The organism is Chloracidobacterium sp., assembly GCA_016716305.1.
Classification (GTDB): Bacteria; Acidobacteriota; Blastocatellia; order Pyrinomonadales; family Pyrinomonadaceae; genus OLB17.
Genome location: JADJWP010000001.1, coordinates 57,672 through 173,014 on the forward strand (window position 1 = coordinate 57,672; position 115,343 = coordinate 173,014).

88 protein-coding genes (2 of these 88 cut by a window edge) are annotated in these 115,343 nt (G+C 53.6%); 48 read left to right on the top strand and 40 right to left on the bottom strand.

Features of this window, described 5'->3' with window-relative positions; all coding sequences use genetic code 11:
• Positions 1-121, bottom strand: the 5' portion of a protein-coding gene (locus IPM28_00255; protein MBK9171428.1) for a hypothetical protein. Its footprint begins 395 nt before the window's first position; 121 of the gene's 516 nt are visible here — the first part of the coding sequence; the start codon lies at positions 119-121; its stop codon lies off the left edge, out of view.
• 64 nt (positions 122-185) lie between these two features.
• Between IPM28_00255 and IPM28_00260 the strand changes: the two genes are divergently transcribed.
• The 3 genes from IPM28_00260 (at position 186) to IPM28_00270 (ending at position 3,779) form a co-directional block, all read left to right on the top strand.
• Positions 186-1,550, top strand: coding sequence for an MFS transporter (locus IPM28_00260; GenBank protein ID MBK9171429.1), 1,365 nt, complete (start codon positions 186-188; stop codon positions 1,548-1,550).
• Positions 1,551-1,663: 113 nt separating this feature from the next.
• A complete protein-coding gene (locus IPM28_00265; GenBank protein MBK9171430.1) occupies positions 1,664-3,337 on the top strand; it encodes a methylmalonyl-CoA mutase family protein in 1,674 nt (557 codons plus the stop codon).
• A gap of 88 nt (positions 3,338-3,425) precedes the next feature.
• On the top strand, positions 3,426-3,779 hold the full coding sequence (locus IPM28_00270) for a four helix bundle protein (protein MBK9171431.1): 354 nt from the start codon (positions 3,426-3,428) through the stop codon (positions 3,777-3,779).
• Here the strand turns inward: IPM28_00270 and IPM28_00275 are convergent.
• Positions 3,761-5,059: a sorbosone dehydrogenase family protein gene (locus IPM28_00275; protein MBK9171432.1), complete on the bottom strand. Its 1,299-nt coding sequence runs from the start codon at positions 5,057-5,059 to the stop codon at positions 3,761-3,763. The two genes, IPM28_00270 and IPM28_00275, sit on opposite strands and share 19 nt — an antisense overlap.
• A gap of 38 nt (positions 5,060-5,097) precedes the next feature.
• Here IPM28_00275 and IPM28_00280 point away from each other — a divergent pair, with 38 nt between their 5' ends.
• Together IPM28_00280 and IPM28_00285 are read left to right on the top strand one after the other, a co-directional pair.
• Positions 5,098-5,556, top strand: coding sequence for a YraN family protein (locus IPM28_00280; GenBank protein MBK9171433.1), 459 nt, complete (start codon positions 5,098-5,100; stop codon positions 5,554-5,556).
• Between the two features lie 57 nt (positions 5,557-5,613).
• Complete coding sequence (locus IPM28_00285; GenBank protein ID MBK9171434.1) at positions 5,614-7,974, top strand: S9 family peptidase; 2,361 nt, start codon at positions 5,614-5,616, stop codon at positions 7,972-7,974.
• 58 nt (positions 7,975-8,032) lie between these two features.
• Here the strand turns inward: IPM28_00285 and IPM28_00290 are convergent, their stop codons facing one another.
• Positions 8,033-8,929, bottom strand: coding sequence for a ChaN family lipoprotein (locus tag IPM28_00290; protein ID MBK9171435.1), 897 nt, complete (start codon positions 8,927-8,929; stop codon positions 8,033-8,035).
• Positions 8,930-9,044: 115 nt separating this feature from the next.
• Positions 9,045-13,031, bottom strand: coding sequence for a carboxypeptidase regulatory-like domain-containing protein (locus IPM28_00295; protein MBK9171436.1), 3,987 nt, complete (start codon positions 13,029-13,031; stop codon positions 9,045-9,047).
• Positions 13,032-13,270: 239 nt separating this feature from the next.
• Between IPM28_00295 and IPM28_00300 the strand changes: the two genes are divergently transcribed.
• Positions 13,271-13,450, top strand: a complete 180-nt coding sequence (locus tag IPM28_00300; protein MBK9171437.1) for a hypothetical protein — start codon at positions 13,271-13,273, stop codon at positions 13,448-13,450.
• 15 nt (positions 13,451-13,465) lie between these two features.
• Here IPM28_00300 and IPM28_00305 read toward each other — a convergent pair whose 3' ends face one another.
• The 3 genes from IPM28_00305 to atpD all read right to left on the bottom strand — a co-directional run bounded on the left by IPM28_00305 (position 13,466) and on the right by atpD (position 19,013).
• Positions 13,466-16,531, bottom strand: coding sequence for a carboxypeptidase regulatory-like domain-containing protein (locus tag IPM28_00305; GenBank protein MBK9171438.1), 3,066 nt, complete (start codon positions 16,529-16,531; stop codon positions 13,466-13,468).
• Positions 16,532-17,019: 488 nt separating this feature from the next.
• Positions 17,020-17,424: an ATP synthase F1 subunit epsilon gene (atpC, locus tag IPM28_00310; GenBank protein ID MBK9171439.1), complete on the bottom strand. Its 405-nt coding sequence runs from the start codon at positions 17,422-17,424 to the stop codon at positions 17,020-17,022.
• A gap of 77 nt (positions 17,425-17,501) precedes the next feature.
• Positions 17,502-19,013 carry a F0F1 ATP synthase subunit beta gene (atpD, locus tag IPM28_00315; GenBank protein ID MBK9171440.1) on the bottom strand — a complete coding sequence of 504 codons (1,512 nt, stop codon included), beginning with the start codon at positions 19,011-19,013 and terminating at the stop codon, positions 17,502-17,504.
• A gap of 221 nt (positions 19,014-19,234) precedes the next feature.
• On the opposite strand from atpD, the gene IPM28_00320 reads away from it, so the two are divergent.
• The 7 genes from IPM28_00320 to IPM28_00350 all read left to right on the top strand — a co-directional run bounded on the left by IPM28_00320 (position 19,235) and on the right by IPM28_00350 (position 25,705).
• Positions 19,235-20,203, top strand: a complete 969-nt coding sequence (locus IPM28_00320; GenBank protein MBK9171441.1) for a PhoH family protein — start codon at positions 19,235-19,237, stop codon at positions 20,201-20,203.
• Positions 20,200-20,631, top strand: coding sequence for an rRNA maturation RNase YbeY (gene ybeY, locus IPM28_00325; GenBank protein MBK9171442.1), 432 nt, complete (start codon positions 20,200-20,202; stop codon positions 20,629-20,631). The genes IPM28_00320 and ybeY overlap by 4 nt, the downstream gene beginning before the upstream one ends.
• A 129-nt stretch (positions 20,632-20,760) precedes the next feature.
• Entirely contained in the window at positions 20,761-22,296 is a 1,536-nt protein-coding gene (gene zwf / locus IPM28_00330; GenBank protein ID MBK9171443.1) for a glucose-6-phosphate dehydrogenase, read from the top strand.
• Positions 22,293-23,021: a 6-phosphogluconolactonase gene (gene pgl / locus IPM28_00335; protein ID MBK9171444.1), complete on the top strand. Its 729-nt coding sequence runs from the start codon at positions 22,293-22,295 to the stop codon at positions 23,019-23,021. Before zwf ends, pgl begins: the two co-directional genes overlap by 4 nt.
• Before the next feature lie 47 nt (positions 23,022-23,068).
• Positions 23,069-24,394 (top strand): HlyC/CorC family transporter, encoded by a 1,326-nt coding sequence (locus IPM28_00340; protein MBK9171445.1) that lies wholly within the window; start codon positions 23,069-23,071, stop codon positions 24,392-24,394.
• A gap of 84 nt (positions 24,395-24,478) precedes the next feature.
• Entirely contained in the window at positions 24,479-25,138 is a 660-nt protein-coding gene (locus IPM28_00345; protein ID MBK9171446.1) for a peroxiredoxin, read from the top strand.
• Positions 25,139-25,198: 60 nt separating this feature from the next.
• Complete coding sequence (locus tag IPM28_00350) at positions 25,199-25,705, top strand: acetyl-CoA carboxylase biotin carboxyl carrier protein subunit (GenBank protein ID MBK9171447.1); 507 nt, start codon at positions 25,199-25,201, stop codon at positions 25,703-25,705.
• Between the two features lie 2 nt (positions 25,706-25,707).
• Here IPM28_00350 and IPM28_00355 read toward each other — a convergent pair whose 3' ends face one another.
• The 15 genes from IPM28_00355 to larE all read right to left on the bottom strand — a co-directional run bounded on the left by IPM28_00355 (position 25,708) and on the right by larE (position 50,338).
• Positions 25,708-26,547, bottom strand: coding sequence for an ion transporter (locus tag IPM28_00355; protein MBK9171448.1), 840 nt, complete (start codon positions 26,545-26,547; stop codon positions 25,708-25,710).
• Positions 26,548-26,597: 50 nt separating this feature from the next.
• Positions 26,598-27,476 carry a 3-deoxy-7-phosphoheptulonate synthase gene (gene aroF, locus IPM28_00360; protein ID MBK9171449.1) on the bottom strand — a complete coding sequence of 293 codons (879 nt, stop codon included), beginning with the start codon at positions 27,474-27,476 and terminating at the stop codon, positions 26,598-26,600.
• A 15-nt stretch (positions 27,477-27,491) separates the two neighbouring features.
• Complete coding sequence (locus IPM28_00365) at positions 27,492-28,046, bottom strand: hypothetical protein (protein ID MBK9171450.1); 555 nt, start codon at positions 28,044-28,046, stop codon at positions 27,492-27,494.
• Positions 28,043-28,333 (bottom strand): chorismate mutase, encoded by a 291-nt coding sequence (locus IPM28_00370; protein ID MBK9171451.1) that lies wholly within the window; start codon positions 28,331-28,333, stop codon positions 28,043-28,045. The genes IPM28_00365 and IPM28_00370 overlap by 4 nt, the downstream gene beginning before the upstream one ends.
• 220 nt (positions 28,334-28,553) lie before the next feature.
• Positions 28,554-30,023, bottom strand: coding sequence for an argininosuccinate lyase (argH, locus tag IPM28_00375; GenBank protein MBK9171452.1), 1,470 nt, complete (start codon positions 30,021-30,023; stop codon positions 28,554-28,556).
• Complete coding sequence (locus tag IPM28_00380; GenBank protein ID MBK9171453.1) at positions 30,020-32,761, bottom strand: PIG-L family deacetylase; 2,742 nt, start codon at positions 32,759-32,761, stop codon at positions 30,020-30,022. Before IPM28_00380 ends, argH begins: the two co-directional genes overlap by 4 nt.
• Positions 32,742-34,421 carry a sodium:solute symporter gene (locus IPM28_00385; protein MBK9171454.1) on the bottom strand — a complete coding sequence of 560 codons (1,680 nt, stop codon included), beginning with the start codon at positions 34,419-34,421 and terminating at the stop codon, positions 32,742-32,744. Before IPM28_00385 ends, IPM28_00380 begins: the two co-directional genes overlap by 20 nt.
• Positions 34,422-34,652: 231 nt before the next feature.
• Positions 34,653-37,613, bottom strand: a complete 2,961-nt coding sequence (locus IPM28_00390) for a TonB-dependent receptor (protein ID MBK9171455.1) — start codon at positions 37,611-37,613, stop codon at positions 34,653-34,655.
• A gap of 197 nt (positions 37,614-37,810) precedes the next feature.
• A complete protein-coding gene (locus IPM28_00395; protein ID MBK9171456.1) occupies positions 37,811-39,010 on the bottom strand; it encodes an ROK family transcriptional regulator in 1,200 nt (399 codons plus the stop codon).
• A gap of 165 nt (positions 39,011-39,175) precedes the next feature.
• Positions 39,176-41,164: a DNA mismatch repair endonuclease MutL gene (gene mutL / locus IPM28_00400; GenBank protein ID MBK9171457.1), complete on the bottom strand. Its 1,989-nt coding sequence runs from the start codon at positions 41,162-41,164 to the stop codon at positions 39,176-39,178.
• Position 41,165: 1 nt separating this feature from the next.
• Positions 41,166-42,845, bottom strand: coding sequence for a bacillithiol biosynthesis cysteine-adding enzyme BshC (bshC, locus tag IPM28_00405; GenBank protein ID MBK9171458.1), 1,680 nt, complete (start codon positions 42,843-42,845; stop codon positions 41,166-41,168).
• A gap of 115 nt (positions 42,846-42,960) precedes the next feature.
• Positions 42,961-45,117 (bottom strand): hypothetical protein, encoded by a 2,157-nt coding sequence (locus tag IPM28_00410; GenBank protein ID MBK9171459.1) that lies wholly within the window; start codon positions 45,115-45,117, stop codon positions 42,961-42,963.
• A 288-nt stretch (positions 45,118-45,405) separates the two neighbouring features.
• Entirely contained in the window at positions 45,406-47,865 is a 2,460-nt protein-coding gene (locus IPM28_00415; protein MBK9171460.1) for a hypothetical protein, read from the bottom strand.
• A 290-nt stretch (positions 47,866-48,155) separates the two neighbouring features.
• Positions 48,156-49,445 (bottom strand): Glu/Leu/Phe/Val dehydrogenase, encoded by a 1,290-nt coding sequence (locus IPM28_00420; GenBank protein ID MBK9171461.1) that lies wholly within the window; start codon positions 49,443-49,445, stop codon positions 48,156-48,158.
• Positions 49,446-49,474: 29 nt separating this feature from the next.
• Complete coding sequence (gene larE, locus IPM28_00425) at positions 49,475-50,338, bottom strand: ATP-dependent sacrificial sulfur transferase LarE (protein MBK9171462.1); 864 nt, start codon at positions 50,336-50,338, stop codon at positions 49,475-49,477.
• Positions 50,339-50,504: 166 nt separating this feature from the next.
• Here larE and IPM28_00430 point away from each other — a divergent pair, with 166 nt between their 5' ends.
• The 15 genes from IPM28_00430 (at position 50,505) to IPM28_00500 (ending at position 64,751) form a co-directional block, all read left to right on the top strand.
• The gene (locus IPM28_00430) at positions 50,505-51,935 is read left to right on the top strand and encodes a tetratricopeptide repeat protein (GenBank protein MBK9171463.1); all 1,431 of its coding nucleotides are present in this window, start codon (positions 50,505-50,507) and stop codon (positions 51,933-51,935) included.
• Entirely contained in the window at positions 51,932-52,516 is a 585-nt protein-coding gene (locus IPM28_00435; protein ID MBK9171464.1) for a hypothetical protein, read from the top strand. The genes IPM28_00430 and IPM28_00435 overlap by 4 nt, the downstream gene beginning before the upstream one ends.
• Positions 52,517-52,529: 13 nt before the next feature.
• A complete protein-coding gene (locus IPM28_00440; GenBank protein ID MBK9171465.1) occupies positions 52,530-53,108 on the top strand; it encodes a hypothetical protein in 579 nt (192 codons plus the stop codon).
• 133 nt (positions 53,109-53,241) lie between these two features.
• On the top strand, positions 53,242-54,348 hold the full coding sequence (gene gcvT, locus IPM28_00445; GenBank protein ID MBK9171466.1) for a glycine cleavage system aminomethyltransferase GcvT: 1,107 nt from the start codon (positions 53,242-53,244) through the stop codon (positions 54,346-54,348).
• A gap of 41 nt (positions 54,349-54,389) precedes the next feature.
• Positions 54,390-54,779 (top strand): glycine cleavage system protein GcvH, encoded by a 390-nt coding sequence (gene gcvH, locus IPM28_00450; GenBank protein ID MBK9171467.1) that lies wholly within the window; start codon positions 54,390-54,392, stop codon positions 54,777-54,779.
• A 107-nt stretch (positions 54,780-54,886) separates the two neighbouring features.
• A complete protein-coding gene (gcvPA, locus tag IPM28_00455; GenBank protein ID MBK9171468.1) occupies positions 54,887-56,215 on the top strand; it encodes an aminomethyl-transferring glycine dehydrogenase subunit GcvPA in 1,329 nt (442 codons plus the stop codon).
• A gap of 60 nt (positions 56,216-56,275) precedes the next feature.
• Positions 56,276-56,500: a hypothetical protein gene (locus IPM28_00460; protein MBK9171469.1), complete on the top strand. Its 225-nt coding sequence runs from the start codon at positions 56,276-56,278 to the stop codon at positions 56,498-56,500.
• Positions 56,475-57,803 (top strand): aminotransferase class V-fold PLP-dependent enzyme, encoded by a 1,329-nt coding sequence (locus IPM28_00465; protein ID MBK9171470.1) that lies wholly within the window; start codon positions 56,475-56,477, stop codon positions 57,801-57,803. Before IPM28_00460 ends, IPM28_00465 begins: the two co-directional genes overlap by 26 nt.
• Positions 57,803-58,258, top strand: coding sequence for a thioesterase family protein (locus IPM28_00470; GenBank protein ID MBK9171471.1), 456 nt, complete (start codon positions 57,803-57,805; stop codon positions 58,256-58,258). Before IPM28_00465 ends, IPM28_00470 begins: the two co-directional genes overlap by 1 nt.
• Before the next feature lies 1 nt (position 58,259).
• Positions 58,260-59,783, top strand: a complete 1,524-nt coding sequence (gene gcvPB, locus IPM28_00475) for an aminomethyl-transferring glycine dehydrogenase subunit GcvPB (protein MBK9171472.1) — start codon at positions 58,260-58,262, stop codon at positions 59,781-59,783.
• Positions 59,784-59,877: 94 nt separating this feature from the next.
• Positions 59,878-60,429 (top strand): SRPBCC family protein, encoded by a 552-nt coding sequence (locus tag IPM28_00480; protein MBK9171473.1) that lies wholly within the window; start codon positions 59,878-59,880, stop codon positions 60,427-60,429.
• A 185-nt stretch (positions 60,430-60,614) separates the two neighbouring features.
• Positions 60,615-61,109 (top strand): hypothetical protein, encoded by a 495-nt coding sequence (locus tag IPM28_00485; GenBank protein ID MBK9171474.1) that lies wholly within the window; start codon positions 60,615-60,617, stop codon positions 61,107-61,109.
• Between the two features lie 109 nt (positions 61,110-61,218).
• Positions 61,219-62,772, top strand: coding sequence for a Re/Si-specific NAD(P)(+) transhydrogenase subunit alpha (locus IPM28_00490; protein MBK9171475.1), 1,554 nt, complete (start codon positions 61,219-61,221; stop codon positions 62,770-62,772).
• Complete coding sequence (locus IPM28_00495; GenBank protein MBK9171476.1) at positions 62,769-64,163, top strand: NAD(P)(+) transhydrogenase (Re/Si-specific) subunit beta; 1,395 nt, start codon at positions 62,769-62,771, stop codon at positions 64,161-64,163. The genes IPM28_00490 and IPM28_00495 overlap by 4 nt, the downstream gene beginning before the upstream one ends.
• Positions 64,164-64,166: 3 nt before the next feature.
• Positions 64,167-64,751, top strand: coding sequence for a transposase (locus IPM28_00500; GenBank protein MBK9171477.1), 585 nt, complete (start codon positions 64,167-64,169; stop codon positions 64,749-64,751).
• A 293-nt stretch (positions 64,752-65,044) separates the two neighbouring features.
• Here the strand turns inward: IPM28_00500 and IPM28_00505 are convergent, their stop codons facing one another.
• Complete coding sequence (locus IPM28_00505) at positions 65,045-65,224, bottom strand: hypothetical protein (protein MBK9171478.1); 180 nt, start codon at positions 65,222-65,224, stop codon at positions 65,045-65,047.
• A 467-nt stretch (positions 65,225-65,691) separates the two neighbouring features.
• On the opposite strand from IPM28_00505, the gene IPM28_00510 reads away from it, so the two are divergent.
• The gene (locus IPM28_00510) at positions 65,692-66,510 is read left to right on the top strand and encodes a class I SAM-dependent methyltransferase (protein MBK9171479.1); all 819 of its coding nucleotides are present in this window, start codon (positions 65,692-65,694) and stop codon (positions 66,508-66,510) included.
• A 48-nt stretch (positions 66,511-66,558) separates the two neighbouring features.
• Here IPM28_00510 and IPM28_00515 read toward each other — a convergent pair whose 3' ends face one another.
• On the bottom strand, positions 66,559-66,966 hold the full coding sequence (locus IPM28_00515) for a (2Fe-2S) ferredoxin domain-containing protein (protein ID MBK9171480.1): 408 nt from the start codon (positions 66,964-66,966) through the stop codon (positions 66,559-66,561).
• 94 nt (positions 66,967-67,060) lie between these two features.
• Between IPM28_00515 and IPM28_00520 the strand changes: the two genes are divergently transcribed.
• The 3 genes from IPM28_00520 (at position 67,061) to IPM28_00530 (ending at position 70,526) form a co-directional block, all read left to right on the top strand.
• Positions 67,061-68,713, top strand: a complete 1,653-nt coding sequence (locus IPM28_00520) for a trypsin-like peptidase domain-containing protein (protein MBK9171481.1) — start codon at positions 67,061-67,063, stop codon at positions 68,711-68,713.
• A 3-nt stretch (positions 68,714-68,716) separates the two neighbouring features.
• On the top strand, positions 68,717-69,820 hold the full coding sequence (locus IPM28_00525) for an ABC transporter permease (protein MBK9171482.1): 1,104 nt from the start codon (positions 68,717-68,719) through the stop codon (positions 69,818-69,820).
• 190 nt (positions 69,821-70,010) lie between these two features.
• A complete protein-coding gene (locus tag IPM28_00530) occupies positions 70,011-70,526 on the top strand; it encodes a hypothetical protein (protein MBK9171483.1) in 516 nt (171 codons plus the stop codon).
• Here IPM28_00530 and IPM28_00535 read toward each other — a convergent pair.
• The 5 genes from IPM28_00535 to IPM28_00555 all read right to left on the bottom strand — a co-directional run bounded on the left by IPM28_00535 (position 70,523) and on the right by IPM28_00555 (position 77,904).
• Positions 70,523-71,434: a 1-acyl-sn-glycerol-3-phosphate acyltransferase gene (locus tag IPM28_00535; protein ID MBK9171484.1), complete on the bottom strand. Its 912-nt coding sequence runs from the start codon at positions 71,432-71,434 to the stop codon at positions 70,523-70,525. The two genes, IPM28_00530 and IPM28_00535, sit on opposite strands and share 4 nt — an antisense overlap.
• A 53-nt stretch (positions 71,435-71,487) precedes the next feature.
• Complete coding sequence (locus tag IPM28_00540) at positions 71,488-72,132, bottom strand: metallophosphatase domain-containing protein (GenBank protein MBK9171485.1); 645 nt, start codon at positions 72,130-72,132, stop codon at positions 71,488-71,490.
• A complete protein-coding gene (locus IPM28_00545; GenBank protein MBK9171486.1) occupies positions 72,129-73,259 on the bottom strand; it encodes a saccharopine dehydrogenase NADP-binding domain-containing protein in 1,131 nt (376 codons plus the stop codon). Before IPM28_00545 ends, IPM28_00540 begins: the two co-directional genes overlap by 4 nt.
• A 108-nt stretch (positions 73,260-73,367) precedes the next feature.
• Positions 73,368-76,934, bottom strand: a complete 3,567-nt coding sequence (gene metH, locus IPM28_00550; GenBank protein ID MBK9171487.1) for a methionine synthase — start codon at positions 76,932-76,934, stop codon at positions 73,368-73,370.
• A 334-nt stretch (positions 76,935-77,268) separates the two neighbouring features.
• Positions 77,269-77,904 (bottom strand): DUF937 domain-containing protein, encoded by a 636-nt coding sequence (locus IPM28_00555; protein MBK9171488.1) that lies wholly within the window; start codon positions 77,902-77,904, stop codon positions 77,269-77,271.
• 84 nt (positions 77,905-77,988) lie between these two features.
• Between IPM28_00555 and IPM28_00560 the strand changes: the two genes are divergently transcribed.
• The 8 genes from IPM28_00560 to IPM28_00595 all read left to right on the top strand — a co-directional run bounded on the left by IPM28_00560 (position 77,989) and on the right by IPM28_00595 (position 89,545).
• Complete coding sequence (locus IPM28_00560; GenBank protein MBK9171489.1) at positions 77,989-80,016, top strand: SMP-30/gluconolactonase/LRE family protein; 2,028 nt, start codon at positions 77,989-77,991, stop codon at positions 80,014-80,016.
• Positions 80,013-81,599: an aminopeptidase P family protein gene (locus IPM28_00565; protein ID MBK9171490.1), complete on the top strand. Its 1,587-nt coding sequence runs from the start codon at positions 80,013-80,015 to the stop codon at positions 81,597-81,599. Before IPM28_00560 ends, IPM28_00565 begins: the two co-directional genes overlap by 4 nt.
• Positions 81,600-81,642: 43 nt before the next feature.
• Positions 81,643-82,338, top strand: a complete 696-nt coding sequence (locus IPM28_00570) for a hypothetical protein (protein ID MBK9171491.1) — start codon at positions 81,643-81,645, stop codon at positions 82,336-82,338.
• Positions 82,339-83,283 (top strand): diacylglycerol kinase family lipid kinase, encoded by a 945-nt coding sequence (locus tag IPM28_00575; protein MBK9171492.1) that lies wholly within the window; start codon positions 82,339-82,341, stop codon positions 83,281-83,283.
• Positions 83,284-83,593: 310 nt separating this feature from the next.
• Positions 83,594-84,949, top strand: a complete 1,356-nt coding sequence (locus tag IPM28_00580; GenBank protein MBK9171493.1) for an FAD/NAD(P)-binding protein — start codon at positions 83,594-83,596, stop codon at positions 84,947-84,949.
• A 121-nt stretch (positions 84,950-85,070) separates the two neighbouring features.
• On the top strand, positions 85,071-87,869 hold the full coding sequence (locus IPM28_00585; protein ID MBK9171494.1) for an AMP-binding protein: 2,799 nt from the start codon (positions 85,071-85,073) through the stop codon (positions 87,867-87,869).
• A 140-nt stretch (positions 87,870-88,009) separates the two neighbouring features.
• Complete coding sequence (locus IPM28_00590; protein ID MBK9171495.1) at positions 88,010-89,032, top strand: tetratricopeptide repeat protein; 1,023 nt, start codon at positions 88,010-88,012, stop codon at positions 89,030-89,032.
• Positions 89,033-89,182: 150 nt separating this feature from the next.
• Positions 89,183-89,545, top strand: coding sequence for a hypothetical protein (locus IPM28_00595; protein MBK9171496.1), 363 nt, complete (start codon positions 89,183-89,185; stop codon positions 89,543-89,545).
• Positions 89,546-89,553: 8 nt separating this feature from the next.
• On the opposite strand, the gene IPM28_00600 is transcribed toward IPM28_00595, so the two are convergent.
• Positions 89,554-90,921, bottom strand: a complete 1,368-nt coding sequence (locus IPM28_00600; GenBank protein MBK9171497.1) for a HAMP domain-containing protein — start codon at positions 90,919-90,921, stop codon at positions 89,554-89,556.
• Positions 90,918-91,607, bottom strand: coding sequence for a response regulator transcription factor (locus tag IPM28_00605; protein MBK9171498.1), 690 nt, complete (start codon positions 91,605-91,607; stop codon positions 90,918-90,920). Before IPM28_00605 ends, IPM28_00600 begins: the two co-directional genes overlap by 4 nt.
• A 161-nt stretch (positions 91,608-91,768) precedes the next feature.
• On the opposite strand from IPM28_00605, the gene IPM28_00610 reads away from it, so the two are divergent.
• Positions 91,769-92,266: a Spy/CpxP family protein refolding chaperone gene (locus tag IPM28_00610; GenBank protein ID MBK9171499.1), complete on the top strand. Its 498-nt coding sequence runs from the start codon at positions 91,769-91,771 to the stop codon at positions 92,264-92,266.
• A gap of 98 nt (positions 92,267-92,364) precedes the next feature.
• Here the strand turns inward: IPM28_00610 and nagA are convergent, their stop codons facing one another.
• From nagA to IPM28_00630, 4 genes are all read right to left on the bottom strand, one after another.
• Positions 92,365-93,528, bottom strand: coding sequence for an N-acetylglucosamine-6-phosphate deacetylase (nagA, locus tag IPM28_00615; protein ID MBK9171500.1), 1,164 nt, complete (start codon positions 93,526-93,528; stop codon positions 92,365-92,367).
• A 76-nt stretch (positions 93,529-93,604) separates the two neighbouring features.
• On the bottom strand, positions 93,605-97,288 hold the full coding sequence (locus tag IPM28_00620) for a carboxypeptidase regulatory-like domain-containing protein (GenBank protein ID MBK9171501.1): 3,684 nt from the start codon (positions 97,286-97,288) through the stop codon (positions 93,605-93,607).
• Between the two features lie 193 nt (positions 97,289-97,481).
• On the bottom strand, positions 97,482-100,190 hold the full coding sequence (locus IPM28_00625) for a DUF1343 domain-containing protein (GenBank protein MBK9171502.1): 2,709 nt from the start codon (positions 100,188-100,190) through the stop codon (positions 97,482-97,484).
• Between the two features lie 50 nt (positions 100,191-100,240).
• The gene (locus IPM28_00630; protein ID MBK9171503.1) at positions 100,241-101,158 is read right to left on the bottom strand and encodes a LysR family transcriptional regulator; all 918 of its coding nucleotides are present in this window, start codon (positions 101,156-101,158) and stop codon (positions 100,241-100,243) included.
• Between the two features lie 141 nt (positions 101,159-101,299).
• On the opposite strand from IPM28_00630, the gene IPM28_00635 reads away from it, so the two are divergent.
• The 7 genes from IPM28_00635 to lysA are packed head-to-tail and all read left to right on the top strand — an operon-like array spanning position 101,300 to position 109,187.
• Positions 101,300-102,286: a hypothetical protein gene (locus IPM28_00635; protein MBK9171504.1), complete on the top strand. Its 987-nt coding sequence runs from the start codon at positions 101,300-101,302 to the stop codon at positions 102,284-102,286.
• A gap of 4 nt (positions 102,287-102,290) precedes the next feature.
• Positions 102,291-103,190 carry an N-acetylmuramic acid 6-phosphate etherase gene (murQ, locus tag IPM28_00640; GenBank protein ID MBK9171505.1) on the top strand — a complete coding sequence of 300 codons (900 nt, stop codon included), beginning with the start codon at positions 102,291-102,293 and terminating at the stop codon, positions 103,188-103,190.
• An 18-nt stretch (positions 103,191-103,208) separates the two neighbouring features.
• Complete coding sequence (locus tag IPM28_00645) at positions 103,209-103,697, top strand: hypothetical protein (GenBank protein ID MBK9171506.1); 489 nt, start codon at positions 103,209-103,211, stop codon at positions 103,695-103,697.
• On the top strand, positions 103,697-104,008 hold the full coding sequence (locus IPM28_00650; protein MBK9171507.1) for a hypothetical protein: 312 nt from the start codon (positions 103,697-103,699) through the stop codon (positions 104,006-104,008). The genes IPM28_00645 and IPM28_00650 overlap by 1 nt, the downstream gene beginning before the upstream one ends.
• 16 nt (positions 104,009-104,024) lie before the next feature.
• On the top strand, positions 104,025-105,608 hold the full coding sequence (locus IPM28_00655; protein ID MBK9171508.1) for a sodium/solute symporter: 1,584 nt from the start codon (positions 104,025-104,027) through the stop codon (positions 105,606-105,608).
• The gene (locus IPM28_00660; GenBank protein ID MBK9171509.1) at positions 105,592-107,763 is read left to right on the top strand and encodes a glycoside hydrolase family 3 C-terminal domain-containing protein; all 2,172 of its coding nucleotides are present in this window, start codon (positions 105,592-105,594) and stop codon (positions 107,761-107,763) included. Before IPM28_00655 ends, IPM28_00660 begins: the two co-directional genes overlap by 17 nt.
• Positions 107,760-109,187 carry a diaminopimelate decarboxylase gene (gene lysA, locus IPM28_00665; GenBank protein ID MBK9171510.1) on the top strand — a complete coding sequence of 476 codons (1,428 nt, stop codon included), beginning with the start codon at positions 107,760-107,762 and terminating at the stop codon, positions 109,185-109,187. Before IPM28_00660 ends, lysA begins: the two co-directional genes overlap by 4 nt.
• Here lysA and IPM28_00670 read toward each other — a convergent pair whose 3' ends face one another.
• The 5 genes from IPM28_00670 to IPM28_00690 form a co-directional block, all read right to left on the bottom strand.
• Positions 109,188-110,687: a hypothetical protein gene (locus IPM28_00670; GenBank protein ID MBK9171511.1), complete on the bottom strand. Its 1,500-nt coding sequence runs from the start codon at positions 110,685-110,687 to the stop codon at positions 109,188-109,190. It abuts the gene before it with no gap.
• A gap of 115 nt (positions 110,688-110,802) precedes the next feature.
• Positions 110,803-111,495, bottom strand: a complete 693-nt coding sequence (locus tag IPM28_00675) for an HAD family phosphatase (protein ID MBK9171512.1) — start codon at positions 111,493-111,495, stop codon at positions 110,803-110,805.
• Positions 111,492-112,976: an FAD-binding oxidoreductase gene (locus tag IPM28_00680; GenBank protein ID MBK9171513.1), complete on the bottom strand. Its 1,485-nt coding sequence runs from the start codon at positions 112,974-112,976 to the stop codon at positions 111,492-111,494. The genes IPM28_00675 and IPM28_00680 overlap by 4 nt, the downstream gene beginning before the upstream one ends.
• A gap of 76 nt (positions 112,977-113,052) precedes the next feature.
• Entirely contained in the window at positions 113,053-115,041 is a 1,989-nt protein-coding gene (uvrB, locus tag IPM28_00685) for an excinuclease ABC subunit UvrB (protein ID MBK9171514.1), read from the bottom strand.
• A gap of 91 nt (positions 115,042-115,132) precedes the next feature.
• Positions 115,133-115,343: the final stretch of a peroxiredoxin gene (locus tag IPM28_00690; GenBank protein MBK9171515.1), read on the bottom strand. 311 nt of this gene lie beyond the right edge of the window; 211 of the gene's 522 nt are visible here — the last part of the coding sequence; its start codon lies off the right edge, out of view — the gene reads right to left on this strand; the stop codon is at positions 115,133-115,135.

Consider the following 115,343-nt stretch of genomic DNA (forward strand, 5'->3'; position numbering starts at 1 on the left):
GAGAGTTGGAGTTTGAGTTCGCGTTCGAATTGTTCACCGCGTCATTCGAACCACTGCACCCGACACTGGACAGGAAGAAAGAAAGAACTGCGGCTATAAAGGCTGCCTTTGTTTCGGACATTCGGTAATTGTATGCACATTGAAATCGTAATGCAATTTACGCCCTCGGCGGCAATTTTTCAATAATGGAAACAACCGAAAAGACCGTCCTCCGAACAAACGCCGTGTGGTTCGCACTCGTCGTTTTGTTTGCGATCAACACGATCAACTTCTTTGACCGTCAGATACTTGGTGCGGTCGGCGAACCGATCCGTAAAGAGTTCGGGCTGAGCGACGCATCGCTTGGGCTTCTCGGGACGGCATTCACGCTGCTTTACGCCTTGGTCGGAATACCGCTTGGCCGATTGGCCGACAAGATCGGTCGCAAGAGCATTCTCTCGGCCGGTGTGTTTGCGTGGAGCCTGATGACCGCAGCTTCGGGGCTCGCACAAAATTTCTGGCACATATTCGCCCTTCGTCTCGGCGTTGGCGTCGGCGAGGCCTCGTGTGCACCGGCAGCAACGTCGTTGATCGGCGACCTTTTTCCGCCGAGTTGGCGTGCCAAGGCGTTGTCGATCTTCATGCTTGGGCTTCCGGTCGGTGTAGCTCTCAGCTTCGCGGTAAGCGGCACGATCGCAAAGGAATATGGCTGGCGAGCCGCTTTTTTTGTCGCCGGAATTCCGGGCATTCTCTGTGCCGTCGCGGTCCTTTTCATTCACGAGCCGAAACGCGGTGCTTCCGAGACTCACGATATCGGTTCAATGGTGCGTCAGGGTTCGCCCTATCTCAACGTCCTTCGGTCGCCGACTATGCGTTGGATAATCATTTCCGGTGCGGTCCACAATTTCAACATGTACGCCATCGGCTCGTTCATTACGCCGTTCCTCATGCGTTATCACGGCCTCGATATACAGCAGGCCAACTTCGTATCGATGATCGTTTACGGACTTATGGGAGCACCGGGATTGCTTATCGGCGGCTTCATCGGCGATGCCGTCATGAAAAAACGAACGAACGGACGAATGCTCGTCGGAACGGTCGCAATAGCATTGTCGATCCCGACGGTCTATCTCGCTCTCAGCGTTCCGCAGGGAAGCACAACGATCTTTCTCGTTTTGATGGGAGTAGCGTGCGGCCTGATGTACTTTTATTACTCAACGGTCTACTCGACCATTCAGGACGTTACCGAACCGGCTTCACGCGGTACAGCAATGGCTGTCTATTTCTTTGCGATGTACGTCCTCGGAGCATCGCTCGGCCCTTATGGGACCGGACTGCTCAGCGATTACTACACACGCCTTGCAGCATCTCGATCGGGCGTCATTGACCTCACCCAAGCTGCCCTCGAACCCTTCCGTGCCGAGGGGCTTCACACCGCGATGTATGTCATTCCGGCGCTCGGCGTACTGCTTATGCTTGTGCTGCTGGCGGGCTCGCGAACGGTGACAAAAGAGATCGAGCAGATGCAGGCATGGATGCGTGAATCGGCGAGATCCGACAGATCATCGTAACAGCTATCGGTGAGCATCTATTTCGCAGTTCATCCTAGTTACTCTTGATCGAACCGCGGCTCAGAACTCTAGGGCCGATTATGCTAAAATCTCGTTTTATACACCTATAAGTTATGGCAACCGAGATCAAAGAAGCATTAATGGCAGCTGAGGCCGAGAAGGCACGTTGGGAAGCGGAGACGCTGCAGAAGGTATTGGACAAGACCGCTGAGCGAAAGCGTTCGTTCGAAGGTGTCAGCCTCGAACCGGTCGAACGCCTATACACCGAAGCCGATTCCGAAGGTATGGATATCGGCTTCCCCGGCGAGTTCCCTTACACACGCGGAATACACCCTACTGGTTATCGTGGCAAGCTCTGGACGATGCGTCAGTTCGCGGGCTTTTCTTCGCCTGAGAATACCAACGCTCGCTTCAAGTATCTGCTCGAACACGGCCAGACCGGATTGTCGGTAGCCTACGACCTTCCGGCGTTGATGGGCCTTGATGCCGACTCGCCGTTGAGCGAAGGCGAGGTCGGAAAATGCGGGGTCGCGGTTTCATCCCTTGCCGATTTCGAAGTGCTTTTCGACGGCATTCCGCTCGATCAGGTGACCGTCTCGCAGACGATCAACGCTCCGGCCCCGATCTTCCTTGCGATGTATCTGGTCGTGGCCGAAAAGCAGAAGGCTGATTTCAACAAGATCTCGGGCACGCTGCAGAACGACATTCTTAAGGAATATATCGCTCAGAAAGAGTGGATCTATCCGATAAAACCGGCGATGAAGCTGGTCATCGATACGTTCGAATACACGACCAAGCACGTTCCGAAATACAACCCGATCTCGATCTCCGGTTACCACATCCGCGAAGCCGGTGCGACGGCTTTGCAGGAGCTTGCGTTCACCCTGCGTGACGGCGTCGAGTACGTCCAATACGGCGTCGATCGCGGTATGGACGTTGATGAATTCGTCCCGAGGCTGTCGTTCTTCTTTAATGCTCACAACGACTTTTTCGAAGAGATCGCAAAGTATCGTGCGGCTCGCGTCGTCTGGGCAAAGACGATGAAGGAACGCTTTGGTGCAAAGAATCCGCGGACGATGCAGATGCGGTTTCACACACAGACCGCGGGCGTTTCCTTGACCGTCCAGCAGCCGCTGATCAACATTGCACGCGTCGCCATTCAGGCTCTTGCCGGCGTGCTCGGGGGAACGCAGTCGCTCCACACCGATTCTTACGACGAAGCCCTTGCCCTGCCGACGGATGAGGCCGCACTCATCGCTCTCCGGACACAGCAGATAATCGCCGAGGAAACCGGCGTTGCCAACACGGTCGACCCGCTCGGCGGCAGCTATTATGTCGAATCGCTGACCCAAAAGATGATCGATGGCTGTCTTGATTATTTCGACAAGATCGACGGATTCGGCGGGATGGTAGAGGCCGTTGAGGCGGGCTTCCCGCAGCGTGAGATACAGGAATCCGCCTATCTCTATCAGAAAGCCGTCGAACGCGGCGAGCAGACCATCGTCGGCGTCAACAAATACACGATGGATGAGGATGCCGGAAAATACAACATCCTCCAGATCGACGAAGCCGTTCGCGACCACCAGCTTGAACGGCTGGCTCACGTCAAGGCAACCCGCGATAATGGTGCCGTCGCGATCGCTCTCGATAAGCTGAAACTTGCCGCCAGTTCGGGTGACAATACGATGCCTTCGATCATCGAGGCCGTCGCCGCCTACGCTACCGTCGAAGAGATATGCGTCGCGTTGCGAGATGTTTACGGCATTTACGAGGAGCCGGCTTTTTAATTTTGCACCAGTTACGAGTTTTCAGTTCCGAGTTTCCAGTTTCTTACTCGAAACTCACAACTCATAACTCGAAACTGTTGACTAACTTATGCAAGATTTCAAGAAGCTCTTGGTTTGGCAGAAGGCACACGAATTAGCTCTGCACACTTACAGAATTACGGCAGACTTTCCGAAAGAAGAACTCTTCGGATTGAGAAACACTCTTAGGAAGACCAGTATCTATATTCCGGGACTCATCGCCGAAGGTTCCGCAAGAGAGAATAATTTCGAATTCTCAAAGGCAATCGCCAACTCCATTGCTTTGGCGAACCGGATGGAGTATTACGTACTCGTCGCACGCGATCTCGAACGTCTCGGCGAACAGGTTCAAAGCGAGTACGCAGATCGAATAATCGAAGTTCGAAAGATGCTGAGCGGATTCAATCAGCGGCTTGCACCGTAGCTCACCCGCCAAATCTTGCGACCGCCATCGTCGGTGATGAGAAGCGAACCGTCGGAATTGACGAGCAGGCCTACCGGACGGCCCCAGACCTCGTTCGAATCTGGGTTCGGCAGCCAGCCTGAGACGAAGTCTTCGTATGCATTCGCTTCGAGCTTTCCTTTGTCGTCAAACTTGATGCGGACGACCGTATAGCCTGACAGCTTTGCCCTGTTCCACGAACCGTGAAAAGCGACGAAAGCATCGCCGCGATATTCCTTCGGGAACATCTTTCCGGTGTAGAACTCGATCCCGAGTGCGGCAACGTGCGAGGTGAAGAGGACGTCGGGAACGATCGATCGCTTGACGTGGTCGGGCGATTCGCCCTTTCGACGCGGATCCTCATTCTGGCCGATGTAGGAATAGGGCCAGCCGTAAAAGCCGCCTTCTTTCACGCTTGTCGCATAATCGGGGACGAGGTCGTCGCCAAGGCCGTCGCGTTCGTTGACCGCGGTCCACAACTCTCCGGTCTTCGGATTCCACGCCAGCCCGATCGGGTTTCTGAGTCCGCCGGCGTAGATCCTGTGGTTTTTGCCGTCGGGATCGTAGACCGAGATGGCCGCACGACGCGGATCGTCCTCGACCGAAACGTTGGTCGCCGAACCGATCGAGACAAACATCTTTTTGCCATCGGGCGAGAATATCACGTTGCGTGTCCAATGCTGGTTATAACCGCCGGCGGTTAGCTCGACGATGCGTTCGGGGTCGCCGACGGCTTCGGTCTGTCCGGTCTTATACCGGAACCGGACAACCGAATCGGTGTTCGCAACATAGAACCAATCGCCGTGAAAGGCCATCCCAAAAGGCTGTGCGAGCTTAGCCGACCAGACCCAACGCTGGTCTGCCTTGCCGTCCTTATTCGCATCGCGCAGTACGACGACGCGGTTCGCACGCGAATCGGCAACAAAGACGTCGCCATTCGGGGCAAGGGCCATCCACCTTGGATATGTGAAATCGCCCTCGGCAAAGACGTTGACCTTAAAGCCTTTCGGGACCGTCAGGGTCGCATCTGCCGGCTGCGGTATGACACGCGAAGGCCGCCGGGCACTCTCGGTATGAAACGGTGCGGGCAGCTTTGCTGGATCGATCGATGTGACAAGCGGACGTTGTGTTTCGACGATCTTCGGCAGCGTCGCGGCGATCGGTAAAGGCGTCGGCGAGGGCGTTTGGCAAATGACGGCCAAGACCGGAGAGGACAATATGAATGCTGCTGCGGCAACTTGTTTGGTATAATCCTTAAACATCTATTTCCCCTTTTTCTTTGGTCGTTGTGGAACTATCAGTGTTACAACAGGATATACGCCCGGATGACAGCAGTTCAAGTTACCTTGGTCTGAAAGGCGAAAAGCTTGCCGCCGATCATCTGGAAAGCCAGGGCTACCGGCTTGTTGTGTCGAATTTTCAAGTTCCGGTCGGCCGCAATTCGAGGGGTGTGCAGGTGACAGGCGAGATCGACATCGTCGCACTCGATGCCGACGTGCTTTGCTTCATCGAGGTAAAGACGCGTCGCTCGGCGCAGTTCGGCGGTCCGCTTACAGCCGTCGATCTTCGAAAGCAACGCCAGATCACCCGAACCGCACGGGCTTACCGCAGGATCTTTCGCGTATTCGAAATGGATCACCGTTTCGATGTGGTCACGGTCCTGATCGAAAGAGGTTCGAGCCCGAAGATCGAACTCGTAAAGGGATATTGGTCGGAAAGCAGGTTTCGCAAACAATATTGGAGTGGCGATATCTTATAATTTTGTCCGAACCGAATTTCGGGAACGGGCGTATCAATGTCGACAGGATCAAAACTTATGAGAAAAATATCAGTAATGTTCTTCGCGCTGTTGCTGTCTGTAACCATGACAAATGTTAGTTACGCCCAGCTGCCGCCGATCATTGACCGCGAGGTCATCTTCGGCAATCCGGAATACGCCGGTGCTCAGATCTCGCCCGACGGGCGTTATATTTCGTTCGTCAAGCCTTATAAAGGCACGATGAACGTCTGGGTCAAGGGTGTCAGCGAGCCATTCGACGCGGCCCGTCCGATGACTGCCGATACGGCCCGACCGGTAAGGAATTACTTCTGGTCAAGAGACGGAAAGTACATTTTGTTCGTCCAGGACAAGGGCGGCGACGAGAATTTTAACGTCTATGCAGTCAATCCCGCAGACAAACCCGCGGCCGGCAGCGACGTTCCGAACGCACGAAATCTTACCGATGCTAAGGGCATAAGGGCGATCATTCAGGCCGTCCCCGAGACCGATCCGGATGCGATCTTTGTCGGGATCAACGACCGCGATAAAGCGTGGCACGACCTCTATAAGGTCAAGATCTCGACCGGTGAACGGACGCTAATCAGCGAAAACCGTGACCGCTATCAGGGCATGGTGTTCGATAATGCAGATAAGCTCAGAATGGCTGTCCGCTCGGCTCCGAATGGCGACACCGAGATCCTGAAGATCTCTGCTGACGGAAAGGCAACGAAGATCTACGACTGCAACACGTTCGAGACGTGCGGGCCGATAAGATTTCACAAAGACAATAAGCGTGTCTACTTCCAAACGAACAAAGGCGACCTCGACCTGATCGAACTCGTCCTTATGGACGCCGAAACCGGTGCGGTGACCAAATTTGAAAGCGATCCGCTTGGTAAGGTCGACTTCGGCGGTGCCTCATTCTCAGAGCTAAGCAAGGAACTTGTGGCAACCGTCTACGAAGACGACCGCGAGCGTATCTACTGGAAAGATAAGGGTTACGAGAAAGACTACAACAATATCAAGAAACGCCTCGGCGACCGTGACGTAACGTTCCAGTCAGCAACACGCGACGAAACAAAGTTCATCGTGGTCACATCGAGCGATGTCGATCCGGGAACGGTTTGGCTTTACGACCGTAAGTCCAAGAACCTCTCAACCCTTTATCAGGTACGAGAAAAACTAGATCGCAAACACCTCTCACCGATGAAACCGGTCCGATACAGATCGTCTGACGGCCTTGAGATACCTGCGTATTTGACGATACCGAAAGGTTCGGACGGCAAGAACCTCCCGACCGTTCTGTTCATACACGGCGGACCGTGGGGCCGGGATTCGTGGGGCTATCATCCTTATGCTCAGTTTTTGGCAAATCGCGGATATGCCGTGCTGCAGCCAAATTTCAGGGCGTCGACCGGCTACGGTAAAAAGTTCCTGAACGCCGGGAATAACCAGTGGGGCGAAAAGATGCAGGATGATATCACCTGGGGCAAGAAGTACCTTGTCGAACAGGGTATCGCCGATCCGAAACGCGTCGCGATAATGGGCGGAAGCTATGGCGGATATGCGGCTCTTGCCGGCGTAACGTTCACGCCCGATGAATACGCGGCTTCGGTGGCTATCGTTCCTCCGTCGAACCTACAGACGCTTCTCGATTCGATACCGCCCTATTGGGAACCGATCCGGGAAATGTTCTATAAGCGAATGGGCGATCCTCGAACGCCAGCGGGCCTCGCACAGATGAAACGCCAGTCGCCTCACGCACATGCAGATAAGATCAAGACGCCTTTGATGGTCGTCCAGGGTGCCAACGATCCGCGAGTAAAGCAGCGTGAATCTGACCAGATCGTCGTCGCTCTCCGCGACCGCAATTATCCGGTCGAGTACATTCTTGCTCCGGATGAAGGACACGGTTTCGCCCGTCCGGTGAACAATATGGCAATGATCGCAGCCGCAGAGAGATTCTTGGCAAAGCACATCGGGGGCCGTTATCAGGAATCAATGACGCCTGAAGTAGCAAAACGTCTTGCCGAGATCACGGTCGATCCGAAGAACGTCGTGATCAAAGATCCGAATACGCCTACAGGTTCGGCTGTCTCTAATGGTGCGGAAGCAGCAAATATCGCCGGCAAATGGACGATGTCGGTTGATGCGGGTGGCCAGGTGATCGACCTCGCGGTCGAGATCGAACAGAACGGATCCGATTTTACGGGAACAATGGCGTCGATGGTCGGGAATGGCACGATCAAAGACGGCAAGATCAACGGAAACGCAATAAAGGGAATTCTTGATGCCGAGGTCCAGGGCCAGCCAACGACGATCGAAATGGAAGGCAAGATCGACGGCGAAAAGATGTCCGGCACGCTCAACGTACCAGGGATCGGCACCGTCACATTTACGGCCGTACGAAACAAGTAGGCCTTCACGAGTGACTTAACTGAAAAGGACGTGGTGTCATACCCCGTCCTTTTTTTCTTTATCGCTTACTGCGGGGCTGTTTGGCGTCGGTCAGAACAACAAAGTCACCCGAGTCTGTATGCTTTGCCTTATCGAAGTTACGAAAGTCATCCTCGTACCGAATATTCACTACGATCGCCTTCGCTTTTTTTCTGTACTTCGCAAGATGTTCGATCGTGCCGAGCCTTCGCTCGGTATGAAATCCGCCGTTAAGATGAACGACCAATCCTCCTTTGTTACGTTTCAGGCTGTCGGCTATCCAATATGCCATTGTCGCATCCCAGAGCGACTGTGAACTCAGAATATTGTCGAGTCCCATCATTGCTTCGCTGCTTGAACCCATCAACGCCTTGAATTTCTTCTCGTATTCGGGTGATGCTTCGGCGTAGGGCAAAGGGGCAAGCCAGCTCTTCGCTTCTTTTGATAACCCGCTCAATGCGTTGCGGCCTCCGCGGGAGACCATGTTGACATAACGACGCGGAGCGTTCGCCGCAACGACCGGCAGCCGTTTTTCTTTTGCAAGCTCCACCAACGGACGGTAGTCGGTCTTGTAGTTCCCCCACGGCCTCGAGCTGAGCATAAAATGGTTCTCGGTGATCTGACCCGCAAGATATTCGTTCAGGACCACCTGAACGTCTCGTTCGAACATCTCGAGCGAGAGTATTATTTTTCGCTCGGCATTCAGCCTGTTGACCACTGCCTGAAAGACCTCAAACTGAAACGCGTGCCCGACCGCGTCGTCGTGATACTCACCGAGGAAGACCGCATCTGCTTCGCCGCACGACGCGATCAGCTCATCGAATGCGACCGGAGTTCCCTTTGAGTCAAATATCCGATAGAGCTTTTCTCCCGGCTGACCGAAAACGGCACCTGCGAATAATAAAAGCACTGCAATGCCAAAAAACGAGTTGTTCATATACCGCTAGATTAACAAAAACCGGACGATAAAAAAACGCACCGTCGATGGGCAGTTCACGCGATCGTGAACTGCCGCAATGGCGATGCGTTACATTCGAGACTCAATGCGAACCTTATGGTTCGGCGGTGAAGTTGACGTTAAGATTCTCACCGCTCAGTACTATCACCTGCGTCGGCTGGGCGAAAGTAAAGCCCTTTGCCGCGACCGTGACCGAGTAGGTCTGGCCGGTGACGATCTCATCGAATCGGTAAATACCGAATCCGTTCGTAATGACTCGTATCGGATTCGAAAGCGTTCCGCCCGAAATAACAAGAACAGCCTTCGGGATCGCACGTCCGTCGGATGCGAACACGCGGCCGCCAACTGACACGGGCACCGGCGGGCCGCCAAACTCGTCTGCACCGATCTCGGGAGGCGATTGCCGAAGATCGCCGTCAATGTCGATGGTTATTCCTGCGATGTCAATTCCATCATTCTCGACCGGCGAGATCACCTCAAGATGCAGATCGTTCAGCGGATTCACGAACAACGGATCGCCCTCTTGAGAATTCGCATCGTCAGCGACCGCCGTTTGCCATGCTGCAAGATCAACATAGTCAGTGCCCGCACCGGCCGCAAGAGACCCGCTTCTGAATCCGCCATCATTCGCTCCGCTCGAATAGAATGCATTGTAATTCGAGTCCAGATTTGCGAAAGCCGTGGCAAGCGTGCCGACCGCATAGCTCTTTGCATTGACACCGCCGCCGGAGATCTGCGTGGTGTAGAAGATGTTGTTCTTTAATTCGAGGGCAACATCTGCCGTATATGCAAGACCGTAGCTTGGCATTTGCGTTGCAACGGTTCCCCTGTCCCCGGTCATCGCGACAGAGTTGAAATAGAGCCGGGTACTCGATCCGGTCACGCCTGCAACAAAGATACCGGCCGTAAGGTCAGGCGACGTCGATGGTGCCTGAACGCCCGTGATCATATTATTCGCGATCGTATTCGGTCCCGCCGGATCTCCGGCAACCGCGATGCCGACCGCCGAAAACCCGGTCGTATTCGTACTCGCAACACCGCGGATGATGTTTCGCGAGATATTTGCGTTCGATACACCGCCGCCAGTTGTTACTGTTGACGTAACATTCTGAATTCCGGCAATGATGCCGATCGCATCTGCACCTTCGTCGGCCGTGATCCCGCCGATGGCGTTCAACGTGACGGCGATGCCGCTTTGATTGAAGAAGAAAATGCCGGCTCGCCGCAAGCGGTCCGCACCGGTCGCCGTCATGTCATTCATCGTGACGACGTTGCCCGTATTTGGGTTGGCCGCACTGGTACCGGTGTTATAGATACCAATGAACGAACGCTTGAAACTGCAATTTTCGACAACGTTGTTGTCGTTATCCGCACCGGAACTGCCGGGTGCGTTGCCTCCGAGGTGAATACCGATCAGCGTTTGCGTCGGATCCTGACCGACAATATTAACGTTGCGGATCGTATTATTCTGTGCTCCGTTCGTACCGGTCATCACCGCAATTACGGCTCCGGCAGTAGCGGCCGCACTGGTGTTTTGTACAGTAAGGTCGCGGATCGCCCCGTTACCGCCGACCCCGCTTGCCGTACCTCCGGAAAGCGAACCTTCGATCGTGACGTTATCGGCACCATTGAGCCTGATGATGCTGTTCGTGCTGCTTCCGGTGATCGTTCTTGCGCCGCCCAACGGCCTGATCAGGACTGGCTGCCCGCTCGCCAGTTCATTCAGAGCGATAGCTCCGTTCTCGCCGGTTAGATCCGCCGTGATATTGATCGTAACGCTGCCCGTCGACCCGACCGAATTGAGAACATCAAAGATACCTCCGGCGTTCGTCAGCGACGAGAAATCGCCGCCTGTACCGACACTGTATGTTCCTGCCAGCGGCAATGCAGCGTTGATCGAGCCGGTGACCTCGTCGTTCGCGGTGTTCTCATCACCGACGAGCTCAGAACGGGCCGCGATCGAATATGAACCCGGCGCAGCGATCGTACAATTTGGAAACGTCGCTGCCGCGGTCTGTCCGTTAGCCAATGACGGGATGGTCGCCGTCACATTACAGACTTCCTGCATCATGCCGTCTAGGATTCGGTAACGAACAGGAACATTGGTTTGAGTTGCCGTCCCTAGGTTGCGGAAAGATGCCTGCGGGGCAAAAGGCGTCGTCGCCGGGACCGTGCTGCCGCTCGCCGGCGAGACCAACGCAACCGCCTGGATATCGTTGACAGGCGGAGCAATGCCGCCCGGTTCATCAGCACCGATATCCGGAGCGGCGACGCGCAACTGGCCGTCAATATCCTCTATCACGCCACCGGCCGCCGTTCCTGCATTTACGTTTGGCGAGCCCGAAGCAATATGAAGATCGGCGGTATTTGAAACGTAGAGCGGATCGGCCTGGATCGAGTTCGCGTCCTGAGCCGGTGTTAAAGCAGCCTGCCATAACGCAAGCGTCGCAAATGTATTGGGTGCCGTCGGAGCCGTCGCATTAGTCGTAAGCCCGCCTGTGCTTAACTGAGTATTCGCTGAGTTTATATAGTAATTATTGTGGTTCAGCCCACCGCTTCCGAACGCATAGGTCGCCGAATTGACCGTGATCGCAAAGTACGGAAGTGTTGTCGTATTTGACGTTACGTCAAGATAAATACTGTTGTTCTTGAGATTAAGATTCTGGTGTGTCGTACCTGCGGCGTTCGCAATGCGGATCGCGTTGCCGTAGGTCGCGGCCGCAGTCGCACCAGTTCCGTCCATATCGCCAGTGATAGCGATCGAGTTGAAAACGATATTGTCCGAGAAGCCGCCGGCGACGCCGATGCCGACCGGCTGGTCACCGCTCGTGCCGTTTGAAACAATATTGTAGATGAAGTTGTTTGCGATCAGATTATTCGTCGGGCTGCCGCCGCCTGTGGTCGACGCCAAAATTCCGGCAGCCGAGAACGTTCGCTGTTCGACGATATTTCGGACGATGTTTCGGGTCACCGTGTAGTTTCCGGAAGTCAGTGTTCCGGGTGCAGAGGAGCTCCACGATTCGCTCCCGATACCGATGCCGACGCGATCGGCTCCGGCCGTTGTTGTTCCAAACTCACCGCCAACGAACTGCACGATATTCCTCGACACGGTCGCGCCATTGTCCGCCTGCATAAATATGCCGACCTTGCCGATCTGGTCGGCGCCGAAGCTGGTCGGGCCGATCAGATTACCCGTTACGACCGTTCCGAGCGACGGGTTCGTTGTGGTTCCGCGGGTAACAATGCCATATCGGGCGCGGATGATTCGGTTCCCAATGAACGAATTGTTGTCACAATCGTCGCTGTTCGACGTTGTGCTGATCGCCGTATTATTGCTTGCCAGAATAATGCCAAATGTAGCATTAGCGGTGGTGTTTTGCGTAGCACCTGCCGCGATCTCGAGATTCTTTATCGTGTTGTTCGTCGCACCCGCACCGACACCGGTACTGGTGAGCCAAACTGCTGCCGTAGCCGCCGCCGTGCTGTTATTCCTGACCGTCAATTCCCTGGCCGAACCGGCTCCGCTTGGGTCGCCATCGATAGTGACATTGTCCGCTCCGGTCAGCTTTATGATAGCTCCCGTTATCGTTCCCTCAATGATACGACCCGTGCCAACTGGCCTGACCGTAACATTTGTGTAAGAGGCCGAACCGCTGCCGCTCGCATTTAGGCTCGCGGATGCAGTTTCGGTCGTGTTTCCGCAAACTTCGACATTTATCGTACCGGTATGTGAACCTGCATTGATCGCATCAAACGCATCTTTCAGCGTTGGGTATGCGGTCGGCGTGGTGGTTCCGCCGGTGGATTCGACCTCGATCGGACCGGCCGTATCGCAAACACCTATCGTCGCAGACTGTTGCTTGCCCTCGCCGCGAGCGTTCTCGGCTTCCGTTTCAAATGCGCTCGTCGTTTCGTCGACAGCCGTCAGAGTCTCAGGCGGTAGACCGTTCGTTCGATCTTTTTCGGAGACTGTGCCTCTATTCGACTGGCGATCCCGCTGGACCGGAGCTTGGCCAAGCGTGACGTTAACGAACAACGAAATGATAAAGGCGAATGCGAAAAATGAGCTGATGCGCTTCATAAGCTTTGATGTTTCCTCCGGAATATTGATGGCGGTTCGGGTTATTCGTTATCAACTGGCCACACTTGGTTCCGTCCACAGCATCTGCCGATCGAGCAAAGGACGGCGAAAGATCGCATACGGCTCGACAGCTTTCATCCCACGACCAAGGTGCGAACATCCGAACCCGGTATCTATTGAACACTCAGATTCAGTCGGTTTCGCGAAGGCCCTTTTGATAACTTGTTAGATCGAGTGAGATGAGTATCGGTAAGTTTCCCGGCTTTGTCAAGAGATTGCCGCTGCCCGAACTTTCGATATCTGCGTTTGACGCCCGGCCACGGCCGATCTTGAACGCATTGGCCGCGAACATCGATCCTGAGACAAAACGCGGGCGGACGCAGCCTGCCGGACTTGAGTCGCGTAAATATAAGGGTTAAAGGAGGGTAGTCCGATCAGAAAACGGCAACAAAATCGACATCAGAAAGGTTGTCGAAAAGTTCGATCACACGCGACGGTTCGGAAAAGGCATAACGCTTGTGACCTACCGTAATAATATAGGTTTGGCCGGCTTCGATCCCCTCAAAATGGTAATAACCAAACTGATTGGTCACGGCCGTCAGCGGCTCGGTCAAGTTTCCTCCCGTGAACATCACTCGGGTGCTCCCTATCCCTCGCCCGTTCGCGGTCATGACACGCCCGCTCACCGTGACCGCCGCAGCGGTCGGAGCGACTATCTCGTCTGCGCCAATATCAGGTGTTGCCCCGCGTACGTCACCGTCGATGTCGTCAATGACGGATGTTACCGCACCGCCGTTGTTGAGCTGTGAGGATCCTGCTGTCGGAATATGCAGGTCGCTGTTCGAAACAAATGGAGGAGCCGTTGTCGTCGCAAACGATGCGTTGTCGTTATTCCCCGAAAGCTGCAATGTGCTCGAGTACGCACGGAAGTTGGTCGCCGGAGTCGTCGCCCCGGCATTGAAATTCGCTGAGATATACTCGTCTTCAGGTGGAAGTAACGTTGATGTTCCTCGTCGAGCCATTCTACTGTTCGTCTCATTTCCCTGAAAATACGCGTTGTTATTCATCGTTAGATTCATGGTACTGGTGGCTCCAGATGGAAGATATATCGCAACGTGTCGAGTTTCGGCAAGACTACCGCCATTAATCTGATTTGAAAACACATTGTTTCTAACATCCAGGCGAAGCTGGCCAGTTGCTGAAATTGCAAAGGCAGTAGTCATATTAAAACCAGCATTCCCCGGCACAGTGCCAAAAAGATTGACTGAATTGTGCTGAATTTGGTGGTCAGTACCGTTTCCTATTCGAATCCCAACTGCTGACGTCGTTGGCGACAGGTCCCCACCAAATCCCCCGAACTGGCTGTTAATCACCCCAGATACGAAATTGTTTCTTATTGAATGTCCGATTCCACCCGAAATATTGATCCCATAAGCACCCTGCGTCAGCTCACGATTACTTTTGACTCTTTCGACACGATTCTTTTCAACAATTGCGGGCCCGTACGCGCTGTTTGTTGCTATCGGCCCAATGTCGATCCCGCGCAATGCCAAAGACAAGAAGCTCTCAACAAAAATTGTATTATTCGCAATAAGAATGCCTGAACTTCCCTGAATGGCGATTCCAGTTGAGTACACTCCAGACGTCTCGCCCAAAGTGGGGTTTCCAATTGTGTTTCCCGAAACGGTTACAGAGTTCGACATCGCCGCTTCGGCTCCTAGAAATTGGACACCTCGGCCACAGTTGCTAATTGAATTATTCGAAACAACGAAGTCGTTGACAGTAGAATTCGTTGCGATCCCTTGAGTCGTCACCGATGTGATTGCAGTTGGAGCGTTAGTCGCTGGATTTCCGCCGTTTCCGCCGACATAGACCCCGAATGTTGTGTTTGCCGCTGTTGTCGATCCATTGATTCCGGAAACGTTTCGACCAGTAGCATTCCCATTTAAGGATAAATACTGCATCCTTATATTATTCGCACTAGTGATCACAGGTGATGTGGCAACTCGAACTACTGAACTATAGTTGCCCGTTGCAATATTCGCGTTGATCACAGTGAGGTTGCGGTTCTTTCCAACTGTATTCGGGTTGTCACCATCAAAAGCAATGTTGTCCGAACCATTAAATTGGATTATTCCAAAACCATTTCCCGGATTCCCAGTTATCGTAAGTCCGTCCGAGAGCGGATAAATCTCGATCGAACTATAAGTTGCCGACCCTGCACCGCTGCTATTCAATGTTGCCGGATTCACCCCTTCATCAAGGCTTGCACAGATCTCGACCGCAATGTCACCAGTGTGAGTGCCGGCATTAATTGCTGCAAAAGCAGCTCCGAGGGTTGAATAGCCCGCCTGCAGAGTTCCCCCGCTTGCCTCGACATCGACGTTTTGGCCGGTGTCGCATGTGCCGACCGTCAGAGTGTCAGGCCAGCCGGCAATGTCGGAAAGGATCGTGTCGGAATAGTTATGCACCGCGAATCCGCCAAATCCACTGCTCGACTCAAAGTGCCTTGCTACTTTTCGTGCTTCGACGTGATACGAAACCTGGCCCTCCTCGAAAAAAGTGATCGTTTCGGGTTCACCGGGCGAGACGTCCTTTGTTTCGATGCCAGCCAGTATCAGGCCCGACCTGCTAAGACTTGTCGCATATGCCACTTCGTCCTGATCGCGGCAGATAATGCCATCGCCAACTCCGCAATTCGACGTTCCGGCGAAATCGCGATAACCCATTACGATAACGTTGTCGAAATTCATGTCGATGATGTGTTCGTAAGCGGGCCTGGTGGTTTCGCCGACTGGATATTCGACCGGGGTTGTCCAAAAGAACCTGATGGCTGTCGCAAGTTTGATCGATGACGGCAACGCGTCCCTGAAACACTGATACTGGGTCAACATCGCCTGAAAGTCGGCTTCAGACATCGGCTCGGCCGGCTCGATGTCGAGTACGACGCCGTCAAACCTCTCATTCAAGGAGCGGGATGCGTTATACGCCGCGACCTCGGCCATTCGCTGCATCGGAAACGAAGACCCGCATCCCAACGCCGGAAATCCCGGATCGCCATAAGCAGCCCATACCTCTTGCCCGTTGGCATGAGCCGCCGTGATCAGTGCCGCCATGTCATCGTCCTGATACATCAAGCGGCCGGACGAGTTTGGGGTACTCTGATAAACGCTGACATATAGATCGGTGAAGCCAGACTGTGAACTCGTATTTACAAGCCGGTCGCGTCCGGCAAGAGTGCTGATCGGATTCGGAATAAGGCTCCCTCCAAATACCCAAAGACCATTCGTTTGTCCGGGTGTAGCACCGAGCTTACCAATATTTTGTTCGGCCGATTTATCGTCGCGCAGTTCTGTTCGTCGTGATTCGGGTTTCTGATCCGTGACAATTAGCCTCGCACGCTTCACCTGGAACGCGAGTCCCTCGGTCAGGCCAAACTGGTAAATGAAAAATGCGGCGACGGCGAATGCTATAAAAAGCGCGATTCGGGTTCGTTTCATATGGCCAAAAAAGCTGCGATGGTGACAAGAAAGTGATCGGACGAAATGCCGACAGATTAACGGCAAAACAAAATTGATGTCAAGGTTTTGTTTGTGGACGTGTTTCGCACATCGTAGCAAATATCATGAGATAACGCGATCAGCCCAAACCAGTCTCTCAGATATACTGAACCGGCTCGATCGCGATGTGTCTTCGATCTGGCCACGCACAACTGCTCAGAATGCGGAAAAGACGCCAAATACGTCTCCCACACCGTACAAAGCGTCTTTTCCTATTTTCGGAATCCGGCCGTGGAGACCTTTTTCCGAAACCGAAATTTCAGTGACAGCGATGATAACTGAGGCCCATAGCAAAATCAAGCGCAAAATGATGCAAAACTTAACTTTTTTTTAACAGGAAATAACGGTCCGAAACCGCGTACTGGAGCCTAAAAACGGAAAAAGCCGGACATCGAAGGTCCGGCTCGAATCGCGTCTCGGTTTCAGATCTAATATTTGCTTGCAGCAACAGCGATACGGGCGTTCGCCAGGTCGAGCCGGTCGCGGATCGCTTCCGTCTCTTCGGCTGCCGCCGAGGCCACCGAAGCAAGCTCTTTTTCGATCTCGGCTCTGTCCGCCTTTGCCTTGTCTGCATCGATCTCGTCAGCCGTTTCAGCAACATCGGTCAGTACCGATACTCGATTGTTGCTGACCTCAACGAACCCCGTCGAAACAGCGAGTTTCTCTGCATTTCCCTTGTTGATCACTGTGACTATCCCGGGTTTCAACGCCGAGATCAGCGGAGCATGAGCGGGCATTATCCCGGCTTCGCCCGAGGCCGTTGGCACGGTTACCGAATCGACATCAGCGTCGATGACTTTGCGTTCGGGCGTTACTATTTCGAGTTTCAGCATAATTGAGAATCGATGTTCGAGAATAGAAAATGGAGAACTCGCGATCCTCCATTTCCCATATCAACTGTACGTTGCGGTTATGCCGCAGCAGCCATCTTCTTGGCCTTATCACGAGCCTGTTCGATGGTACCGACCATGTAGAACGACTGTTCCGGCATATCGTCACACTTTCCTTCGAGGATCTCGCGGAACCCTTTGATGGTATCCTCGACCTTAACGTATTCACCCTTCAGTCCTGTGAACTGTTCGCCAACCGTGAACGGCTGCGAGAAGAAACGCTGTATCTTGCGTGCCCGGGCGACGGTCAGCTTGTCATCTTCCGAAAGCTCATCGAGGCCCAGGATCGCGATGATGTCCTGTAGGTCTTTGTATCGCTGCAAGATACGCTTGACTTCCTGAGCCGTATTGTAGTGCTCGTCGCCAACGATCTGCGGATCGAGGATTCGAGAGTTCGAAGCAAGCGGATCGACCGCCGGATAGATTCCCAGCTCAACGATCTGACGCGAAAGTGCTGTAACGGCATCGAGGTGGGCAAAGGTCGTCGCCGGTGCCGGATCAGTGTAGTCGTCTGCCGGAACGTAAACGGCCTGGATCGACGTGATAGCACCGGTCTTGGTCGAGGTGATGCGTTCCTGCATCTCGCCCATTTCGGTTGCAAGGTTTGGCTGATATCCGACTGCTGAAGGCATACGTCCGAGAAGTGCCGACACCTCGGAACCCGCCTGTGTGAAGCGGAAAATGTTGTCGACAAAGAAAAGCACGTCGTTGCCCTGATCGCGGAAATATTCTGCGACCGTCAACCCGCTCAACGCAACGCGGAGACGTGCTCCCGGAGGCTCGGTCATTTGTCCGTAGACGAGCGACACTTTCGAGCCCTTGATCGCTTCCATGTCTACCTTACTCAGATCGAATGCACCGGTCTCCTCAAAGTTATGTGTAAAGGCGTCGCCGTAGGTAATGACCTTTGATTCGACCATTTCTCGAAGCAGGTCGTTCCCTTCACGGGTACGCTCACCGACTCCGGCAAAAACCGAGAATCCTTCGCGGCCCTTCGCGACGTTGTTGATCAACTCCATGATCAGTACGGTCTTTCCGACGCCCGCTCCGCCGAAAAGGCCGATCTTACCGCCACGCAAAAAAGGCTGAACGAGGTCGATGACCTTAATGCCGGTCTCGAACATTTCCAGCTCGGTGGCCTGTTCGTCGAACGCAGGTGCATGACGGTGGATCGGGTAACGCGTATCCGATTCGACTGCTCCGAGCTCATCTACCGGATCTCCGATGACGTTCATGACGCGGCCCAGGGTCGCCCCGCCAACCGGAACCGTTATCGGTCCGCCGAGGTCGATGACCTTCATTCCGCGGATCATACCATCGGTCGGCAGCATCGAGATCGCTCGTACACGGCCTTCGCCAAGATGCTGCTGAACCTCGGCAACAACGTCGACCGCGGTCTCGACATCGAAACCTTCTGATGTGATGCGAAGTGCCTGATGAATTGAAGGAAGATAATCCTGAAATTCGACGTCGACGACCGGGCCGATGATCTGGACAACCTTACCGACCTTTACGTCTCCATTATTAGCCATTTTTAATAAATTGCTCCTGTGATAGTTGAGAAATCGTTAGCTTAACAAAGGAGTAAGAATATCATAACGGCTTCTTGAACCGCAAAGTGCCGCCAGGCAAAAACCGAACCTTGCGGCTTGACGCGTTCGTTTTAGGGAGACCGCAGGTTTTATTGACATCAACTGAGGCTTCTTGTAGCCTCATCTTGTATTCGCATTAGCAATTAGCAGGGACATTTTATTTGAGCAATCTTCAAAAGTTAGAGCTACCGCCACAAGGACTGAATACGCTTTTCGGTGTTCAGGACCAGAACATCAAATATCTCGAATCTCTCCTGGACGTCAACATCGGAGCACGCGGCAACGAATTGTTGATCGACGGCGACCCGAAGGACATCGAAACTGTCGAAAATATCCTGAACGATTTCAGCGAGTTGTTTGGCGAGGGCAACTCGTTCACCGATAAAGAGCTGAAGGACGCATTCAAGCAGATCGCCGAGGATCGGGCCTACACTCTTAAAGATCACTTTCAAAGATCGCGATTCAACCCCTCCGGCAAAAAGACCGTTGCCCCGAAAACAGCTAATCAACGCAAATATCTAGATGCGATCGCCGCAAACGACCTCGTGTTCGGCATCGGCGTTGCCGGAACCGGAAAAAGCTTTCTTGCAGTGGCGATGGCGGTCGATGCATTGTTCAAAAAACAGGTTAGCCGCATTATCCTGACGCGTCCCGCCGTCGAAGCCGGCGAACGCCTCGGTTTTCTGCCCGGCGATCTGCAAGACAAGGTCGATCCTTATTTGCGTCCGCTGTACGACGCTCTGTTCGACCTCGTTGACGCTGAAAAGGTAACGAAGATGCTTGAGAAACGCATCATCGAGATCGCACCGCTCGCCTTTATGCGTGGCCGCACATTGAGCGACGCTTTCATCATCCTGGACGAGGCTCAGAACACGACCAGCGAGCAGATGAAGATGTTCCTGACGCGTATCGGCTTTGGCTCGAAGGCCGTCGTTACCGGCGACAAAACGCAGATCGACCTGCCTCGCGGCCAGAAGAGCGGCATCAAGGAAGCGGAGGTCGTACTCCGCGACCTCGAAGGCATCGATTTCGTATACTTCACCGAAAAAGATGTTGTCCGTCACAAGCTCGTGCAGATGATCGTAAAGGCATATGAGGAGCATTCGGATCGATCTGAGGCCGCAGAATGATCGACGTCATAAATTTACAGAGAAAAGTAAAGATCCAGGCCTCGCATTTTCGTGATTTTGTCCATTCGCTGCCCGCCTCTGTTAACGAAGCCGAAGGCAGCACGTTTTCGGTGGCTTTCGTTTCAGACCGACGAATGACCGAGCTGAACCGGTTGTTTCGCGGAAAGGATTCGACCACTGACGTCCTCTCTTTCCCCCATGAGGCTGATGAATTCGAAACGCACGAGCAGCATTTTCTTGGTGACATCGTTATTTCCGCCGAACAGGCCGCGAAGCAGGCAAACGAGAATGGGCTTTCGCTCGAGCTTGAGATAAAGCAGCTTATGCTGCACGGCGTGCTGCATCTGTGCGGCTACGATCACGAAGCGGACGGCGGCGAAATGAACGCCCGCGAACTTGAGCTACGTGACGCGCTGGGCATTTCATAACCACAAAGTCACAAAGATATTCTAGCGATGGGCAGCACGCTTCTCGTTCATTGAGGTCCAAAGATCTCTCGACCTTCTTTCCGTTCTTTCCTCTGTCTCGTTGGTGCACTTTGTGGTTAAATTTCCCTGATGTCTGAAACGCAAAAAACTGCCGACCCGTGCGTGATGGTGATCTTTGGAGCCACAGGCGACCTCACGAAACGCAAGCTTTTCCCTGCCCTTTACAATCTCGCAAAAGACGGCCATATGCCGGACAACTTTGCGATCGTCGGCGTCGGCCGCCAGGAAATGCTCTCTGAGGATTTCAGGACGGCGATGGTCGAGAACCTAAAAGAGTTTGCCGGTTCACGCGGCGACGACGGTCAGATAGAGTGGTTCTGCTCGCGAACGTATTACACCGGCGGCGATTTCAACGACGACAAGAAGCTCTTTGCAGACATTAAAGATATGCTTCGCGACGTTTGTGCATCGCATGAGATACCTGAGAATTTCTTTTATTACATGGCGATCCCGCCGTCGATGTTCGCGAACGTCGCTCAAAAGATAGTGAAGAACGGCCTGGGTAAGGAAGAGAACGGAAACTGGCGGCGGTTCATTTTCGAAAAACCCTTTGGCCGCGATCTGGAATCGGCGCGCAAACTTAATTCCGACCTGCTAAAGATACTGAAAGAGAAACAGATCTATCGCATCGATCATTATCTTGGCAAAGAAACGGTCCAAAACCTGTTGGTGTTTCGCTTCGGCAACAGCATTTTCGAACCGATCTGGAGCCGCAACTACATCGACCACGTTCAGATCACCGTTGCTGAGACACTTGGTGTCGAGGGCCGCGGTGGATATTACGAAACCGCCGGAGCACTCCGGGATATGATCCCGAACCATATTTTCCAGTTACTGACGCTCACTGCGATGGAACCTCCGGTCTCATTCGATGCCGATTCTGTTCGCGATGAACAAGCCAAGATCCTGCAGGCCTTGAAGTTCTTTACGGCTGAGGATGCACTTCAGTTCGCGGTTCGCGGGCAGTATGGCGATGGAGTCATCGATGGCAAGGCGGCTCCGGAATATCGAAAGGAAGAAAGCGTAAGACCTGATTCGACGGTCGAGACATTCGCAGCCCTGAAACTTTCGATCGATAACTGGCGTTGGGCCGACGTCCCTTTCTACGTCAGGACCGGAAAGCGGATGGCGACCCGACATTCGAGTATCGTCATCCAATTCAAAAAGGCACCGTTCGTACTTTTCCGAGACACGCCGATCGAACGCCTGACCACGAACCGCATCGAGATACATATCCAGCCCGACGAAGGCATCACACTCCACTTTGGTGCGAAGATACCTGGCCCAATCGTCAAAATGGGCTCGGTCGATATGGATTTCAACTACGTGGATCATTTCGGCGAGCAGATATCCACGGGCTACGAAAGATTGCTTTTCGATTGCATGATCGGCGATGCCACGCTGTTCCAACGAGCGGACATGGTCGAATCGAGTTGGGGCATCGTCACACCGATCCTCGACGTTTGGTCAGCCATACCGCCCAGAGACTTTCCGAACTATGGATCGGGAACATGGGGTCCGGCGGATTCTGAATTGTTGCTGCAAAAGGACGGAAGGGCCTGGAAAAATACCGTACATTTACCGTCGTCCGCAAACGAGCTATGACCCGGCCCGAGATAACAATTTTCAATGATCGCTACAGCCTGTTTGCGTCGGCAGCCGACCGGTTCATTGATATCGGAGCTCGAGCGATCCGCGAACGAAGTCGGTTCATCGTCGTTCTCTCAGGCGGTTCGACGCCCGAGTCGCTTTATTCACTTTTGGCGACCGAAGCATATCGAAACCGCATAGCTTGGGAAAGCGTCGTATTTCTATTCGGCGATGAGCGGAACGTGCAAAGCGACGACGAGCGAAGCAATTTCCGTTTTGCGAACAGGACGCTTTTTGGACCGCTGGCGATCCCGCCAGGGAATATTCATCGGTGGATGACCGAGTTGGCTGATCCAGTCGAAACAGCGGATAGGTACGACCGCTTGCTAATCGATCTGAAAGATCCTGTCGATCTGTGTCTGCTGGGAATTGGCGAAGACGGTCACACCGCATCGTTATTTCCGGATACCGCGGCAATCAATGAATGCGATCGTCTCGCCGTTTCGAATTGGGTGCCGCAGCTCGGAGAGATCCGCTTCACGATGACGTTCCCGGCGATAAATGCATCGAGCGAGATTCTCTTTGTTGTCTCGGGTGCGAGCAAAGCCAAGGCTGTAATGAAAGCGATAGCTGGCCCACCGGACGCCATTACATGCCCCGCGAGCGGCGTCCGGCCGATAAGCGGCAGCCTCACCTGGCTTCTGGATGAAGAAGCGGGATCGCTTGTGTCCGGACGATAGATTTGCATTTCGAAACCCGGCAACTTACCATTCTTTCCAGCACCCGTATGGAGATCGAAATAGCCGTTGGTCTTGCGATCCTGATCGCTTTGGTTTTTGTAGCGACGGTCGACATGGCCTTTTCAAACCTTTCTGATCTCGGATTACGAAGGCTTTCGGCCGAATCCGAAGAGACCGCCCGGCCCGCCTCGGCCGCATTTCTTCGTGAGATACTCGAGAATCGAAATCGATTCAAATTCGTACTTTCATCGACCATTCAAACGCTGCTTATCTCATTTACGGTCTTGGTGAGTATCGGGATCCTGGAATTCACGCAGGACGTCACTCGCGTTCTGATCTTCGGTCTGCTGATCGCTCTTGCTTCAACGGTAATATTCCGACAGTTGATACCTCGTTTGCTGATACGCACGAATAACGAAAGAAAGCTTTTGTTTCTTCTACCGGCGTTGCGGCCTCTGTACGCTGTCGTTGCGTATCTGTCGACGCCGTTCGCCGTTCTTTTCAAGCCAAAGGAGGTCCAGAAGATCGATTCGTCGGTCTCGCCCGATGGTGTCGACGATAAATCCGAAGACGCTGCGGACGATTTTCAGGCCTTGATGGAGGTCGGTGAAGCTGAGGGCATAATCGAAGAGAAAGATCGCGAACTGATCGAATCGATGGTCGAATTCAGTTTAACTCGAGCGGGCGAGATCATGACTCCGCGGACAGAGATAGTTGCGATCGCTGTGGGTTCGACCATAAGGGCTGCGCGCGATCTGATAATTGACCAGAAATACTCCCGTTTGCCGGTATACAGAGACTCGATCGACAACATCGAAGGCGTGATCTACGTACGCGACCTGCTGCAAGCATGGGCACTTGCAAAGGAAGATCAGCTGATCGACGACATCCTGCGGCCCGCGTACTTTGTCCCTGAAACGAAATCAGCATCGGATCTGCTCAAGAGTATGCAGGTCGAACACGTTCAGATCGCGATCGTCATTGATGAATACGGAGGCGTTGCGGGAATCGTCAGTCTTGAGGATATTGTCGAAGAGATCGTCGGCGAGATCGAAGACGAAGATATTGAGGAGGAAGAGATAGTTGAAATAATCGAAAGCGAAGATGGCTATTGGGACGTCCTTGGCTCGACCGAGATCGACAAGATCGAAAGGCTGTTCGAGATCGAACTCGAAAACGACGAATTTACTACCATCGCCGGAATGGTCACAAGCGAGGCAGGTTATATTCCTCGAACCGGCGAGAAACTCGAAGCTCACGGAATAGCGATCGAGGTGCTAGATGCCGACGAAAAAAGAATTCACCGATTGCGGCTCACGCGTATTCAAAACGACGAAATGATCGAAAAGACCGACGCAGCACAGGATGAATGATCAGGCTCGTCGGCCCAAGCCTTGGTACTGTGGGCATCCGGCAAACAGGTGATATACTGTTGTAAACATTGGAGGTAAGAAAATATGTCAATAAGACTTGGTGACGAAGCACCAGATTTTACGGCGGAAACAACCCAGGGAACCGTAAATTTTCACGAATGGCTTGGCGATAGCTGGGGAGTGCTGTTCTCGCATCCGAAGGATTATACACCTGTCTGCACGACCGAACTCGGCATGGCCGCAAGACTAAAACCGGAGTTCGATAAGCGTAACGTGAAGGTCATCGGCTTAAGCGTCGATCCGCTTGAATCGCACCTCGACTGGGAAAAGGACATCGAAGAGACACAGGGCACAGCCGTCAATTTCCCGATGATCGCCGACAGCGACCGAAAGGTGTCGGATCTTTACGACATGATCCATCCGAATGCCAACGACACTCTTACGGTTCGATCGGTTTTCGTCATCGGCCCTGATAAAAAGGTCAAACTCATGCTGACCTATCCTGCAAGTACAGGCCGAAACTTCGACGAACTCCTTAGGGTCATCGATTCGCTTCAGCTTACTGCAAATTACAGTGTTGCCACACCGGTGAACTGGAAGGACGGCGACGACTGTATCATCAGTACGACCGTGACCAACGAACAGGCGAAAGAGAAATTCCCAGCCGGTTGGAAAGAGATCAAACCGTATCTTCGCGTAACACCGCAGCCGAACAGAGTTAAAGGCGAAGGCCATACCGCGTAGCGGACCAAGAGGAATTGGATTCAGCCCGTGCAGAAGTGCGGGCTTTCTTTTCGACTTACAATGAAGCTAAGTGCAACGGTCGGCAATGAATCGATTCAGGTCGAAGTGCGACGTGAGGGTGAGCGTGTTTTTGCTCGTGTTGACGACCGCGAATACGAACTCGAGGTGTCGGCGCCAGAGACGAATGTTTATTTGATGAGACACGCGGGACGCGTTCATGAATTTTTCGTTGCACCGAACACGCAGGGCATTGAAGTGTCCAGGGTCTCATCAGGTACAGCGACTTTTGAAGTCTCGATAACTGACCCGAAACGGCTTCGCGGATCGGCGATCGCAGGGGCGAGTACCGACGGCGTGGCGGAGCTTAGAACGGCGATGCCTGGAAAGGTTGTCCGGATCATCATGGATGTCGGGGCTAATGTTGATAGCGGTGATGCGGTGATGGTCGTAGAAGCGATGAAAATGCAGAACGATCTAAAGGCACCTAGGCCAGGAGTGATCAAAGAGATCCGGGTAGTTGAAGGACAAACAGTTTCGGCCGGCGATGTACTCGCGGTGATCGGATAACGTCAGAGCTTTGCTCCGCAGTATTTGCAGTGGATCGCATCGATGTCGTGTGGCTCGGCGTGACATTCCGGACAGACGTGCGTCGACGCCGACTTCGCAGCCTTGATCAATTCACCCGTTACGATGCCCGTTGGTACAGCAATGATCCCGTACCCCATTATCATCACACAAGATGCCAGAAACTTGCCTAACCCCGTCTTCGGCGAAAGGTCGCCGTACCCGACTGTCGTCAAAGTTACGATAGCCCAATAGACGCTGGTCGGAATATCTGTAAAGCCGTTTTCTTCGCCTTCTACGACGTACATCAAAGATCCAACAACGGTCACGATCGTGAGTATCGCGACGAGAAACACGCTGATCTTACGTTTACTGCCCTGTAACGCTGTGATGATGACACGGCTTTCTGAGATATAAGACGAGAGTTTCAGAATGCGGAAAATACGCAAAAGCCTCAGTATCCGAATAGACAGCAAATACTGTGTGCCGGGAAACACCAGGCTGAGGTATGTCGGCAAAATCGCGAGCAGGTCGACCAGCCCATAAAAACTGAAAACGTACCGCCATGGCCGCCGGACCGAGACGAGCCTAAGAACATACTCGATCGTAAAAAGAACGGTAAAGGCCCATTCGGCCGCATACAGTTCCGGTCCGTAGACTTCCCTTACCGAGCGAACGCTTTCGAGAAAAACGGCTGCAACGCTCAACAGGATCAGAACGATAAGCGAAATATCAAAAAGCTTTCCCGGCCTTGTCTCCGCTTCGAAAACAACCTCGTAGACCCTTTGACGCCAGCCGGACTCAGCCGGTTCTTTGAATTCCTTTGGCACGAAGCTATTTAACAATACTTTTCGATAAAAAGCACCGCAGTTGCTATTTGGAGCCGAGGTTGACTTCAAATGTTCGGTGCGGAATCGCTGGCGATACGGCGGATCGGCTTACGCAGACCCTCCATCAGTTCGTCAAAGTCATCGAAGGTTAACGACTGCTCGCCGTCCGACATTGCATTTTCAGGTTTGGGATGCACTTCGACAATGACACCGTCAGCTCCGACAGCGATCGCCGCTTTCGCGCATACGCCGATGATGCTTCGTCTGCCTGTGGCGTGCGACGGATCCACGATCACCGGCAAATGCGAAAGTTCCTTTACCAACGCTACCGCCGCAATATCCAACGTGTTCCGGAGGCTGCTATCAAAGCTCCTGATCCCGCGTTCACATAGAACGACTTGCTCATTTCCACCGTGGAGCAGATACTCAGCAGCTGCCAGCCATTCCTTGACCGTAGCTGCGGGCCCGCGTTTTAGCAAGATCGGCGTGCTTAGCTTTGAGAGTTTACGTAACAGTGCGAAGTTTTGCATATTTCGCGCCCCGACCTGGATCATATCGGCAAACTTAGCAACGACCGAAATGTCGTCCTCGCTCATCACCTCGGTCACGACCGGCATACCGACGGCGTCCCCGGCTTCGCGAAGCAGTTCGAGGCCTCGTATACCGAGTCCCTGGAAATCATGTGGTGATGTCCTCGGTTTGAATGCCCCGCCTCGGAGCATTTTCGCGCCCGAACGCCTGACTGCGCGAGCGGTCGCCATTATCTGTTCCTGACTTTCGACCGAACAGGGGCCCGCAATAACGACCGCTTCATCACCGCCGATCGCCACCTCTTTCACCCAAACGACGGCCTTCCGATCGGCACGGTGCGACGATGAATCGATTCCCGTTTCCTGTTGGTTATCCGCTGAAACGCTTTCCCTCGAACTCCATGTATCCAACATAGTTATCTTCCTTTGTTAATTCGTATTGCTTGACAATAAATGGAACGTTGTATGGTTCTCCTTAGCGTTCGAGATGTTCTCGCAAAGTACTTCGGCTCCGTAGATCTCCGCCGCGCGACGGCTCCCGATAGCCGCGCGGCCGTCGCGTCTGGATCGTACTGCGGCACGCATACACGATGCCGTATCTTTGCCCGTGATCTGAGCTATCTGAGGAAATTGAGAAAAGAAGTCGCTGCATTGCCTCAGCGCTTCGACATGAGAACTTACATAACGGACGTTCGCGAACTCCATGCCTACCGCGGCCGCCAGAACGTGATCTATGGTCAGGACGATCTCCGACATCTTTTTCAGACCGAATTTACGGATAAGTTGAGTCACGATCGAGATCTCGCCGACGATCTGGTTGCGGACAGGGACGACCAGGCGGTCGGCGTCACCGCTCGTTATTGCGGAAAATGCTGAATCAAAGTCGGAACACTCGACCAGCGAGAATTCGCTTTCGAAAAACCCAGCCGCGGCCTCTTCGCTATACGAGCCCTTTATTCCCTGTATTGCGACGCGTGGTATCATGCGGCCTCTGCAATCTTCGTCGCGGCAAAGATGTCTCGTTGAATCGTTCGGGATTCTTCGAGAATTACGCGAAAGATCCTGATCGCAGCCTCGTCGCAAAGATCGCCCGGGTTTTGTTCGATTATGCGTTGCGTTACGTAAATCTCGCGTTGATGATCGGCAACCGGTATCCCGGCTTGACGCTTTAGCAACCCGATCTCTTTGACTATCGCAGCCCGGCGGTTCAAAAGGCCAAGCAACTGAACGTCGATACTGTCGATCGCATCACGGCATTCATGTAGTTTCATTTTGCTTTCCCACTGAAATAAAAAAGCCGTGAACCTGATGATGTTCACGGCTTCGTTTTGGTTTTTGTAAAGAAACTTATCTCACATCCGACCAAATCTCAGCCGCGTCACTGAAAAAGTAAAAGCTGCTAAAATTTGTTGGATAGACGTTCATTGATCTGATTATGATCTTCCGGTTTCTATAATACTAGCCGATAGATGTGAAGCTGTCAATATCCTCTCATTCGGTTATTTGTTTGATCAATCGATCAAGCTCGGCCGCCGCATCCTCTATCGTCTTCCGGGTCGCATTGAACCAGGCGTCATCACGCGTCTCATTCTCGCGTTCGACTCCAAGCGCCCGTCGGGTTTCGGATGGAGCCGGGCCGCCGTAGATCGTTCTAATGTTAACGAAATTCTCCGGCGAGATGGCTGCTGTCAGCTCGTCTTCAGTAAGCGACAAGTCGTGTCCGAGCACCGCGTCCGCAGCTTCTTGCATGATCTCGTAAGTGACGCCCGTCCCTGCTTCGATCGCCGCTCGTACCGATCTTCCGACGATGTCGTGCGACACGCTAAAGGGGAGATTCTCTGTTCTGACGATCGTATCGGCCAGTTCCGTGACAGCAATGAAATTCTCAGCCGAGCGCTTTCGCAAACTCTCGAGATTAAATGTTGCGGACCTTAACGTGTGAGCGAACAAACTCACTGAACGATTTGCGTCGCGGATGGCCGAATAGATCAGCGGCTGAAGGTCGTCCTCAACATCATTTATGTCACCAAAAGGAGTATTGTGAACGGCGGTGATCACACCCATCGATTGACCGAGCGCCTTGCTCCCGATCGCCCGAATATGCTCGAGAGCAACGGGATTACGCTTTTGCGGCATTATCGATGATCCCTGCACGTAGCCATCCGGGAGCCGGATCGCGTTGAACTCGACCATCGCCATGAGCATGAATTCCTGTGCGAATTTGCCGATGTTGACAAGCATCGTATTCACGCCGCCCAGCGTTTCGATGAAATAATCGACCGACGCGATCGAGCCGTACGAATTCACGGTTGGCTCTGAGAATCCGAGCAGCTGGGCAACACGGTGTCGATCGATCGGAAAGCCCGATGTCGTTATTGCTCCGGAACCAAGCGGGCACCGGTTCATATTCTCGAATGCCCGCTGTAGCCTTACGATGTCGCGGCCCAGATTCTCGGCCATCGCGAGCAGATAGTGAGCGAGAGTCGTCGGTTGAGCAGGCTGGGTATGGGTGTATGCGGGCATCAGCGATTCATGATGTTCGGCCGCAAGGTCGAGAAACACCTTGCGGAGATCCATCGCTGACCTTAAGAGGATCAGACAATCCTCACGCAAACGAAGCCGATAGATCGTGACATCGATATCGTTGCGGCTGCGGGCGGTATGCAGTTTCCCTGCCGTGTCTTTGTCGCAGTTTTTTGCAAGTTCCTGCTGAAGGAGGTAGAAAACATCCTCAAACGTGCCGTCATATTCTCTCGCCCGGATAGCTTGAAAATCGAGCTTGAGGAGTGCTTTCAGGATCTCGCGAAGCTCGTCCGACGATATGATCTTCTGCTCGCCGAGCATGACCGCATGAGCAAGATCGACGCGATAATATGCGTCAAGAAAATACTTTTTGGCGTCAGCAAAGCAGTCAGAAAGTACGTTGTCCTTGTAACCCTTGGCAGGAAATTTTTCGTTCATTGGTCGGTTTTGAAATTCGCTTTCGGCAGGCTGATCATGTTTGCGAACATCCGGTAAGCACCCGGTGTACCGGCTGGCAGCTGTCTGAACCAGGAGTACGAAGTATAAATGTAGTGCCCTTTGCCGAGTCGGGCGTACAGCATTCCGCCCTTTCCTTCATCTTCACCTTCGTCGTGCGACTCAAGCAAAGGCGTGTAGCGGCTGTCAAATTCGGTAAAGCAATAGAGGTTCCGCTCCTGAACCCAATTGTCCCAATCGCTGTCGACGATCTTGTTCGGATAGTTGAAAACAGGGTGGTCGGGAACGAGTATATTGACCTTTGCGTTCTCATCGGTCACACGCATGTTCGAAATGCGCTGATTGCCGCGAGTCACGCCGGTCATACTTGCCGGGAACGGCTGCAGATTATTCTGAACGTATTCGTGCTGCTGGTACTGAACGATCAGCGTGCCGCCGTTCCTGGCAAATTCCAGTATCCTGCCATTATTCGCAACAAAGTCGGGCCGGGTCTGTGACGCCCGGATCCCAACGACTATCGTGTCGAATTGCGATAGATCACCGGTCGAAAGGTCTTTTTCGCTGAGCATCGTCACGTCGGTCCCGATCCGGCGAAGAGCTTCAGGGACCTTATCGCCGCTGCCCATGATATATCCGACCTTCAGTGCGTCGACCTTCAGATCGAGAACATGTGCAGTGATAGCCGCCGGACGGAAAACGCGATGAGTCTGAATATGCGGATATGCGATCTCCTGCATCGTTTGCGAATGCCTGAGATCACCCACCGTGGCATTCGCCATTATCTTGTACGATCCGACGCGATATTTCGCAGGGATCGTAACCTGAAACGTGAATGCCGTTTTGTCGCCGTTTCTGGCAAGGTTGAAATCAGTTCGGTTCGGCGTGACCGTCCATGTCGAGGGTACATCCAACCCGGCCGAACCAGAGACCGCCGCAGGTGAATTATTCGTTACTGTAGTGACGACCTTGTAGGTCCGGGCTTCCACAGATACCGGAGCGATCAACAGGTCTGACTCTAGTCCGATGGTGACTTTGGGAACGACGTTTACAGATCGTCTGATCTCGCCTCTGATATCATCCGCATATCGGTACTGCACCTCACGGCTTATCTCGACCTCTTGCCCGCCGATCTCAATAACTGCGTTTGCGATGAGAAGGGGTCGCGCGAACGGATAGCTCTTTGCCTCTCCGGCATTCTCCCAATCGAAACTTGCTCCTTTGCGGTCGGACTGCATCCAGTACGGCTGAGTTGGGACGGCGTTATTCGGTACGCTTACCCTAAAGAACGAAGCGTTAAAGGCAGTCTCGTTTCTCGGCCGAAAGCTCGTCGAGGGCGGAAGTTTTGGTTCTTCGATACTGGCAACGGTGAATCCCGCAGGTGCCTTCACTTCCGTCTTCTTGACTACGATCGCAGAGCCCTCCGGAGCGAACACCCTGACCCCGATCTCGGCTGTACCGCCCGGATTGATCTTTTCCAAATTAGACAACGCATCAACGACCACGCCTGCCGCCATTTTGAGTGCATCGGCAAACTCTTTCTGTTTCTGCCGCAGCATCGCCTTTGAAGCGGGATTGCGGGTTGAAAGCTCCGCATCCCTGGCCTGCTTCAATCCTCTTGCCAGGATAGGTAATAGCTTTTCGGGTTGGTAGACATCATAGCTTGATAGAGCTAATTCGGCGGTGGTCTGCAGTTCTGCAAGTTGGGCCAAAAATCTTTCTTCGGAGTTGTTCGTGAGCTTTGCGATCCCCTTTATCGAGGTATCGATTCCGTCAAATACGCTCGTTTCCTTTTCGACCAGCGGAACATTCGATTCGATCAGCCGCATACCTGACGATTGCCGTCCGCGTAGTTCCAGCACGCCCATTTCCTGCGATTTGTGCTGGCTTCGGCCCTCCATCGCGATCTCGAAGTACGACCGCCCGATCAGATGGTCAAAATCACCGGTATTGAGAACAAGTGTCGGCGGGCTGTTGGGGTCCGCAACGAATCCTTGTGACCGATAGAACTTCAAAGGTCTCCATGGTTCGAGGCCTTCGCGAAAATGTTCGGGAAACTCGTTCGGATCACCCGCGGCCTTGAATGCAAGCGGCGACAAATGGCCCGCGAGTTGGTGCTGTCCGTGCCCGTCAGCGGTCGTACCAGAAAAACGCGAGATAACGACAAGCGGACGATAGAGGCGGATAGCCCTGACCATATCTCCGAGGACAAGCCTTTCGCCCCATTGTCTCGCTGCCTCGTCACGCGATTTCGAAAAACCGTAATCCATCGTTCGCGTGAAGAATTGATCGCCGCCATCGAGCCGTCTTGCCTGAAGCAATTCTTCTGTCCGAATGATTCCAAGCCCCTCAAATAGTTCCTCGCCGACGACGTTTTGACCACCGTCGCCCCGGTTTAATGAAAGGTAGGCCGTTCGGGCTGATTCCTTTCTTGCAAGGTAAGCGAGCAAGCCCGAATCTTCGTCATCCGGATGCGCCGCGGTATGCATAGCGCTGGCGGTCGTTTGCAGCCGTCGAAGCTTCTGCCCGAGGCCGGCCGCGCCCAGGTCGTAGATCGGACGAACCTGTCCATTTGCATCAACGGCCAAAGCAAGTGATAACGAAACCGCCAAAACACAAACTGTCACAACGCTAGCGAGCGTTGTATGTATCACCCGAAACAATCGAAAAACATTGCACATAATGATCAGTATCTGAGCACCCTTAGTTTGCAGGCACTTCATAGCCAGGCTCATCCGTTACGGTAAGGCTGATCAAATAGCCGGCCAGGACGGTTACCAGACAACCCACGACGTTGAACCATAGAAATTCGATCTTTGTATAGCTGCTTGCGATCCAGACCGAGGCCACGCCGAACAGTAACCCAAAAAACGCTCCGCGTGCCCTTGCTCGTTTGACCGCTATCGCCAATACGAAAACACCCAAAAGCGAACCGTAAAAGAACGAGCCGAATTTGTTAACTACCTCAATAAGCGAACCGAGATTGGTGGCATAGATCGCCACGATACACGCGAAGATGCCCCAGACAAGCGTCGCGATTCGGCCGAACGCAACATAGTGGCCGTCCAACGCGTTCGGCTTAAAATGCCTGCGATAAAAATCGATCGTCGTCGCGGTCGCAAGAGCATTTAACTCTGCGGAGATCGATGACATCGCGGCGGCAAATATCGCGGCGATTATGAGCCCGATCACGCCCATCGGCATGTTCTGAACAACGAATACGGGAAACACATAGTTTACGTCGTTAAAGGTCTTGTTACCCGTAGCTTCCTTTACGTGATCGACCGCTTTTTTCCGGGTTTCATTGAACATCCGATCTGCCGCGACGTAATTCTGACGCGTCTGGTCATTCTGGGACTCGACGAACGCCAAGGCCGCTGACTCACGCTTTGCGTGAACTTCCTCATACTGTCCGCGGATCTGCTGGTACTCGACAGTCTTCTCGACCTTCGCCTCTTCGACGGAATTGAAGATCATCGGTGGAGTTGCAAACTGGTAAAAGACGAAAACAAGCACACCGATAAGCAGGATCATGAACTGCATCGGTATCTTAAGAAAGGCGCTCATCAAAAGCGAGGTCCTGCCTTCGCTCACCGATTTAGCGGTAAGGAACCGCTGCACCTGGCTCTGGTCGCAGCCGAAGTATGACAGAAACAAGAAAAGTGCCGCTATTACACCGGACCAGATCGTATATTTTTCTGTGAGGTCGAAGCTCGTGTTGACCGTCTCAAGTTTGCCGACCGATCCCGCAAGATAAAGACCGTCGATAAGGGAAACGCTCGGGGGAAACTGGGAAACAATGACCATTAGTACAACGAACAACCCAACAAATATGATCACCATTTGTTTGACGTCGGTCCAGGTCACCGCCTGAACACCGCCAACCATTGTGTAGATCGTGGTCGAAAGGCCGATAAGAAATATCGTTGCGATCTCGCTCCATCCGAGCACTATCGAAAGTATGACCGACGGTGCTGCAATGATCACGCCGACGCCAAGCCCGCGTGATAGAAGGAAAAAGAAACTCGTCAAACTCCGCGTTTTTGCATCGAAGCGGCGTTCAAGATATTCGTAAGCCGTATAGACCTTCGCACGGTAAAAGAAAGGAACCGCCGTCACACAAAGGATCACCATCGCCAGCGGAAGTCCGTAGTAGAACTGAAGGAACCGCATGCCGTCGGAATAGGCCTGCCCGGTTGTACCGACGAGGGTGATGGCCGACAGTTGCGTGGCCATGACCGAAAGGCCGACCGCCCACCAGGGCAGGCTCCGGCTGGCGAGGAAATAGCCTTCGACGTTCCCGCTGTTCTTCGTCATTCGGATCCCATCCCAAATGACGTAAACGAGATATCCGACAACGATCGCCCAATCGAGAAACTTCATTTTGCCTTAACTCGAAAAGTGGTTTGAGAATGCCCAGAGGAGAAGGATGACGACGATGGTCGTAAAAATAACGGCCGTGTACACTTTGTGCCACCAGGCATCCGGCAGCTCTTCCACGGGCTCGTTGATCTTAGTTTCGTGTGATCCCATCATGTAAAAAGTGATTACGTCTGCCGGCTCGTGAACCTTGAATATAAAGCTCACGTGCCGACAGAAATAAACCGATCAGGACTAAAAGATGAACTTGAAACCGATCTGGAACTGCCTGCTGTCGAGCGACGTCACAGGTCGGTTCTGCGGGGTCGGCAGCGCCTGAGTCGGGTTGCCCAGCGCGTCAGTCGTTACAGTCAAACTGTTTATTTGAAAGACGCTGTTTATGTTAAAGACATTCAAAAACTCGCCGAACGCTTCGAGGCGAAAGCGTTCCGAGAAGTTGAAGAACCTTGAGTACCGAAAATCAACGTTGAACTGATTCGGCGTCACACCAGAATTTCTCCCGATACCGACCGGATTGTCGGAACCGAGAAATCCGTCAAGATTCACATCAGTCGCAGTTGTGATATTGAACCGCTCACCGCTATTTGCCGTAGCGATGATCCCGAACTGGTTATTATTCACAAGATACCGAACGGTCTTGTTCTCGAAATTGAACTGCGGTCGGCCGACAAAGCTCATGACGAATGTGTGCCGCTGATCGGCAAGCGACGGCCCAAAATCCCGCGACCGGTCGGTCGGGTCCTGCGTTACAAGATTGCCGATCTGGGTCGCAACCAGGTTCTGCTCGGGTGCGTCATCTTCTGATTTCGAAAGAGTATAATTTGCGCTAAATTGAAAGCCCGCAGAAAACCGCTTGTTCAATTGCAGCGTAAGGGCGTTGTAGGTCGAATTACCGACCGATTCAGCCATCAGGATGTTGTTGAACCGCGGATCGAGTCGTGTTGTCGCGTTGACCGTATTGCTGAAGATCGGTCGGCCATCCGCCAGTGTCCCGGTCGGATTTATCCGGTTGATGTTGCGGTACAGCGGTATATGTCTGCCGCCAGAGCGGATGAAACCGACCGTAAATGAGAGGTCTTCGGTCAACGCCTGTTCGAGCTGTGCATTGAAGTGCATCGCGTACATATTCTCGAAATCGGGCGATATCGTTTCAATGCTCTGTTGAGGCAAGACCGATCCGGGCGGCAGACTGCCCAGTGTTGACGGGAATGCCGGTGAACCAGCTGTTGCCGGTGCAAAGGTGAAGTTGAACAGCCGCGGACTGCCATTATTCAACAAAGCACGCTGATAGAAATCAAGATAGACGGTATCAAAATATATACCCGCGCTAGCCCTGATCACTGTCGGGCGGTCACCGTCGCGCAATGCATAGACCATTCCCAGGCGCGGAGCAAAATTGTTCTTGTCGACCTTGAAGCTCTGCGAGGCTGAGAACGGCGAATCGCTGAACGCCTCGGGGATATTGTAGATATCGTACCGAAGCCCGTAGTTGAGCTTCAGCTTTCGAGTTACCTTCCAATCGTCCTGAGCAAAGAAATTCCAAAACGTCGACTGATAATCGATCCCGGGCTCTCCGAACGCTTCAACGTAGTTCGTATAACATCGGGTCGCCCCACTCGGGCAGGTAGCACCGGTCTGAACGATTCCGGTCTGCGCCGATACATAGGCCGCGATCGACGGAAACGTGTAGCGGGCAAACTGATTCGATCGTCGTGTGTCGTCGATCCGATTCATTCCGCCGCCAAATTTCATCACATGATCGCCACGCGTCCACGTGAGATTGTTTTGAAATTGATTCGTGGTTTGAAGCGGAGCGATCGTGTCGTCATTTTCTGGAGCTCCGAAATTGGCTACGCCTGTGATCACGAGGCTAATGCCGGAAGCTGAATTTTCGTTAGCGATATTTCGCGAATCACGCTTCGCGTACTGATATCGGAATTCGTTAAGGATCTCAGAGTTGATTATCGAAGCGAGTTGGACTCCGACCGAATATGACTTGTCGTCAAATGTAATGCTCCGCTCAAGCGTGTTGAGGCCGCCGGCAATGTTATTCGGCGAGACGTTCTTAAAGTAATTGAATCTGCCTGATAGCCGATTGTTTTCGTTCAACTGTGCGTCCGTCCGAAAAATGAAGAAATTCACCTTTTGCGAAGCCGGGATCGCTGTAGGAAACGCACCTGCCGGCACTCCGGCAGCGATCAAAGCCGCTTTGTTCGCATCTGATATCGTGATAACGCGTTGCGGTTCGCCTGCCAGATCGCGTTCGACCCATTCATACCCTCCGTAAAAATGCCATCGATCTTTGATGAACGGCCCGCCGATGGCTCCCGTAATGTTGTCGACCTTCGTTTCAGGCTTTTGTGACGTCGGCGAAGTGTTGAACGGACGGGATGACATTGCCGTCCTGCGGAAACGATAACTCGCAGACCCGTGAAGGCCGTTCGTGCCCGACGGCGTAACAGCGTTCATGATCAAGCCGGGTGTATTGCCGAACTCCGCCGAAAAACCATTGGTCACAAGCTGGACCTCACTGACGAACGTATCCGAGATCGGCATCAATCGAATGCCGCCGCGGTCTGCCTGCGTATTGTTATTACCGTCAAGCTGATAATTTGTGCGACGTGTGTAGCCGTTCGCGTTGATACGCGGAACGCCGAACTCGACATTCGGCCGGCCCGTTACATTCGCCTGAAGAAGTGCATAGTTATATGGATTTCGTGAAACCAGCGGAAGATTCTGGACCTCGCGTGCGTTCATAACGCGGCCGACATCGATCTTGCCGGGGTCAGCGATCGGGGCGTCCGACGTGATCGTCACGGTCTCCTCCAAGCCGCCGGCCTCAAGAGCCGCGTTGACGGTCGCCGTCGAGCCCGTCGTCAACGTAACGCCCTCACGGATGAGACGCTTGAAATTCTGAGCCTCGATCGTCACGCGATAAGTTCCAAGTGGAAGGAGAGGCGCCCGATAGCCACCGCCGGCGTCAGTTGTCAAAGTTCGCTCGGAACCGGTTTCGATATTACGGATCGTCACCGTTGCATTCGGAACCGCAGCTCCGTTGGCATCTGTAACGATCCCCTCTATCTGGCCGTTGATCGCTTGCGATTGACCGGCGATCTCAACTGACCCCAAAAGAAAAGCTGCCGCGGCGACGACGATCATCGCGGCGAAGCGGCTCATGGTCATTGTTCTGCGCATTTTTATTTTCTCCTTCGCACTGAATTATTGCGTTTCGTAAAACACGACTTTAGCACTCTCGAAAAGCGACCTCTAATTTTGCTGGCGATATTTATCGAAACGGGCCAAGACGCCCTTTGGTTTCAAATTGTTTGTCGGAGTTGCCAACAAAGTTTTAATATACGCCGCCGCCAGAGTCAAGGCGACCTTCTTGCAAACTAACTTGCGGAGCCGAACTTCCTTGCCAAGACCAAGCCAAAGGCACCGGTCAGCGTCGGCGAATCACCCAACGATGATGGCATAAGGACGGTTTGCGGCAACCCGGCAAGCATACTCCGATCGGTAACGCGGCAAAGCTCGTCGGAAAACAGATCCCACGCTTTGGTGATCTTACCGCTGACCATCACCACCTGAGGAGAAAGCCCTACGATCAGGTTCGATATTCCGTCTCCAAGGAACCGGGCCGTCTCCTTGAGGGCAAGAACGGCGTGCTTTTCGCCGTTCAGGGCCAGTTCGACCAGATCACGGATGTCCATATCGTTTTGTTTCAGATCATCCGTTTTTAGATGCCTTTTGTACCTTTCGATGATCGCCTTCTCTGAGGCGTATGCTTCCCAGCATTCCCGGCTGCCGCAGGAGCATTCAACAGGAGCATCATTTCCGGCGATCATATGGCCGAATTCTCCGCCTGCGCCCTTCTCGCCGCGAAAGATCTGCCCGTCAAATATGATACCGGTCCCGATTCCCTCGCCGACGAGGACCATGACGAATGTGTCTGTTTTTCTCAGTTTTTCAGGCCCAAACCACAATTCTGCCAATGCTGTGGCGTTCGCATCGTTTTCGACCGTTACGCGTAAATTGGTCAGTTGTTCGATCTTCTGACAAATGTTCCAGTCCCGCCAGTCGAAGTATGGAATGTGAAAGATCTTACCGAGTCGTTGATCGACGAGCCCCGGAACGCTCATTCCGATCTCTAATCCGCAGCCGTCGTATTTATCCGCCAACCGCTTGACCCGATCGAGTATCTGGTTCGTCATGAACTCGATATCAGGCGAGGTCGAAAACGACTCCTTCTCCATGACCTGCCCAGCGAGGTCGGCAACAGCTATCGTCGTTATTCGGGGCGTTAGGTCAATGCCGATAGCAAGCGGTTTATTCGATTTCAGCTTGAATAATGTCGGTTTACGTCCGCCGGAAGAAATGCCGACGCCGATCTCTTCGATCAATTCGACAGCAAGCAGTTCGTCGATGATGACGGAAACGGTCGATCGGTGTAGTGCGGTTTCCCTTGCGATCTCAGCCCTCGAGATCGGAGCTCTGTCGCGGACATAATTCAAAACGATCTGTTTGTTTATGTCACGTATCGTGTTTGGCCTGGCGATCTGTGACTTCGCTCGCTGTAAGTTTATTCTCTTCATTGGCCTAACACGATCACTGCATATTACTGACTAGTAAAGGTCGAATGCTCCGCAAAACAGAATTTACTCCGCACTTTGTCGGAAGTCAAGACTAACTTCATCGCGGTGCGATCTTTCTTAACGCTCCTGAACGGGCGTTTGCGGTCTGTAACGGAATTCGAAGATCTAAGTACGCTGAAATCCGCGCTCGATATCTTTCATGGTCAAGCGAAGGATCACAGGACGTCCGTGGGGGCATGTGGTCGGCGATGACGTAACGAGCAGCCGGTCGATAAGCCACTGCATCTTTTCCGGACTTAGCGACATGTTTATTTTGACCGCGGCCTTGCATGCGAGGCTGGCTGCGATATCGTCGCGAAGGCTCGATTTTGCGGACCCACGACTTTCGAGTTCGACCGTATCAAGTATTTCACTGAACAGATTGCGTGCCTCGGAGGCAGGCAGATCGGTCGGTATGGACTTGATCGCAATAGTTCGCCCCGAAAGCCGCATGGTTCCGAAGCCAAGCGAGGCAAGGTCCGCCTCAACGAGCTGGAAGGCTTCTGCCTGAGCTGGCGTCAGATCGACGGTTTCGGGCAGCAAGAGATTTTGCGATTCGATCGGCCGGTCGGTTTCCTGCTTTCGATATTTATCGAAGAGTATTCTTTCGTGAGCAACGTGCTGATCGATCAGCAGCATTCCTTCGTCGTCGACGGCGATTATGAAGCTATCGTGAAGCTGTGCGATCGGCCGGATCTTCGAATATCTGACCTCATCGATCTCAGCAGTCGAAACGATCCGCTCTGCCGAATCAACCGGCGGGAGAGCCCGATTTTCTGATCTGGCGGAACGCGCCGGAGGCGGTTCTTCGATCGCCGTTATCGTCTCATGATCGAAAATACGGCGTGTCTCGGCGATCTGCTCAAACACGAGAGAGGCGGGAGCAATATCAACCAACGCATCACCAAAAAGGCCTGAGGGCGGTTCTTCGGTCGTCAGTTCCTTTCCCATCGTGTCTTTGGACACATCGTCAGTTCGCTCGATCGGAGCCCCGCTGCCTGCAAAAGCAGTACCGGGACCAAACGAGGTCGCTCCATCCGCGAGCGGCGGATCAGAGGTCCTTTCCGTCGGACTCATGAATGCATCCAGCCGCTCAGGCCTGGTTTCATCTTCGGCAAGGAAACCGGCTTGGGCAAGAGACATTCGTACCGATTCACCGATCACGTCCTTTACCGCTTCGCTTCGTCTGAAACGGATCTCGGTCTTCGCCGGATGGACATTTACATCGATCTCTTCCGGTGGAAGGTCAAGAAAAAGAAATGCGACTGGATACACGCCGTTCGGAAGGACCGAACGAAACCCTTCACGCAGCCCCTCGGCGATCGTTTTATCACGAACAAAGCGGTGGTTCACAAAAAAGTACTGTGAGTCGCGATTGGTCCGCCGCTCGCGGGGTGCCGAAATGAACCCTGAGACCCTTGCAACATGGTCTCGCCCGCCCGAAACGGGGATCAGGCTCTCCATAAGACTGCTGCCAAAGATCTGAAACGCACGCTCTTTTAGATCCTTTGCAGGAGCGGCAGAGATCGTTTCCCTCCCATTGTTCATCAGGGTGAACGCAATATCCGGGTGCGCAAGAGCGTAATGCGTGGCGATAAGGGTAATGTGATAATTTTCAGTAGCCTCCGACCGCATGAACTTACGGCGCGCAGGCGTATTGAAAAACAAGTCGCGCACTGTGATGGTTGTCCCGACCGGCCGCGCCGCATCTTTTACATCCAGCAGCCTTCCTCCCTCGATTACAACACGCGTTGCCGGTTTATCGGCATCGGTGTTCGTCAATAGCTCGACTCTTGCCACCGATGCGATGGACGCAAGAGCCTCACCACGGAACCCAAGCGTGACGATACGCCCAAGATCGTCCAGTTCGCGTATCTTAGACGTTGCGTGACGCTCGAAGCACAAGATCGCATCGTCGCGTTCCATTCCCTCGCCATCGTCGCTTATTCGCATCAAACGCCGGCCGCCCAGTTCTATTTCGATCTTTATCCGTGAGGCACCGGCATCGATCGAATTTTCGACAAGTTCCTTTATTACGGAAGCGGGTCGCTCAACGACCTCGCCTGCCGCGATCTGATTGGCGAGATTGTCTGAAAGAACGCGGATCTTGTTCATGTTATAGAGACACGACGCGGTGGCCTTTGTCGCTTAGATCGATACTGTCATATATCCAATCGACAAAATCAGTGCCGAATCGATCAACAAAGTAGAGAATATTGAGACTACGTTCCTGAAGGTGCTCGTGAGGCAAGATGGCTGCGAACATCGTCTCAAGCCGCCGCCTGATCACCTCGTCGCGGGAGAACTGCGAGTGGCGGAATTTGTTTCGAATTGACTCGATATGGTAGATGATCTTTCTGCGCCGCTTCTCGAGGTTATTGGCCAATGTCGGGTCTACCGCCGCAAGGTTGAGGTCGAGCCGATCTAGTTCGCTGTTTATTCGCGCCTCTACCTCAGCGATAAGCCCGGCCGTGTCCGCATTCAAGTATTCATCGACAATTCTCGGAAGCAGTGAATCGAGCCCGGCAAACAGATCGGTGAACCGCAATTCGTATTTCTTCAGCGATCTTGCATGACGCGATTCGACCATCGTGAAGCTCTGGCGATGGAGGATGGGCGTTATCGGTCGGTCAAGAACCCGATACACCTCGCCGCTCTGTGCAAAATAGGCGATCTCAGCCGCACCTCCGAAATAACAAACCGTGGGCAGCAAATGATCTTGGACGACCGACCTGAGCACAACGCTCGGGCTGAACCGCGTCGGCTCGCGCTCGGCGATCTCGGCAAGTTGATCGAGCGTGAATTCTCTTGATCCGTCTCTCGTCCTTAATGTACCCGTCTCGCTCTTTTTGAGCGAATGACGGCTTCCGTCGCGCGACTGCCAAAACAACGGGAAGTAATCGTCGCCGATAAAGACCTGAGCCTGATAACCGTCAGCGACCAATTCGTCACTTCGTTTACGGAGTGCCTCAACGATCTCGGCCGATCGCATGATGGCGTCGCGGTAGACCGGCGATGCAAGGCCTTTCAAACGTGAATCGAGCGGGCATAGCATTATCAGTCCGTATTTGCCCAACAGCGAGGTCAGTTGCGTCGCAAATGCATCGCCGAAGTAGTTTTGCGGAGTCCAGCTCTCTTCGACGATCGCCCGTAATTCCGCCGAAAATTCGGTCGGGAGCAGCTCTGCAATAAGCACGTCAATTGTTTCACGAATGCTGTCGTCGAGTTTGATATAGCCGACCGGAAGCTCTTCGTGACAACGTTTAGGCTGATTTTTTAGTTCAACGATCCGGCCTTCGCTGTTCAGCACGAACGTCTTCGAAACTTCCTCGAAGTCGTGATCTTCGGTGGCGATCCAAAACACAGGCACGGCCTTGATGCCGCGTCCTCGAAGGCATTCGGCCATCTTCACAGCTGAGAGCGCCTTATAGATCGTATATAGCGGCCCGGTGAACAAACCCGATTGCTGACCTGAAACGACCGCAACACAGTCCGGCTCCCTGAGGGAGGCAATGTTGTCGAGTGTGGTCTGCGGAGCACCAAACTTACGGTTCATATCCTCAAGTGCTTCGCACAAGATCGAACGGTCAGCTGTATGGTGTTTTAGCACGTCGTTGACCCGGTCCGCGATGTCCGTATGCGAGGCAACAGCCGTTGGATAATATTTCCGAAGCGACAGCGGATCGGCTTGGTATTCCCTGAAGAGGCGCGATTGTCCGGGCAGATCGGAAAACGGAATGCTCTCAACCGAGACGGTCACATCGCCGCTCGGTGCTGGACATGCTATTTCTTGCATCTAACAGATTTGCTCCTCGATGAAAAAAGTATAATTGTCCAGGCCGTCAGTTCCAAGCCCCAAATGAAAAGAGACGGCCGATTGACCGTCTCTAGTATCGGCCGGACCGTCCCGGCTAATTTCCAAGCTGCTTCGAAGAGGCTGCTTCGTTGCTGCGTGCCGAGTCGTCAATTCGCTGAATACGGTAAATGCCGGATGAGTGTGATGCAGCGAATATTCGATTGCGGTCGACCGGGTCAAAAGCAAGGGCCCAGACCCGTCTGCTCGGAACGATCATCTCCTTCGAATCGACACGCCGCCACTTGTTGCCGGCATCGTCTGAATAATAGATCCCGCCATCGGACTCTAAAGAACTTGCGACAAACAGTTCATCCGTATTCTCGGGATTTATCAATATGCTCGTAAACTTGCCAAGCGGCAGATTTCCGCCTCGACGCGTCCACGATCGGCCGCCATCCCTGGTCAGGTAAAGCGACTGGGTAGTTCCGGCGTAGATGTAATTAGGTCGTTTCGGATCGCCGGCAAGAGAGATGACCGGAATGTTCTGCGGCGCACCGTCGGTCTTTTCCCAGGTCTTTCCGTCATCTCGCGAAACAAGCACGCCTGATGTCGCGGTCCCTACCCAGATCGTTCCCGGCACGAGCGGTGACGAATACACAGCAAAAACGTTCTCGCTGACGCCGGCACCGAACGACAACTTTTCCCATCCTTTTGATATGTCATACGTTCGAAATAGTCCGTTGTCCGTTCCGGCAAAGAGACCGTTCTTTTCATCTTCGGTGAAAGCAAGTACCTTGACCTTTTCGGTCAATCCCGGAACGAGTTTCGGACCTGCTGCCGCGGACTTTGCCGCAGCAGCCGCCGCCGCGCGACGTTGCGCTGCGGTCATGCGTTTCGACGTTGTCGCCGCCTTGGCAGGCTTCGCTACCGGAACCAGCGTCCAGGATGCTCCGCGGTCGAGAGAGCGGAAGATGCCGAGATTTGTACCCAGAAACATACGATTCGGATCGATACGATCTTGCAGAACCGAAAACAACGACACCTTATTCATGTCGAGTCCGCGAGCCGGCTGCCAATTCGCTCCGCCGTCGCTGCTGACAAAAAAGAAACCGCCGCTGCTTGCCGTATTGTGCGTCGTTGCATAAAGCCTGCCCGGTTGCGAGACATCCGCCGTGACCGAATATGCAAAGCGGCTTGTAAAGTTCTGATTTGTCTGCGAAAAGCTCTTACCACCGTCATTCGACACCATCACGCCGTTGTTATTCGTGGCAATAAATACCCGGTTAGGGACTTGCCGGTGCACGGCGATCTTGTTTATCTCAAGATTTTTCTGGGTCGTCATGCTCCAGGTCTTGCCGCCGTTGACGGACATCCAAAATCCTTCGGTGGTTCCGGCATACACCGTTCCTGGCTGTGAAGGGTGTTGAAGGATAGCTCGTGTGCGGCGCGATGTGGACGGGATCCCCTGGATCTTTTTCCATTTCTCGCCGCCATCAAGCGATTCGTAGATACCGCTGCAGGCCGAAGCAAAGATGTGATCGCGATTCCGTTCGTTAATGTCGATCGCAAAAACATCCGAATCGTCGATCATCCCGTCCTTGATCAGCTTCCAGCTCTTTCCTGCATCGGTCGACTTGTACGCACGCCACCAGGTTCCAGCAAATATGGTGTCTCGGCTCCGCGGGTCGATCGCCAGCGAATTGACATTTATCGGCATTGACCCGGACGAGATCTTTTCCCAATCGTCGCCCGAGTTTCGCGAGACCCATACTCCGCTCGTCGTTCCGACAAAAAGATTTTCAGGGTCGCTTTCCGATTGAGTCATTGCATGAATCGATTCGTTTCGCAGTTCCTTTGACTCTTTCCAGGTTTTGCCCCCATCTTTCGATTTAAAGAAACCGCCGGGCGCCTTGTGGCGATGGCCCGCGGCATAAATAACGTTCGAATCGCGGCTGTCAACGAACATGTCGTCGATGACAAGCTGAGGCTTATCGAGATTTACGAGCATTTGCCACGTTCGTCCACCATCGCTGGACGAATGTATCTGTCCGTCAAGCGTACTGATATAGATACGTTCAGGATCTTTAGGGTCGATAGCGATCGCTCTGACATCTCCGCCGTCGGGTCCGACAACGGTCCATTCAGCAAAGTTCTTCGGATCCTTGAAGACATTCCCATCCGCTAATAGCGTCGTCGGAATCGAAACCGCAATCAACGCCGCGAATACCAAAAGTGATGTGACTCTATAAATCTTAGCGAGATCGATGTTCATATGATTTTATTGGCCGCTTCGGGTAAAGAGAATCAATTTCAGGAAGATCAACGGAGATCAGATGAAATCAGCTCGTTTAACGTTCGCACCAAATTAAGTTTGGGGGAAGTATTTCGAACGCGGACAGACGTTTGAGCTGCAAACCTTAGTTTAGCCAAAATACGCGCCCAAAGCAAAGAAATAATGTGCGGGATAACCAAGAACGAAAAAAGCGAGCAGGGAACCAAAGTTCCCTGCCCGCTGCTTTTATGATGTTCATGCCGTTTCCGGCATGAAGCGAGTCAGACGTTACGGTGCCGGATTCTGTGCTCCGGGCGGTATACGGTACAGCTTGGTGTTTATGCCTGCACCGGTGTCTCCGCCGCGTACCAGCGTGATACGGCTGCGGTCAAAGCGACGGAAGTCAATATGATTATTGATCAGCCGTTCGCGTGCAGCGATATCTCGGTCAGTACCGTAATTGATGATGTAGCCCTGATTTGTCGGGTTGTTCTGCAGTTCGACAAAGAAGGCGTCGAGACGTGCACGAACATCATCGTTCTGTAGCTTAGCGAATTCGTCAACCAAAAGCGGTTCCGGATACGGATCGACAGGAGCAGTTTCCGAAGCAGTCTCCGGACAATTACATGCCGGATCCTGTCCGCCAAGGTTCACCGTGGCAGTTATGTTCTGGCCCGCGTCTTCACGCGAGGTGCGAACACGAATGCTCGGCGTGCCCTGACCGCTTTCGATCGTTCCGCGGCTCACCGTCCAGTTGTACGTTACGCTCGCACCACCACTAACGTTAGCGGTGAAGGTCATTGCGTCACCCGGTGTCGTGATTCCAGCCGGGCCGGTCACCGACAAGGTCGGGCAGTCGCAAGCCCTGCGGCAGTTACAGTCTTCGATCGTTACGGTCTTGGTCTGGGTCTGTCCGCAAAGTCCGCATCCGTCATCGACGCCTGCGGTCAGGGTATAGGTTCCCTTTCCAAGTCCACTCAGATCCCACTGGACATTAGCACCTGAACCAACGATCCGTCCGCCCGAAACCGTGTAGTTGTAGGTCAGGACGTCGCCTTCCGGATCGACTGCCGTCGTCGAAACATTGATCGTTGTGTTGTCGTTACATGTCGCACCTTCGACCGGAACAAATCCCGGGCCGCAAGGCAGCGTAATGGTCGAATCGCTGAGTTCTACAGCTGTAACGTTTGCCCACTGATTGACCTTGTCCTCGAGACGCGTGTTTCGTCGTCCGATAAAGGTCTGGAAGATGTAACCATGCGGGTTATCCGAAACGCGGAGTCCCGGAGGACGTCCCGTGAACGTATTGGTAACAGTCTGCGGAATACATCCGCCATTGCCTAGATCACCCGGCTGGGTCACGACCGTAGCACACGGAATGAACGCAGAACCGGTAAATGATTCATCGTCAAAATCGCCGTCATCCAGCTGGTTGACGTTGTAGCGATAAGCGAAGCTCATACCGAACCAGCGCGTCGGGAAAATACGGAATCCGCCGATCAGATCCATCGGGTGCTTCTCAAGTGCATTCGGCGTTCTGCCGCCGATATAACGAAGCGAGCGGAACTCGACGATCGGTTGGAAATATCGGTTGACCGGGAAATCGATCGCTGCCGACGTAAGGAATTCGTCAGGACGATCGAGAAGCGTAAATTCGCCGCCCGGGAAATCTCCCTTGACGCTTGCATTCCAATGGTAGCCGACGTTTGCCGAGACATTTGCCCAGCGGGCTACGCGAGCATCAGCAAACAGAGACAGCAGGATGTCGCCGCGGTTTCCGCCCGGGCTGGCACCACGCTGAAGCTGATTGAAACCAGCGAAATCATTTGCAGTATCAGCATAGAAACGATACGCACCCATGATGCCGAAACCGACCGGATTGTTGACGTTCGTCCAACGCCACTTGCCGCCGACCGTGAATGTGCTGAACGATGCCGTTCCCCACGTTCGGTTTATGAACGGTGCATCTGGCAAATATGAAGGTGCCGTCGTGAATACGCTAGGTGCCGTACCTGAGGGTGCCCCATTCGGGTTCAGCAATGTAACCGTCTGGAGAACGATGCCCGGAAGAATGCTGCCATAAACAGATCCTATCCCGGGGAAATTGTCAGCAGACGAACCGCCGCCACCTGGCCTCGGGGGTCCCATAAGAGCGTTCGTGCCTGCGCCAAAGCCAAAGAGCGGCCCTGAAAACTGCGGCGGAATCAAACCAAAGGTGCCAGAGTTGCCGCCGATGTAAGGAAACACCGACCACGGTTGTGTACCTGCCGGACGAAAGACCGCTCGACCAGAGTAAATACCCGGTGACGGCCCCTGCGGAGCATAAATGATCGCAGCCGGGCTAATGCCGTTGATCCGCGAATTAGGGAGGTAAAAACCTGATAATGTTGCCGGGTTGTTCACCTTCACACCACGGTATGCATCGGTGTTAAAGAACATTTCAAAGTAGTTCGTAAGACCTACCTGAAAGCTGACGGGCACCTCAGTAAAGTCAGCGTTGCCCGGATCACGGTCATAATTGCTGACCGCAGCGCTAAATGTAAATTCACCCTTTCTAAGGGTTTGGCCGTCGTAGACTGTGAAGAGACCGGTAGGGCCGCCAGTCGGGCCTCCAGTTCCTACAGTAGGAGCCGTGTTTCTGTCATCTTTAGCAGACCGCTTGCTGTTGTCCGTTTGCGAATTGGCCGCAAATACAAGTGCCAAGAGGGTCAGCGTTACAATAAACACTCTGTAAGCGAGATTCATCATATTCCTCCGCCGAAATAAATAATCAAATTTCAATTTGTAGCTGTAAAATATGGTAGTGCAATATTTTCTGAAGCTACATAAGTATTACACACGCCTAGACTTTTGCCAAACCATTTGGCGAAAGAACATTTAGCGCTCAGTACAAAAAAGCTCTATTACTTGCGTTCCTGCAAGATCACACAAACCTAAGCCGTCCTAAAACTGCCAATGCTTATGGTCTTACTTCACAAAGACCTTATTACAAGTTTTCCCGAAAATCAAGTATTTTTAACTAATTACGCATTTTTTCTTTATGCATAAATGCCGCGCATTCGCGTGTCGTACGCAACGCGGTCGATCGCCAACATGTACGCCGCGGTACGTGTGTCGACCTCGTGTTTGTCGGCGTAGTGGCAAAGCTCATTAAAGCTCGCAACCATTTTTTCCTCGAGCCGTTCATTGACCTGGCTTTCAGGCCAAAAGTAGCCCATTCGGTCCTGAACCCATTCAAAATACGAAACGGTCACGCCGCCGGCATTGGCCAGAATATCAGGAATAACGAATATCCCCTTATCATGCAGTATCTTATCGGCTTTCGGCGTCGTCGGGCCATTCGCTCCCTCGGCAAGGATCTTACACTTGATACGATCGGCGTTCTCTGACGTGATCTGGTTTTCGGTCGCACACGGGGCAAGCACGTCGCATTCCAACTCAAGCAGGTCCTTGTTCGAAACGGGTTCGGCGTTCTGGTACCCCTCAAGCGATTTATTCTTGTTGAGATACTCAAGAACGTTTGGGATGTCGAGCCCGTTCTTGTTGTAAATTCCGTTGTTGATGTCCGAGATCGCTACTACCTTATACCCCTGTTCATGCATCAAGGCGGCGCCGATACCGCCGACATTGCCAGAGCCTTGGACGACGACCGAGGTCTCCTGTGGGGTCAGTTTGAACCGCTTGATCGCCTCATTGACCGTAAAAAGCACTCCTCGGCCGGTCGCCTCTCGGCGTCCGAGCGATCCGCCTAAAGCCACCGGCTTCCCGGTCACGACGGCTGTAACGGTGTGTCGGGCATGCATCGAATACGTGTCCATGATCCAAGCCATGGTCTGTTCATTCGTGTTCATGTCCGGTGCCGGCACGTCCTTATCGGGTCCTATGAAATCGATCAATTCCGCCGTGTATCTGCGCGTCATTCGCTCAAGTTCGCCGATCGACATCTGTGCCGGGTTACAGATTATCCCGCCCTTGCCGCCACCGAAAGGCACGTTGACGACCGCGCACTTCCATGTCATCCACGCCGAAAGAGCCTTAACCTCGTCGAGTGTGACATCAGGTGCGTATCGAATGCCGCCCTTTGCCGGCCCGCGTGCAAAATTGTGTTGAACGCGAAAGCCTTCAAAGACCTGTATGTGACCGGTATCCATCCGTACCGGGATATATACCTTCAATTCCCGGCTCGGCACGCGCATTACGGCGTAGAGGTCGGGGTCAAGGCCCATCAACTGAGCAGCACGGTCAAACCGTTCGCTCATTGCCTCGAACGGGTTCTTTTCATCGCTTCCCTTGAATCGCCGCATTTCATCGGCCATCGGATTTGCCATTTCTTTAGATCATCTCCAAGTATTTCGAGTCATTTCAGACGACCGTCGTCGCCTAATTCTTGATTCATAGACCCTGATCGAAATCCGTCAAGGTCAAATGTCACATATTTGAATCCAAACTTCTTAAAACTGTCTGCGATATCCTTGATCACATCGCCGTGAAGGAACTTGTCAAACTCGCCCTTTGCGATCTCGATCCGCGCGAGATCGCCGTGAACACGAACGCGAAACTCGATGAATCCGAGATCTCTCAGAAGCTCTTCACCTTTTTCGATCCTCGTCAAACGTCCGATCGACACAGGAGTGCCGTAGGCGATCCTTGACGAAAGGCACGGGCTTGCAGGTCGATCCCACGTGGGTAAGCCGAGTTGTCTGCTCAGCGCCCGGACGCCGTCTTTCGTAATTCCGGCATCCGCAAGCGGGCTTGCAACATCATTCTCGGCTGCCGCGGCCCGACCCGGTCGATGATCGGTGAGGTCGTCTGCATTGGTGCCGTCAATGATCTGATCGATCCCTCGCGCGTTGGCGATCGCCCGCAACTTTTTGTAAAGCTCGGCCTTGCAGAAGTAGCACCTGTTCGAGGCGTTTGCCTTATATTCCGCCGTTTCGATCTCTGCCGTCTCGACGGTCTCGAATTTCAGCCCATAGCGACGTGCAAAGCCGATCGCTTCAGACCTCTGATGCCTCGATACACTCGGCGATAACCCCAAAACACAGACCGCATTGGAACCCAATTCCTGATTTGCAATATGCGCGAGATACGAACTATCTACCCCACCGGAAAACGCGATCAGAACCGTCTGCATCGAACGAAGCATGGTTCGGAGTTTGATCTCTTTTTCAGATAGTCTTGGATCTATCGCAACTGACGACCCGATCGGCAGGTATGGCATCGTGTTCTCGAAGGCTTTCTGATCGGCGTTAGTCACATCGCAAAATCAAAATCTTAACTTAGCGGTTTACGATAGGCAACCGTATCGAATCGAAATCGACGTTTCGTCGAACAAAGTGAATTTCGTAGGAAAATTCAGAACCGAATGGTATGATTGAGCATTCTCTATGAGTTTTTTTCGTGTAGTCTTCCAACTGCGAAATTGTCGTCCGATCCTTTGGTGCGTCGCGGTCGTTTCTCTGGTTTTGGCCGCGAACGGCCCCCGGGCATTCGGACAAGAGAATGGCAGTACGGACAGTGACGCCGTCGCGCTTTTCAATCGTGGGCAGGACCTTCATGAAAAAGGCGACCTGAAGGGTGCGATCGACCTTTACCGTCAGACACTAAAACTCCTTCCTGAATTCCCCGAGGCTGAGCTACAGCTAGGAAACGCTTATTTGGCTCAAGGAAATTTTGAAGAAGCCGAGTCTGCATTTCGCCGATCGGTCGAACTCAGAGAGGATTGGACTCTCGCTTTGGCGTGCCTTGGTTCGATTCTCGTCACAAATGCAAAATTCGCGGAAGCCGAGCCGATACTACTAAAGGCGATCAAACTCGATGAACTCAATTTCCCGGCGTACGCTGCGATCACCGAATTGCGGATCGCAACTAATGCATCAAAGCCGGTCCTTCGTGATCTGCTAAATGCAGTTTCATCCTTGACCGAGAAAGCAAAACCAACGGCCGCAATTTGGGCATCTCGCGGTGCATTGGAGAATGCGCTCGGCGATCATTCCGCTGCATTTTCCAGCGCACTAAGGGCGCTGCAGGTCGATCGCGAAAGCACGTCCGCCATGACGGTCGCTGCGGCGGCTTCGCTCGCACTTGGCGATCCAACCCGTGCAGAAGAATACGTCGCCCGCATCGAAGCCGCCGGCCGTAGAAGCGGCACGACCCAATTGCTTCGGGCTCAGATCTTGGCCGCGTCAGGTAAGACCGATGATGCTGTGGCTCTGATCGACGCGATGCCTTCTAAGTCAAAAGCAGCGGTCGAGTTTCGCGAACGGCTGAGGGTCGAGGCGACCGAAAACCCCGCCGATCTTGAAAAACTACTGGTCGCGGATCCGACCGATGCCGCAGTTCTTGGGCGTCTATGTAATCTGTATCGCGCGAGTTCGCCGGCAAAAGCGATGCAGTATTGCCGTTCCGCCTACGAACGAGAGCCGAGTAATATATCCCATGCGATCGGTTTCGCCGGGGCGTTGGTTCAAGCCAAACTCTATCTTCAGGCGATTGACCTTCTTCGCGAGATATCCAAAACGTCGCCCGACAATTCGACGGTCCGAGCCAATCTTGCGACCGCGTTATTTCAGTTGAAGCGATACCCCGAAGCGAAAGGGGAATTCCGATGGCTGATCGAGCACCAACCGAATCTGACCACGGCCTACTATTTTTTGGCGGTTTCGCATGACCACCTGAATGAATATCTTGACGCGATGGCGAATTATCAGGAGTATTTACGCCGTGCCGACCCGGTAAAAGATGCTCTTGAAATAGACCGTATCAGACTTCGATTGCCGACTCTCCAGCGGCAGTTAGATTCAAGAAAGGGAAAGTGAGAACAAGCAGCTACTATCAATTGCGCGAAATCGTATTGTCTCCGGTACGTGGAAAGCAGCGTAAAAGCGGCCGCTATGCCGTATTCGTTCTTTCAGCATCGGTTTTATTCGTTTCTGCGTTTCAGTTAAATGCCCAGACACCAGCCGAGATCGACACGGCGCCACCTCCGTTGAAGGTCATCTCGAAGTCTGAGCGAGACGAATTGAGTAGTTCAAAAGGTGTCAAAGAGCGAACCAAGACCGCTCTCGAGTTTATGGACGTAAGGCTAAAGAACGCCGAGCTTGCGAATTCGCGAGGCGACCTTGATACTGCTTTTGCCGAACTAGGTGCCTTTCATGCCCTGATGGACGACACGCTGTCGTTTCTCGGTTCGAACGATAAATTCAAGGGAAGGGTTCTGGACAATTTCAAGCGGTTCGAGATCGGCCTTCGCCGGTTCACACCGCGTCTGGAGTTGGTCAGACGCGAATTGCCCCTGACCCATGAATTCTATGTTAGGAGCCTTCTAAAGCAGCTGCGTGACGCTCGGACCAAAGCGACAGAACCGCTCTTCGGCGAAACCGTACTTCGCGACGGTTAGAATGGCAGATCAAATGATACAGATTCGTAACATCCGGCACTTGGTTTTCATGTGGCTTTTGTGCAGCCTCGTTGTGATCATTTCGGTCGACAGTGCGGTTGGCCAGCGGCGCGATTACATGACCGAGGCAGAGATCGAGCTTGTTCGCGAGAACCAGGATATCGATCTCAGGATCGATGTGTTGGTAAAAATGATCGATCGCCGCTTTAGCTTACTCGGGATCAACTCCGGCGGTGATGAGGTCAAGAAAAAGGATGCGGACAAATGGGGCGAGCCACCAACTGGCTCCAGTTTAGAGCTCTTTTTTGATATTCGCCGGTTATTGGAAAAGGCCATAGATGACATCGACGTTATTGCCGCTCGCAACAATGACGCGTTAAAACAGAACAAGACCGAAGGTGACTTGTTCCCGAAAGCCGTTAGAAAGCTCGAAGCAGCCGCCCGGCGTTTTCTCCCGTTACTCAGTGTCGCTTCGGACAAAGCACGAGACGAAAAAGAACGTGCCCACATCCTGAATTCAATGCAATATTGCGAGCAGATAATTGAGGCCGCTGCTACGCTCCCCGCTCCCGTGAAAAGAACAAAGAGTTAGGTCTGTCAGGCCTCGATAGTCGGATTCCCGCCAGATCAGGTTCTCGAATCTGTCGCATTAATATCCATGATGTTGTGACAATTGACGCTATCCGCTTGAGCGTGATAGCGTCCTCATTTACAGTTACCCATATATGTCAGACGAAAACTTGAAAAAGACGCCGCTTAACAGCGTTCATCGCGAACTCGGCGGGAAAATGGTCGACTTTGGCGGTTGGGATATGCCCGTCCAATATAAGGCGGGTGTGATCGAGGAACACATGGCGACGCGGACCCGAGCCGGCCTCTTTGATGTTTCTCACATGGGCGAGATCTGGGTTGATGGTCGGGATGCAATATCGTTCGTAAATCGCATTACGACAAATGATGTCGCGAAGCTGATCGATGGACAGGCGCATTATTCTGCGTTGACCAACGAAAAAGGCGGCGTTGTTGACGACTTGCTCGTATACCGATTTAGCGGCGAACGATTGTTGTTGGTCGTCAACGCCGGCACCACTGAAAAAGATTGGGCGTGGATCACAGACCAGAAGAAAGACGACAGTGTTGAATTGAAAAACGCTTCGTCAGAATATTGTCAGATCGCGATACAAGGGCCGAAAGCGATAGCGATCCTTCAACAGCTCACCCAGACCGAACTCGAAGCGATCAAATATTATCATTTTGCCGAAGGCAAGGTCGACGGCGTTGATTCGATCATCTCTCGGACCGGTTACACAGGCGAGGATGGATTCGAGGTGTATGCGGCAGCCGAATTTGCGGTTCGGTTGTGGAACAAATTGCTTGCGACCGGCGAGCCGTTCGGCATACTTCCCTGCGGTCTCGCGGCACGAAACACTCTAAGGTTGGAATCGGCGATGTCGTTATATGGCCACGAACTCGGAGACGACATCTCTCCGCTTGAAGCTAACCTCGGCTGGATCACGAAATTGGATAAAGGCGCTTTCATCGGCAGCGATGTTCTCAAGGAACAAAAGGCGGCCGGGATCAAGCGCAAACTGGCCGGTTTCGAGATGACCGAGCCCGGCATCGGGCGCGACGGGTTTGATATATACATTGGCGAGGAAAAGGTTGGTGTCGTCACCTCAGGTTCGCCTGCCCCGTTCCTTAAGAAGAACATCGGCCTTGCTTTCCTGCCCCTTGAATTTGCAAATGTCGGGCAAGAACTTAAAATCGATATCAGAGGAAAGAAAACTAGTGCCCGAGTCGTGCCGACGCCGTTCTATAAGCGTCAAAAATAGCCCCGATCTTTGTTCGAATTTTACGTGATCGCTTAAAAAATATGTCAAATATCCCCGAAAGTTTACGTTACAGCAAAGACCATGAATGGGTCTCGGTCGAAGGCGATGTTGCAAGCATCGGTATCACAGATTATGCGCAGGCATCATTGGGCGATGTGGTTTACGTCGACCTCCCGCGTGTCGGCGATAAGTTCGCAACGCACGAGGCCTTCGGGTCGGTAGAATCGGTCAAGGCGGTGTCCGAGATCTTCACGCCGATCGCCGGCGAGGTCGTTGAAGTGAACGATTCGCTTAACGACACCCCGGAAAAGGTAAATGGCGACCCTTACGGCGAAGCCTGGTTCATCAAGGTCAAGATGGACAATGCAGGTGAGGCTGACGGACTTCTATCAGCTGAAGAATACGAAGAATATTTGTCGAGCCAGGGCTAGATCTCAGATCGATCCGGGATCGCCTTACATGATTAGTTCCAACTGATCAGATCAGATCGAAGCAGCCGGCTCGACGATCGAAGCCGCAACGCATAGCTGAAAACTTAATGAGATATATTCCAAACTCGCCCGAAGAAAGGGCGGAAATGCAGGCACAACTCGGGATAGCAGATGCTAACGATCTGTTTCGCTCTATCCCTTCTGACGTTCGACTTGACCGCAACCTGAAGATCACCGATCCGCTTGCAGAACCTGAGGTCATCGCTGCGATGGAAGAAATGGCTGCGAAGAACACAGGCGCCACCAAGCCATCGTTTCTTGGTGCCGGCACCTATTCTCATTATTCGCCGACTATCGTAGATCATCTGATCCAGCGATCGGAGTTCTTCACATCCTACACGCCGTATCAGCCCGAGATATCGCAAGGAACTCTTCAGTACATCTTTGAATTTCAAACTCTGATCTGCCAATTGACGGGGATGGAGGTTGCCAACGCATCAATGTACGATGGTTCGACCGCGATGGCCGAGGCTTACGTGATGGCGCAGCGCGTCACCAAACGCGACAAGATCGTCGTTGCAACATCAGTTCACCCAGAATATCGCGAGGTCGCTAGCACCTACACGCAGCATGGCGATACGAGTATCGTCGAGGCACCCTTTGATAGTTCGACCGGACGATTCACAGATACATCGGCTCTTGATGATAAGACCGCCGCACTTGTGGTCCAATCGCCCAATTTCTTCGGCTGTGTCGAAGACCTCGCTTCGTTGGCCGACGCTGCTCATGCGGTCGGGGCCTTGTTTGTGGTCGTTGTCACAGAGGCCATCTCGTTCGGAATGCTCAAGTCGCCGGGAAGCTGCGGTGCAGACATTGTCGTCGGCGAAGGACAGAGCTTTGGGATACCGATGAGCTTTGGCGGCCCGCACGTCGGCCTGTTTGCAACGCAGGATAAATTTGTACGCCAAATGCCCGGACGTCTTTGTGGTGTCGCATACGACAAGAATGGCAATCGCGGCTTCGTGCTGACGCTTTCCACACGCGAGCAGCATATACGCCGTGAGAAGGCGACGTCTAACATCTGCACCAACCAAGGCCTGATCGCTCTTGCCGCGACCATTTATATGGAAGCGATGGGTAAGAAAGGCCTGCAGGAAGTTGCCGAACAGAACGCGCAAAAAGCCGCGTATGCAAGAAAGAAGATCGCCGAGATCGATGGCTATGATATCGCTTTCTCGGCACCGACTTTCAATGAGTTTGTTGTACGCGGACCGAAACCCGCGGCCGAGTTGTTGGGATCGATCCGTCAGAATGGCATTATCGGCGGGCTCGCCCTCTCAAAGTATTACACAGGCCACGAGAACGACTTTCTCGTTTGTGTCACCGAAACCAGCAAGCGCGAACAGATCGATCGATTTGTCGCGTTGCTCTCGTAGGTTTTATTGATGACATAACTGGTGCAGAAGCCCGGTTTTCGTTCTGGTTGTTCAAGGGCAATGCTTTTTGGAACTTTCGAGATCGCAATTTGTTTGGGCGTTGTTTTGCTCGCGGCGCTGATGGCCGCTCTTGGGTTGGGAGCACAAAACATTTTGATCTGGTGGACGGGCCTCAGGCCACGATGTCCAAAATGCCTCTCAACCGTAAATCCCGAGGCCTATATTTGCTGGTCGTGCAAAGCGGAGTTGGAGCAGGCATATGTCGATCATCACGAACTTTCCTGACATCGATCGACGTCGCTTTTTGAGATCGGCAGGAAAGGGCCTGGGCCTTATGGCCTTGTCTTCAACCGCAGTTGCATCGCTCTTTGAAAACATCAAGGCAGCCGGAAAGGCGGTCGACCATCTTTCGCCGCTTGAAGCCGCGATGAACGAGGATTATTGGGCGAACATTCAGCAAGCTTTTTCTGTCACTCGCGGGATCATTAACCTGAATAACGGCGGCGTAAGCCCGAGTCCGCGAATCGTAACAGAGGCATTTGTTCGCTACACCTGGCAGCAGGAGGACGCAACCGCCTATACGATGTGGCAGATCCTCGAACCACAGTCTGAAACGATCCGGACCGGCCTTGCCGAAATGTTCGGCTGCGACGCCGAAGAGATCGCGATCACGCGTAATGCTTCCGAATCCCTTGAGATCTTGTTGATGGGACTCGATCTCAGATCGGGAGATGAGATCTTGACCACGACTCAGGATTATCCGCGAATGATCACGACGCTCAGACAGCGTGAACTTCGCGAAGGCCTGAAACTGAATCTGATCAAGATACCGTTAGCCCCGAAGAACGTTGACGACATCGCATCGGCGTTCGAACGTGCGATAACGCCGCGAACCAAACTCATCCTGGTTTCTCATCAAATAAATCTGACCGGCCAGATCGTCCCCGTTCGCAAGGTGTGCGAGATGGCTAGATCTAAAGGCATCGAGACGATCGTTGACGGTGCTCATTCGTTCGCTCAGTTCGATTTTAAACGAGACGATCTCGGCTGTGATTATTACGGCACGTCGCTTCACAAGTGGCTTTATGCTCCCAAGGGAACTGGATTGCTGTATGTCAAGAAGGATAAGATCGCCAAGGTGTGGGCGTTGATGGCGAGCGAGGACAAGAACCGCAGCGACATTCGCAAGTTTGAAGAGATCGGAACTCATTCGGCGGCGATGCGATTGGCGATCGGCGAAGCGATCTTGTTTCACAATGCGATCGGAGGCAAACGAAAGGAAGAGCGGCTTCGTTATTTGTCGCGATATTGGATGAACCGTTTGAAGGATGTTCCCGGGGTTGGTTTCAATACTTCGTTCGACCCCACACAATACTGCGCGATCGCAAATTTCAAGATCGACGGTGTCGACCCTGTGAAGCTGGGAAGTTATCTGATGTCGAAGCACAAGATATTTACCACGCCGATCGAACACGAAGAATTTTCCGGCATTAGGATCACCCCTAATGTTTATACGACCATCTGGGAACTCGACAGATTCTGCAGTTTGGTCGAAGAGGTCGCAAAAACCGGCCTGCCGAAGACATAATGGGACCTAGATTTGAAAAGTTATTCGAGGCTGGTTGGCGTCATGTCGATCCGAATGGTCACGTAGCGAACATGGTCTATCTCGAATATGCCGTCGATACGCGGATCGCCTTCTTTGCATCGCAGGGCTTCCCGCCCGGAGATTTTGGCCGGCTTGGGTTCGGGCCGGTGATCAAGAGCGATTTCGTCGAGTATTTCCGCGAAGTGAAAATGCTTGACAAGATCTCGGTCACAATGGAGAACGGCGGAGTCAGTCCGGATTCGTCGAGGTTCCGCGTAGTGAACAACTTTTATATGCATGACGGGACACACGCGGCCAGAGTTACGAGTGTTGGCGGTTGGCTCGGGTTGAAAGAGAGAAAACTGGTCGAGCCGCCTGAAAAGCTAAAGGACGCGTGGAATCAATTGGTCAAGACCGAGGATTTTGAAGAACTTAGATCGAGCATTAAACGATAGTATGTCAATTACGAAAGTCACACAGCATCCTACACAGAACGAGGGACTGATCTTTGAACGTTCGCAGACCGGACGCGTGGGTTATCGCCTCCCGAAGCTCGACGTCGAAAGCATCGAACTCGATTCGATAATCCCGGCTGCACTTCGGCGGAACGATGGGCTCGAAGGCGTCCCTGAGGTCTCAGAGGTCGACGTCATCCGCCATTTCACTCGGATCTCGACGTGGAACTACTCCATCGACCTCGGGTTGTATCCGCTCGGTTCTTGCACGATGAAGTACAATTCGCGGCTAAATGAGAAAACAGCCAGAATTCCCGGTTTCACAAATCTTCATCCGCTCGCACCGGAAGAAGAATCCCAGGGCGCACTTGAGCTAATCTATCGCCTTCAGGAAGACCTCGCTGAGATCACCGGCTTGCCTGGTGTTTCGCTGCAGCCGGCCGCCGGTGCACAGGGCGAAATGACAGGCGTGATGCTAATTCGTGCATTTCTGGACAAACGCGACGGCGAAGCCTCGCATGATCGCCGCGTGATCCTCGTGCCGGATTCGGCTCATGGAACAAATCCGGCATCGGCTGCTCTGGCCGGCTTTACGGTCAAGACGATCAATTCCACGGCCGAAGGCCTGACCGACATGCAGCACCTCCGCCAGCTTTGCGACGAAGGTGGAGTTGCAGGCTTGATGCTCACAAATCCGAACACGGTCGGCATTTTCGAACGCAACATAAAAGAGATCTGTGAAGTCATCCACAATGCAGGCGGCCTGGTCTATATGGACGGCGCGAATATGAACGCTCTCGTCGGCGTTGCGCGGCCGGGCGACATGGGCGTCGATGTTATACATCTTAATTTGCATAAGACCTTCTCAACTCCCCATGGTGGAGGCGGTCCCGGCTGCGGGCCGTGCTGCTGTACGGCTGAACTTGCTGAGTTCCTTCCGGTTCCGCGAATCGAAAAGACCGGCGATCGTTATCATCTGAACTATGATCTGCCGAATTCGATCGGGCGGGTAAAGGCTTTCTTTGGTAATTTCGGGATGATGGTTCGTGCCCTCTCATACATCTACACCCATGGTGCTGAAGGCCTTCGAGAGGCGACCGAGGCTGCCGTCCTGAATGCACGTTATCTGGCCGACAAGCTGAAAGATACGTTTCATAAGCCCTACGATTCCGATTGTATGCACGAGGTGATCTTCTCGCATAAGAATCAGACCGCCTCCGGCGTTCATACTCTCGATATCGCCAAACGGCTCATCGATTACGGTTTTCATCCCCCGACAATTTACTTCCCTCTTGTTGTTGAGGGCGCGATGCTCGTCGAGCCGACCGAATCAGTAGGCCGCGCAGATATGGATGCATTCATCGATGCGATGAAGAACATCGATCGTGAATCGCGTGAAGATCCGCAGTTGGTCATCAATGCTCCCCATTCGACTCGTATCGGCAGGCTGGACGAAGCCGCCGCTGCGAGAAAGCCTGTGCTCCGATGGAAACCCGAAGGCGATGCCTCGGCCAAATCGGCATAAGCGTAACCATTTCGGACTAAATTGCACGCCGCAGAATATCATTTGGATATTCTGCGGTTTTCGTCTATATTCTCTCGGCAAAGGAGACAATTAGATGTTGAAAAAGCTATTGATCGCTTTCGGACTGTTGATTTTCGTTGGCATCGCTGTGATCGCCGCACTGATCATGACCACAAAGACCGACTTTGGTGTCGAACGTGAGATCACGATCAACAAACCACGAAACGAGGTTTTCGCATACGCAAAATTGGTCAAGAATCAAAACGAATGGGGTCCTTGGTTCAAGCGAGATCCCGCAATGAAACAAGAGTTCTCCGGGACGGATGGCAGCGTTGGATTTATCTCAAAATGGGAAAGCCAGAATCCCGAGGTCGGTTCGGGCGAGCAGGAAATAAAGCGGATCGTCGAAAACGAACGCATCGAAACCGAACTCCGGTTCAAGCAGCCGTTCGAATCAAAGGCAGATGCTTATTTAACGACCGAGACAGCAGGCGAAAATCAGACCAGGGTGAAGTGGGGTTTCAAGAGTTCGATGCCGAAGCCAATGAATCTTTTGCTTCTGGTGATGGACATCGAGAAAGAGATCGGAAAGGACTATGAATCGGGACTGGACGGCCTCAAAAAAGCAGTTGAATCGATGCCCTGAATGTGACCGTCGTCACATGCTAGCACGCTGCAGGTTAACCATCTCGGTTTTGATTGTAAGTTAGTGGTGTTGGGTATATAATCCGGCGCAGGAGGCGGTTTCGCGAATGCGATTTTTGGCCGCTCATGTTATCGGCTTGGCTCTTTGAATTTTTGTATCATTCCTACTCTCAAAGAGGTGAATATATGAGTGTGAGAACAACTTCATTTTTTATATTCGTCGCTTTCCTGTTGTCACCTGCATTGACGGTTCGGAGCGAACGTCAGACGATCATCTCATTTACCAGTGCGAGTTCTGTTTCTGCGCAAACTGGCCCCGTTTACGATTCTTATAAAGGCGTTAAGATCGGAATGCCCGCAGCCGAGGTCCGTGCGAAACTCGGAAAGCCAAAAGAGGAATCTGACGCCGAGGATCTATATGAGATATCGCCGCTCGAAACGGCACGGGTCTTTTATGAACCCGACAAGACCGTACGCGTCGTTTCCATCATGTATTCAGGAGACATGAACCTGGCTCCAACGCCAAAGACCGTAGTTGGCACTGACGTACCTGCCAAAGAGGACGGCGGGATCTACAAGATGATGCAGTATCCGAAAGCCGGCTTCTGGATCAGTTACGTCAAGACCGGCGGCGAGGGGCCGATCGTGATCGTCACGATGCAAAAAATGGCGAAAGAATGACCTTCGATCCCAACGCCGCTCGCTGAACAAAGCTGTTCGGTCGTCACAATCAATTGCACACCATCGATTTACACTGTTCGTGTATCTCCTATATAGTATTTTGGAAAATATGGCAGTTATCGGTATTCCACGCGAAATTCACCCCGGCGAAAAGCGCGTTGCCGGCACACCTCAAACCATTTTGAAGCTCAAGAAGCTCGGTTTCGACGTGGTCGTCGAGACCGGTGCGGGCGAGGCGATCGATTGTTCGGACGGCGAGTATCAGGAAGCCGGAGCCGCGATCGTCGAAAATGCAGCCGAACTTTGGGCAGCATCGGATGTTGTGATAAAGGTGCGGCCGCCTGAGGACGGCGAGACCGAACTTATGCGCGACGGCGGCTGGTTGGTCGGTTTCGTTTGGCCGGGCCAGAACCGCGACATCGTGGACCGGATGGCCAAGAAGAATGCAACGGTATTCGCAATGGACAGCGTCCCGCGCATAACACGTGCGCAGAAGATGGACACGCTCTCGGCGATGGCGAACATCGCAGGATACCGCGCGATCATCGAGGCCGCCAACAATTTTCCGCGATTTTTCACGGGGCAGATAACAGCCGCGGGCAAGATCGATCCGGCAAAGGTGCTGGTGATAGGTGCCGGCGTTGCAGGGCTTTCGGCGATCGGCGCCGCAAAGGGTCTGGGAGCGATCGTTCGCGCTTTCGACCCCAGATCAGCCACCAAGGATCAGGTCGCCTCAATGGGAGCCGAGTATCTCGAACTCGACGTTAAGGAAGAAGGCGAGGGCAAAGGCGGTTACGCCAAAGAAATGTCCGACGCTTTCCTGAAGGCGGAGATGGCTCTCTTTGCACAACAGGCGATGCAGGTCGATATCATCGTTACAACCGCCTTGATACCGGGCAAGCCCGCTCCGAAACTGATCACCCAGGGCATGGTCGAATCGATGAAGCCCGGTTCGGTGATCGTCGATCTTGCGGCTGAACAGGGCGGCAACTGTGCCCTTACCGAACCCGGAAAGGTCGTCCGCCATAAAGGTGTGACGATCATCGGGTACACCGATCTGCCATCGCGAATGGCGTCGATGTCGAGTCAGCTTTACGGTGCTACCGTGACCGCGCTGCTTGCAGACCTGCAGGATGAGAATGGCGACCTGCATGTTGATCTCGAAGATGAGGTCGTGCGCGGTGCGATAGTGCTGGACAAAGGCAAGATGTTGTGGCCGCCTCCGCTGCCGCCGGCCCCGCCAGAGCCAGGCGTACCGACAAAAAGCTCGGCTAGTGTTGCGGTCGCAAAGGCAGCATCGGGCGCCCACGGAGCAGAGGAAGGAAGCGGAATGCATCCGCTGGTTCTGGTCGCGGTCGGTGTCGTATTGCTTGGTTTGGGTTACTTCGTCCCGGACAACAAGCTGTCGCATTTCACGGTTTTCATGCTCGCGGTATTCGTCGGCTTTCAGGTCGTTTGGAACGTCAAACCTGCCCTCCATACACCGCTAATGTCCGTTACGAATGCGATCAGCGGCATCATCCTGGTCGGCGGTATGCTGCAGCTTTCTGGTGACCTGAGCGTGACCACGATCCTCGGAGCCATCGCCGTCCTCATCGCCACGATAAACATTGTCGGCGGATTTTTGGTGACAAATCGAATGTTGGCGATGTTCAGAAAATGAAAACCAGCCTTATCACCATTGCTTACATCGCCGCGAGTGCGTTGTTTATCTTGAGCCTTGGCGGCCTGTCAAGACAGGAGACAGCGCGCCGTGGGAACTGGTACGGCATCATCGGGATGTTTATCGCCTTGGCGGCAACGGCGGCGGCGATGGACCCGAGCGGCTGGCCGATCCTGGGCGGCGTACTCATCGTCGGAGCCTTGATCGGTGCGACTCTCGCCTCACGTGTCCAGATGACCTCGATGCCGGAGCTTGTCGCGATCCTGCACAGCTTTGTCGGCCTGGCGGCGGTTCTCGTAGGTTTCGGTACATACCTCGGCGGAGCGTCGATCCCGCAGAACGAGATACTGATCCATCACATCGAGATCTTTATCGGCGTATGTATCGGCTCGGTCACCTTTACCGGTTCGGTGATCGCGTTTCTGAAACTTCGCGGGTCGATCGGCGGCAAGCCGTTCATGCTGCCGGGTCGCCACTTCATCAACCTCGCGATGCTGATCGCGACGATCGCTCTCGGCGTGCTGTATGTCATGGCTCCGGGCGTTAGCGGCAATCAGTACCTGCTCGCGGCCACTTTACTGACCGGCATACTCGGAGTTCACTTCATCATGGCGATAGGCGGGGCAGATATGCCGGTGGTCGTCTCAATGCTCAATAGCTATTCAGGTTGGGCGGCGTCGGCGGCGGGCTTTATGCTGTCGAACGATCTGCTCATCATCACGGGAGCCTTGGTCGGATCATCCGGTGCGATCCTCAGCTACATAATGTGCAAGGGCATGAACCGCTCGTTCGTGAGCGTTATGCTCGGCGGATTCGGCACCGAAGGTGGAACCGTTGCCGCGGCCGGTTCGGCACCCGCGGGAGAGGTCCGCTCGGTCGACGCCGAAACGACTGCTTCGATGCTCCAACAGTCCAAGAAGGTGATCATTGTTCCAGGCTATGGCCTCGCAGTGGCTCAAGCTCAACACTCGCTTGCCGAGGTCGTGAAGATTCTTAAGGACGGCGGTACCGAGGTGAAATTTGCCATCCATCCGGTAGCCGGACGGCTTCCCGGCCACATGAACGTTCTGCTTGCCGAAGCTAGTATTCCCTATGACATCGTCTTCGAGATGGATGAGATCAACGATGAGTTTAACGGAACCGATGTTTCGTGGGTGATCGGAGCTAACGACATAGTCAATCCCTCGGCGCTCGACGATCCTGCATCACCTATCGCCGGAATGCCCGTCCTCCACGTCTGGGAAGCCCGCGACACCATCGTCATGAAACGCTCGATGGCATCGGGCTACGCCGGCGTCGATAATCCGCTGTTCTATAAAGACAACACCCTTATGTTGTTTGGCGATGCAAAGAAAGTCGTCGATGAGATTTTGACCGCCATGCGAGCTTAAAAAATGCAGAGGCCCGCGCGTAAGCAAGGGCTTAACGGTCAACGCAACACAATGCTCGACGACTATGGATTCGAAATTTATGAGGAGAACGCGTTCCCAATCGCCTATCTCCTTACATTTCGCACGTACGGCACTTGGCTCCATGGCGATGAACGCGGCTCCATTCGGCGCAATGGGAATAACCGCTACCAAGGGCCGAAAGTAACAACGAGCGTTCCTTTAATGGACGCTATGGCTGAAATGCAAAAAGGACCGACATTCGTTCTCAACTCCGAACAAAGAGAATGCGTCGAGGCCGCGATCAAGGAAGTTTGTGAATTCCGAAATTACCTGCTTCGAGCGGCTAACGTGCGAACAAATCATGCGCACGCAGTTGTTTCAGCTACGATGAAACCGGAAAAGATAGTCAATGATTTCAAGGTGTATGCGACCCGGCGGTTACGCGCGGAAGGATTATGTTTCCCAACTCAAAACATTTGGTCGCGCGGGGCAAGCACTCGTTATCTCTGGAAACCGAGGCACGTAGAAGCCGCCGTGGATTATGTGAAGTATTGTCAGGAAGATGTGCCGTTCGAGTTTCGTGATTAGCCGGGCTTGGGTGCAGAAGCCCGACCGTGTGGAAGGGCTTCACACACAACGCCAGTTCGCGTATCTTGGATGTTAAGCCCTTGCTAACGCGCGGGCCTCTGCATTGAAGCACACAGATGCTCTTCGGCGATGCAAAGAAGGTGGTCGATGAGATTTTGACCGCGATGCGAGCATAATTTATTGTGCGAATATTAACTTCCAAACTATTTACGCGATTGAATCTCGTTGGTCTTACACTTGCACTCCTATTGTGTAGTCAGATCGCTAACTTAAATCAATCTCAAAGCACACTATCACCCGAGCCGCTGACCTTGCACTCGCCCGTATCCGCGACAAATCCGAGACCGTTCGATCCTAAGCTCGATATCGGCGTAGTCGTCGCTGGATCTGAGTGCTCCGAACTTTACATAAGAAATACGGAACTGAAACCGGATGACGAGATTCATGTCGTCCTGGCGGACGATATTCCGCATAAAAAACTATTCGCGAAGGTCGTCGGACCGAATAACTGTCCCAGGTATTCGCAATCTGGAATAGAGGAAGTCATTCTCGACGGAGATGACTCGGCGCCTACCGAATACATGATTCGTTTTGCAGATGAAAATGACCGTGACTCAGGTTTCGCAGTGATTTCTGCAAAGGCGCGCGTCGAGATAATAAAAGGCGTTGCAAATCTCACGGTCAGTAGCATTCCATCGCCGTTTCTATTTAGAGTGTGTAGTGGGAACGAGTCGTATCACATGACCGTTTGGAACGGTAAGCCGCTCGTCGGGACACGTGTCTGGTATAGCTACCTGAGCCTCTCTTACGGCACCGTTCCGACATGCAAACCTGCCGACTTTAAATAGTTGTGAGATCGTTGGGCTTCCCGGACTTCCATATTTTTCTTTGTCCTCTTTAGTGATATATTTCCGTCTTACCAATCGGAGGATTTATACATATGACTACAGCGGTATCTCCGGAAATGGAGACCCTTAAAACAAGACTTAAGACGATCTGGGAAGCAGGTGACTTCACCGAGGTTGCGAAGCATATCGAAACGGTTGCCGATCAATTTGTCGAGCGGCTCGACATCAAGCCTGGAATGAAGGTCCTTGATGTTGCCTGCGGCAGCGGCAACCTGGCGATCATTGCGGCGCAAAAGGGCGCCGATGTGACGGGCATCGACATCGCAGACAATCTTGTCGAAGCGGCAAAACAGCGAGCGGAAAGGCTTGGGCTCAATATCAAATTCGAACAAGGCGATGCTGAGGATATGCCCTATTCTGACGGCGAATTTGATCTCGTAATGACAATGTTCGGTGCAATGTTCGCACCTCGGCCGGATGTTACGGCAAGCGAACTTGTTCGTGTGACAAAGCCCGGCGCGACGATCGCGATGGCAAACTGGACGCCGACCGGTTTCGCAGGCCAGATGTTCAAGCTCTCGGGCAAGTATGTGCCGCCGCCGCCAATGCCGCCCCCGGTGCTATGGGGCGTGCCTGACGAGGTGGCCGCCCGTTTCGGTGACAGCGTTGAAGACCTGCGTATGAGTCCGCAGCTCGCCGACATGATCTTTGAGTTCGGCCCTGCTGACGTCGCAGAATTCTTCAAAACCTACTTCGGACCGACCGTGATGGCAATGAAGGCGATGGGCGAGGATAATCACGAGGCGTTCACAAACGACCTCGTTGAGATCTGGACCGCGAACAATACGAAATCCGACGGCATGACCCTGGTCAAAAGCGAGTATCTTGAGGTGGTCGCAAAGAAGAAATGATCGGGCAGGATCTATTCTGAACAATGGGGTTACCGGGAGTTTCGAGATTCACCCTTCAAACTGGGGTGTCTTCAACTCCATTAAGGCGAGGCGTTTGACGACCTCGCCTTTTTCGATATGAGTTTCGACGATCTCGCCGACGTCTTCGGGCGTGACCTGGCCGTACAAAGTGCCGTCGGGATAGACCATGACAGCAGTCCCGACCGAGCAAAATCCGATCGAACCGCATTCGGTCAGGACGACCTCGCCCAGCGGGTTCCGGCCCTTTGATTCCTTCCCTTGCCGAAGGCCTTTTTCTTCCAGAATCTGTGCAAACTCGTTCTTTACATCGACGCCGCCAACGGCAGCACAAGATTTGCCTGTGCAGACAAACACCTGCCGTTTTATCGGTGCCTTCAGCATCGGAGCCAGTTTCTCCAACTGCTCCCGATCCTCTATGAACTTCTTTTCAGCCATTGCTTATATTTTGCCACGAATGTCCCTGGGATTGCATCGAAGCGTGTGTTTATTGTGGTAGAATTCGGGTAGGTAGACGTGTGTCTGCTGTACGATGGCACTAGGCATTATCATCCACATTTCGGTCGGCTCTGAGAAAAGAACGGAGTTCTTTTCCGATGAACGGCTGAGCATCGGTTCAGATGAAACGTGTGACCTCCAGATTCACAGCAGACAGCTCGAATCGTCGGGCGTTTGGCTTCAATTGGAGAACACCGAAGGTGTGTCTCGCGTCATCAATTTCGATCCCTCGCTTGGGCTGACCATAAATGACAAGCCGATTCGGCGGTTTATAGCGATATCTGACGGCGATGTTGTCAAGATCGATTCGGCCGACATCTCGTTCGCATTTTTCACGCTCGCCGAAAAGCCCTCGCTGATCACGACAAAGCGGAACGACCCGCATGTAGCACCGTTCATCTCCGACGCTGCCCTCGACGCCGCAGCTTCGCCTCAGCGTGATGATGCCAAGGCGTTCTTACGCGAATTTACCCGCGAGCTGATGCGGGAGATCAGTTGGACGACCAAGGCGATAACCCTTGTCCTTTCGGTCGGGTTTCTTACAGGTATTTTGTATCTGGGCTACGCCGTAAGTTCTGAATTGCGGGCCAATCGCATCCAGGCCGAACAACAGAAAGACATTATCTCAAGGCTCGAAGAACAGCTCGGGACGGCCAGCAATCAGCTTGGGGAATTGGATAAGACCAACCGCGAGTTGATCCGCTCGCAGTCGCTCGCACAAAACGTTCGTGTCGAATACGGTGGCGGCATCTGCCTGATCGTAGGTGTTTATGACCTAGTGGATCGAGGCACCGGAAAGGTCTTGCGCTATCCCGATCCGCAGTCTTATCAAGGAAGTCCGTACGAGCCGCCTTCCGAAGATGGTGCGCCGCAGCCGTCAACGCCTCCGACGCAGTTGACGACCGAAGGAGCAGGTTCGCCTGTGGAATACGACTTTATCGGAACCGGATTTCACGTCGGCAGCGGCTATATTGTAACGAACCGGCATGTGCTCCAGCCCTGGACCGAGGACGAGATCGTTCAGGCAATGATCCGAGATTCGCGCGGACGTGCCCGCGTCAAGCGTTTGGTCATCTACTTCCCTAATCTGCCTCAGCCTTTTCCGCTTAAAGTGTTACGGACCGGAGGTAAAGAAGACGTCGCTGTCGCCTCTATCGATGCTGCTTTGATGCCGCCCGAGATCCCGACACTACCCCTCGAGAATGACTCCGAGGCCTCGACGATCGGAAAAACGGTCGTCACGATGGGTTACCCGAGCGGACCAGACCGCCTGCTTGCAATGGTCGATGACGAGGAAGCCAAATCTATAAACTCACGGTTTGGAAATTCGCGGCAAAACCTTATCAACTTTCTTGCTCAATCGAAAAAGATCGTTCCCCTGACGACGCAGGGTGCGATCACCGATCTCGACACGAGGCGGATAGTTCATGATGCAAAGACAGCTGAGGGAGGTTCGGGTGCTCCGCTGTTTGGACAGACCGGCAAAGTGATCGGGGTCAACTTTGGTGTTTTCACTGAGAATACCGCGGTCAACATGGCTGTTCCGATCCGCTATGCTCTCGACCTGCTCCGCCTCGCTGGATGGAGATCAGCCGAAGAGATACAGCTTGACGCCCAGCAAAATACCATCGCCGGGGCAAACACTAATACAAATTCAGCCCCGACGCTTGCCCAACCTCAGAAGTGATCAATGGATAACCTCGTTCTCTCGAATATGTTCCATCGGCCAGCGCGAACCGTGGTCAGCGTACTAGGCATCGCCGTCGGCGTTTTGCTGATCGTTTTTACGGTCGGCCTTGCGAATGGCTCGATCCGCGAACAAGCAACTCGCGAGGCGAATGTCGGAGCCGAACTCTTCGTGAGAGCCTCTGGTTCGATAGGTATGAGCGGCACCGAGTCGTTCCGGCTTCCCGAGACACTGGCCGCCGAGATAGCGAAGGTGCCCGGTGTCAGATCCGCTGTCGCGATCGGACAGAATTCTGTCGATGCCGCAGATAATAACACCGGCAAACGCCTGATAGATGGCGTCAGATTTGAGGAGTATTCTGCGATTTCGGGCCTCGTGCTGGTCGACGGCCGCCGGTTCATCGACGGCGCAGACGAAGCCATCATCGATACCGCATGGCAGCGTCAGAAGAAACTCAAGGTCGGCGATACGATCCCCCTTTATGAACGGCCTTTCACGATCGTAGGCACGTATGAACCGGCCGGCGGCGCACGGATCAAGATTCCGCTCTCTACGATGCAGGCTCAACTCGGAGGCGAGGGTAAGGTGACATCGGTCCTTGTTTCCATCGCCGAGGGATCGACGGCGGATGACGTCGGGCAGCGTCTTGTCGACGCATTCCCTGACAACCAGGTCATCCGAACAGACGACCTGGAAGAGTTGTACATGGCCGGTTTTCCGGCATTGAACATTTTTCTCAATGTTTTCATCGGCATCGCGGCTGTCATCAGCGCACTTGTGATCCTATTAACGATGTACACGACCGTTACTGAACGCACGCGCCAGATCGGCATTATGAAATCGCTTGGAATGAGTAGTGGTCGAATTGCCTGGACCATAACTCAGGAAGCACTACTGTTGAGCCTTTGTGGTATATTTGCGGGCATACTGATGACGGTCGTCCTGCGTTTCGGATTGAATCTCGTTACTACGCTCGAGGTCGAGATCAGTCCAACGGTCATTTCCATAGTCTTCGTTGTCGGTTTGATCGGAGGAGCGATCGGCGGGCTTTACCCCGCTCTGCGGGCTGCGCGGCTCGACGCCGTTGAAGCTCTCAGTTACGAGTAAGTTAGCCCTTTCTGATCGACCCCGGTCTTTTGGCCTCATGGGTGCCTAACGTTGCACCGGCATCCGATCTCAATTTATCGCGATTCCTGATACGATTCGGATCCATTTTACGCGTATCTAACTAGACGAGCTTTATCGTCTGAATTCTCACCTTTAAGTTGGCTTAATTTATCAGATCAGGAGGACGGACATGGCAGATTGGAGTGAAAAATTTCAGGCAGCGTGGGTAACCATTAAGAAGAAAGCAGGAGCGTGTGCTGCAAACACCGATCTTGAGGAGATCAAGGCCTCGGTCGAGCTTGGGCAAAACCGCATTAATCAGGCATTGATGGCCGGAACGATGCTTCAGGGCGATTCAGCGGTCTTCGAGAAACTCAAGAAGGCGAATGAGGGCCTCGGCCAGGTTGGCGAAGCACTCGGAAAGGTCCAGGACATATGCCTGGATATAACCGCGGTTGGCAAGATCCACGATGCAGCCGTTGCCCTAAGTAATGACCGCTTGATCTACGACGACCCGCAAGCTGCCGCTGCGGCTTTCGATTCGATGTTTCAAGGATTCGGCCGACTTTGCCGTTATTTGCCTCCGCCCGCGAAAGCTTGGCAGCAGTTCTTCGAGAGCTTCAACCTATTTGGGAATATGGCTCCGAAACTGATCCCTGAGCTTCGCTGGAAAGACACCTTCAAGCAGGTCGAAGGATTTCGTTAAGGGTTGACGGGGCCGTCATCTCGCGTCGATCGTGGGTAATTGAACTGCTTGCGATCCGCTTCACCTAGTTCGCCGATCTTCTTCATCAGATGGTCGGCGATCTCCTTATGTGTTCGAAGCCGGTCTGACCTCTCATAAAACTTATTCAGGTCAAGTGGTTCGCCAAACCATATCCGGATCTTTTCTCCGCCTCGCCAATTTCCCAGTATTTGTTTTGGAAGGTCGTTTCCCAATCCCGCAATAAAGACCGGGATCACCTGCGGCCGTGCTGCGAATATCACTTTTCCAATACCTGGCTGAGCCGGCAGAAAAGAGTACGGATCGCCATTCAGATTACGTTTTCCTTCCGGGTGAAATCCGATCACGTGCGCATGGCCCTTTGAGCAGATTCGGGTCAGTTCGCGAAGTGAGAACTTGTCGAACTCGCGCTTTACGGCTTCTTTCTCCTCACGAAAGAATGGCGGATACATCGACCACCAGCCCATGACCAGGTTGACAAACCAACCCGCCGGATTCGTATAAAAGAACTTCGCCCTGACTGGGAAATAGAGTTCGATCGGCCGTTTTGTCCGGCGAAAGAGAACGCTCGATACTGTGTACATATCGAAGAACGATCTGTGATTCGCCACCAGTAACAGCGGCCTCGAATGGTCGGCACGCTCGACATTTTCGATCCCGAAAACGTTCATCAGGTTATAGGTCGCAAGGTAGATCCAGAGCGATCCGATGTGACGCTGACAAAATGTCCAGACGCGTTTCCAGGCACCGAGGTTCATCCGGCGGGTGAGGTAAAAGCCCGCTTTTTCGGTCGCATTGAGTACAGAGATCTCCTCGGCCGCCGGTAGCGGAGCTTGCCGTCTTTCGATGGAATCTGACGTCGCGATGATATCTTGGTGATCGTTAGGCATCTGCAAATCAAGCAGTTTAGCATTTTCTGAATTGTTGCAGGAAATCGCTATTGTCAGAGGTCGACAACGATAGGCAACTGCGTTGGGCGATAATCTTCGTCGCACGTTGAGGCGTTTACGAACTTCATTCCGAACTCTTCGTGAGTTCCATAGCCACAATGGATATGGCCGAATACGTGCAGCTTTAACCGACCGTGTTCGGCAATTTCCGCAACACGTCGTTTCAGTTCCTCGCAGCCGGTATTCTCAATTCCCCATTGCCTTGGAACTTCGTCCAGAATTCCCATTGGCGGGCCGTGTGTTATTAGAATGTCGATGTCGTCGGGTATCAACTTCCATTTTTCAGCCAATTCGCCTCCGCGGTTCAGGTTGAACGCCCAGTCAAAAAAGCGCGGCTGCCAAGGACTGCCATAAACCTTTAGGCCTTTGACCTTAGTTATTGAATCCTCTAAATAGATTACGCCGCGGCTGAGAAGCTTTTTGGAGGCAAGCTCGTCGCGTTCGAAGAGCCAGTCATGGTTACCTGCAACGAATATCTTACGTTCGTGAGGGAGGTTCGAGAACCAGTCGATGAATGCATCGACCTCGGCCTCCGTGCCGTTCACGGTCGCATCACCGGCGTGAATGATCAGATCACCGTCCGGGACGGCGATCGCCTCGTTGCAGTTGTGCGTATCCGAAACGCAGACGATCCTCATCTATAAACGGTCGAGACAAACTTCCCACTCATGAATTCATCGGGTTCGAGTTGGCTCTGCAGGATCACACCGCGGTATTTGTCGGTCAGTAACATCATTGCCGATTCGCAAAGCGGAGCCGCGGTTGTCGTTTGTATAGCCCGCAGGTGCTTGCCATTGATCACGATCGGCTCGACGAAATACGCTTTCTCGAGCATTCTCCGCCTTTCGCCGGCATCGAAACCATCAACGGAAGCATGTAGAACGACAAGATCATCCTCGACTGACGGAATAGCCTGCAGCATCAGATCCTGCAGCCGGTCGGGGAGGCTCTCATTTTTCGGCAATGTTTCGACGATAGATTCGACCCAATCGTAATGACCCGGATAACGAAGAGTTTTGTAATCTAGTTCGCGAGCCTTGCCTGCAAAGAAATCAGGCAGGTCGGCGGCTCCGCCGGATGTCAGATCTGCCTCATAATTACGCGCTCCGATGACGATCCGCTCGCGAGAAGAAAGGGCGGGCCGTTCGGCGATCTTAAAATCACGGATCACACGCGAGTCTTTGACATATTCTGTCGCAACGCCGATCGGCGACCATGTAAATCCGTAATAGTGCGGCTCGTGAGCGTGGGCGGTCAGTGCCCCGACCTTCATCGCGACCCGCTCGACCATTTCATTTTCGTGTTTTGCAACAAATTCGCGGTAAAGTGCCATCGCCTGAACGTTGATGAACCCCGGCGCAAGACCGGTCTGAAGCACGAATCCGGTTCCGGCGTCCTTGGCGAGTTCCATTATCGCTTCGGTTTCGGCGACATACTCGGTGAGATTCGCGTAGTGCATTTTGAATTCCCGTGCATATCCGGCCATCCGCGGCGCCTGGCCGCCGGGAGAACAGTCAAGCAAGACGTCAGAACGAACGAACGCGGCCTTTAATTCCTCGCTTTCGCCTGTTTTCGGCATGATCACCGTTTCGACCGCGGTAGATCTCGATGAACCGTCGAGAACAAATTCCCTTGCCCTCTGAAGACTGTTTTCGCTTATGTCGCCAAGGATTATGGTCGTATCAAAATCGCACCACTCCCGCAGTAAAAGTGCAGCAGCTTCGCCGATCCCGCCCGAGCCGGCGATAAATATTGTTTTGGTCATAAAGGACAAGGTTTTACGTGTAGAACGTGAGAAAACTCCATTTTATAACGCAGAAGCCGACATTGCTAATCGGCAATGTCGGCTTTATTCTTGGATTTGGAAGCCTAGTTATTCGATATTGAAATACTTCGCCTCGCGATGATGAATGATGATCGCAGACGTCGATTGTTCCGGGTCAAGCATGAATTCGTCTGTAAGCGAGACGCCGATCCGTTCCGGCTGTAACAGCTCGAACAGTTTTGTCTGATCCTCGATATTTGGACACGCCGGATAGCCAAAACTGTAGCGCGAGCCCTGATACCCTTGATGAAACAACTTCGCAAGTTCAGGAGAATCGTCGCCGTCGATTCCTAGTTCCTCTCGTATTCGCTTGTGCCACATCTCGGCGAGTGCCTCGGCAGATTCGACCGAAAGCCCGTGAAACAAAAGGTAGTCAGTATAATTGTCCGACGCAAATAGTTTCGCCGAATGTTCGCTCGCCTTGCGGCCCATCGTTACCAGATCAAAAGCGACAACATCGATCTTGCCCGACCCGACCGGTGCGAAATAGTCCGCTAAACAGAGATTCTTGCCGCCTCGCTGTTCAACCGGCTGACGCGGAAACGTAAATCGCATTCGCTCGGTCTTTTCGTCGTCATTGTAGATCACGAGGTCATTGCCGTCTGAATTGCATGGATAATAACCATACACAAGCTTGGCCTCGAGCAGCTTTTCACGGATCGTATTTGCTTTTACCTCCGCGTATTTCGGGTAGACCGTCTCATCGAGGATCGCGGCGTATTCGGCCGCAGATTTCTTACCTTGTTTGTACTGCCACTGACCCTTGAACAAAGCCGTCTCGTTGATGAATGCAAAGACCTTTGTCAGGTCGGTGATCTCGACAACCTTCGAACCGTAAAACGGGGCCTTCGGTATTTCCAAACCGACTGACACATCTGATCGGGTCGTATGCGTCGTGTCGCCGGTCGAACGCGATGCGACGCGGGCGGCGACCGTACCGAGTTTCGCATCTTCACCGACAAGGTCCTCTGCATCAGTTACGGTCTGGACAGCCTCGCCGGACGCACTGCTTACCGCTCTTTTCGACGCCGCCTTATGATCTTCGTCCGAGGCCGTGCTTTCGATCGTCGTATCTTCAACGGCATTTGTGATCTCGTCCATTGCGTGAAGCCCGTCGAAGGCATCGCGGGCGTAATAGAGTTTCCCGTTATAAAGCGGAATAAGATCATTGTCGACATAGCGGCGATTGAGCGCAGCCCCCCCAAGGATGACCGGGACGCTGATGCCGCGTTCGTTCATGATCTCGAGGTTATCGCGCATGATCAGGGTCGATTTCACAAGCAGTCCGCTCATCCCGATCGCGTCTGCATTTGTTTCTTCCCAGGCCCGCAATATCTCGTCGACGGTCTGTTTGATGCCGAGGTTCACGACCCTGTAGCCATTATTGGTCAGGATTATATCGACAAGGTTTTTTCCGATATCGTGGACGTCGCCTTTGACCGTGGCCAGAACCATCGTCCCCTTATTGGTCGAATCGGCCTTTTCCATGAAAGGCTCGAGAAATTTCACCGCAGCTTTCATCGCCTCAGCCGACTGCAGCACAAAAGGCAGCTGCATCTGTCCGCTCCCAAACAGATCGCCGACGACCTTCATTCCATCAAGCAGCAGATCGTTGATTATGTCGAGCGGCGGATAGGTCTCCAACGCCTTCTTGAGCGAATCTTCGAGGCCTATCTTTTCGCCGTCAATGATGTGGTGTTTGAGCCTTTCTTCGATCGGCAGGTTTGTTATATCCGGTTTTATCGATTGTGCCGTTTTGCCTTCAAAGAGCTTTGTAAACTCTGTCAACGGATCGTACGTGCATACGTCGCCGTCAAACCTTCTTCGATCAAAGATCAGGTCGCGGGCCGTATCGATCTCGAGTTCGCTGAACCTCATGAGAGGCAATATCTTCGACGCATTCACGATGGCCGAGTTCATTCCGGCCTCAACGCAATGATGCAGAAAAACGGAATTGAGAACCACGCGAGCGGCAGGGCTCAGCCCGAATGATATGTTCGAAACCCCGAGAATGATGTTTGCATCAGGCATCTCCTGGCGGATCTGCCTTATTGCCTTGATCGTCTCATCAGCATTCTTGCGGTCTTCCTCGATGCCGGTCGAGATCGGCAGAGCGAGCGGGTCAAAGAAGATATCGTGGCCGGGAATCCCGTAGTCAGTTGCGTGCTTGTACGCCCGACGTGCGATCTTCAGTTTATCGCCCGCGGCACGGGCCATACCGGTCTCGTCGATTAGCCCGATCACCACGGCCGCTCCGTATTCTCGTGCAAGATCAAGCACCTTTAGGAATCTAGGTTCGCCGTCTTCGTAATTGGTCGAGTTAAGAATGCACTTTCCGCCGGCGTGTTCAAGGCCTGCTTCCATTTTTTCCCACTCGGTAGAATCCAGCATTATCGGGATCTTGACGCTCGTCACCAGACGCGAAACGAGTTCGTGCATGTCGGCAACGCCGTCACGGCCGACGAAATCAACGTTCACATCGAGGATGTGAGCTCCCTCTTTTTCCTGCGATTTCGCAAGGTTTACGAGGCCGTCCCAATCTTCGGCATCGAGAAGGTCACGCATCTTCTTCGAACCTGATGCGTTCACGCGTTCGCCAACGATCAGGAATGATGCATCCTGCGTGTATGGCTGCTGGAAATAGATAGACGACGCCGACGGTGCGAGCTTGGCGTCACGCTGTTTCGGGGAGAGTCCGCCCACACGCTCGATCACTTGACGCAGGTGTTCGGGTGAGGTGCCGCAGCAGCCGCCGACGATATTCGCCCCGAGGTCCTTTGCAAAATGCTCCACCTGTGCCGCAAAGCTCTCCGGAGTCTCATCGTAATGCTGCTTGCCGTCCTTGACCTCGGGCAGGCCGGCATTGGGCAAAACTGAAACCGGTATGGGCGAGTTATCGCAAAGATATTTGAAGCTATCGGCCATTTGCTTCGGGCCTGTGCCGCAATTCATCCCGATAACGTCGATCGGAAAGGGTTCGAGAGCGGTCAATGCTGCCCCGATCTCAGTCCCGTTCAGCATCGTGCCGAAGGTTTCGATGGTCACCTGTGCGATCACCGGAATTCGCACCTTGCGTTCTTTGAAAAGATCGAAGATCGCCGAAAGAGCTGCCTTGGTCTGCAAAAGGTCCTGACAGGTCTCGACAATAAAGACGTCGGAACCGCCGTCGTACAATCCGCGGACCTGTTCGACATAAGCCTTTTTCAGATCGCGGTAGGTGATGTGTCCAAGTGTCGGCAGCTTTGTTCCCGGCCCGATCGAGCCCGCAACGAAACGCGGTTTGCCCGGAGTCGAATAATCGCGTGCAAGCCGCTTTGCAAGCTCGGCCGCTTTTTTGTTGACGTCATATGTCTTTTCGACAATGCCAAATTCAGCGAGCACGACCTCGCTGCCGCCAAAGCTGTTGGTCTCGATGACGTCGCAGCCGACATCCAGAAAGCTGGTGTGCACCTTTTCGATCGCGTCGGGCCGCGTATAAAGCAGATTTTCGGAGCAGTTCTCGAAATTCGGCCCGCCCCAATCGTCGATGGTCAGATCCAGCGACTGCAGATTGCTGCCCATCGCGCCGTCGAAAACTACGACCCTCTCTTTCAATAGATCAAGAAAATTGTCCATACACAAAAACAAGAAGCCTCGCGAAACAGCACGAGACTTCTAAGAATACTTGGTTGTCCGGTAAGCTGTTTAGCCGTTTATTTTACGTGGCCGCAAGTCGCAATAACTCACCACGCATCGAAGCTACAAGGTTAGCCAACTGTCCCCAATAAGTCAATCAAAACCAGTGCGCAATGGCGGCCAGAGGCGACCCGATCAGGCCGTTCATTTCGCGATGAGCCAAAAAGCCCGCCTTGCTTCTAAAGAACCGAAGAAAAAACGGATTCGTTCGCCGCAATATCTGACGTAACCTGGAGCATCGGTTACCGACATTCTATCGAACTATCGAACGATTTTACCGCTTGGTGATATAGTTCAAGGCCATCGAAGCGATGTCGTCCATCGCGGAGCCGTCGCGGTCGCTGTCCAGCATACTTGACGCCATGTCGACCATCACGTTACCGGACGATTGTGGTGCGGCCTGAGCCTGTCCTCCTAAAAGTCCGCCAAGCAAACCTCCGAGACCATCTGCGCCGATTCCCTGCTGCTGCTTCTGCTGTCCGAGATATCCCATCACGAGCGGAGCGATCATCATCAGGATCTGTGCGACCTGCCCCATATTAAGGCCTGTATTGTTGCTGACCTGTTCGACCACCGGGCTTTGGTTCGTTCCAAGTATATGGCCCAGTATGCCGCCAGCATCAAGCTGCTTCGGCGTCGGTTCCGGGGTCTGGAGCTGTCCAAGGATCATACTCCCGAGCCCTCCGAGATTGTTCAAGATGCTTCCGTCATGATCTCGGCTCAACGCAGCATTCAGGCTCTCGGCTCCCTGCGGATCAGACGCATTTTTTGCCAGGCCGCCGATTATCGCAGGCAGCGCCATCTGAATCGCCGAATTTACAAGCGAATTGTCGGCTCCGACGGTCTGGCTGATCTCGTTAAGTGCCGATTCTCCCTGTTCCTGCCCAAGCAGATCCTGAAGTGAAAGCATAGTTGATCGTTCTCCCTTGAATTGAAGTTATAAGCTGTAGGATGATAGTAACAGAGTCCTCTAACCCGTAGCAAAGTTTTTCCTGTGCCAGCTTCTTTCAAACCCTTTTGGCCCAGCCCAGAAATTTGGGTCCTTTTGGCCGTGATCGGCGTTTTCATATCGGGATGTTCCGATGCCGACCGGATCATCTCGCTCCAACGCGTGTCGACCAAGATCAACCTCCAGGATAAGCTGGCCGAGCCTTTCGGAATAGCGGTCAAGGGCGATGAGATCTATTTTTCTGACGGAAATAGCGGCAATATACATCGTCTCTCACCCGCAACTGGGTTGACCGTTTACGCCGGAGGATTCGACACGCCATCTGGGATCGCGTTTGACAAGAACGGCGGATTGCTAGTGGCCGACTCGGGGTCGAATACGGTCAAGCGCATAGATCGGTCGGGAGTAGTTACGATCGTCGCGGGAATTGCAGGATCACGAGGAAACGCTGACGGTGAGGCGGCGACGGCGACTTTCAATGCTCCGATCGGCGTCGCCGTTTCGGACGATGGCCGCATTTTCGTAGCTGACACCTATAACGACCGTATTCGCATGATCGAAAACGGCGTCGTTAAGACCCTTGCCGGCAGCGTGAAAGGCTTTGCTGACGGACTTGCCGGTTCAGCGATGTTTGATACCCCACTCGGGATCGCCGTATGGCAGGACAGCAAATTGCTTGTTGCAGATTCGGGAAACCGCCGGTTGCGGGTCGTCGAACTGGATGGCCGCGTCACGACGCTCGCGGGCGATGGCAGCTACGGCCTACGGGACGGAACACTCGGCGCTGCATCGTTTGTTCAACCGACCGCCGTTGCTCTTGATCTCAGCGGTTCGATATTCATAACCGACGGAAATGCGATCCGTGCAATAGGGCTGCGTCCATTCGCGGTCGTCGAGACCATTTCGGGTGGCAGCCGCGGGTTTCGCAATTCCGTCCCGTCTGCTGCTCTCTTTAACCGGCCTTCGGGCATCGCAATTGGATCGCAAGGTCAGCTTTACATCACCGACAGCGATAATGCATTGGTCAGAGAGATCGGCGGAATTAAGGATGACTTCCAGGAAACGACATCCGGAACTGAGGAACCGCCTCGTTTCACATCATCTGAATTTCGTGCCATCGCATCCGGTCGCTGGCCGTACGAACCGCAAGACCGGCCGCGTGAGATCGCCGGAACACTCGGTGAGATACGAGGTAAGATCGTCGACGCTTCGTCGGAAGTTTGGTTTCATAACGGCCTCGATATTCCCGGCGCTTATGGTGAAACCGTCCGTTTCATTCGCAATGAAAAGGTGCTGCATCCGGCCGCGGTCGAGAATTTTGAGACTTCGCGAGAGCTTCTCCGCATGCCGACGATAGGCTATATTCACATAAGACTCGGCCGCGAAGCCTCGGGAACTCCCTTCGATGACGAACGATTTTTATTTGAAACTGTAGGTACTCGAATCATTGATATCCGGATCCCGCGAGGGACGAAATTCGCGGCGGGCGATGCGATCGGCACTCTCAATGCAATGAATCACGTTCATCTGATAGCCGGTCGCAGCGGCGCCGAAATGAACGCTATCGACGCGTTGACCCTGCCCGGCATCACGGATACGATCGCCCCGATCATCGAAGACGTAAAGCTTTACGACGAAAATTGGGACGAACTCGAAACAAAGTCCGCTGACGGGCGTATCATCATCAACGGTAAGACGCGTGTTGTTGTGCGTGCATTTGACCGAAAGGACGGTAACCCCGAACGCCGGCGACTTGCCCCTTATAAGCTGAGCTTCATGATATTCAGACCGGGCGAAGAGACAGATCGCCCGGGCGAATGGAACATCTCATTTGAGCGTATGCCGGCTCACGATGCAGTCAAATTCACTTACGCCGTCGGCAGCCGCTCAGGTGCGACCGGCGAGACCATTTTCAATTTTATCGCTTCGAACATTGTTAACGGGGAAGGCCATCGTGAAGCGTTTATCGACCCCTCAACACTGGAAAATGGCGGATACACGTTGCGCGCGTTTGCGGCCGACTTTTTCGGCAATATCGCGTCAAAGGACATTAGAATAGAGGTAAACAAATGAAGAAAGTTATTATCTGGGTGTTAATTGCTGCATTTTTGCTGTCCGGTTTAAGCGTCGCAGTATTTTCGAAGGACGCAATGGACCCGAAATCGCCGGCGATCAAGGTCGCTCCGCCAGCCCCGCGTTTCAGTGATGCCGAACGCCACGCCGAACTCGCCCGACGCAGGACTGCGGTGGCTTCGAAAATGGCAGACAACAGCATATTGATCTTGATGTCCGCCGAGCCGAAACTTTATGCGAACGACGTCGATTACGTTTATCGGCAAGAGAACAATCTTGTTTATCTGACCGGCCTTAAACAAAACGGGGCAACGCTGGTATTGCGTAAGAATGGCGGTTCCGTCTCAGAGTTTCTTTTTCTTCCGAAGCGAAATCCGCAGTACGAGACGTGGAACGGCAAGATGTATTCGAATGAGGACGCATCGAGGATCTCGGGCCTGAGGAACGTCCTGAATGCAGCCGAGCAGCCCGCGTTTTTGGAATCGCTTAGATCGCGCTCGACCTTCACCGCAAAAGAGGGCGGGTTTGAGATCGCTGGTGAACCTGCCGCGGTCTATATGCTTTTGCCGAACGGAGATCGTGACGGCAACGGCTCAAGAGAATATAGCCAGGAAAGCAGGTTCGCGGCCCAGCTTTCAGGTCAAAAGGTAGAGAATGCTCGTCGCATCTTTGACGAGCTTCGGCTGATCAAATCGCCTTATGAGATCAAGCTGATGCAGCACGCGATCAACATCTCGAATGAGGCGCATATGCGTTCAATGGCAATGGCGAGCCGGACGAAATGGGAATACGAGGTCCAGGCCGAGGTCGAGTACACCTTCCGCCGTCGAAATGCTGATTTTTGGGGCTATCCGTCGATCGTCGGCTGCGGACCGAATGCGACGACGCTGCATTATCAGATACCTGCGGGTGAGGTCCGTTCGGGCGACCTTTTGCTGATGGACGTTGGAGCTGAATTCGAGCATTATACAGCTGACATCACACGTACGTTTCCGGTAAATGGACGATTTACCAAAGAGCAGAAAGAAATATACCAGATCGTGTTCGATGCGCAGGAGGCCGTTGCGAAGGCCACAAGGCCCGGTGTCAGATTCTCGGCGCTTCAGCAAATAGCAGCTGGTGTCATCGAAGACGGCCTTTTAAAACTCGGACTGATCACAAAGAAGGACGGCAGGCAGTTCCGCGTTTGGTATATGCATGGCCTTGGCCACTGGCTCGGTATGAATGTTCACGATGTCGGCGATTACGGGACACCGCTTGCGCCCGGAATGATCTTCACCAATGAACCCGGCATCTACATCCGACCCGATACGCTCGAGTGGCTGCCTGATACGCCCGAAAATCGAGAATTCAAGACAAAGGTCGGCCCCGTTTTCGAGAAGTATAAGAGTATCGGTGTCAGGATCGAGGACGACATGCTTGTTACGGCCGATGGTGTCGAATGGATGAGCAAAGATCTGCCGCGAACGATCGCCGACATCGAGTCATTCATCGCACGGGCTTCAAAGGAGGTCGCCTATCGCCCCGGCCTTCTGGTCGATCCGAACCAACGAGTCCCGATCAGGCACACCGCGGCCGAATAAAGGCCTTCAACGGTCGACCGAGCGAACGATCGGACGGTGGTGAATGATTGACAAGACGCGCGGTCTGAAAGCAGAATTGTCGCTATTGATGCGATTCACATCTATCAGTCTGCTCTTGCTGATCACCATTGCTCCAGGTTGCACGATCGATCGTGACGGGGCGGATCGTCCAGCCTCCAATACGGCCATCCGGAGCGACAATTCAACTGCCGCAACGGCAAAGCCTGCTGATGCTCCTGCCGAGGCGGACGCTCGGGCCGCCGCCAAGATAATGGGTTCGAACGCCGAGCGCGAACTTTGCTACCAGACTGATACGGGAGACAACGTCGTCCTCAAGAGCCAGACATTCGCGATCGATTTCGAGCCGTTTAGATCGACGTGCTTCGTTACGGAGCACAATCCGGAATACGACGACCCCCCGATGGACTCTGAGATCGCGATCTACCGAAAAGGCAAGCGCTTATATGGCTTCCCAAATCAGTTCAATGGCGTCACTACGGGATGTTGGGTCGAAGCTGTCGGATTTCAGGATCTAAACTCGGACCAATTGATCGACGTGATCGTCATCGGCAAATGTTCGGCGAAATCTGCGCCCTACAACGAAAATATGGTCTACGTGAACACCGGAAAGGCCTTCACCACCAATGAAGACGCAAACACAAAAGTCTCCGAATTCACCACGGTAAAGGCCGTCGTCGGCTATGTCACGGAAAACCGCGAGATCTTCTTCAAGCAATAAATGCTGCCGATCGTAATCGTAAATCCGAAATCGGCTGCCGGTTCGACCCGTGAAAAATGGTCCGGCGTTGCATCTGACCTTCGGGCCCATTTCGGAGCATTCACCGTCGTCTTTACAAAAGCGGCCGGTGACGCGATCGAACTTGGTGAAAAATATGCCAATGCCGGGGCTGAGTTCATAATTGCCTGCGGCGGCGATGGAACTATCAACGAGGTCGCGAACGGCATTTTGCGGTCAGGGAAAGATTGCGAGCTCGGCGTCTTTCCGTCGGGCACCGGCGGCGATTTTCGACGGACGATCGGCCTGCCATCGATTCCGCGTGAGATAGCCCGATCTCTTCGTGAAGGCGAGACCAGGACGATCGATGTCGGGCGCGCATCTTTCGTCGGACACGACGGCAAGCCGAAAGAGCGTTATTTTATCAACGAGTCGAGTTTCGGCCTTGCGGCGGCGATCATCGAACGTGTTAAAGGTGCGACAAGCCTTGATTGGCTCCCGCTCGACAGTGTTCGAGGGCGGGCGAGCTTCGCACTTTCGACCCTACAGGAGGTTGCGGGACTTGATACGACAATGGTTCGGATCAAGATAGACGATGGTGATGAGGCATTTCTCCAAACCGTCAATTTCTCGATCGCAAACGCTCGCTATTTTGGCGGCGGCATGATGATCGCTCCTGACGCAAAGCTTGCTGACGGGTTTCTTGACGTTGTCAATATAGGTGACATCAACACCGCCAAGATCGTCCTTAAGGCCTACACGTTGTACATGGGAACTCACCTCGATCTTCCCGAGGTGAAAAGTAAGCTCGTCCGACGTGTGACCGCTGCTCCAATGAACGAACGGGACGAGATCCACATCGAAGTGGATGGTGAACTGCCCGGCCGTCTGCCAGCCACGTTCGAGATTGTCCCTGGTGCTCTCAGGATCAGAGTTCCGAAACGATGATCAGCTCGAAACTAAACCTTGCCTTTTTTCGTTCGATTTTGCTAACCTTTTTCAAACCAAGTTGCCGAAGCTGAACTGCAGCAGCATTTCAGCACGGGGGATCCAATCGCCTTGATATCTTTAAGGCCGGGGCGTATCTGCATCACAGAAGAAGACTTCTTCGCTTCCAGCCCGTCAGCTAACCTCGTAGGCATCACGAAGAAGGACGCTATTCGATACCTGAAGAGGTCATGAAGTGTCTGCTTCATGGCCTCTTTTTGTATCGGCAGATCCTTCGATCTAGACCGCGGAACGTAGGAGGCCGGATCGAATGAAACGAATAACAATAATTGGTGGTGGTGCAAGCGGGACTCTGCTCGCAATAAATCTACTCAAAGCGAAATACGACGGCCGGCTTGAAATAAACCTCGTCGAAAAGCGAGCGCATCTCGGCGGCGGGGTTGCATTTTCTACTGAGCAAGATGTGCATCTGCTTAATGTTCCCGCCGCAAAGATGGGAGCATTTGCAGATAACATCGAGCATTTTTTCGATTGGCTGCATGACAACGGACACGCTTACCAGCATGCCGATTTCGTGCCCCGAAGACTATTTGGCGAGTATCTTAGGGAATGCCTCCGCTCGGCTTATGAAGTTCGTGAAAAAAACATTCACCTTAATATTTACGATGACGAAGCGATAGATATTGCGTTCGACGATGGCAAAGCTCAAATTATCCTGAACTCGGGCGACATTCTTTATGCTGAAAAGGTCGTACTCGCATTCGGAAATTTTCTTCCGCCACAGCCTTCGGTCGATGACCTCGATTTCACAAGGTCGCCAAATTACCATCGCGATCCCTGGAGTCCGCTGGCACTCGATTCGATCGATCGTGTAAGTAGAGTGCTTATCATCGGAACAGGCCTTTCAATGGTCGATGTTACAATGCAGCTGCACAAACAGAAGCATCAAGGCGAGATCAATGCGATCTCTACCCGTGGCATGCTTCCCGCCGTACACAAACTCGGATTTACGTATCCGCCATTTGATCATGAGCTTGCCGGGTCTCGGCGGATCACCGACATCCTGAAGGTCGTCCGTCGTCATGCCGAAAATGCCGGGTCAGTCGGCAGCGATTGGCGTGCCGTGATCGACAGTCTACGTCCGGTCACACAGCGACTATGGCTTGAACTCCCGCTTTCTGAGAAGAAATACTTCATGCAGCATTTGAGCCGGTATTGGAATGTCGCGCGACATCGCATGCCGCCGACCGCGGCCGCCATCATCGACGAACTTCGCGGTACGGGCCAGCTTCGAATTCTCAAGGGAAGGCTTCGCAACATCGCGTTGGAGGACGAAGGCCATTTTGAGGTCACCTACGCGACGATCGGAGTAGAAGACCGGATCGAGGCTGACGTGATCGTCAATTGTATCGGGTCAGAAAGCCGCTTCGATCGGCTCGACTCGCCGCTTATTCAAAATATGATCGCGGCCGGCTGCATACGGACGGATGATCTCCGGTTCGGTCTCGACGCGACGCCGGATGGTGAGCTGCTCAACCGTTTCGGCGAAGCGAAAGGGATATTGTTCACACTGGGAACGGCTCTTAAAGGGATCTTATGGGAATCTACTGCGATCCCGGAGATACGCGTTCAGGCACGAGATCTGGCCCAACGACTGGTGGCCTGAGTTGACGTTCCGCTGATCCGACCGCGCCAACGCGACCTCGGCCGCGGCCGGATGGCCTGATTGCGAATTTCGCGATTCCTGTTATCCTAACCAGAAGTAACTTTCTCCCTGTGTTCCCTCTATGGCCGGTTCATATCTAAATCGAGTGGTCGGTTCATTCGAATCCCGCTCGGATCGTATCGCAATGCGGATCGTCGGCGACGATTCGCAAGTGTATACGTTCGGCGAGTCGCTTCGTCAGATACGATCGGTCGCCTATCGCATACGGCAGGAAGGTGTCAATTTTGGCGACCGCATCGTCGTCATCGGCGAGAATCATCCGAGCTGGGCCATCTCATATCTCGCAAGTCTCTATCACGGTGCCGTTTGCGTCCCGGTCGATCCGCACGGCGAGATCGAGACCATCACCAATTTCCTCGAGAACTCGGAAGCAAAGCTTGCCTTCATCGACACCGATCAGCGTACACGTTTTGGTCTGATCGAAGAAAAGCTCGGCCGAAAGATACCGGCGGTTGTTTGGTCGGCTAGACCAGACGCGACCGACGCTGCGGTATCGAACGGATTTCAGAGCTTCGCTGAATGGGCCTCGACCGATTTCCCTGACAGCTTTGCGCAAGAGATGCCAAAGGCAGCCGGTGACGATGTCGCGCTTCTGATCTACACGAGCGGTACGACCGGCACGCCGAAAGGTGTCCCACTGACGCACGGAAACATCGTTGCCGAACTTGACGGCATTAACGAGGTACTCAAGCTCTCGGATAAGGAAAAGATCCTAAGCCTGCTGCCGCTTTTTCATGCCTATTTGCAGATCGTCAATCTTTGGGTCGCGACCACATATGGGTGCGAGGTCGGTTATCTGAAGGAACTCTCGCCGGCCGAGCTTGGAAATGCGATGAAAGAGTTCAAGCCGACGATACTGACGACGGTCCCGCGGCTTTGGTACCTTTTCCATAAAAAGATCTTCGACGCGGTCGAGGCCAAACCGAAAGCGGTTCAAAGTCTTTTTCGGATCATGCTTGCGGCCAACGGCACATTGCGCGATACGATCGGTGTGAATGTCGGTAAACGCCTCTTTGGCCAGGTCCACGAGTCGTTTGGCGGCGAATTGCGCATCGCCATCTCGGCGGGTTCCCGATTTGACGAAGATGTAGCGATCGATTTTCATCGCCTCGGGTTCACCATCCTTCAGGGTTACGGACTTACCGAAACAAGCGGTGCGGCGACCGCCACATATGTCGACGATAATCGGATCGGTTCGGTCGGCAAGCCGATGTTCAATGCCAAGATCAGAATAGCTGACCCGGACGAGGACGGCGTCGGTGAGGTTTTGATAAAGGGCGAGATGGTATTTTCGGGCTACTACAAAAACCCCGAAGCGACGAAGGATGCCTTCACTGACGACGGTTGGTTTCGCTCGGGCGACCTTGGTCGGATAGATAAAGACGGGCATCTTTTCATAGTCGGGCGGGCCAAAGACGTTATCGTGCTCCCATCGGGCAAGAATGTTCATCCCGAGGACCTTGAGGTCCACTACCTCAAAGCCCCAGAGGTCGAAGAGCTTGCGATCATCGGTGTTGCCGACGAAAGCGAGGCTCGGGCCGGAGCCGAAAAGCTGATCGCCGTCGTAATACCCGATTTTGAATATCTTAAGCAGGCAAAGATCGCTAACTCGAAAGAGGCCGTCCGATATGCTCTCGATAACCTCGGTCGCGAACTGCCCGAATATCAACGGGTTCGTGATTACATCGTTCGCGCTGAACCGCTGCCTCGAACCGCTACCAGAAAGATCAAACGTTTTGCGCTCAAGAAAGAGATCGAAAGCGGCGTTATAGTCGAGGGGCTGCCGGAGAAAAGGTCGTGGGTCCTGTCACCGGCCGATGCCGCCCTGCTAGAATCGAACGTCGCACGAGCGATCGTCGACGTTGTCAGAAAAAACGCAAAAGACGTATCCGTTATCCATCCTCAGATGAATCTCGAGATCGATCTTGGACTTGATTCTCTTGCACGGGCCGAGGTCTTTGCAGCTCTCGAACAGGCATTTGAGGCTGAGTTTACGGCCGATGAGGCTGCATCAGCCCTGACCCTCGCGAACGTGATCGAACTCGTCGGTTCGACACCTGCCGGAAAAGCGGCGGCCGCAACCGATACTGCGATAAGCGCCGATCTGAATTGGTCAAAAATACTCAAAGAGGCTGATGACGACTTTCCCGAGGTACGTGCGGTGCTTCGAAAGCGTCCTATCTTCATCACCTTTGCATTCGTCGTTTACCGCTGCTTCAATCTGTTTTGCCGCGTTTTTATGAGGCTTGAGATCGAAGGCATCGAGAATCTCAAAAAGGTCGAGCGCCCTTATCTGATCTGTCCGAATCACCAGAGCTTCCTTGACCCGTTCGTACTTTGCTCCAACTATCCGCTATCGGTCTTTAGGAATATCTTTCATGTCGGTGCAAGCATGTTCTTTAAGAGCCGCTTCATGCAGTTTGTTGCCAAAATGCTCAATGTCGTCCCGATCGATCAGGACACGCAGCTGTTGCGGGCAATGAAAGCAGGCGCGATCGGATTAAAGAATGGAATGATCCTGAACATATATCCTGAGGGCGAACGTGCGTTCGACGGCAACCTGCACGAATTCAAAAAGGGTGCGGCCATACTTGCTACCGAGCTCGAACTGCCTATCGTTCCGGTGGCTCTCGATGGGCTACAAAACGTGTGGGCGAGACGCTCGTGGAAGATCAGGCCGGCAAAGGTGAAGATCCGGATCGGCCAGCCGTTTTACGCGTCTGACGTGCAGTCAACTGCTTCAGTCGATCAGGAAGACCATGAGAGCAAAACGGCGATCTCTGACGACGCACGATACGAGTTTGTTACCGAACATCTAAAAGCGACCATCGAACGGATGATCCAGGAAATGCGAAGTTGATTGCGCTTGTCGTAACGTCAAAAATCAGCGAAAATCATTTTTCGCGGCGACGTCCTTTGACATCGCTCCTCACCACTAACCCGGGCGAACCTCTTAACAGGAGTTTGTGACCAAACAACCGATCGAACATCAAAAAGATCATGAAACGAAATCAACCAATCTTACTGCCGCTGTTAATTCTCATATTTACGTCAGCAGCCTTCGGCCAGACATGGCAGCAACTGTTTGATCAGGGCCTCGCCGAATTCCGCGCAGAAAAATATGTCGAAGCGGCCGCGACCTTTGCGCGTGTGAACGCATTGAATGCAACGAATCATGCATCGCGATTTAATCTCGGTCTTTGCAACATGCGGTTAAAGCGATATTCGGAAGCGATCACCGCGTTCAATGAGGCAGTAAGGATAAAGCCTGATTACACTTTGGCGTGGATCCAGCTCGGAAATGCGCTTGATTACAATAACCGCTATCCCGAAGCTCTTGTCGCCTATCAGAAAGCCTTATCGATCGAACCGAACAATTCGCAAGCTTATTTCGAGATCGGTGTCGCTCACTATGCGGCCAAGAAATATGCTGAGGCCGAAACGGCATACAGAACATCGATTCGGCTGAAGGCGGATTACGCTCCGGCACAAGAAAATCTGGGAAAATCACTTGATATGCTCGATAAGATCGAGGCCGCGGTGCCGTATTACCAGGAAGCCGTCCGGCTCGATCCTAAAATGTCGCATTCACATCGCCGGATCGGCGATTTTCTGGTAAGACAAAAGCGGTTCCCGGAAGCGATCGAATCGTTTCGTAAATGTCTGGCTTTGACGCCGCGAAACGCCGATGCGTACCTTGGCCTTGGCAACGCATATTACAATGACAAGAAATATGCCGAAGCTGCGCCAAACTACCGCGAAGCAGTTGCGATAAGTCCGAAATGGGTTTTGGCAAATGTATACCTTGGCGATTCGCTTCGATTGCTGAAACAGTATTCCGATGCTGAGAAAGCTTACCTGAAGGCTCTCGAACTCGAACCGCGTCACGCCGATGCGATCTATTGGCTTGGGATGCTTCAGGTCGTCGCAGGTAAGAAAGAGGCCGCAAGGGTATATTACGATAGACTGAAACCCATCAATGCTGAAAGGGCAGCGCGTCTGCTCCAATTCATCGAACCATGACCTTCGACGACGATTATGAGAAACGAATGGCCGCCCGACAAAAGGCGGCCTTCTTTTTTTCGTTTTATCGTACTCATTCCACCGCACTCGTCTTTGGCCAAGAGTTCTGTTAGATTTCAATTAAATCCTAGATCTTTCTTCTGAACATTTATGCCAAATACGTCAATTTTATTCGGAGTTATTCTGCTATTGGTCGGCATCGCCGGTTACATTCACGGCATCTCGACTGAAAAGGCCAGTCTCACGGCATTGATCCCGGCAGCCTTTGGTTTGCTGCTGGTCATTTTCGGAGCGGTATCGAAGGCGAAAGAAAGCTTGACCAAGCATATGATGCACGCCGCAGCAGCGGTCGCGTTTCTTGGCGTCATCGCAACTTCAGGTCGTCTGATCCCGCGGCTCGGCGAACTCACGCTCTCGGCAGCCGTACTGTCGCAGGTAGCGATGTTCGTAGTCTGTCTAGCTTTCGTACTTTTGGCGGTAAGATCGTTTGCTCAAGCTCGTAAGAACCGATAACGGGCAGATCAAATATGGCGGTCGAATGATATTTCTACCTCGAGGCCGCCGTCGGTATTTCGAGCCTTGATCGTTCCTTTATGGACCCTTACGGCTTGCTCAGCGATCGCCAATCCAAGCCCGATACCGCCGCTTCCGCGGTCGCGGGCCTCGCTTACACGGTAAAAAGGCCGAAAGAGATTGGCAAGTTCGTCTTCGGGAACTCCGCCGCCGTGGTCCCTGACCGTCACGACCGCCTTGCCGTTTTCGGCTCTTAAGGTTACTTCGACGGTCGTATTTTCTTTTGTGTATCTGACGGCGTTGCGAAGCACGTTCTCGATCGCGCTCTGGACCAACGTCTCGCCCCCTCGCATTCGGCATTCATCTGCACGTATGATGCGGACGGATCGGCCCTTTGCAGCCGCTTCGAAGTCAGCGTCAGCTGCGACCTGCTCGACGAGTTTCTTTAGATTCAGCTCTGACTTTTCAAAATCTTGCGAACCGGTCTCAAGTTTCGAAAGGGTCAGGAGCCTAGAGATCATTTCGTTAAGCCGGTTAGATTCTGTTTCGATTCGTTCGAGGTTTGGTGCTGTCTCGGCGTTGCTTTTCTGCTTGGCTATCTCGAGCGCAACATTCATTCGGGCGAGCGGCGAACGCAGTTCATGCGAAATGTCGCGAGACAGCCGCTTCTGCGAAGTTATAAGTGATTCGATCCTCTCAGCCATCACGTCAAAGTCCTTGGCGAGTGCCGAAATCTCGTCGCCTCGTTTCCCGACCTCCCCGGCAACGCGTGCACTGAGTTCGCCGCCCGCGAGACGCTGTGTCGCCTTTCGAAGCTTCTCGATCGGTTTTGACATGTATCGGGCAAGCGCCCAGCAAAGCAGGAGTGCCGTCAAGAGCAAAGCCGCATAGCGGAGATACCGCAGCGGCGACTCACCAAAAAACGGCGTTATCCTAGGCCTTTCCCAGCGAACGATCAGAACGTAACGGTCACCGTTCGCGAACCTCAACTGCCTTGCTGTAAGTGCCGTTTCCGGCTGGTTCAGTTCGAACTCGACCGCATTGCTTGCCAGCGATCGTGCTATCAGGTCGCGATAGTTCTCTGCATTCACCCCTTCGGAAAGATATAGTTTGCCGTTTTCGCCGATAAGGTCCACTTCGCCGATGGTCTCGGCTTCGCGGATCCGTGAAAGGAATTCATTGAGTCCCGACTCGCCCTGATTGGCGTGGATCTGGGCCGCGGTGGCGGCATAGATATTTGTCTGATTTCTGACCGAGATCCGCCATCGGCTTACGACCGGTTCTGTCTGGACGGTCCAATTTAGAAGCAGCATCACGCCGACCATCAGCGCCAATGCGGCGAGAAACCACAAAAAGATCTTTACGAACAGATTCATACGATAGTGTAGATGTAACCGACGGACCTGACGGTTTTTATCCTTTCAGTGCCATCGGCCCGAGCCCCCAGCTTTTTGCGAAGGTTGCTGATATGCATATCAAGACTGCGGTCGTATGGCGAAAGTTCGCGTTCAAGGACGGTCTCGCTAAGTTCGTCCTTTTTAACGACGTTTCCGGCTTCCCGAAGCAGCGCAGCAAGAAGGTCGAATTCGACCGAGGTAACAGCGACCGGAACGCCGCCGACCTTTACCGATCGTGACGACGCCGAAAGTTCAAGATCATCGACGACTATCTTTTCTGGCGTATGACCTTCTGCTTCATCGACGGTTGACCGCCTCAATATTGCCCGCAAACGGGCAACAAGCTCCCTTGGATTGAAGGGCTTTGGCAAATAGTCATCCGCTCCGATCTCGAGTCCTACTATCCGCTCCATGTCGTCGCCCCGCGCGGTCAGCATAATGACCGGCAGTTTCGACGTTTGACGAAGCTCGCGGAGCACCTCGAAACCGTTCATCTTGGGCAGCATCACATCCAGGATCGCTAGGTCATATTCGCCGGTCTTCGCCTTGGCTAGCCCCGACTCTCCGTCGTGAACCGCACTTGTCTCAAAACCCTCGACCGTAAGGTACTCAGACACCAGCTCACACAGCTCGTCGTCGTCGTCGATTATCAAGACCTTGTTCATACGAAACTGAATTCTACGTCAAATGTCGCTGCTATGCATTTGGTTTTACAAATCTTTACGTTACTTCACAAAATAGCCACAGTCGGGGGCCTCGCGATCTCGTCTAAGTGTTGGTTCGTCAAAATGACGAAAAAGATTACAAACGGTAAAGGAGAACGAAAGTGAAAAAGGGTTACATAGCAATGATACTGGTCGCGGTTCTTGGGCTCGGCGCAGTTTTCGCGGTCGCACAAAGGGCGGGGCATAATTCGGAGGGCGGCAAAGGCCGTCATTTTGGCGGACACAAGGCCGGCAAGCACGGCATCGGCATGGCACTTCGCGGACTCGACCTGACGGACGAGCAGAAAGCAAAGGTCAAGGAATTGACGGATGCACACAAAGCCACTGTCGAGCCGATCAAGGCGGCGGTCAAGGAGTCACGCATAAAAATGAACGCGGCTACGGCGAACGGTGCGTTTGACGAAGCTCAGGTTTCGGCGATCGCAACGGAGCAGGCCGGACTAATGGCCAAACTCGTCGTTGAAAAGGAGCGTCTCAAGGCACAGGTTCACACCTTGCTCACCGACGATCAAAAGGCCGAGCTCGCTGAAAGGAAAGCCAAAATGGAGGAGCGGATGAAAGATCGGCAGCAACGCAAAGCCGAAAAAGCCGGCGAATAGCGATCCGGTTCAGAACGAGCAGGGGAAGAAAAGCCCGACGCCTGTTAAGGCATCGGGCCTTTTTGCGTGAAGACCCATTGCGTTCTTCGTGGCCACGATCAGGCGGATCCGAAATTTTCGACCATACGTCCGCCGATGATCACAAATCGTATATGACCATCCTCATCCCATCCGAACAGATCAGCCCTTTTTCCGACGCCGATCGCACCTCTATTATCAAACTTGAGCAGCCGTGCTGGATTTGCTGAGGCCATTTGCGCGATCTCGGACGCAGAAAACCCATATGCCACGAGGTTGCGCATGGCATCAAGCATAGTTATCACCGAACCTGCGATACTTCCCCGCTCATTTCGAGTCCTGCCGCCTTCGACGATCACCTTTTCGCTCCACAATGCATATGTGCCGTCGCCTAAGCCGGTCGGAGCGATCGAATCGCTAATGAGCAGAACCTTTTCAGGCGATTTTGCACGAAGTGCGAACTCGAGCATTGTCGGAACCACATGAATCCCGTCGGCGATAATATCGAACGTCACATCAGGGCTCGTCAATGCCCATCCCGCAACGCCGGTTTCGCGATGATGGATACCGGTCATGGCATTGAAGAAATGTGTTACGTGCGATGAGCCGGCACGACGAGCCGCATCGAGCGTCGTCACATCGGCATGCGTATGTCCGATCGAGCCGATCCATCCCTGACGATCCAGCTCCTTCGCCAATTCGATGCCGCCTTCGATCTCAGGAGCAAAGGTCATCATGTGAGCGCCTTTCTTGAGCCTTGGAAGTTCGTCGAGCTCGCTACCGGTGAACTTCTTGAAATATTCGGGCCGCAACGCACCGCACATCTTTTCGTTTGCGAAGACCCCTTCATAATGCACGCCGACGGCTTGAGCGACCGGCAAATCACGCTGTCTTTCGATCGCTCCATCGATAGCGGCTATCGCCTGCCGATAGTTCTCGGCGGTGTCCGGAACAAGCGTTGGCATCCATGCCGTCACGCCGTTCCCGGCGAGGAATTTTCCGATCTCCAGCAAACCTTCGGTGTCCGCCGCATTCACGTCTATTCCGACCGCGCCGTGATTATGTACGTCGATAAAGCCCGGAAAGACCGTCAGGCCGTTACAGTCGATAACGATATCGTACTGGTGCAACGCCTTTTCGATCGTGGCTTCTGCGATCAAACCATCTTTGATCCCGATGGTCCGTGACTGTTTCGGATCTGGTTCGCCCGCGCAAAGTGCATTCAATAGACAGATCGATCTCATCGTTTAGAATCTTATCAAAGAAAAAAGCCCGCGTCCTTGAATGAACGCGGGCGATAGGTTGAAAGCCGAGCCTCGATCAGAAGTTGAACTTCAGACCGAACTGCATCGTACGCGGATCGCGAACCGATATCACCTGGCCGAATGCGGCACTCGTAACATTGGTTTGCAGACCGCGGAAGTTTGACTGATTGAACACGTTGAAGGCCTCGGCCCTGAACTGCAATCGGAATCGCTCTCCGAAACGCAGATTCTTGACCGCCGTGATGTCGAAACGCGTTGTCGGCGGCCCTTCGATATTACCGCGAGCGGTATTACCGACGACGTTAGGCACGGGCGTAAATACGCCGGTGACAAGCGGCGGATTCGTAGTGAAACAACTAGTGTTGAACCACTGCTGCGGTGTCCGTCCGCCGCCCGAATTCGGATCGCACAGCAGGTTCGGCCGGGCCGCAGGGTTCGTGTTCACAATGCCAAGTCCGGCCGCATCATACAGCGAGGTTGTTGCCGTAAACGGGATGCCCGTATTGTATGTGACTATTCCTGACAACTGCCAACCGCCGAGCACCTTACCAACAAACCCTTCCTGCTTGCTGAAGAAAGGAACCTCGTACGAATAGTTGATCGAGAGAATATGTCGCCGATCGAATGCGGCCAACTGATATTCGCTTCGGATGTCGTACGCATTTTGCGGTGACGTTGATCGGTCGTTGATGCTCGTCGTAAGGTTCTTTGACCACGTGTAATTCGCATTTATGAACGAACCCCCGGCAAACGACTGCTGTGCCGAGACCTGCAGGCTGTGGTAGTTCGAGTCATACCGCGGCTCGACCATAGCGATCGAACGGTAACCGCGATAAGGCCGAAGCTGATCGAGTATTAAAACATCGGTGAAGGCGGTCGCACCAACGACGTTCGTGTTTCCTTGCAGAGCCGTCGTGGCCGAATTGCGGAAAGCGTATCCGGGCTGTTGGCAGGCAACAAGCGTGAAGGGAGCGGCCTGGCCGACATAATTGTTGCCCGGCGCGCATTGCGATGCGAGGGCCTGGCCCACGGGCAAGCTGTTCTTTTCGGTCAGGCCCTGAAGGTGGGTACCTTTCGAACCGTAGTAGCCGATCGTGACAAGCGTCCGACGCGTCAGCTGCTGCTGCCAATCGAGTGACCAATGCTGCATGTAGGGTGTGTTCCAGTCAGACTGAACCGCACGCAGACTCGGCGTTACGAGCGATATCGCCGCGGCTGCATTCGCCGCCGGATTATTGAGGCTCGTGTTCGAAGCGGTCGCATTCAACTGGTACGGAGGATTGACACCGATATTCTGCAGGAACGTACCATTAAGGACCTGCTCATGATAGATGCCATAACCGGTTCGGATCGAGGTCATGCCTTTGCCGAATGGATCCCATGCAATTCCGAATCGCGGAGCAAAGTCGGTCTTAGAGACCTTGATGACGTGTTCGCCCCATGGCGAGACCGTCGGCGTGCAGTTGTTCGCTGCTGTTTGGTAGTTCTGCGAATTGACGATTATTCCGCCGCAGAAATTACGTGCAGGGTTCACAACTCGGCTGCCCGCACCGGTAACATCCGGTGAATTCGCACGGTTGAAGAGCTCCGGAACGAAGTTTGAAAGTCGTCCGTTCTCGTCTCGCGGCGACCCGAAGAAAGAGTATCGGACACCGATCGAAAGAGTCAGATTTCGCCGCAAGCGCCATTCGTCCTGGGCATACCATTCGAGAGCTTTCTGCCGGAGATCGGCGGTATAGTCGAAGCTCGCCTGTGTGAACGTCGATACGTTGCCTACGAGGAAATTTGCCCACCGCTGCAGATTTTGCGCGACCCCAGTGGTCAATGCGTTGGTCAAAACGCCCCCGCCAGGCAAAGGATAGTTTTGCGGGAATGTCTGGCCGGTAACAAGCGTCGCCGGAAACGCACTGAAATTCCCCTCGTTGTTGCCCGCAAGAGCGTTCTCGTTCTTTCTGTAGAGTGAATATACGGCGCCGAACTTCATCGTGTGCGAACCGACCAGATAGGTCAGACCGCCAGTGAAGTTGTGCTTATAGGAGAAGTTGTCATATGGGCCAAAGCTCGTCAGGCCCGTAAAACCGTTACCGGTGATGGTCGGTATGCGGTCTCGCTCGTTCACGAATGGGAGCGTTACCGGAACCTGCGTGTTCTGGAGCGATAGCAACCCGACATTGTTGCTGAGGATCGCGCCGTATCCATAATTGTAACGGCCCTCGATTATCAGCTGAGGGCTGACCGCATAGGTCGTCTGAAACGTGTGTGTCTTGCCGGGCGAGTTGGTCGATGTCGTCGAAACGCCGGGCAAACTCGATCCTGACGAAAAGAGTGCATTACCGTCGAGCGTCGGGATCTTGTCCTGCTGGTAGCGGTAATACATCGACCATTTGTCATTTACGCTGTGGTCGATCTTAAAAAGCTCCTGACGAAAATCGGCTTCGTTAGCGATCTGTGTCGTGAGTCCGAACGGATTGCCGACGGTCCTGTTGTTCGGCAGCGGCAATTGCCGATAGATGCCGTTCAAGTAGGCCAAAGCCGCCGGATTTATCATGTTCGCCGGTATCGGCGTGTTCGCCGGAAGAATGTTGGCGCCTGTGCACGTCTCGGAGAGATAAGTGCGGTTAATGCAGACCGGTATCGGGAAGATGCCGTCGCGAAGCAGAGCGTCGGGGACGCTCGTCGTTACCGCAGAAGTAAAACGCCGGTCGCGACGCTGTTCAGCCGAGAAAAAGAAGAATGTACGGTCCCATTTGCGGAACATGCCGCCGTCATCCTCACCAAAATTGAAGAAATAGACAGGGCCGCCGATCGTTCCGCCATAATTGTAGTACCTGAACGGTGCTCGTTTGGCCTTACCATTTTCGTCTCGTCCGAAAGGCGGTGTGCCTGTGATGCTGTTCGTCAAAAAGTTGTTGGCATTGAAAGCCTCGTTACGAGCAAAGATGAAGGCACTTCCACTAAAGTCCTTGCCGCCGGAACGCGTGACAACGTTGATCTGGCCGCCGCCGCTGCGTCCGGATTCAGCCGGATAAAGCGATCGCAGAATGCGAAACTCGCCGATCGAATCAACGCTCGGATAGGCCTGAATGGTGATATTCGAACCGCGGTCGGTCACGTCAGCACCATCTACCGTGAAGGTATTTTGGCTCGAACGAGCTCCGTTGACCGAGATGTTGACGGTGTTCGCCTGGCCGTCTGGATTGGTCGTACCGACGTATACCTGATCGGCAAGATCGTTCGAAACGCCTGGTGCGAGAGTGATCAACTGGACCCAGTTTCGGTTGTTGATCGGGATCTCGCGAACCTGATCGCCGGTGATCACGGTGCCGCTCGCAGGCGAAGTCGTATCGACGGTAAACGCATCAGCCTGGACCGTCACGACCTCGTCGATGTTGCCGGCCTCGAGGGTGACGTCTACGCTCCTGCGTTGACCGACGTCGACCTTGATATCGGTTTGGATCGCTTTTTTGAAATTCGGCGATTCGACCGTGACCGAATATGTACTGATCGGGAGATTCGGTGCTGAGAACTCACCACTGCTGTTGGTGACCGCACTTCGGATCGTAATATTGTTCTTTGATGGGTCCGTGATCGTGACCGTCGCTCCGGCAACAACTGCGCCTGAAGCATCGCGAACCGTTCCGACTATCGAACCCGTGATCTCTTGAGCGCTTACTTCGCTGCCCATGAAAACCACGAATGAAAGAACGAACAGGATCGAACCCAAAATTTTGTTGTTCATAGCCTTCCTTCCTCTTTGCATATTTGGAAAATCGAGATTGCGAACCATAAGAATTCTTTACGTTTTTGGAAGTTTATCCAAATTTTCGTTATCGTTACGAGCGAACGAATCCGGCATCAATTCCGAAAGTTGTTGATAACAAAAGGTTTGTTACAAAAACGTGAAGCATCGGAACTAATTGTTACAAGAGCTACTACTTATAAAGCAAATATGATGCCCGACGGCGGCCGAATTCTGTCAATGCCGCCTGCCAGGATCTTTCGATCTGTTCGGGCGTTTCACCCCTTTTTAATCGGTCAAGCACATCTTGGTTTACGAGCAACCTCAAATATCGGTCCGCCTGCCACTCCGCCGGATAGAACTTTCTGATCGCCGCTGCGATCTCGATGCCGGTTCTGACCGAATTGAACCGCGAACGATCCGTGATCACGATATTGACGCCGCCGAGGTCTTCGTCCTTAAAGACGGATGCTTTCGGTTTGAACCGGACAGGAACGAACCGCACGCCGGGATTATTTCTCTCATTCAGATATTGAGCCAACCGCCTGCCATCGAGCCAAGGAGCTCCGATGACCTCAAAGGGCGTATCGGTCCCGCGTCCGACGCTGAGGTTCGTGGTCTCGAGCAGTCCGATGCCCGGATAGAGCGTCGCCTGCGTCAGCGAACGCATATTCGGCGACGGGTTCACCCACGTCTGCCCCGTTTCGTCGAACCACATCGACCGCGACCAGCCTTCCATCTTGACGACGCGAAGGTCGGCTCCGATCTTCCGCTCGGCGTTCATCATCTGGCCAAGCTCGCCGATCGTCAGGCCGTAGCGGACAGGAATGGTGTGAGCAGCGATGAACGATAGTTTGTCTTCCTCCGCAAGCGAGCCTTCGACCTCATTACCGTTGATGGGGTTGGGCCGGTCGAGAACATACACCGGGATCTTCGCCTTCGCGGCTTCCTCCATCACATTCTTGAGCGTCGCGGTGTAAGTGTAGAATCTCGCTCCGATGTCCTGAATGTCGTAGACGATCGCGTCGAGCCCCTGCAACTGCTCCTGCTTTGGCCGACGCATGCCGTCCTTATAGAGCGAGTAAACCGGCAGCCCGGTCTTCTCGTCCTTCGTATCGTCGATCTTCTCCGTATCAAGCTCACCGCGTATTCCGTGCTCGGGTGCAAAGATCGAGACGAGGTCGACGTTCTTCGCTTCATGCAAGATATCGATCGTCGATTTCCCTGCCAGATTCCGTCCGGTGTGATTTGTTACCAAGCCGATCTTCTTGCCTTCGAGCTCCTTAAAGTTGGTCTTTTCGAGAATGTCGATGCCGTTCAAAACCGTCAAAGTATGTACGGACTGCGTCCCGCCCGCTTGCCGGCGAGCCGCTTCGGCCCGAGCGACAAATCCCGGCACCTGTGCCGCGACCGCCGCGTTGAACTTCGCTTCGGCCTCTTTCCATTTCTCGATCGGGAGGTCTTCGATCGCGGATGCGACGATGGTCGCGACTTTCCCGCGGAGCGGGGTCACGTCGCCTTTGCCGTCTGGATGGACGCGGTTAGAGAGGAAGACGTAGAACGTCTGCGACGTTGGGTCGATCCAGATGCCGGTGCCGGTGAATCCCGTGTGGCCGAACGACCCCAGCGGAAACAGATCGCCACGGTTAGCCGAGAACGACGTGTTCATGTCCCACCCAAGCCCGCGTGCCGACCCGTCCTCCGCAACCACATACGGCTGCGTCATCTTCGCGATTGTCTGAGCGGAGAGGACACGCTGCCCGCTAGAGGCGGAAACCCCACCTGTAGGGAGGGTGTACTTACGCCTGCCAGAGACACCCTCGCTACCGCTCGGGTTTCTGCCTGTGGAGGCCGGAGCCACGCCGCCGTTCAAGAGCATCTGCGCGTAGCGAGCGAGATCGTCGGCGGTCGAGAAGAGCCCGGCGTGACCAGCGACACCACCCATTCGGTACGAGGTCGGATCGTGCACCCGCCCGCGAAGAATTTCTTTGCCGGAGGTTTCGTCTCCCTCAAATTTCGAACCAAGATAACTATCTTGGCCCCTAATGTTTTCCGTAGGCGCGACGGATGACTTGTGGCGTCGATAAAAAGCTACATCCTTGGTAACGTCACCGTACTCACTGACAAATCCGACAGGCATGTCAACGAACGCAGCGCGATACGGGTGGAAGAAAGTGCGTCCTCGGTTGAGAAGGTCGCGTGGACCAATTATCGGTGTGTAGACCGATTCTTGGAAAAAAGTACTGACCCCGGATTTTGTGATCCGATGTAGAATCTCCCCCAACACAATGAAGCCGATATCCGAATAAACAAACCTCGTCCCTGGCGGGTTACGAAGCTTCTCCTTCTTCAACGCCGCGAGCATTCCGTCGCGGCCGGTCCATTTTTCACCGAGATCGAAATCGGGGCGGTAGCCGGAGGTGTGAGTTAGGAGCTGCTGGATAGTGACACGTTTGGCGGACTCGTCGTCGATATCGGGGATGAACTTGCCGACCGTATCGTTCAGCCGGAGCTTGCCCTGTTCGACAAGGATCATTATCGACGTAGCGGTCGCAACGGGCTTGGTCAGCGACGCGACATCGAAGATCGTATCGACCGTCATCTTCTCGACCGTCGGTACAAGCGAGCGGTTGCCGAACGCCTTTCTATATACGATCTTCCCTTTGCGTCCGACGATAACGACCGCTCCAGGAAGTTTCTTATCAGCGATGTCAGCAAGTACGATCTGCTCGATCTGATCCAGCTTCGCCGCGTTCATCCCGACCGAAGCCGGCGCGGCCAGCGGCAGCCCCTGGGCAGCGGTCATAAAAGAAAGCGATCCCGCGAGAACAAAAAGCCTCACCGAAAACACAAGGCTGCGGAACACACCTGACTTCCTTAAACTTGAAAAGCGAACGCTCATTCTCTTGATCTTTCTTCTCTCCTTTCGTGCCGTTGCGATTCTGCCGGAAACTACCTCTTGGCCTTGAGTTCTTTTTCCCGCTCAGCAAAACTCTCCTTGCATAATCTTACAAACTCTTTCCCGATCGGCGAGAAATGGCCGCCTCGCAGACGCGCCAGGCCAAGTTCCCATTTGATCTCGGCACCTTCGATCAGCCACGAAACGAGCCTGCCTTCGCGGATCTCCTTCGCGACCGATTTCGCACCGGTCATCCCGACACCGAGGTTGTTCTCGACCATCATATTGATCGCCTCTTGACGCGAAAGTTCCATCGTGATGTTTGGGCGAACGTTGGCCGCATTGAAAAATTCGTCGATCATCCGGCGCGTGTTGCCGCCGCGTTCTCCGAGGATGAGGCTTTCGCCTGCGAGAGTTGCAGCGCTGATATATTTCTCTTTTGCGAGCGGGTGCTTTGGATGGGCGATGGCTACTATCTCGTCCGAAAACAGCGATTCGGTACTGATGTTGAGATTATCGACCGGCAGCGAAACGAAGGCTGTATCGATCTCGCCGTGCATGATCTTATCGACAAGTTTCTGGCTAGTTCCCGATGAAACCGTCAGCTCGGAATTCGGAAACTTCTCTTTCAGCTTATGCATAATCGCCGGCAGTTGATTCATCGCAAAAGTGCCGGATGCAGAGCCTATCCGCAGTCGTCCGTATTCCGCACCTGCTACCTCGGCGATCTCTGCAAGTGCCGAATCATGTTCGCGAAGTATCTTTCGAGCCCGTTCGAGCAGGTATTCGCCGGCTTCGGTCAATATCACGCGGCGTGGCGTGCGGGTAAAAAGCTGTAAGCCGACCTCGTCCTCAAGCTGACGGATCTGCATCGAGATCGCGGCCTGGGTCACATTCACGCGGCGTGCTCCGGCGGTAAACGTCTTAGCCTCTGCGATCGCCAGAAATGCTTTTAACTGTCGTATCTCCATCGCGTTTTATTGGAACAACCGGGTGTGATAATAACGTCTTCGTATCAAAGACGCTTATTGATAACATAAAATCTGTTAAATTTGATTATATGTCAAGTATGTCGCAGTATATAGCGACATTTTTAGCATTTTTTTTCCCCAATGGCTTTACGCTCCGCAAAAGGCAAACGATCGAAAGAGCCTCACCAGTTGTATCTAGGGGTTGACGGCGGAGGAACAAAGACGCATATCGCCGTGATGAACGCGAGCGAGAAAGTAATATGCGAAGGATCTTCCGGGCCGTCCAATCCGCTGCGTGTCGGTGTCGAAACCGCTGTAAACAATATCGTTAAGGCCGTTAACGATGCATGCGACGAAGGCGGCGTTTCACGCGGAGACATCGCAGCAGCCACACTCGGCCTTGCCGGAGTCCGGCGTGCGGACCTTAAACAACGCGTCCGCGAGAGTTTTGTCGAGCGGCTCCGTATCCGGCGAACCCTTGTCGTCACCGACGCCGAGATCGCTCTTTACGCAACGACAATGGGCAAGCCCGGTCTCGTGGTGATCGCCGGTACTGGTTCGGTGTGCTTGGGAATGAACGCTGGCGGCGAGATCGCAATATCGGGCGGTTGGGGGCCGCTCGCGGGCGATGAAGGCGGCGGCGTCGGCATCGCACAAACGGCCCTTCACGCCGTGGCAAAGGCATCCGACGGTCGCGGAATCGCAACGATATTGAGCGACCGTGCATCGGAGTATTTCAGAGCTTCCGGCCCTGAGAACCTGATAGTTGCGATCTATTCGCCGCAGGTCGACAATACACGCATCGCCGGATTCGCGCGGCTGGTCGTCGAGACGGCTCAGGCGGGCGACGCCGTCGCTGTAAACATTCTTGAGGAGGCCGGCTCGGAACTTGGCCTCGCGGCATGCGCCGTCATTGAAAAGCTCAAGCTCACCCGAAAAAAGATACCGATCGGCTGCGTCGGCAGTGTCTTCAATGCCGGAGAACTTTTGACACGACCGATGATCGACGTTGTGCACACCGTTGCGCCGCTCGCGTATTTGACCGAACCGCTGATGCCGCCGGCACACGCCGCCGCGCTTATGGCCCTGCGAAACAGCAACGGTTCGCTGAATGGAGGAAACCGATAGATCGATGCTTCCGATCACTGAACAAGAGAATCCAAAAACGGTCAATATCGACGAAGTTTCTACGATCGAAGCGCTGCGGCTGATCAACGAAGAAGACAAACTGGTCGCGATCGCGGTCGAGAGGGTTTTGCCGCAGATCGCCGATACGACCGATAGGATCGTCGGCCGCCTGCAGAACGGCGGACGGTTATTTTATGTTGGCACCGGCACGAGCGGACGGCTCGGGGTGCTGGACGCGTCGGAGATACCGCCGACGTACGGCGTTTCGTATGATCTCGTTCAGGGGATCATTGCAGGCGGCTGGGACGCACTTTATAAAGCCAGCGAGGCGAGCGAGGATAACAAACAGGCGGGTGCCAATGATCTTATCGACCGAGGGGTCAACGGTAAGGACGCAGTTGTCGGCGTCGCCGCTTCGGGGAGGACTCCGTATACGATCGGAGCTGTTGAATATGCCCGAAGCATAGGCTGCTTTACGGCTTGTATCGTCTGCAACCCCGAATCGGCGATAACCAAGGCAGTCGATGTCGCTATCGTGCCGGTAGTTGGCCCCGAGGCCATCACCGGCTCGACCCGGATGAAATCCGGCACCGCCCAAAAACTGGTGCTCAATATGATCTCGACCGTCACGATGATCCGGCTTGGCTATGTCAAAGGCAATCGCATGACGAACGTAAAGCCGTCGAACGAAAAACTCCGCGACCGCAGCCTGCGTATCCTGATGGCAGAAGCCGGGCTTGATGAGACCGCAGCAGGAGAGTTGCTTGAAACCGCCGGCGGCGACCTCCGCGTCGCTCTCGTTATGCACAAGGGGTCAGTCGACAGAGAAACCGCAGAAAGTGCCTTACAGCGTTCGGATCATGTTGTTGAAAGATCGCTCGAATTGTTGTCCGCTCAGCAGTGAAGTGACGGTTGGTGAAGAATGAAAAGGTTCGTATTCAGCATTGCTTTCATTTTGCTCTTGCTTTGCGAAACTGCAACCGCATGTACGGTCACGATCCGTGGACTTAGAGTGGAGTTTCGTCGGTCGAGCCAGATCTTTACTGGCGAGTTCGTGGGGTTTGATGATGGTTCCACCTACGAGATCCCGACATGGCTCTCGGAGAAATGGAAACCCGACGCCACTTTAGTAAAGGCAACTTTCAGAATCGAGAAAAGCTGGAAGGGTCAGCGATCGGGAAACATTTCACTTTATATAAACCCAACGTGCGATTGCCCGATGCGCTTTTTTGTTCCTTCGAAGGGCCAGGAGTTGGTTATCTTTGCGGACAAGGACGGCGTGGTAGATAGTTGCAATTTCCAGCACGTTATTGAAATGAAGGATGAAAAGTCGAAAGCGGAAGCCAAAGGCGTAACCGATAAACTTGACTCGTTCTGGTTCCGAACATGGGCACGAATTTATCCGTTCTGATGAAAGAACCCGATGCTGAAATATTAAATGCCGCTCTCGAGTTGGCCACTGAGTGGGGCGAGAATTTCCGCAAGCCGATCGATGAGCGGATGAAGGCAAAGTTTCCCGGCCTTACCGATGGTGAGATCAGTGACGCAGAGTCGATCGCAAAGACCGCTGAAAGTAGAATTTACGAATTAGCCGAAATGGAAGAACGCGGCGAAATATCGGAAACTGATATCACACGGATCGCCGCAGAGCAATTTCCTTGGATCGACGCGGGTCAGATCGCTCGATTGAAGAACATAGGAATGTATTACGCCCGCAGATAGCTGGAGATAGAATTCGATGCAAACACTCGACCTCATCATAATATTCGGCTATCTGATCGGCATCACGGCCTTTGGCATTTGGTATGCCGGCAAGCAGGAAACGACCGAGGACTACTTCGTCGGCGACCGCAACGTGCCGTGGTGGGCGATCGCGATGTCGATCGTCGCGACCGAGACCAGCACGATCACATTTATTTCAGTTCCGGGCATCGCGTTCGCACGCGGCGGTAATTTTCAATTCCTGCAGCTTGTCTTCGGCTATCTTCTCGGCAGGGTCGTCATTTCGCTCGTTTTTATTCCGCTGTATTTCAGGGGCGAACTGCAGACGGTCTATCAACTGCTTGGCGATCGTTTTGGCGGCAAGGTCAAAATGCTCGCATCGGGCCTTTTCGTCGTAATGCGAAACATTGCTGACGGGATCCGCTTATTATTGACGGCTATCGTTCTCGCCGCCGTTTACACTGCATTTAACCCCAATACAGATCCGGCATATGTCATCGTTGGTTCGATCCTGATCCTCGGCATCGTGATGATCGTTTTCACGTTCTACGGCGGCATAGAGGCCGTCATTTGGATCGAGGTCGTCCAGCTCGTTATCTATGTTGGTGGCGCGATCGCTGCGGCTGTCGTCCTGATCAACAGCATCGACGGCGGCATTGGCGGAGCGATCGAGCTCGGCAGACAATACGATAAGTTCTCACTTTTTGATCTCAATCTCGATTTTGCCAAGACCTATACCTTTTGGGGCGGCGTTCTCGGCGGGTGTTTCCTGACGATGTCCACCCACGGGACAGATCAGTTCCTCGTTCAGCGATATCTGTGCACAAATAAGCCGAGCGCCGCGATCGCGGCGTTGATGACCTCGGGTGCCGTCGTCCTCGGTCAATTCATTGGCTTTCTTTTCATCGGTGTTCTGCTATTCGCGTTCTTCGCCCCGTATGGCGATCCCCTTTACCAGAATTTTGCAGAAGCATGCGCAAAATTGAATCCTGATATGGCCTCGCGGTGCTTTACGGATGCTGCATTTGCACGTACTTCGAGCGCGAATTTCCCCTTTACGGGCGGTGATAAGGTCTTCCCGAACTTTATCACCCAGCATATGCCGACGGGCCTTTCGGGCCTGGTTGTTGCGGCTATCTTTGCAGCCGCGCTCTCGTCGTCGCTCAATTCGATCGCCTCGACAGCGGTCAACGACCTTTATAAGCCATTTGCTAAAGACAAGTCGGACAAGCAGTTGATGCGGATCGCCGGCATCCTTACGGTCGTGGTCGGTATCGTTCAGATCGCGATCGCCGTCGGGCTCAAGGATGCAAACAGTTCAGCACTTAGCATGGCCCTGGCGGTCGCATCGCTCATCAATGGCCCGATACTCGGTGTCTTTCTGGTAGGTACGTTCCTCAAGAAAGCACGCGAGATTCACGCATTGACCGGAATGTTGATCAGCATTCTTGTAATGACGTATGTCCTTCTCGCATCTAATGGTTTTGTTCCCGGCCCGGTCATCGCGTGGCCATGGTACGCACTGATCGGCAGCTCGATCACGATAATTGTTGCATTCATAACGACATTGGTAATTCGAAATAATGAAAAAGCTTCTTAGCATCGCAATTGCAGTTTCGATCTTTTCTCATCTGCTTTCAGGCATGGCAGCGGCGAATCCGCGTTCCGGGTTCCGAGACCCGCGTTCGCGCTTTGAGCCGTCGAAAAAGGCTTGGGCATTTGCTGAAAAGACCGTGAAGAAAATGACCGTCGAGGAAAAGGTCGGACAGCTCGTGCATGTCGGCATAAACGCCCGATTTGCTAACCAGGAGAGCTGGTTTTTCAAAGATCTTCGGCGTCACGTGACGGAAAACAAGATCGGCGGCATCATATTTTTCGGGGCCCCGATCTACGAAACGACACATATCGCTAACCGAATGCAGGAAGCGGCGAAATATCCATTGCTGATGTCGCTCGACGCTGAAACTGGCATCGGAATGCGGTTCGAGGACGCGACGAACTTTCCGTGGGCGATGGCGGTCACCGCGACAGGCAATCCTGAATTCGCTCGCCGGATGGGCGTCGTCACGGGCCGCGAAGCCCGTGCGATCGGCATACAGCATGTGTATGCTCCCGTGCTCGACGTGAATAACAATGCCGCGAATCCCGTGATCAATGTCCGCAGCTTTGGCGAAGATCCCGAAGACGTCGCGAGATTCGGAGTCGCATTCGCCGAGGGAATCCAATCGCAAAAGGTCATCGCCACCGCCAAGCATTTCCCCGGCCACGGCGACACAAATGTAGATTCGCACCGCGGCCTTCCGATCATCGATCTACCTCGTTCACGCTTTGATTCGCTTGAACTCGTTCCTTTCAAGCGTGCCGTAGACGCCGGGATCGGCTCGATAATGGTCGCCCATATAGCCCTTCCGCAGATCGACGGCGAAGAGATCCGCCCATTGAAGGATTATCGCGGCGGCGATGCCGAAGCCGGAGCCGAGATCGTCTCGGAGAAAGCGTACATTCCGGCGACGCTATCGGCAAAAGTGCAGACCGACATCCTCCGCAAGGAGATGGGCTTTAAGGGCCTGATCGTTTCTGACGCGATGTCGATGAGCGGCCTGACGCTTTATTTTACGCAGGAAGAAGCCGGCGTCCGGGCTTTTCTCGCGGGTACGGATATTCTCGAGAAGCCGGAAGACGTAGATGCGATGCTTCGGGGATTGAGAGCGGCCGTCGCAAGCGGTCGAATTCCAATGGCTCGCCTGGACGAGTCCGTTACCCGCCAGATCGCATGGAAGCACGAACTCGGACTATTCAAAGATCGCTTCACGCCGATCGATCAGATCGACCGCATCGTTTCTTCGCCCGACGTCACACAGCTCTCCGACGAGATCGCAAATGCCGCCATAACCCTCGTCCGCCAAGGCGAGGGCGACCTGCCGCTCGACCGGTCGAAAAAGATCGCCGTGCTCGGCATTTCGAACGGCTTTGACGGCGGCGCGGTGATGAATCCGCTGGCGAGCACGCTGCGGTCGAACGGGCTCAGATTTACTCAAGCGTACCTGCAAGAGAACTCGCTGCAGGCACAGGTGGATGCCGCGAGAAAAGCGGTGAATGAAGCGGACACGGTTGTAGTCGGTCTCTATGGCCGCGTGCGGTCCGGTGCAAGGAACAGCGTAGGGATTCCCGAAAACGGCGCCGCCATCCTCCGCGAAGCCCTAGCCGACAACAAACGCGTCATCGGCATCAGCTTCGGCAACCCGTACATCCTGATGTCGTTCCCCGAGATGAAAACGAACCTCGTAGCCTATGGCGATATGCCGAGCCTCGGCCGAGCCGCCGGCCGCGCCATCCTCGGCCTGCAACCGGTCACCGGCAAACTGCCGATCTCTCTTCCGGGCCTGCATCCGAGGGGAACGGGGTTGAGCCTCATCGGACCAAAAGCGATCTCGATTCCAAGGCCACCGTTTCCCCCAGCGGCCCGAGCGATTAGGGCTTTCGGCGACGTGGTCGTTCAAGCAACTGTGAATATGGACGGGACGGTCGCGACCGCGCGAGTATTGTCTGGACATCCGCTACATAGACGAGCATCCGAGGATGCCGCAATGAAGAGCCGATTCGAGGTAAGCGATAGTCAGTCTGCCCGCTATGTGACCCTTATCTACAGATTTTCAGAAACGGCTGATAACCTCGTTTGCTGCGAACAATATCCCTACGTAATTCCGGTTGTCGCGGGACCAGTCGAGATCAACTTCTCCCGATCCTTCTCATGAGCCACGCTTGGGTGATTCCCCACTTCTTAGAAATTCAAAACAACCGTCTCAACATCGACGGCGTCGATGCCGTCGAGCTTGCACTCGAGCACGGCACGCCGCTGTTCATCTACAGCGAGAATCGCATCCGACACAACGTCGAGCGGCTAAAGAAAGCGGCATCGGTTATCGACCGTCCGCTGAAGCTTTGCTATGCGGCGAAGGCGATGTCCACGCTCGGCATCCTGCGGGCGGTAAAAGACGCGGGTTCGGACATCGAGGTCAACTCCGGCGGCGAATTGTGGAAGGCGTTGCGGGTGGGCTTCACCGGCGAGCAGATCAACTATAACGGCAACAGCAAAGAGATCTGGGAACTCGAACTCGCCATCTCGAACGACGTTTACGCGATCCAGGTCGATTCTCTTTACGAGCTTTCGCTTATCGAGGAAACCGCGAAACGGATCGGAAAGCCGGCGAACGTCAGTCTCCGCCTTGTGCCCGAGATCAAGACCGGAACGCACAGCGGATTGCAGACCGCTCTCGTCACGTCGAAGTTCGGGATGATGCCGGACGAGGCTTTCACAGCGTTTGCACAATACAAAGGATCGCCGCACGTAAATCTCAACGGCATTCACCTGCACATCGGCTCGCAGCTTCCCGAATCGCAAGCCTACGTCGATGCGTTTCGAATGCTGACCGACTCGATGATGCGTATTTTCGACGCAACCGGCATCACGCTAAAGCACATCAATCTCGGCGGCGGATTTCCGGTCAACTATCTCCGCGACGGTTCTGGTGCATCGCAATTTCCCGCCGAACAGCGTGAGATGTTCTCGGCCGATTTCGAACCCGCAGATGCAGTTGGGCAGGCGTGGACCGAAGCAAGGAAGTTCGCAGCCGATTGCGGATCATCACATCTCTTCGACGACCTGACCCTTCTCCTCGAACCAGGCCGGTCGATCATCGCCGACGCCGGCATTTGTTTAACGTCAGTCAGAAACAATAAAGAGCGTCCCGTCCAGCAATCTGAAATCGCAAATCGGAAATCGCAGATCGCAAATGATACCTGGCTTCTCACCGACGCCGGTTTCAACATTCTGCTCTCGATGGAAACCTATAAGTGGTACTACCATCTGATATCAGCCGAGCGAGCCGGTGACGCGCACGACACACCGTACAAACTCGCGGGCCCGCTGTGCGACGGAGGCGATGTCTACTTCGACCACGAAGGCCACGGCCGTCTCCCCGAACACCGTCTGCTGCCCGCCGATATGAAACCCGGCGATGTCCTCGCCCTCCTCAATTGCGGAGCGTATTCGCTCGCCCAGGCGTCGCAGTACAATGGACGATTCCTGCCGCCGGTCGTCCTGATAAAAGAAAACGGCGAACCCGAGCTAGTTCGCCGCCGAGAAACCTTCGATGATCTGATCGCTTCCGACCTGTGATCAGAGAATATTCTTCATTAATATTGACCGCAGTATTTCGTTTTGCTCCTCGCTGACTGCGATCCCTGCACTGGCGAAAACGCTGGACAGGCTCGCGAGTGCTACGACCTTTGCACTCTCGCTCTTGATCTCAGCAATATTCTCGAGGTTCGCCGACGCCAGCTTTCGTGCTTCATCCGCTTCGCCGAGGTCTATCAGCCTGCTGGCGATCTCAGAGAACGCCATCGCCCTTGACGAACTCTGGCTGACCGTATCGCCCCCGTCAACCGCCTCTCTCAGCAGTGACAATGATTCGTCCTTCGAGCCCTCTCTTGCAGCAGCGTCGCTCATTCCGATAAGTGCGAAAGTTCGGGCCGTCTCATCCTCTATCGAATTCAGGGCTTGGCGTGCAAGTTCGCCATTGCCTTGACTCGTCATGATCTGCGCTATCTGCGATAACGCGGCCTTCGCCTGGTCGGCGTCCTCTATCCCTTCGGCGATCTCGATCCCGCGTTCGCCGCGTTCAAATCCGGCAAACTGTGCCGCGATCGATCCAAACAGTCCGTATCGCAGCTTGCTGTCGCGTGTTTCGGTCTCACGCTGCGACCGCAGAACCTCGTAGGCTTCATCAAGAGCTTCGAACGCATCGTCGTGCTCATCGCGCCGCCAATATTCGCGTGCGAAGCCGAGCAATGCCGTCGCGATCTGAGTCTTATCTGTGACCGCATCGAGCGTCCGGTCGGCAAGTTCCACGCTTCCTGCCCGTATGAAACCATGTGCGGCGGCCGCGAGCAGATTGTCGCGGTGAACATTGTCGAGTTCTTCAGCAAACTCGCGGGCACGGTCAAGAGTTTCGATCGCACGGTCGCCGCGTTTCGCATCGAAATAAAGATTGCCGATGTCGATCAGCGTCCTGATCTTTTCTTCGTCGTGTTCGATCTCAAGCGCGAGCGAACAGGCAGTCTCAAGATATTCCACCGCCTTTTCATTCTCACCTTTTTCGACCTTCATCGAAGTTATAGCAAGCAAGGCAATTGCGGCGGAGCCCGGGTAATCGATCTCGGAGATGGTCTCCAGTGCTGCGGCCTCATCGCCGCGCTCAGCCTGCTTGACCGCGATGCCGCCTAAGGCGTGATCCGGGTGGATCACCGAGTCTGCGACCGCACGAGCGCCCGCAAGATCGCCTTTCTCAGCTTTGGTCAACGCAATAGCTTCGCGGGCCTGTGACTGTAGTCCGTATTCTTCGATCGCCTCGGCCAGTTGCAGAGCGTATTCGTCATCGTCCAGCTCGGCACACTTTGCGGCAACGGCGATCAGCAATCGGTCGCGGACGAACGGATCATCGACCGAATTCGAAAGCTCGGCGGCCAGATCGACCTCACCTTTCGCCAGATAATGCGGGATCACTGCAGCTATCGCTTCGGCTCGGTCATCACTCCCGCCGATCTCTTCCGCCAGGTAAGCTGCGCATGAAAGAAGGTCACCGCGAGCGTCTTCGCGTGAAATAAAATGTTCGCTCATATTGTTGAGATTCTTTGATCGACCCGGAGCAAATACACTTCGGCTAATTAATTCGCAAACTAGTTAACTGCGGTCGAATTATCCGCGATACATCAACGCCTTAACCAGAAAACGGCTAAGCAAAGACCCTTCGGAGTGATTCGGGCATCCAATCATCGAGCCTGACGGCTGTGGCGTCGGCACCGGCCGTACGCAGGACGTCGGCCGAGACCGTGTTGGTCACACCAAGAACCGGAAGATCAGCGGCCTTTCCCGCTTGAACTCCCTGCGGCGAGTCCTCTATCACGAGACAATCTGCATGGACCATCGGCAGGTGCGACTGTGCTATCCGATGCAGGTCGATCTGGCGGAATCCTTCGCGATAACATTCAGGGTCGGGCTTGTGTGTCGCAATGTCTTCGGCGCTGAGAATCACCGAGAAATAGGGCCGGAGGCCGGTCAGGTTCAATACATGGTCGATCTCTTCGCGCTTCGCCATACTGACGACCCCAAGTGCAAGTTCCTTTGACGATTTCTTGACAAAATTCTCAACGCCGTCAAAAATCGGGACGTCGCCGGAAACCGATTCGCGCCATTTTGCCGTCTTTGCATCAAGCACCGATCGAAGTTCGCTATCGTCGATCGGCTTTCCGGCCTCATCGAAAACCGACTTTACGAATGCCCGGTCGTTCATACCCATTCGGGCGTAATACGCCTCGTCGGTCAATTCGATGCCGTAGGGCCCCATCACCTCGCGGTATGCTTCACATTGTATCTGTTCGTCGTTGATGACGACGCCGTTCCAGTCCATCAGGATCGCTTTTATCATAGATATTTTCCGTCGAACATATTCCCTCGGCCGAGGATACCCTTCGGGTCGAACGCCTTCTTGAGCTCGGCCATCTCGTTAATGTAGCGCTCGCCCATCATCACATATAGGTACTTCGATTTCAGCTTTCCGATCCCGTGCTCAGCCGAAACCGTCCCGCCAAGCATCACCGCCTGCGCGACGAACCGTCCGTAAAGATGCCGTGCGCGTTCGGCTTCGGCATCATCCTTCGGCAGCAAATTCGCGTGCAAATGACAGTCGCCGATGTGGCCGAAGATGACGTAATCGATCCCACTCGCATCGAGCGTGTCTTTATAGAACTTCAGAAATCCCGGGAACGCTTCATCCGGAACCGCCATATCCGTCCCGATCTTCTTCTGCTTGTTGCGAACAACTCGCTCATTTACCGAAACCGGCAGAGCATGACGGAACGCCCGCATCCTTTCGCGGTCCTGCTCGTTCGTCGTGAACCACGAGGCGTCGAGATCAGCGTTGTGTTTCTCGAGAAGCTCGTTCCACGCCTCGAGCAACGCATCCTCGTTCGCCGACGTCGTTTCCTGTTCGAAAAAGATCGCCCCAGCCATTCCGGCTGGCGTCTCGGGAAATTTCTCTGAAATGAACGTCAAAGCGTGCGCGTCGAAGTATTCGAGAAGTGTTGCATCTATCCAATCGGCCATTTGCGATTCGCGATGATCAATCGACAGATGCTTCGCGGAATCAGTGAAATCGAGAAGGTCGTCCTCATTCCGAAAAAACACGATTCCGCTAAACGCACCTTCCGGTTTCGGCAAAAGGGATACTTCGATCCCAGTAACCACACCAAGCACGCCTTCGCTTCCTACGAAAAGGTCAATCGCGTCGAGCGGCTGGGCGTTGTAAAGACCGCTGACGTTCTTTCGAACATCCGGCCTTTCATAAGTCGGGACATCAACATCGATCGACGGACCACCTTCCGTCGTCAGCCGCATCCCAATTGAAGAGATAGCTTCTCCGCGAGATATGGTCAGTTTGTCGCCGCTTGCGAGAATAAGTTCAAGGCGCTGCACAAACTCCCGAGTCGCACCGTACTTGAAACTCCGCGCACCCGACGCGTTCGTCGCGACCGTCCCGCCGATCTGGCAGCCCCACTCGGTCGGGTCAGGCGGATAGAAGAGGCCTTCCGCTTCGACAGCCTTCTGAAAATCACCAAGAATAACTCCCGGTTCCACCACCGCTCGCAAGTTCGCCTTGTCGATGGATTTGATTCGATTCAGCTTCTCCAGCGAGATCACCCATCCGCCGAATGGTATCGCACCGCCGACCGTCCCCGTCCGCGCACCTGAGACCGTCACCGCCGTTCCTTGTTCATTCGCCTCACGCAATATTTCGGCGATCTCAGCTTCGCTTTCAGGTAGAAACAGCTTCTCCGCATGACCACCCGGCATATTGCTGGCGTCGGTCAGATAGTTTTGAATATCCTCTACTTGGGTTTTGACTTGCATACGATGCGGACTTTCAGTTTGATTCTACCGAATCCATCAAAATCCGCATAATCAGGACTTGTCGCGTAAACCAGCTTTACCGAACGACCAATTCCCTTTCGCGAAGGTATTTTAGTTTGTCCCGAAGCTCGGCGGCACGTTCGAATTTCATTTCTTTCGCAGCCTCGCGCATATCAGCCTCGAGCTGAGCCATGGTCTCTTTCAGTTGTTTCGGTGAATATTCGTCGAACGCATCGAGATCAAGAGGTATCTTGAAGTAGTCGGCCTCATACGCGGTCACCAAGGTTGCGTCGATCGACTTCACGATCGTCGTCGGCGTGATGCCATGATCGATGTTGTATTGTTCCTGGATCGCACGTCGCCGCTGGGTCTCGCCGATCGCATTTTCCATCGAGTTAGTGATCTTATCGGCGTAGAGTATTGCCTTGCCTTCGGCGTTACGTGCGGCACGGCCCATCGTCTGTATCAGCGAACGCTCTGATCGAAGAAATCCTTCTTTATCGGCGTCGAGTATTGCCACAAGCGAAACCTCTGGCAGATCCAGGCCCTCGCGAAGCAAGTTGATCCCGACCAACACATCGTATTCTCCGCGGCGAAGGTCCCGCAGTATCTTTATCCGTTCAAGCGTATGAATATCGCTATGCAGGTACGAGACCTTTACACCGACCTCTGCGAAATATTCGCTCAGATTCTCGGCCATTCGTTTAGTCAGGGTCGTGACCAGAACGCGCTCGTTCCGCTCGGCTCGCAATCGGCATTCTTCCAAAAGGTCGTCGATCTGTCCTTTTACCGGACGCACCTCGACGACCGGATCTAGCAATCCTGTCGGCCGGATGATCTGCTCGATGACTTCGCCTTGCGTTTTCTGCAGTTCGTACGGCCCCGGCGTGGCCGAGACATAGATCGTTTGGCCGATACGAGCTTCAAATTCCTGAAAGTTCAGAGGCCTGTTGTCCTTTGCCGAAGGCAGACGAAACCCGTATTCGACGAGTGTACCTTTGCGCGATTGGTCGCCCTTGAACATCGCTCCGACCTGGGGGATGGTTTGATGCGATTCGTCGATGACCATCAAGGCATTTTCCGGAAGATAATCGAGCAATGTAGGCGGCGGCTCACCTGGTCTCTTTCCGGTCAGGTGGCGCGAATAGTTTTCGATACCGCGGCAAAAACCCATTTCCTTTATCATCTCAAGGTCATACATCGTCCGCTGATGGAGCCGTTGTGCCTCGACCACCTTGCCTTCCGAGACAAGGTGCTTTTCATGCTCGTCGAGCTCGGCGCGGATCGTCTTTACGGCTTGCTTTATCGTTTGCTTCGACATCACGTAGTGCGTTTTTGGGTATATCGGCAGCCGCGATTCGTGCTTAAAAAGGACTTCGCCGAGAAGCGGGTCGATGGTCGAGATCGAATCGATCTCGTCACCCCAGAACTCAACCCGGTAGGCCTGATCCTGATAGCTCGGATAGATCTCGACCACATCGCCGCGTACCCTGAAATTACCGCGGTCAAAGTCGACATTTACTCGTTCATATTGCAGCTCGACCAACTTCTGCAGAAAGTCCTCGCGTTTTAGCTGCATTCCGGGTTCGATGAACATCAGCATCCCGAAATATGCGTCCGGATCACCGAGGCCGTAAATACACGATACCGATGCGACGACAATGACGTCCCGTCTTTCAAAGAGCGCCCTCGTTGCCGAGAGCCGCAGCCGGTCGATCTCATCATTTATCGTGGCTTCTTTTTCGATGTAGAGGTCCGAGGCCGGAACGTAGGCTTCCGGCTGGTAATAATCGTAGTAAGAAACGAAATACTCGACCGCATTGTCAGGAAAGAACGATTTGAACTCCTGATATAACTGCGCCGCGAGCGTTTTGTTGTGAGCCAGTACGAGCGTCGGCCGCTGGGTCTCGTTGATCAGATTGGCGATCGTAAACGTCTTTCCGCTGCCGGTTATCCCCAACAGGACCTGATCCTTGACGCCGGTGTTGATTCCCTCGACGAGTTGCCTGATCGCCTCAGGCTGATCACCCTTTGGTGTGTTTTCACTTATGAGACGGAATTGCATTGTTTAATCATAATACGACCCGAAGCCAAAAAAAAGCGAGCCGGCAGCTCGCGTCATTCATCGTCGATTTTCGGTGATCTCGTTCAGCGATCTATCGAAGCAGTATCGTTCTTATGTGCGCACGCATCTGCGAATATTTCTCGACTGCCGCGTCGCCGCGCGCTGCATAGATCGCCGTGATCAAACTCTCATCTTCGGGCCGAAAAGCCCTCAGCATTATTTCGCGTTCGCGAATTATGCCTTTCGCATCGACGACCACGATCGCACGTGTGAAGCTTATCGGATAGAACCAGTGTTTTGCG

Excerpts from the sequence above, each read along its gene's own strand:
- IPM28_00260 (MBK9171429.1), top strand. The coding sequence starts at position 186 with ATGGAAACAACCGAAAAGACCGTCCTCCGAACAAACGCCGTGTGGTTC.
- IPM28_00265 (MBK9171430.1), top strand. The coding sequence starts at position 1,664 with ATGGCAACCGAGATCAAAGAAGCATTAATGGCAGCTGAGGCCGAGAAG.
- IPM28_00270 (MBK9171431.1), top strand. The coding sequence starts at position 3,426 with ATGCAAGATTTCAAGAAGCTCTTGGTTTGGCAGAAGGCACACGAATTA.
- IPM28_00275 (MBK9171432.1), bottom strand. The coding sequence starts at position 5,059 with ATGTTTAAGGATTATACCAAACAAGTTGCCGCAGCAGCATTCATATTG.
- IPM28_00285 (MBK9171434.1), top strand. The coding sequence starts at position 5,614 with ATGAGAAAAATATCAGTAATGTTCTTCGCGCTGTTGCTGTCTGTAACC.
- IPM28_00290 (MBK9171435.1), bottom strand. The coding sequence starts at position 8,929 with ATGAACAACTCGTTTTTTGGCATTGCAGTGCTTTTATTATTCGCAGGT.
- IPM28_00295 (MBK9171436.1), bottom strand. The coding sequence starts at position 13,031 with ATGAAGCGCATCAGCTCATTTTTCGCATTCGCCTTTATCATTTCGTTG.
- IPM28_00300 (MBK9171437.1), top strand. The coding sequence starts at position 13,271 with ATGAGTATCGGTAAGTTTCCCGGCTTTGTCAAGAGATTGCCGCTGCCC.
- IPM28_00305 (MBK9171438.1), bottom strand. The coding sequence starts at position 16,531 with ATGAAACGAACCCGAATCGCGCTTTTTATAGCATTCGCCGTCGCCGCA.
- atpC (MBK9171439.1), bottom strand. The coding sequence starts at position 17,424 with ATGCTGAAACTCGAAATAGTAACGCCCGAACGCAAAGTCATCGACGCT.
- atpD (MBK9171440.1), bottom strand. The coding sequence starts at position 19,013 with ATGGCTAATAATGGAGACGTAAAGGTCGGTAAGGTTGTCCAGATCATC.
- ybeY (MBK9171442.1), top strand. The coding sequence starts at position 20,200 with ATGATCGACGTCATAAATTTACAGAGAAAAGTAAAGATCCAGGCCTCG.
- zwf (MBK9171443.1), top strand. The coding sequence starts at position 20,761 with ATGTCTGAAACGCAAAAAACTGCCGACCCGTGCGTGATGGTGATCTTT.
- pgl (MBK9171444.1), top strand. The coding sequence starts at position 22,293 with ATGACCCGGCCCGAGATAACAATTTTCAATGATCGCTACAGCCTGTTT.
- IPM28_00340 (MBK9171445.1), top strand. The coding sequence starts at position 23,069 with ATGGAGATCGAAATAGCCGTTGGTCTTGCGATCCTGATCGCTTTGGTT.
- IPM28_00345 (MBK9171446.1), top strand. The coding sequence starts at position 24,479 with ATGTCAATAAGACTTGGTGACGAAGCACCAGATTTTACGGCGGAAACA.
- IPM28_00350 (MBK9171447.1), top strand. The coding sequence starts at position 25,199 with ATGAAGCTAAGTGCAACGGTCGGCAATGAATCGATTCAGGTCGAAGTG.
- aroF (MBK9171449.1), bottom strand. The coding sequence starts at position 27,476 with ATGTTGGATACATGGAGTTCGAGGGAAAGCGTTTCAGCGGATAACCAA.
- IPM28_00365 (MBK9171450.1), bottom strand. The coding sequence starts at position 28,046 with ATGATACCACGCGTCGCAATACAGGGAATAAAGGGCTCGTATAGCGAA.
- IPM28_00370 (MBK9171451.1), bottom strand. The coding sequence starts at position 28,333 with ATGAAACTACATGAATGCCGTGATGCGATCGACAGTATCGACGTTCAG.
- argH (MBK9171452.1), bottom strand. The coding sequence starts at position 30,023 with ATGAACGAAAAATTTCCTGCCAAGGGTTACAAGGACAACGTACTTTCT.
- IPM28_00380 (MBK9171453.1), bottom strand. The coding sequence starts at position 32,761 with ATGAAGTGCCTGCAAACTAAGGGTGCTCAGATACTGATCATTATGTGC.
- IPM28_00385 (MBK9171454.1), bottom strand. The coding sequence starts at position 34,421 with ATGAAGTTTCTCGATTGGGCGATCGTTGTCGGATATCTCGTTTACGTC.
- IPM28_00390 (MBK9171455.1), bottom strand. The coding sequence starts at position 37,613 with ATGCGCAGAACAATGACCATGAGCCGCTTCGCCGCGATGATCGTCGTC.
- IPM28_00395 (MBK9171456.1), bottom strand. The coding sequence starts at position 39,010 with ATGAAGAGAATAAACTTACAGCGAGCGAAGTCACAGATCGCCAGGCCA.
- mutL (MBK9171457.1), bottom strand. The coding sequence starts at position 41,164 with ATGAACAAGATCCGCGTTCTTTCAGACAATCTCGCCAATCAGATCGCG.
- bshC (MBK9171458.1), bottom strand. The coding sequence starts at position 42,845 with ATGCAAGAAATAGCATGTCCAGCACCGAGCGGCGATGTGACCGTCTCG.
- IPM28_00410 (MBK9171459.1), bottom strand. The coding sequence starts at position 45,117 with ATGAACATCGATCTCGCTAAGATTTATAGAGTCACATCACTTTTGGTA.
- IPM28_00415 (MBK9171460.1), bottom strand. The coding sequence starts at position 47,865 with ATGATGAATCTCGCTTACAGAGTGTTTATTGTAACGCTGACCCTCTTG.
- IPM28_00420 (MBK9171461.1), bottom strand. The coding sequence starts at position 49,445 with ATGGCAAATCCGATGGCCGATGAAATGCGGCGATTCAAGGGAAGCGAT.
- larE (MBK9171462.1), bottom strand. The coding sequence starts at position 50,338 with ATGCCATACCTGCCGATCGGGTCGTCAGTTGCGATAGATCCAAGACTA.
- IPM28_00430 (MBK9171463.1), top strand. The coding sequence starts at position 50,505 with ATGAGTTTTTTTCGTGTAGTCTTCCAACTGCGAAATTGTCGTCCGATC.
- IPM28_00440 (MBK9171465.1), top strand. The coding sequence starts at position 52,530 with ATGATACAGATTCGTAACATCCGGCACTTGGTTTTCATGTGGCTTTTG.
- gcvT (MBK9171466.1), top strand. The coding sequence starts at position 53,242 with ATGTCAGACGAAAACTTGAAAAAGACGCCGCTTAACAGCGTTCATCGC.
- gcvH (MBK9171467.1), top strand. The coding sequence starts at position 54,390 with ATGTCAAATATCCCCGAAAGTTTACGTTACAGCAAAGACCATGAATGG.
- gcvPA (MBK9171468.1), top strand. The coding sequence starts at position 54,887 with ATGAGATATATTCCAAACTCGCCCGAAGAAAGGGCGGAAATGCAGGCA.
- IPM28_00460 (MBK9171469.1), top strand. The coding sequence starts at position 56,276 with ATGCTTTTTGGAACTTTCGAGATCGCAATTTGTTTGGGCGTTGTTTTG.
- IPM28_00465 (MBK9171470.1), top strand. The coding sequence starts at position 56,475 with ATGTCGATCATCACGAACTTTCCTGACATCGATCGACGTCGCTTTTTG.
- IPM28_00470 (MBK9171471.1), top strand. The coding sequence starts at position 57,803 with ATGGGACCTAGATTTGAAAAGTTATTCGAGGCTGGTTGGCGTCATGTC.
- gcvPB (MBK9171472.1), top strand. The coding sequence starts at position 58,260 with ATGTCAATTACGAAAGTCACACAGCATCCTACACAGAACGAGGGACTG.
- IPM28_00480 (MBK9171473.1), top strand. The coding sequence starts at position 59,878 with ATGTTGAAAAAGCTATTGATCGCTTTCGGACTGTTGATTTTCGTTGGC.
- IPM28_00485 (MBK9171474.1), top strand. The coding sequence starts at position 60,615 with ATGAGTGTGAGAACAACTTCATTTTTTATATTCGTCGCTTTCCTGTTG.
- IPM28_00490 (MBK9171475.1), top strand. The coding sequence starts at position 61,219 with ATGGCAGTTATCGGTATTCCACGCGAAATTCACCCCGGCGAAAAGCGC.
- IPM28_00495 (MBK9171476.1), top strand. The coding sequence starts at position 62,769 with ATGAAAACCAGCCTTATCACCATTGCTTACATCGCCGCGAGTGCGTTG.
- IPM28_00500 (MBK9171477.1), top strand. The coding sequence starts at position 64,167 with ATGCAGAGGCCCGCGCGTAAGCAAGGGCTTAACGGTCAACGCAACACA.
- IPM28_00505 (MBK9171478.1), bottom strand. The coding sequence starts at position 65,224 with ATGCGGAATATCGTCCGCCAGGACGACATGAATCTCGTCATCCGGTTT.
- IPM28_00510 (MBK9171479.1), top strand. The coding sequence starts at position 65,692 with ATGACTACAGCGGTATCTCCGGAAATGGAGACCCTTAAAACAAGACTT.
- IPM28_00515 (MBK9171480.1), bottom strand. The coding sequence starts at position 66,966 with ATGGCTGAAAAGAAGTTCATAGAGGATCGGGAGCAGTTGGAGAAACTG.
- IPM28_00520 (MBK9171481.1), top strand. The coding sequence starts at position 67,061 with ATGGCACTAGGCATTATCATCCACATTTCGGTCGGCTCTGAGAAAAGA.
- IPM28_00525 (MBK9171482.1), top strand. The coding sequence starts at position 68,717 with ATGGATAACCTCGTTCTCTCGAATATGTTCCATCGGCCAGCGCGAACC.
- IPM28_00530 (MBK9171483.1), top strand. The coding sequence starts at position 70,011 with ATGGCAGATTGGAGTGAAAAATTTCAGGCAGCGTGGGTAACCATTAAG.
- IPM28_00535 (MBK9171484.1), bottom strand. The coding sequence starts at position 71,434 with ATGCCTAACGATCACCAAGATATCATCGCGACGTCAGATTCCATCGAA.
- IPM28_00540 (MBK9171485.1), bottom strand. The coding sequence starts at position 72,132 with ATGAGGATCGTCTGCGTTTCGGATACGCACAACTGCAACGAGGCGATC.
- IPM28_00545 (MBK9171486.1), bottom strand. The coding sequence starts at position 73,259 with ATGACCAAAACAATATTTATCGCCGGCTCGGGCGGGATCGGCGAAGCT.
- metH (MBK9171487.1), bottom strand. The coding sequence starts at position 76,934 with ATGGACAATTTTCTTGATCTATTGAAAGAGAGGGTCGTAGTTTTCGAC.
- IPM28_00555 (MBK9171488.1), bottom strand. The coding sequence starts at position 77,904 with ATGCTTTCACTTCAGGATCTGCTTGGGCAGGAACAGGGAGAATCGGCA.
- IPM28_00565 (MBK9171490.1), top strand. The coding sequence starts at position 80,013 with ATGAAGAAAGTTATTATCTGGGTGTTAATTGCTGCATTTTTGCTGTCC.
- IPM28_00570 (MBK9171491.1), top strand. The coding sequence starts at position 81,643 with ATGATTGACAAGACGCGCGGTCTGAAAGCAGAATTGTCGCTATTGATG.
- IPM28_00575 (MBK9171492.1), top strand. The coding sequence starts at position 82,339 with ATGCTGCCGATCGTAATCGTAAATCCGAAATCGGCTGCCGGTTCGACC.
- IPM28_00580 (MBK9171493.1), top strand. The coding sequence starts at position 83,594 with ATGAAACGAATAACAATAATTGGTGGTGGTGCAAGCGGGACTCTGCTC.
- IPM28_00585 (MBK9171494.1), top strand. The coding sequence starts at position 85,071 with ATGGCCGGTTCATATCTAAATCGAGTGGTCGGTTCATTCGAATCCCGC.
- IPM28_00590 (MBK9171495.1), top strand. The coding sequence starts at position 88,010 with ATGAAACGAAATCAACCAATCTTACTGCCGCTGTTAATTCTCATATTT.
- IPM28_00595 (MBK9171496.1), top strand. The coding sequence starts at position 89,183 with ATGCCAAATACGTCAATTTTATTCGGAGTTATTCTGCTATTGGTCGGC.
- IPM28_00600 (MBK9171497.1), bottom strand. The coding sequence starts at position 90,921 with ATGAATCTGTTCGTAAAGATCTTTTTGTGGTTTCTCGCCGCATTGGCG.
- IPM28_00605 (MBK9171498.1), bottom strand. The coding sequence starts at position 91,607 with ATGAACAAGGTCTTGATAATCGACGACGACGACGAGCTGTGTGAGCTG.
- nagA (MBK9171500.1), bottom strand. The coding sequence starts at position 93,528 with ATGAGATCGATCTGTCTATTGAATGCACTTTGCGCGGGCGAACCAGAT.
- IPM28_00620 (MBK9171501.1), bottom strand. The coding sequence starts at position 97,288 with ATGAACAACAAAATTTTGGGTTCGATCCTGTTCGTTCTTTCATTCGTG.
- IPM28_00625 (MBK9171502.1), bottom strand. The coding sequence starts at position 100,190 with ATGAGCGTTCGCTTTTCAAGTTTAAGGAAGTCAGGTGTGTTCCGCAGC.
- IPM28_00630 (MBK9171503.1), bottom strand. The coding sequence starts at position 101,158 with ATGGAGATACGACAGTTAAAAGCATTTCTGGCGATCGCAGAGGCTAAG.
- IPM28_00635 (MBK9171504.1), top strand. The coding sequence starts at position 101,300 with ATGGCTTTACGCTCCGCAAAAGGCAAACGATCGAAAGAGCCTCACCAG.
- murQ (MBK9171505.1), top strand. The coding sequence starts at position 102,291 with ATGCTTCCGATCACTGAACAAGAGAATCCAAAAACGGTCAATATCGAC.
- IPM28_00645 (MBK9171506.1), top strand. The coding sequence starts at position 103,209 with ATGAAAAGGTTCGTATTCAGCATTGCTTTCATTTTGCTCTTGCTTTGC.
- IPM28_00650 (MBK9171507.1), top strand. The coding sequence starts at position 103,697 with ATGAAAGAACCCGATGCTGAAATATTAAATGCCGCTCTCGAGTTGGCC.
- IPM28_00655 (MBK9171508.1), top strand. The coding sequence starts at position 104,025 with ATGCAAACACTCGACCTCATCATAATATTCGGCTATCTGATCGGCATC.
- IPM28_00660 (MBK9171509.1), top strand. The coding sequence starts at position 105,592 with ATGAAAAAGCTTCTTAGCATCGCAATTGCAGTTTCGATCTTTTCTCAT.
- lysA (MBK9171510.1), top strand. The coding sequence starts at position 107,760 with ATGAGCCACGCTTGGGTGATTCCCCACTTCTTAGAAATTCAAAACAAC.
- IPM28_00670 (MBK9171511.1), bottom strand. The coding sequence starts at position 110,687 with ATGAGCGAACATTTTATTTCACGCGAAGACGCTCGCGGTGACCTTCTT.
- IPM28_00675 (MBK9171512.1), bottom strand. The coding sequence starts at position 111,495 with ATGATAAAAGCGATCCTGATGGACTGGAACGGCGTCGTCATCAACGAC.
- IPM28_00680 (MBK9171513.1), bottom strand. The coding sequence starts at position 112,976 with ATGCAAGTCAAAACCCAAGTAGAGGATATTCAAAACTATCTGACCGAC.
- uvrB (MBK9171514.1), bottom strand. The coding sequence starts at position 115,041 with ATGCAATTCCGTCTCATAAGTGAAAACACACCAAAGGGTGATCAGCCT.